The 115,343-nt window shown below is 46.5% G+C and carries 103 protein-coding genes, 4 pseudogenes and 1 riboswitch (1 of these 108 running past the window's edge); of the genes and pseudogenes, 87 read left to right on the top strand and 20 right to left on the bottom strand.

Translation table 11 applies throughout. The annotated features are described in order from the left end of the window. The 6 genes from NSB25_RS17795 to NSB25_RS17765 form a co-directional block, all read left to right on the top strand. Nucleotides 1-797: the 3' portion of an amidohydrolase gene (locus tag NSB25_RS17795; RefSeq protein WP_103240760.1), read on the top strand. It extends 376 nt beyond the left edge of the window; only the last 797 of its 1,173 coding nucleotides appear in the window; its start codon lies off the left edge, out of view; its stop codon occupies nt 795-797. Nucleotides 798-1,013: 216 nt separating this feature from the next. Beyond that, a complete protein-coding gene (locus tag NSB25_RS17790; protein WP_103240848.1) occupies nt 1,014-2,036 on the top strand; it encodes a D-alanine--D-alanine ligase family protein in 1,023 nt (340 codons plus the stop codon). A 190-nt stretch (nt 2,037-2,226) separates the two neighbouring features. Then, nucleotides 2,227-3,666, top strand: coding sequence for a UDP-N-acetylmuramoyl-tripeptide--D-alanyl-D-alanine ligase (locus NSB25_RS17785; protein ID WP_103240762.1), 1,440 nt, complete (start codon nt 2,227-2,229; stop codon nt 3,664-3,666). A gap of 64 nt (nt 3,667-3,730) precedes the next feature. Next, on the top strand, nt 3,731-3,889 hold the full coding sequence (locus tag NSB25_RS17780; RefSeq protein ID WP_172455178.1) for a hypothetical protein: 159 nt from the start codon (nt 3,731-3,733) through the stop codon (nt 3,887-3,889). Nucleotides 3,890-4,118: 229 nt separating this feature from the next. After that, nucleotides 4,119-4,811 carry a VanR-ABDEGLN family response regulator transcription factor gene (gene vanR / locus NSB25_RS17770; protein ID WP_103240764.1) on the top strand — a complete coding sequence of 231 codons (693 nt, stop codon included), beginning with the start codon at nt 4,119-4,121 and terminating at the stop codon, nt 4,809-4,811. Next, on the top strand, nt 4,753-5,988 hold the full coding sequence (locus NSB25_RS17765; RefSeq protein WP_257479287.1) for a sensor histidine kinase: 1,236 nt from the start codon (nt 4,753-4,755) through the stop codon (nt 5,986-5,988). Before vanR ends, NSB25_RS17765 begins: the two co-directional genes overlap by 59 nt. A 52-nt stretch (nt 5,989-6,040) precedes the next feature. Here NSB25_RS17765 and NSB25_RS17760 read toward each other — a convergent pair whose 3' ends face one another. Continuing rightward, nucleotides 6,041-6,781, bottom strand: a complete 741-nt coding sequence (locus NSB25_RS17760) for a lysophospholipid acyltransferase family protein (protein ID WP_103240765.1) — start codon at nt 6,779-6,781, stop codon at nt 6,041-6,043. Between the two features lie 177 nt (nt 6,782-6,958). Here NSB25_RS17760 and NSB25_RS17755 point away from each other — a divergent pair, with 177 nt between their 5' ends. The 8 genes from NSB25_RS17755 to NSB25_RS17720 all read left to right on the top strand — a co-directional run bounded on the left by NSB25_RS17755 (nt 6,959) and on the right by NSB25_RS17720 (nt 13,149). After that, entirely contained in the window at nt 6,959-7,366 is a 408-nt protein-coding gene (locus NSB25_RS17755) for a protease complex subunit PrcB family protein (protein ID WP_242982506.1), read from the top strand. 110 nt (nt 7,367-7,476) lie between these two features. Then, nucleotides 7,477-8,745, top strand: coding sequence for a dihydroorotase (locus NSB25_RS17750; protein WP_172455179.1), 1,269 nt, complete (start codon nt 7,477-7,479; stop codon nt 8,743-8,745). A 117-nt stretch (nt 8,746-8,862) separates the two neighbouring features. Next, complete coding sequence (ispE, locus tag NSB25_RS17745; RefSeq protein WP_103240852.1) at nt 8,863-9,735, top strand: 4-(cytidine 5'-diphospho)-2-C-methyl-D-erythritol kinase; 873 nt, start codon at nt 8,863-8,865, stop codon at nt 9,733-9,735. 73 nt (nt 9,736-9,808) lie between these two features. Further along, entirely contained in the window at nt 9,809-10,501 is a 693-nt protein-coding gene (locus tag NSB25_RS17740) for a GntR family transcriptional regulator (RefSeq protein ID WP_103240766.1), read from the top strand. A 209-nt stretch (nt 10,502-10,710) separates the two neighbouring features. Beyond that, nucleotides 10,711-10,998 (top strand): hypothetical protein, encoded by a 288-nt coding sequence (locus tag NSB25_RS17735; RefSeq protein ID WP_103240767.1) that lies wholly within the window; start codon nt 10,711-10,713, stop codon nt 10,996-10,998. Next, nucleotides 10,976-11,890 carry a glutamate racemase gene (gene murI, locus NSB25_RS17730; protein WP_103240768.1) on the top strand — a complete coding sequence of 305 codons (915 nt, stop codon included), beginning with the start codon at nt 10,976-10,978 and terminating at the stop codon, nt 11,888-11,890. Before NSB25_RS17735 ends, murI begins: the two co-directional genes overlap by 23 nt. A 12-nt stretch (nt 11,891-11,902) precedes the next feature. After that, on the top strand, nt 11,903-12,328 hold the full coding sequence (locus NSB25_RS17725) for a YwiB family protein (RefSeq protein ID WP_103240769.1): 426 nt from the start codon (nt 11,903-11,905) through the stop codon (nt 12,326-12,328). A gap of 161 nt (nt 12,329-12,489) precedes the next feature. Continuing rightward, the gene (locus NSB25_RS17720; RefSeq protein ID WP_242982507.1) at nt 12,490-13,149 is read left to right on the top strand and encodes a hypothetical protein; all 660 of its coding nucleotides are present in this window, start codon (nt 12,490-12,492) and stop codon (nt 13,147-13,149) included. A gap of 194 nt (nt 13,150-13,343) precedes the next feature. Here NSB25_RS17720 and NSB25_RS17715 read toward each other — a convergent pair whose 3' ends face one another. The 4 genes and pseudogenes from NSB25_RS17715 to NSB25_RS17700 form a co-directional block, all read right to left on the bottom strand. Then, a complete protein-coding gene (locus NSB25_RS17715; RefSeq protein ID WP_103240770.1) occupies nt 13,344-14,894 on the bottom strand; it encodes a DUF3794 and LysM peptidoglycan-binding domain-containing protein in 1,551 nt (516 codons plus the stop codon). A gap of 248 nt (nt 14,895-15,142) precedes the next feature. Further along, nucleotides 15,143-16,042: pseudogene (locus NSB25_RS17710) on the bottom strand (dihydroorotate dehydrogenase); the annotation flags it as partial. A gap of 78 nt (nt 16,043-16,120) precedes the next feature. Further along, nucleotides 16,121-16,891: a dihydroorotate dehydrogenase electron transfer subunit gene (locus tag NSB25_RS17705; RefSeq protein ID WP_306817643.1), complete on the bottom strand. Its 771-nt coding sequence runs from the start codon at nt 16,889-16,891 to the stop codon at nt 16,121-16,123. A 44-nt stretch (nt 16,892-16,935) separates the two neighbouring features. Beyond that, nucleotides 16,936-17,415: a hypothetical protein gene (locus tag NSB25_RS17700; protein WP_242982508.1), complete on the bottom strand. Its 480-nt coding sequence runs from the start codon at nt 17,413-17,415 to the stop codon at nt 16,936-16,938. A gap of 220 nt (nt 17,416-17,635) precedes the next feature. On the opposite strand from NSB25_RS17700, the gene asnS reads away from it, so the two are divergent. From asnS to NSB25_RS17680, 4 genes are all read left to right on the top strand, one after another. Next, entirely contained in the window at nt 17,636-19,027 is a 1,392-nt protein-coding gene (gene asnS / locus NSB25_RS17695) for an asparagine--tRNA ligase (RefSeq protein ID WP_103240853.1), read from the top strand. Nucleotides 19,028-19,150: 123 nt separating this feature from the next. Further along, complete coding sequence (locus NSB25_RS17690; protein WP_146040099.1) at nt 19,151-20,455, top strand: C40 family peptidase; 1,305 nt, start codon at nt 19,151-19,153, stop codon at nt 20,453-20,455. Nucleotides 20,456-20,564: 109 nt separating this feature from the next. After that, nucleotides 20,565-21,923, top strand: coding sequence for a Trk system potassium transporter TrkA (gene trkA, locus NSB25_RS17685; protein WP_103240854.1), 1,359 nt, complete (start codon nt 20,565-20,567; stop codon nt 21,921-21,923). 13 nt (nt 21,924-21,936) lie between these two features. Next, nucleotides 21,937-23,391, top strand: coding sequence for a TrkH family potassium uptake protein (locus NSB25_RS17680; RefSeq protein WP_103240775.1), 1,455 nt, complete (start codon nt 21,937-21,939; stop codon nt 23,389-23,391). Between the two features lie 10 nt (nt 23,392-23,401). On the opposite strand, the gene NSB25_RS17675 is transcribed toward NSB25_RS17680, so the two are convergent. Together NSB25_RS17675 and NSB25_RS29735 are read right to left on the bottom strand one after the other, a co-directional pair. Further along, nucleotides 23,402-24,028 carry an FUSC family protein gene (locus NSB25_RS17675; protein WP_103240776.1) on the bottom strand — a complete coding sequence of 209 codons (627 nt, stop codon included), beginning with the start codon at nt 24,026-24,028 and terminating at the stop codon, nt 23,402-23,404. A 135-nt stretch (nt 24,029-24,163) separates the two neighbouring features. Beyond that, a pseudogene (locus tag NSB25_RS29735) lies at nt 24,164-24,370 on the bottom strand (AAA family ATPase); the annotation flags it as partial. A gap of 675 nt (nt 24,371-25,045) precedes the next feature. On the opposite strand from NSB25_RS29735, the gene NSB25_RS17665 reads away from it, so the two are divergent. From NSB25_RS17665 to NSB25_RS17560, 22 genes are all read left to right on the top strand, one after another. After that, nucleotides 25,046-25,558, top strand: coding sequence for a transcription termination/antitermination NusG family protein (locus NSB25_RS17665; RefSeq protein WP_103240777.1), 513 nt, complete (start codon nt 25,046-25,048; stop codon nt 25,556-25,558). Nucleotides 25,559-25,564: 6 nt separating this feature from the next. Beyond that, nucleotides 25,565-26,239, top strand: coding sequence for a recombinase family protein (locus tag NSB25_RS17660; protein WP_172455180.1), 675 nt, complete (start codon nt 25,565-25,567; stop codon nt 26,237-26,239). Further along, entirely contained in the window at nt 26,220-26,789 is a 570-nt protein-coding gene (loaP, locus tag NSB25_RS17655) for an antiterminator LoaP (protein WP_242982509.1), read from the top strand. The genes NSB25_RS17660 and loaP overlap by 20 nt, the downstream gene beginning before the upstream one ends. A 364-nt stretch (nt 26,790-27,153) precedes the next feature. After that, on the top strand, nt 27,154-28,452 hold the full coding sequence (locus NSB25_RS17650; protein ID WP_103240779.1) for a DegT/DnrJ/EryC1/StrS family aminotransferase: 1,299 nt from the start codon (nt 27,154-27,156) through the stop codon (nt 28,450-28,452). Next, the gene (locus NSB25_RS17645; protein WP_103240780.1) at nt 28,453-29,145 is read left to right on the top strand and encodes a sugar transferase; all 693 of its coding nucleotides are present in this window, start codon (nt 28,453-28,455) and stop codon (nt 29,143-29,145) included. It abuts the gene before it with no gap. Nucleotides 29,146-29,149: 4 nt separating this feature from the next. Further along, complete coding sequence (locus tag NSB25_RS17640; protein ID WP_103240781.1) at nt 29,150-30,376, top strand: glycosyltransferase family 4 protein; 1,227 nt, start codon at nt 29,150-29,152, stop codon at nt 30,374-30,376. A gap of 43 nt (nt 30,377-30,419) precedes the next feature. Further along, on the top strand, nt 30,420-31,742 hold the full coding sequence (locus tag NSB25_RS17635; protein ID WP_330406162.1) for a nucleotide sugar dehydrogenase: 1,323 nt from the start codon (nt 30,420-30,422) through the stop codon (nt 31,740-31,742). Nucleotides 31,743-31,908: 166 nt separating this feature from the next. Further along, nucleotides 31,909-32,979, top strand: coding sequence for a non-hydrolyzing UDP-N-acetylglucosamine 2-epimerase (gene wecB, locus NSB25_RS17630; RefSeq protein WP_103240782.1), 1,071 nt, complete (start codon nt 31,909-31,911; stop codon nt 32,977-32,979). A gap of 84 nt (nt 32,980-33,063) precedes the next feature. After that, a complete protein-coding gene (locus NSB25_RS17625; protein ID WP_103240783.1) occupies nt 33,064-34,137 on the top strand; it encodes a Gfo/Idh/MocA family protein in 1,074 nt (357 codons plus the stop codon). After that, nucleotides 34,134-34,676: an acyltransferase gene (locus tag NSB25_RS17620; RefSeq protein ID WP_103240784.1), complete on the top strand. Its 543-nt coding sequence runs from the start codon at nt 34,134-34,136 to the stop codon at nt 34,674-34,676. Before NSB25_RS17625 ends, NSB25_RS17620 begins: the two co-directional genes overlap by 4 nt. 4 nt (nt 34,677-34,680) lie before the next feature. Continuing rightward, a complete protein-coding gene (locus NSB25_RS17615) occupies nt 34,681-35,787 on the top strand; it encodes a glycosyltransferase (RefSeq protein ID WP_103240785.1) in 1,107 nt (368 codons plus the stop codon). A gap of 31 nt (nt 35,788-35,818) precedes the next feature. Next, a complete protein-coding gene (locus NSB25_RS17610) occupies nt 35,819-36,913 on the top strand; it encodes an N-acetyl sugar amidotransferase (protein WP_103240786.1) in 1,095 nt (364 codons plus the stop codon). A 58-nt stretch (nt 36,914-36,971) separates the two neighbouring features. After that, nucleotides 36,972-38,135 carry a glycosyltransferase gene (locus NSB25_RS17605; protein ID WP_103240787.1) on the top strand — a complete coding sequence of 388 codons (1,164 nt, stop codon included), beginning with the start codon at nt 36,972-36,974 and terminating at the stop codon, nt 38,133-38,135. Further along, nucleotides 38,132-39,199, top strand: a complete 1,068-nt coding sequence (locus NSB25_RS17600) for a polysaccharide pyruvyl transferase family protein (RefSeq protein WP_103240788.1) — start codon at nt 38,132-38,134, stop codon at nt 39,197-39,199. The genes NSB25_RS17605 and NSB25_RS17600 overlap by 4 nt, the downstream gene beginning before the upstream one ends. A gap of 9 nt (nt 39,200-39,208) precedes the next feature. Further along, the gene (locus tag NSB25_RS29260; RefSeq protein ID WP_103240789.1) at nt 39,209-39,685 is read left to right on the top strand and encodes an acyltransferase; all 477 of its coding nucleotides are present in this window, start codon (nt 39,209-39,211) and stop codon (nt 39,683-39,685) included. Nucleotides 39,686-39,694: 9 nt separating this feature from the next. Then, on the top strand, nt 39,695-41,254 hold the full coding sequence (locus NSB25_RS17590) for a lipopolysaccharide biosynthesis protein (RefSeq protein WP_207656171.1): 1,560 nt from the start codon (nt 39,695-39,697) through the stop codon (nt 41,252-41,254). Continuing rightward, on the top strand, nt 41,241-42,413 hold the full coding sequence (locus tag NSB25_RS17585) for a Coenzyme F420 hydrogenase/dehydrogenase, beta subunit C-terminal domain (RefSeq protein WP_103240791.1): 1,173 nt from the start codon (nt 41,241-41,243) through the stop codon (nt 42,411-42,413). The genes NSB25_RS17590 and NSB25_RS17585 overlap by 14 nt, the downstream gene beginning before the upstream one ends. A gap of 153 nt (nt 42,414-42,566) precedes the next feature. Then, complete coding sequence (locus tag NSB25_RS17580) at nt 42,567-43,688, top strand: O-antigen ligase family protein (protein ID WP_146040101.1); 1,122 nt, start codon at nt 42,567-42,569, stop codon at nt 43,686-43,688. Nucleotides 43,689-43,713: 25 nt separating this feature from the next. Beyond that, the gene (locus tag NSB25_RS17575; protein WP_103240793.1) at nt 43,714-44,841 is read left to right on the top strand and encodes a DegT/DnrJ/EryC1/StrS family aminotransferase; all 1,128 of its coding nucleotides are present in this window, start codon (nt 43,714-43,716) and stop codon (nt 44,839-44,841) included. Nucleotides 44,842-45,181: 340 nt separating this feature from the next. Then, a complete protein-coding gene (locus tag NSB25_RS17570; protein WP_103240794.1) occupies nt 45,182-46,912 on the top strand; it encodes an AAA family ATPase in 1,731 nt (576 codons plus the stop codon). Further along, complete coding sequence (locus tag NSB25_RS17565) at nt 46,899-47,114, top strand: hypothetical protein (RefSeq protein ID WP_103240795.1); 216 nt, start codon at nt 46,899-46,901, stop codon at nt 47,112-47,114. Before NSB25_RS17570 ends, NSB25_RS17565 begins: the two co-directional genes overlap by 14 nt. Next, a complete protein-coding gene (locus NSB25_RS17560) occupies nt 47,107-47,253 on the top strand; it encodes a type II toxin-antitoxin system YoeB family toxin (RefSeq protein WP_103240796.1) in 147 nt (48 codons plus the stop codon). Before NSB25_RS17565 ends, NSB25_RS17560 begins: the two co-directional genes overlap by 8 nt. Nucleotides 47,254-47,398: 145 nt before the next feature. Here the strand turns inward: NSB25_RS17560 and NSB25_RS17555 are convergent, their stop codons facing one another. The 3 genes from NSB25_RS17555 to melA form a co-directional block, all read right to left on the bottom strand. After that, the gene (locus NSB25_RS17555) at nt 47,399-48,442 is read right to left on the bottom strand and encodes an NAD-dependent epimerase/dehydratase family protein (RefSeq protein WP_103240797.1); all 1,044 of its coding nucleotides are present in this window, start codon (nt 48,440-48,442) and stop codon (nt 47,399-47,401) included. A gap of 38 nt (nt 48,443-48,480) precedes the next feature. Beyond that, complete coding sequence (locus tag NSB25_RS17550; RefSeq protein ID WP_103240798.1) at nt 48,481-50,055, bottom strand: AAA family ATPase; 1,575 nt, start codon at nt 50,053-50,055, stop codon at nt 48,481-48,483. A gap of 210 nt (nt 50,056-50,265) precedes the next feature. Then, complete coding sequence (gene melA, locus NSB25_RS17545; protein ID WP_103240799.1) at nt 50,266-51,756, bottom strand: alpha-glucosidase/alpha-galactosidase; 1,491 nt, start codon at nt 51,754-51,756, stop codon at nt 50,266-50,268. A 275-nt stretch (nt 51,757-52,031) separates the two neighbouring features. Between melA and NSB25_RS17540 the strand changes: the two genes are divergently transcribed. The 8 genes and pseudogenes from NSB25_RS17540 to NSB25_RS17505 all read left to right on the top strand — a co-directional run bounded on the left by NSB25_RS17540 (nt 52,032) and on the right by NSB25_RS17505 (nt 61,911). Then, nucleotides 52,032-52,916, top strand: a complete 885-nt coding sequence (locus tag NSB25_RS17540; RefSeq protein WP_242982513.1) for a helix-turn-helix domain-containing protein — start codon at nt 52,032-52,034, stop codon at nt 52,914-52,916. Nucleotides 52,917-53,186: 270 nt separating this feature from the next. Beyond that, nucleotides 53,187-54,545 (top strand): GntP family permease, encoded by a 1,359-nt coding sequence (locus NSB25_RS17535; protein ID WP_103240857.1) that lies wholly within the window; start codon nt 53,187-53,189, stop codon nt 54,543-54,545. 163 nt (nt 54,546-54,708) lie between these two features. Next, nucleotides 54,709-56,454: a dihydroxy-acid dehydratase gene (gene ilvD / locus NSB25_RS17530; protein ID WP_103240801.1), complete on the top strand. Its 1,746-nt coding sequence runs from the start codon at nt 54,709-54,711 to the stop codon at nt 56,452-56,454. Between the two features lie 418 nt (nt 56,455-56,872). Continuing rightward, complete coding sequence (locus NSB25_RS17525; protein ID WP_103240858.1) at nt 56,873-58,579, top strand: AAA family ATPase; 1,707 nt, start codon at nt 56,873-56,875, stop codon at nt 58,577-58,579. Next, a complete protein-coding gene (locus NSB25_RS17520) occupies nt 58,579-60,294 on the top strand; it encodes an AAA family ATPase (protein WP_172455182.1) in 1,716 nt (571 codons plus the stop codon). Before NSB25_RS17525 ends, NSB25_RS17520 begins: the two co-directional genes overlap by 1 nt. Nucleotides 60,295-60,324: 30 nt before the next feature. After that, a pseudogene (locus tag NSB25_RS17515) lies at nt 60,325-60,522 on the top strand (aminoglycoside 6-adenylyltransferase); the annotation flags it as partial. Nucleotides 60,523-60,605: 83 nt separating this feature from the next. Further along, nucleotides 60,606-61,217: a DUF4317 family protein gene (locus NSB25_RS17510; protein ID WP_103240803.1), complete on the top strand. Its 612-nt coding sequence runs from the start codon at nt 60,606-60,608 to the stop codon at nt 61,215-61,217. A gap of 91 nt (nt 61,218-61,308) precedes the next feature. Further along, nucleotides 61,309-61,911 (top strand): hypothetical protein, encoded by a 603-nt coding sequence (locus NSB25_RS17505; protein WP_103240804.1) that lies wholly within the window; start codon nt 61,309-61,311, stop codon nt 61,909-61,911. Between the two features lie 27 nt (nt 61,912-61,938). On the opposite strand, the gene NSB25_RS17500 is transcribed toward NSB25_RS17505, so the two are convergent. Then, entirely contained in the window at nt 61,939-63,318 is a 1,380-nt protein-coding gene (locus NSB25_RS17500; RefSeq protein ID WP_103240805.1) for a sensor histidine kinase, read from the bottom strand. After that, nucleotides 63,318-64,043, bottom strand: a complete 726-nt coding sequence (locus NSB25_RS17495; RefSeq protein WP_103240806.1) for a LytR/AlgR family response regulator transcription factor — start codon at nt 64,041-64,043, stop codon at nt 63,318-63,320. Before NSB25_RS17495 ends, NSB25_RS17500 begins: the two co-directional genes overlap by 1 nt. Before the next feature lie 218 nt (nt 64,044-64,261). Between NSB25_RS17495 and NSB25_RS17490 the strand changes: the two genes are divergently transcribed. The 5 genes from NSB25_RS17490 to NSB25_RS17470 all read left to right on the top strand — a co-directional run bounded on the left by NSB25_RS17490 (nt 64,262) and on the right by NSB25_RS17470 (nt 71,096). Beyond that, entirely contained in the window at nt 64,262-64,432 is a 171-nt protein-coding gene (locus NSB25_RS17490) for a hypothetical protein (protein ID WP_257479286.1), read from the top strand. Then, nucleotides 64,359-69,167 carry an ICP22 family protein gene (locus NSB25_RS17485; RefSeq protein WP_257479285.1) on the top strand — a complete coding sequence of 1,603 codons (4,809 nt, stop codon included), beginning with the start codon at nt 64,359-64,361 and terminating at the stop codon, nt 69,165-69,167. The genes NSB25_RS17490 and NSB25_RS17485 overlap by 74 nt, the downstream gene beginning before the upstream one ends. Nucleotides 69,168-69,387: 220 nt before the next feature. Next, the gene (locus tag NSB25_RS17480) at nt 69,388-69,585 is read left to right on the top strand and encodes a purine biosynthesis protein PurH (protein ID WP_103240859.1); all 198 of its coding nucleotides are present in this window, start codon (nt 69,388-69,390) and stop codon (nt 69,583-69,585) included. A 21-nt stretch (nt 69,586-69,606) separates the two neighbouring features. Next, nucleotides 69,607-70,332 carry an AAA family ATPase gene (locus NSB25_RS17475; RefSeq protein ID WP_242982510.1) on the top strand — a complete coding sequence of 242 codons (726 nt, stop codon included), beginning with the start codon at nt 69,607-69,609 and terminating at the stop codon, nt 70,330-70,332. Continuing rightward, nucleotides 70,308-71,096, top strand: a complete 789-nt coding sequence (locus NSB25_RS17470) for a PD-(D/E)XK nuclease domain-containing protein (RefSeq protein ID WP_242982511.1) — start codon at nt 70,308-70,310, stop codon at nt 71,094-71,096. The genes NSB25_RS17475 and NSB25_RS17470 overlap by 25 nt, the downstream gene beginning before the upstream one ends. Nucleotides 71,097-71,208: 112 nt before the next feature. Here the strand turns inward: NSB25_RS17470 and NSB25_RS17465 are convergent, their stop codons facing one another. Then, on the bottom strand, nt 71,209-71,736 hold the full coding sequence (locus NSB25_RS17465) for a GNAT family N-acetyltransferase (RefSeq protein ID WP_103240808.1): 528 nt from the start codon (nt 71,734-71,736) through the stop codon (nt 71,209-71,211). 681 nt (nt 71,737-72,417) lie between these two features. On the opposite strand from NSB25_RS17465, the gene NSB25_RS17460 reads away from it, so the two are divergent. From NSB25_RS17460 to NSB25_RS17430, 7 genes and pseudogenes are all read left to right on the top strand, one after another. Next, nucleotides 72,418-74,307: an elongation factor G gene (locus tag NSB25_RS17460; protein WP_103240809.1), complete on the top strand. Its 1,890-nt coding sequence runs from the start codon at nt 72,418-72,420 to the stop codon at nt 74,305-74,307. A 257-nt stretch (nt 74,308-74,564) separates the two neighbouring features. After that, a pseudogene (locus tag NSB25_RS17455) lies at nt 74,565-75,530 on the top strand (AAA family ATPase); the annotation flags it as partial. Nucleotides 75,531-75,555: 25 nt separating this feature from the next. Beyond that, nucleotides 75,556-75,693, top strand: coding sequence for a PD-(D/E)XK nuclease domain-containing protein (locus NSB25_RS17450; RefSeq protein WP_242982512.1), 138 nt, complete (start codon nt 75,556-75,558; stop codon nt 75,691-75,693). Nucleotides 75,694-75,879: 186 nt separating this feature from the next. After that, the gene (locus NSB25_RS17445; protein ID WP_172455183.1) at nt 75,880-76,209 is read left to right on the top strand and encodes a nucleotidyltransferase domain-containing protein; all 330 of its coding nucleotides are present in this window, start codon (nt 75,880-75,882) and stop codon (nt 76,207-76,209) included. Continuing rightward, nucleotides 76,187-76,426 carry a hypothetical protein gene (locus NSB25_RS17440; RefSeq protein WP_146040103.1) on the top strand — a complete coding sequence of 80 codons (240 nt, stop codon included), beginning with the start codon at nt 76,187-76,189 and terminating at the stop codon, nt 76,424-76,426. The genes NSB25_RS17445 and NSB25_RS17440 overlap by 23 nt, the downstream gene beginning before the upstream one ends. A gap of 157 nt (nt 76,427-76,583) precedes the next feature. Next, nucleotides 76,584-76,847 carry a sporulation transcriptional regulator SpoIIID gene (spoIIID, locus tag NSB25_RS17435; RefSeq protein WP_103240812.1) on the top strand — a complete coding sequence of 88 codons (264 nt, stop codon included), beginning with the start codon at nt 76,584-76,586 and terminating at the stop codon, nt 76,845-76,847. 350 nt (nt 76,848-77,197) lie between these two features. Next, nucleotides 77,198-78,181 carry a lysozyme inhibitor LprI family protein gene (locus NSB25_RS17430; protein WP_146040104.1) on the top strand — a complete coding sequence of 328 codons (984 nt, stop codon included), beginning with the start codon at nt 77,198-77,200 and terminating at the stop codon, nt 78,179-78,181. Between the two features lie 9 nt (nt 78,182-78,190). Here the strand turns inward: NSB25_RS17430 and NSB25_RS17425 are convergent, their stop codons facing one another. Further along, nucleotides 78,191-78,418: a hypothetical protein gene (locus NSB25_RS17425; protein WP_103240814.1), complete on the bottom strand. Its 228-nt coding sequence runs from the start codon at nt 78,416-78,418 to the stop codon at nt 78,191-78,193. 224 nt (nt 78,419-78,642) lie between these two features. Between NSB25_RS17425 and yicI the strand changes: the two genes are divergently transcribed. Further along, complete coding sequence (gene yicI, locus NSB25_RS17420) at nt 78,643-81,018, top strand: alpha-xylosidase (protein WP_103240815.1); 2,376 nt, start codon at nt 78,643-78,645, stop codon at nt 81,016-81,018. 202 nt (nt 81,019-81,220) lie between these two features. Continuing rightward, on the top strand, nt 81,221-82,237 hold the full coding sequence (galE, locus tag NSB25_RS17415; RefSeq protein ID WP_103240816.1) for a UDP-glucose 4-epimerase GalE: 1,017 nt from the start codon (nt 81,221-81,223) through the stop codon (nt 82,235-82,237). Between the two features lie 118 nt (nt 82,238-82,355). Here galE and trhA read toward each other — a convergent pair whose 3' ends face one another. Beyond that, entirely contained in the window at nt 82,356-83,006 is a 651-nt protein-coding gene (gene trhA / locus NSB25_RS17410; RefSeq protein ID WP_103240860.1) for a PAQR family membrane homeostasis protein TrhA, read from the bottom strand. Nucleotides 83,007-83,227: 221 nt separating this feature from the next. Beyond that, on the bottom strand, nt 83,228-83,494 hold the full coding sequence (locus NSB25_RS17405) for a hypothetical protein (RefSeq protein WP_103240817.1): 267 nt from the start codon (nt 83,492-83,494) through the stop codon (nt 83,228-83,230). 267 nt (nt 83,495-83,761) lie between these two features. Here NSB25_RS17405 and NSB25_RS17400 point away from each other — a divergent pair, with 267 nt between their 5' ends. The 8 genes from NSB25_RS17400 (at nt 83,762) to NSB25_RS17365 (ending at nt 94,106) form a co-directional block, all read left to right on the top strand. Beyond that, entirely contained in the window at nt 83,762-84,406 is a 645-nt protein-coding gene (locus tag NSB25_RS17400) for a GTP pyrophosphokinase (RefSeq protein WP_103240818.1), read from the top strand. A gap of 83 nt (nt 84,407-84,489) precedes the next feature. Next, nucleotides 84,490-85,116, top strand: a complete 627-nt coding sequence (locus NSB25_RS17395) for a hypothetical protein (RefSeq protein WP_146040105.1) — start codon at nt 84,490-84,492, stop codon at nt 85,114-85,116. Nucleotides 85,117-85,182: 66 nt separating this feature from the next. Then, entirely contained in the window at nt 85,183-85,749 is a 567-nt protein-coding gene (locus NSB25_RS17390; protein ID WP_103240820.1) for a flavin reductase family protein, read from the top strand. A gap of 1 nt (nt 85,750) precedes the next feature. Then, a complete protein-coding gene (locus NSB25_RS17385) occupies nt 85,751-87,007 on the top strand; it encodes a hypothetical protein (protein ID WP_103240821.1) in 1,257 nt (418 codons plus the stop codon). Next, nucleotides 87,007-88,590, top strand: coding sequence for an ArnT family glycosyltransferase (locus tag NSB25_RS17380; protein ID WP_103240822.1), 1,584 nt, complete (start codon nt 87,007-87,009; stop codon nt 88,588-88,590). Before NSB25_RS17385 ends, NSB25_RS17380 begins: the two co-directional genes overlap by 1 nt. 250 nt (nt 88,591-88,840) lie before the next feature. After that, the gene (locus NSB25_RS17375) at nt 88,841-90,412 is read left to right on the top strand and encodes a M23 family metallopeptidase (RefSeq protein WP_103240823.1); all 1,572 of its coding nucleotides are present in this window, start codon (nt 88,841-88,843) and stop codon (nt 90,410-90,412) included. A gap of 130 nt (nt 90,413-90,542) precedes the next feature. Next, the gene (locus tag NSB25_RS17370; RefSeq protein ID WP_103240824.1) at nt 90,543-91,838 is read left to right on the top strand and encodes a UDP-N-acetylglucosamine 1-carboxyvinyltransferase; all 1,296 of its coding nucleotides are present in this window, start codon (nt 90,543-90,545) and stop codon (nt 91,836-91,838) included. Nucleotides 91,839-92,210: 372 nt separating this feature from the next. Further along, the gene (locus tag NSB25_RS17365) at nt 92,211-94,106 is read left to right on the top strand and encodes a helix-turn-helix transcriptional regulator (protein ID WP_103240826.1); all 1,896 of its coding nucleotides are present in this window, start codon (nt 92,211-92,213) and stop codon (nt 94,104-94,106) included. On the opposite strand, the gene NSB25_RS17360 is transcribed toward NSB25_RS17365, so the two are convergent. Further along, the gene (locus NSB25_RS17360; protein WP_103240827.1) at nt 94,098-94,304 is read right to left on the bottom strand and encodes a hypothetical protein; all 207 of its coding nucleotides are present in this window, start codon (nt 94,302-94,304) and stop codon (nt 94,098-94,100) included. The two genes, NSB25_RS17365 and NSB25_RS17360, sit on opposite strands and share 9 nt — an antisense overlap. A 237-nt stretch (nt 94,305-94,541) precedes the next feature. Between NSB25_RS17360 and NSB25_RS17355 the strand changes: the two genes are divergently transcribed. From NSB25_RS17355 to NSB25_RS17320, 8 genes are all read left to right on the top strand, one after another. Further along, on the top strand, nt 94,542-95,549 hold the full coding sequence (locus tag NSB25_RS17355) for a radical SAM protein (protein ID WP_172455184.1): 1,008 nt from the start codon (nt 94,542-94,544) through the stop codon (nt 95,547-95,549). Then, nucleotides 95,530-96,873: a radical SAM protein gene (locus tag NSB25_RS17350; protein ID WP_172455185.1), complete on the top strand. Its 1,344-nt coding sequence runs from the start codon at nt 95,530-95,532 to the stop codon at nt 96,871-96,873. The genes NSB25_RS17355 and NSB25_RS17350 overlap by 20 nt, the downstream gene beginning before the upstream one ends. Next, nucleotides 96,866-97,213: a hypothetical protein gene (locus NSB25_RS17345; RefSeq protein ID WP_103240830.1), complete on the top strand. Its 348-nt coding sequence runs from the start codon at nt 96,866-96,868 to the stop codon at nt 97,211-97,213. Before NSB25_RS17350 ends, NSB25_RS17345 begins: the two co-directional genes overlap by 8 nt. A gap of 216 nt (nt 97,214-97,429) precedes the next feature. Then, entirely contained in the window at nt 97,430-99,208 is a 1,779-nt protein-coding gene (locus NSB25_RS17340; RefSeq protein ID WP_103240831.1) for a S8/S53 family peptidase, read from the top strand. Then, entirely contained in the window at nt 99,198-100,109 is a 912-nt protein-coding gene (locus NSB25_RS17335) for a radical SAM/SPASM domain-containing protein (protein WP_103240832.1), read from the top strand. The genes NSB25_RS17340 and NSB25_RS17335 overlap by 11 nt, the downstream gene beginning before the upstream one ends. An 11-nt stretch (nt 100,110-100,120) precedes the next feature. Next, the gene (locus NSB25_RS17330) at nt 100,121-101,800 is read left to right on the top strand and encodes an ABC transporter ATP-binding protein (protein ID WP_103240833.1); all 1,680 of its coding nucleotides are present in this window, start codon (nt 100,121-100,123) and stop codon (nt 101,798-101,800) included. 77 nt (nt 101,801-101,877) lie between these two features. Beyond that, nucleotides 101,878-102,996 (top strand): hypothetical protein, encoded by a 1,119-nt coding sequence (locus NSB25_RS17325; protein ID WP_103240834.1) that lies wholly within the window; start codon nt 101,878-101,880, stop codon nt 102,994-102,996. Between the two features lie 162 nt (nt 102,997-103,158). After that, complete coding sequence (locus tag NSB25_RS17320) at nt 103,159-103,914, top strand: hypothetical protein (RefSeq protein WP_103240835.1); 756 nt, start codon at nt 103,159-103,161, stop codon at nt 103,912-103,914. 90 nt (nt 103,915-104,004) lie between these two features. Here NSB25_RS17320 and NSB25_RS17315 read toward each other — a convergent pair whose 3' ends face one another. Next, complete coding sequence (locus NSB25_RS17315) at nt 104,005-105,624, bottom strand: alpha-amylase family glycosyl hydrolase (protein ID WP_103240836.1); 1,620 nt, start codon at nt 105,622-105,624, stop codon at nt 104,005-104,007. A 216-nt stretch (nt 105,625-105,840) separates the two neighbouring features. Between NSB25_RS17315 and NSB25_RS17310 the strand changes: the two genes are divergently transcribed. From NSB25_RS17310 to NSB25_RS17295, 4 genes are all read left to right on the top strand, one after another. Further along, nucleotides 105,841-106,170: a hypothetical protein gene (locus NSB25_RS17310; RefSeq protein WP_103240837.1), complete on the top strand. Its 330-nt coding sequence runs from the start codon at nt 105,841-105,843 to the stop codon at nt 106,168-106,170. Nucleotides 106,171-106,435: 265 nt separating this feature from the next. Continuing rightward, a complete protein-coding gene (locus NSB25_RS17305) occupies nt 106,436-106,816 on the top strand; it encodes a TnpV protein (protein ID WP_103240838.1) in 381 nt (126 codons plus the stop codon). 221 nt (nt 106,817-107,037) lie between these two features. Beyond that, nucleotides 107,038-107,385, top strand: a complete 348-nt coding sequence (locus tag NSB25_RS17300; RefSeq protein ID WP_103240839.1) for a hypothetical protein — start codon at nt 107,038-107,040, stop codon at nt 107,383-107,385. A 93-nt stretch (nt 107,386-107,478) separates the two neighbouring features. Next, the gene (locus tag NSB25_RS17295) at nt 107,479-107,958 is read left to right on the top strand and encodes an MGMT family protein (RefSeq protein ID WP_103240840.1); all 480 of its coding nucleotides are present in this window, start codon (nt 107,479-107,481) and stop codon (nt 107,956-107,958) included. Between the two features lie 86 nt (nt 107,959-108,044). On the opposite strand, the gene NSB25_RS17290 is transcribed toward NSB25_RS17295, so the two are convergent. Together NSB25_RS17290 and NSB25_RS17285 are read right to left on the bottom strand one after the other, a co-directional pair. After that, nucleotides 108,045-109,481 (bottom strand): MobA/MobL family protein, encoded by a 1,437-nt coding sequence (locus NSB25_RS17290; RefSeq protein WP_103240841.1) that lies wholly within the window; start codon nt 109,479-109,481, stop codon nt 108,045-108,047. Between the two features lie 247 nt (nt 109,482-109,728). Beyond that, complete coding sequence (locus NSB25_RS17285; protein WP_004612412.1) at nt 109,729-109,944, bottom strand: helix-turn-helix domain-containing protein; 216 nt, start codon at nt 109,942-109,944, stop codon at nt 109,729-109,731. A 180-nt stretch (nt 109,945-110,124) separates the two neighbouring features. Between NSB25_RS17285 and NSB25_RS17280 the strand changes: the two genes are divergently transcribed. From NSB25_RS17280 to metK, 5 genes are all read left to right on the top strand, one after another. Continuing rightward, on the top strand, nt 110,125-110,811 hold the full coding sequence (locus NSB25_RS17280; protein ID WP_103240842.1) for a helix-turn-helix domain-containing protein: 687 nt from the start codon (nt 110,125-110,127) through the stop codon (nt 110,809-110,811). Nucleotides 110,812-110,898: 87 nt separating this feature from the next. Continuing rightward, nucleotides 110,899-112,197 carry a tyrosine-type recombinase/integrase gene (locus NSB25_RS17275; RefSeq protein WP_103240843.1) on the top strand — a complete coding sequence of 433 codons (1,299 nt, stop codon included), beginning with the start codon at nt 110,899-110,901 and terminating at the stop codon, nt 112,195-112,197. Nucleotides 112,198-112,339: 142 nt separating this feature from the next. After that, nucleotides 112,340-112,837, top strand: a complete 498-nt coding sequence (locus NSB25_RS17270) for a DMP19 family protein (RefSeq protein ID WP_103240844.1) — start codon at nt 112,340-112,342, stop codon at nt 112,835-112,837. A 91-nt stretch (nt 112,838-112,928) separates the two neighbouring features. Beyond that, entirely contained in the window at nt 112,929-113,375 is a 447-nt protein-coding gene (locus tag NSB25_RS17265; protein ID WP_103240845.1) for a hypothetical protein, read from the top strand. Between the two features lie 247 nt (nt 113,376-113,622). Further along, a riboswitch (SAM riboswitch) is annotated at nt 113,623-113,724 on the top strand. Between the two features lie 208 nt (nt 113,725-113,932). After that, a complete protein-coding gene (metK, locus tag NSB25_RS17260; protein WP_103240846.1) occupies nt 113,933-115,120 on the top strand; it encodes a methionine adenosyltransferase in 1,188 nt (395 codons plus the stop codon). Nucleotides 115,121-115,343: the final 223 nt, after the last annotated feature.

The following is a 115,343-nucleotide window of genomic DNA, read 5'->3' as shown; positions in this document are numbered from 1 at the left end:
GGGGGCAGTTTGCTTTTCTGAAGACAAGGGGACGTCGGGTGGATGATTTAATTGTCAGGGCACCGGCGGCCATGAAGGTTGCTTTTGGGGAGAATCCGAAGGTAAACTATTCCGGTCAGGGAAAAAGCCCTTCTACCAGAATGGCGATCGCGGCAATGCTGAGAGAGGAACTTTTCAGGGCACAGGCCTACGGCAGGAATAAGAAAAAAGCGCTTGCCGCCGGCGAGGACTTTGAGGAGGATTTTGCGCTGGAATGCTGGCTCCCGGTGCTGGAGCGGGAGATTCCTTTAAAAGCACATGTACATCGGGTGGACGACATTTTTACGGCTGTCAGAATTGCAAAAGAATTCCATCTGAAGATGACACTGGATCACTGTTCCGAGGGACATCTGATTGCAGAGGAGCTGGCAGCAGAAGGGTTTCCTGCTATTGTGGGACCGGATCTGGCCAGCAGGAGTAAAATTGAGGTTCAGAATATGGCCTTTAAGACAGTGGGAATACTGAATCGGGCAGGTGTTATGACTGCTGTCACCACGGATCATCCGGTTTCTCTGATTCAGGCGCTTCCGCTCTGCGCCGGACTGGCAGTAAAATCCGGGCTGGATTTGGAGGAAGGCTATCGTTCGATCACGATTCACCCGGCAGTAATCTGCGGTGTGGCAGACCGTGTGGGCAGCCTGGAGGTGGGAAAGGATGCGGATATTGCCATTTTCACCGGAAATCCCATGGAGGTGTTCACGGAAACCCTTTATACCATTATAGACGGGCAGGTCGTATATGAGGCGGGAAATGACTGAAAGATAAACGTTTGCATTGGCGGCAATCTATGATAAAATGAGATATCACAGGAAATGCGATGGGAATCCTGTAATCAAAAGGTTATTATAGAAACCGCATTGCTTTGAACTGTTACGAATTGTCATGTGTGGGCGGTGGAATGAATAATTATCAATAAAGGATATCTGCCGCGCATACCTGGCATGGAAGGCGGATACATAAGGAGCAGCGAACAGATGAAAATAGTGGTTTTGGCAGGAGGTATCAGCACGGAGCGGGATGTGTCCTTAAGCTCCGGGGGAATGATTTATCAAGCATTGTCGCAGAGAGGACATCAGGCGATTCTGCTGGATGTCTGGCTTGGATACGAAGAGGATATCAGAGGAATTTTTGAGCTGGAGACGGACTGGGCAGTTCAGGTGAAGGCGGTGGCAGAGGAAAATCCGGATATAGAAGCCATTAAGGCTTTGCGCAGGGACGATTCAAAAAGCTTTTTCGGCCCCAATGTGCTGGAAATCTGCAGGATGGCGGATTGTGTGTTTCTGGCGCTGCATGGTGCAGGCGGAGAGGACGGCAGGATTCAGGCCTGCTTTGAGCTGTTGGGGATTCCCTACACAGGCGCAGATTTTGTGGGTTCCTGTCTGGCGATGGACAAGGGAATTACGAAAGACATTTTTCAGACCTGGAACATTCCGACTCCTGTGGGGATAAGAGTAAAAAAGGGAGAAACGGAAGAGAGGAGGATTTCGTATCCCTGTATTGTAAAGGCCAGCTGCGGAGGATCCAGTATAGGCGTCTATATCGCAGAAAATGACAGAGAATATGAAAGCGCAAAAAAAGAGGCCTGGCGATACGGCGATGAAATCATTGTGGAGCAATACATAAAAGGAAGAGAATTTTCTGTTGGCGTCATAGACGGCAGGGCTCTGCCGGTGATAGAGATGGCGCCTAAAAAAGGATTTTACGACTACAGAAATAAGTATCAGGCCGGAACTACCATAGAAACCTGCCCGGCACAGATTTCCGAAGAAAAAAGCCGTGAAATGCAGGAGATCGCAGAGCGGGTATTTCGGGCGCTGCGGCTGAAAAGCTATGCGCGCATGGATTTTGTGATGAGTGCCGGGGAGGAGGTCTACTGCCTGGAGGGCAACACATTGCCGGGCATGACACCCACCTCTCTGCTTCCGCAGGAAGCCGCGGCGGCAGGGATGGATTTCGGAGAGCTGTGTGAGAAAATCCTGCAGATGGCGTTGACATAGAGCATGTCCGGGATTGCTCTGCGGGAAGTGATACCAGGTACATGTATGGGGAACTTAAATCAAAAAACAGCATACATGGAGCTGGTATCCAGAGGAATACCGGACATAAGGATGTCCGGGATTGCTCTGCGGGAAATGATACCAGGTACATGTATGCGGAACTTAAATCAAGAAAGGAAATAGGTCGGATATGATGGATTTCACATTGAAAGAAATAGCGGAGGCCTGTGGAGGAGCACTTGTATTTCCGGGAGGCGCGGACGAGGAAGACAGATGTGTGAGTTCTGTGGCAATCGACTCCAGACTGGTTGAAACGGGGGGTGTATTTATCGCAACGCCGGGTGAGCGGGTAGACGGGCATAAATTTATTCCCACTGTGTTTGCGCAGGGAGCAGCGCTGGCGGTAACGCAGAAGAGTCCGAAGCAGGTGGAGGCGGAACATGGCTGTGAGGCGTCCGGGTGGGGATGCTATCTTCTGGTGGAGGATACGCTGCAGGCGCTCAAGGATATGGCGGAAGCCTACCGGAAGAAACTGGATGTGAAAATCGTGGGGATTACCGGCAGTGTGGGCAAGACCAGCACAAAGGAATTCATTGCGGGAGTATTGGCTGAAAAGTATCAGGTCCTGAAAACGGAGGGGAATTTTAACAACGAGATCGGTGTGCCCCTGACCCTTCTGCGGATTCGGCCGGAGCATGAGGTGGCGGTGGTGGAAATGGGAATCAGTGATTTCGGAGAAATGCACCGGCTGAGCAAAATGGCGCGGCCGGATATCTGTGTGATGACCAATATCGGACAGAGCCACCTGAATAACCTGAAAGACAGAGACGGCATTCTCAGGGCAAAATCAGAGATTTTTGATTTCATGGCTGAGGACGGGGAAATCTGTCTGAACGGGGAAGACGATAAACTGGCGGGGCTGAAAGAAATAAGAGGACATATTCCGCATTTCTTTGGATTAGGCAATCACCCTGCGGAGGAAGCTGTCGTGACGGATATCGTCAGCAATGGACTGGAGGGCAGCGATGCGCTGCTTCTGACGAGACAGGCAGAGGGAGAACCCATCCGGCAGCCGATTCACATTCCGCTGCCGGGCAGACATATGGCGTTGAATGCGGCAGCTGCCGCCTGCGTGGCAGGGCTGTTGGGCTTAAACGGCAGTGAGATTGCCGCCGGAATCGGAAAAGTGGAACTGATGACAGGACGGACTCATGTAATTCGTCTTCCCCGGTATACTCTGATTGATGACTGTTATAACGCCAACCCGGCGTCCATGAAGGCAGCCATTGATTTGCTTGCGCTGGCGGACACCAAAAAGGTGGCCATTCTGGGAGATATGCTGAATCTGGGAGAGAATTCTCACAGATACCACGAGGAAGCGGGAAGCCATGCGGCGGCTTTGGGTATTGAGCACATTCTCTGTGTGGGGGAGGAGTCCCGGCATATGTTCTGGGCCGCGGCAAATAACGCGGAAGAAACTACGAAGATTTCTCATTATCCTGACACGGAGACGCTGCTGAGAAGCCTTGCGTCAGACAGCGGGGAGCTGGTGCCGGAGGGCAGCACTGTGCTGATTAAAGCCTCTCATGATATGGGATTTGCGAAAGTACTGGAATTCTTAAGGAGCTGATGCCTGTAATGAAAGGAATCGCGTTTAGATTTACCGGGCATGTCATGCATGGAGGTGTGCTTCGATGCAGAGAGGCCTGTGCAGATTTGGCGTAACAATTCGGACAGAATATCTGCACAGGAATTTTGAGAAGAGTGTGGGTATCATGCCAGAGACTAAAGAGGCAGCTTTTCTGATGAATGCGGCTGGGGGCCGCCATGTAGTAAAACTGTCCGTTTATTAATTCTGCTCGAACCGTTTCAGGCAGACGGTAGTAGTCCTCTTCGGTCTTTTCCATTCTAAAAAAGAGTTTCATGAAAAATAAAATTTATAAAATCTTAACCTGTTTCATCCATATTTATGAGAAAATAAAAGATAATTATAAAATGCCGGACCGGACAAAGGCCAGATCAGCATAAGGCAGGGGAGAGGGCCAAATTGGAGCGGCATGGGGAACAAAAACGAGGGTAGATATGAACGAAAAAATATTGGTGGCGGACGATGAGAAAGAGATTGCAGACCTGGTGGAGCTGTATCTGAAAAACGAGGGCTTTCAGGTTCTGAAGTGTTATGACGGTCCGGAGGCCATGAAGCTGGCGGAGGAGGAAAAACCGGAGCTTGCCGTGCTGGATATCATGCTTCCCGGGGCCAGCGGATTGGAGGTGTGTCGTAAAATCAGAGAGAAGCACACTTATCCGATTATCATGCTGACAGCAAAGGACGGGGAGGTGGATAAGATTAACGGGCTGACCATGGGGGCTGACGATTATATGACAAAGCCCTTTCTGCCGCTGGAACTGGTGGCCAGAGTGAAGGCGCAGCTGCGCCGATATAAAAGGTATAACACGGTTCTGCCGCCGGAGGACGTGCTGTCTGTATCCGGACTTGTGCTGAACAGTAAAACCCATGAATGTTATTTGAACGAAAAGCTGCTGAATCTGACTCCCACGGAATTTTCCATTCTCCGTATTCTGTGTGAGCGGAAAGGACAGGTAGTCAGTGCGGAGGAGCTGTTCCATCTGATCTGGGAGGAGGAGTACTATACCAAGAACAACAATACCATAACCGTGCATATAAGGCATCTGCGGGAGAAGATGGGAGATTCTTTTGAACATCCGAAATACATTAAGACAGTCTGGGGGTGCGGATATAAAATTGAAGGTTAATCCGAAGATAAAGAGATTTGTTATTACATTGCTGTTGATTGCAGGAGGTCTGCTTCTCTGTCAGTTTGCCTATGTGTTGATAGATTATGTGATGAATGGCTTTGTGCTGGACTGGTTTGATAGAAATTATGTCTATTATGAATGGGTTCCGTTAAGAGACGGTCAGGACGGATGTTACAGTCAGCATATTGTCTGGTGGAAATTGAAGGATCTGGTGTTCAAATTCTCTGTGGGACTGGCTGTTTTCCTGATTGTGACAGTCCGGCTGATAACGATTGTATATGCTTCCCGACAGGAGAAGAAATGCATTCAGACAATAGGGCGGCTGATCAGTGATTATATGAAGCATGACAGGGAAGTATCAGAAGTGTTTCCGGAAAATTATGCGCCGGTGTCCGCGCAGATGGCGGAAATCAAAGCGGCCATACAGCGCCAGGAGCAATTGCAGAAGGAAGAGGCGGGAAGGAAAAATGATTTGATTACCTACCTTGCCCATGATCTGAAGACGCCGCTTACATCGGTTGTCGGCTACTTAAGCCTGCTGGATGAAGCGCCGGATATGCCGGAGCCCCAGAAGGAAAAATATGTGCATATCACGTTGGACAAGGCCCAGCAGCTGGAAAAGCTGATCAATGAATTCTTTGAGATAACACGTTATAATCTGCAGCAGATTGTGCTGGAAAAGGAAAGCGTAGATCTGGCTTTTATGCTGGTTCAGATGACGGACGAGTTCTATCCGGTTCTCTGTGCCCGCGGAAATGCCATAAGGCTGGAGTGGCAGACAGAAGAGGAAGAGAGCGGCGAAGGCAGACAGGCGGAGGATATCTTCTTCGTCTATGCCGACCCGGAGAAGCTGGCCAGAGTATTCAACAATATCCTGAAGAATGCCATCGCCTACAGTTATCCGGACACAGAAATTCTTGTGACCTGCAGAGCGGAAGCGGAATATGTGAGTATCACTTTCGCCAACAGGGGCAAGACTATCCCGGCGCAGAAGCTGGATGCCATTTTCGAGAAATTCTTCCGCCTTGACGATGCCCGCTCCACCAACAACGGGGGGGCCGGCCTGGGACTTGCCATTGCAAGAGATATTGTCACCCTCCACAGAGGTACCATTACGGCTGACAGTGCGGATGAGGTGACAACATTCACAGTGAAAATTCCCAATCTGGTCTGAGATGAGAGTATAGTCTGTGAAAAGGAATCGGCTTAACCTGCTGACGGAGAGGTTACGGCATATATTCTTCTTTCAGCCGGAAATATTTCTCCGAAATCAGGTTGCTGACATGAGAGCCCAGATTTTTTCTCAGGGCCTTATCCATCTCAGCCGGATAAATCGGTTCCTCAAACTGCAGAATGACAGTGGCCCGTTTCACTTTTGGCAGATGGTCTTCGAATATGGCGGCGGCGTTTAAAATGGTCATGGGAACCACAGGAACGCCGCCTTTTTCCGCGATTTTGAAGCTTCCTTCACGGAAGGGCAGAAAGGTATCGTTTACTTTATTGCGCGTACCTTCCGGGAAAATGCACATTGACACGCCGTTTTTCACTTCTTCCACACCTTTGAGAATGGTTTTTAAGCCCTGCTTAATATCATCTCTGTCCAGAAAAAGACAGTGGATATTTTTCATCCAGTCCCGGAGCAGGGGATATCGAAGCATTTCCTTTTTGGCCACAAATCCGGTGACGCCGGGGAAATTGACGTATGTGATGAGAATATCAAAATAACTGCGGTGATTCCCCACAAATAAAACCGCGCTGTCGGAGGGGATATTTTCTTTTCCCCGGACAATCAGTTTCACTCCGGTGAGAACGAGAATCCAGCGGAAGGCCCATTTGATGATGGCTTTTGAACTTCTGTCCCTGAGCCCGGGATTCCGCTTTCCAATCAGCCATTCTACTATCAGCACAGGTATGCTGAGAACCAGGAACAGGAATACAAATAATGCCACTAAAACCAGACGTATCATAATGCCAGCCTCTTTTCTGCTTTGAAAATTTGGAATAAAGCGATTTATCTCATTTCTGCTATCTGAAATCTGTCACAGGATTTACTTCCCCGGATCCTATGCTCCAAATTCTATCATAGAAATCCACAGCTGTACATAAAATAGAGAAAAATAGGAAAAATTTCGTGAGGTTTACGATTGAAAAAGTTAAAATCATGTGGGATTCTGATGGCCTGTATGTTGCTTCTGGTGGGCTGCACTCTGCTCAGTGAGGAAAAAGTCAAGCTGCGGGACCTGGATTTTACGGTACTCAGCGAGGAAAAGATACCGGAACAGCTGATGGCGGTTATCGAAGAAAAGAAAGCGGCGCCTTTTCACGTCACCTACACGGACAATGACAATCTGTACATATGTGTGGGCTACGGGGAGCAGGAGACAGGAGGATACAGCATTGCGGTAGACGAACTGTATCTGACAGATTCCAATATTTATGCGGCCACCAGCCTGTTGGGGCCGGAGGCTTCGGATAAGACCACGGCAGTTCCTTCCTATCCTTACATTGTCATTAAGACGGAATATCTGGAGCAGACGGTGACCTTTGAGTGACAACGGCAGACAGTTCTTGCTTTTCCGTACAGTGTCATGTTACACTGGTAAAAAAGGCGGATGGCAATCCTGTGGGAGGAGAGTCGGCTGTCCGGAGACAGGAGGCATAGATGCTGCTGATACGGAATGGTTATGTGATTGATCCCAAATCCGGCGTGGAAGGAAAGTATGACATTCTCACGGATGGGGACAAAATCAGAAAAATAGGAAAGAACCTTGAAAGGCCGGACGACCGCTTTCAGGTGATTGACGCGGAAGGGCTTCTGGTGGCGCCGGGACTGGTGGATGTGCATGTACATTTCAGAGATCCGGGCTTTCCGGAAAAGGAGGACATTCTCACGGGGGCGGCGGCAGCGGCGGCAGGCGGCTTCACTACCGTGGTATTGATGGCGAACACCAGGCCTCCGGTGGACAACAGAGAGACGCTGACGTATGTGCTGGAAAAAGGACGCAGCACAGGCATCCATGTGCTGAGCTGCGCCAATGTGACTCTGGGGATGCAGGGCCGGGAGCTTACTCCCATGGAAGAGCTGGCGGCGGCAGGAGCGGCAGGTTTTACGGATGACGGGATTCCGCTTTTGGATGAAACACTGGTGAGAGATGCCATGAAAAGGGCGGCAGCTCTGGATATGCCCATAAGCTTTCACGAGGAAGACCCGGCCCTGATAAGCGACAACGGTGTCAACAGGGGAAAGGCCAGCACATTTTTCGGCATCGGCGGCTCTCCGAGAGAAGCGGAGATTACTTTGACCGGGCGGGACCTGGAACTTGCGCTGGAGACGGGAGCCTGCATCAACATTCAGCATATCAGCGCAAAAGAGTCCGTGGAACTGGTGCGACAGGCAAAAAAGAGAGGGGCCAATATCCATGCGGAAGCCACACCCCATCATTTTATGCTGACCGAGGAAGCTGCCATTCAGTACGGCACACTGGCGAAAATGAACCCTCCCCTGCGGGAGGAGGCTGACCGGCTGGCCATTATCCAGGGACTTGCGGACGGCACAATCGACATCATTGCCACTGATCATGCGCCTCATACCGCGAAGGAGAAGGAGCGGGACATTACAAAAGCGCCCAGCGGCATTATCGGGCTGGAGACGGCACTGTCCCTGGCCATTACGGGACTGGTGAACGAAGGCCGTCTCACCATGGGACAGCTTCTGCGTCTGATGAGTACGAACCCTGCCGGCCTTTATCATCTGAACGCGGGCTTTCTGGCGGAGAACGGACCGGCCGACATTATCCTGATTGACACTGCCGCGGACAATGTTCCCGGGAAGTATGTGTCCAAAGCGTCAAACACACCGTTTACGGGATGGAAGCTGAAGGGAAAAGTGGTGAAGACCATAGCGGCGGGAAGGGTAGTATATTCCGGCTGATCGGCTTAATTACGGGATAAAACTTGACGAAGCAAAGCTGCTTGTATATAATTTTAATAACGGTCTGGAAGTGGATAACCGTTCAGATTGCAGGCGAATCAGCCGGGAGAGATGCAGATGAAGGAATATCTGATAAAAGCATATGCGAAAGTCAATTTGGGACTGGATGTGGTCAGGCGCCTGCCCAACGGCTATCATCAGGTGAAGATGGTGATGCAGAGTGTGGGGATTTGTGATGAACTGATTCTGGAGAAGCTGGAAAGCGGGATTGTTCTCACGGCGGACTCCCGGGAAGTTCCGCTGGATGGAACGAATCTGATTCACAGAGCGGCACGGCTGATGCAGAAGGAATACGGAATCGGGGAAGGGGTTCGGATTCATCTGCGGAAGAATATTCCCGTGGCAGCGGGGATGGCGGGAGGAAGCACGGATGCGGCGGCGGCCATGAGAGGAATGAATCAGCTGTTCGGCCTGAATGTGCCCGTGGAAAGGCTGATGGAGCTGGGGGTTGCCATCGGTGCGGACGTGCCCTACTGTATTCTGGGGGGCACTGCTCTGGCGGAGGGAATCGGAGAGAAGCTGACGGCGCTTCGGCCCATGCCGGATTGTTTCATTCTGGCGGCAAAACCGGAAATCAGTGTATCCACAAAGTATGTTTATGAGCATCTGGACGCAGAGGGAATTGCACACCATCCGGATATCCACGGGATGGTGGAGGCCATTGGAGAGGGAAATCTTCCGGGTATTCTGGAACGGATGGAAAATGTGCTGGAGGCTGTGACCGTTCCGACCTGGCCTGTAGTGGGCATGCTGAAGGACAGAATGCTTGCGCTGGGAGCGGAGAGGAGTCTCATGAGCGGCAGCGGTCCCACGGTATTCGGAATCTTTACCGGGAAGGAAAAGGCGGAGGCAGCCTGCGAACAGCTCAGAAAAGAAAATCTGGCAAAACAGGTATTTCTGACCGTGCCTGTAGGAGCGCCACAGGTTTAAAGCAGGTGTGGGGAAGATAATGTTGGGCTGCGAAATCGGTGCGTTGGAGCATTGAGCAGGACTGGGGGTTGACATGGGGATTTCTTTGGTGGGAAATATGGACGATTTATTGCCGCTTCGGGACGTGGTGTTCAATACATTGCGTCAGGCGATTCTAACCGGGGAATTGAAGCCGGGTGAGCGGCTGATGGAGATTCATCTGGCGGATAAGCTGGGGGTAAGCAGGACACCTGTCAGGGAGGCCATCCGCAGGCTGGAACTGGAAGGGCTTGTTACCATGATACCCAGAAGGGGTGCGGAAGTAGCAAGGATTACAGAGAAAAGCATGAATGACGTGCTGGAGGTCAGGCGGGCGATGGATGCGCTGTGTGCGGAGCTTGCCTGTGACCGCATTACAGAGGAGGAGCTGGGGGCTCTGAGCCGGGCCTGTGAGCATTTTGAGCATTGTGTCAGAGCAGGAGATGCCAAAAAGATTGCCCAGGCGGATGTGGGGCTGCATGACATTATCGTGCGGGCCACAGGCAACCAGCGTCTGATTCAGCTGGTCAATAATCTGTCGGAGCAGATGTACCGTTATCGTTTTGAATATATCAAGGACAGCAGCCAGCATGAGACACTGGTGAAGGAACACAGAATTATCTATCAGAGCATTGCGTGCAAGGATAAGGAGACGGCGGCAGCGGCGGCCAGAACCCATATCGACAATCAGAAAAAGGCCATTATTCGTCAGATTCGGCTGGAGAGGAAGCAGGACAGCCGGGACTGAAACGGTTAAAGGGTATTGGAAAGCATTCAGGGATCCATTTCGGAAAATGCTGGTTCAATAACCGGCTGAATGATTCCGGGAAGAGTTCGTGACAGAATTATAAAAAGAATAAAGCAGGAAAATACTGGCAATAATCCTTTACAAAAGGAAGCAAAGGCGGTTTCCCAAAGGAACCCCAAAGGCGGTTTCCTTGAGGAAAGGATGATTGAATGAAAAGAAGATGGATTGGCCTGCGGATTGTTGTGAGTCTGTGTGCCGCATTGGGATGGTGGGGATTGATTTATCCTGAGCTGACGTTGACGCCGGAGACGGTGAAAGTGAGTGTGGAGAATGCGGAAGGTGAATTGCAGGAGGTGTCCGGGGAATGGGACTTTGACAGCAGCCTTTATCAGGAAATTCTCAATGCGGACAGGAGTAAAATCACGTTTCGAAGCAGACTGCTTACGGATTTTGGCTTGCTTTTGGAGGCGATACATGACAGGAGCGGAAATAAATAGGGATGTATTGAGAAGTGATGCCCCCATCGGCGTATTTGATTCCGGTGTGGGCGGTCTCACTGTAGTACGGGAAATCATACGGCAGATTCCCAATGAGAAAATCATATATTTCGGGGATACGGCCCGCGTGCCTTACGGAAGCAAATCCCGGGATACGGTGACCCGCTTTTCAGAGCAGATTGTGAGGTTTCTGAAGACTTTTCAGGTGAAGACTATTGTGGTGGCCTGCAATACTGCCAGCGCCTATGCCATGGAGGCACTGGAGCGTGATGCGGACATTCCCATGATAGGTGTTGTGAAACCGGGTGCCAGAATGGCTGCGGAAATGACGAGAAACGGAAAAGTGGGCGTCATTGCAACGGAGGCCACCATCGGAAGCGGAATTTACACGCAGTACATACAGAATCTGAATCAAAAGGTGACGGTTTATGGGAAGGCCTGCCCTTTGTTTGTGCCGCTGGTGGAGGAGGGGCTGTGGGAAGACCCGGTGACCGACGAGATAGCGCGCAGATATCTGACAGAGCTGATTGACATTGACATCGACACACTGATATTGGGCTGCACCCATTATCCTCTGATTCGCTCTACATTGAAGAAAATCATGGGGGAGGGCGTTACGCTGGTGAATCCCGCCTATGAGACGGCGCGGGAGCTGAAGGAAATGCTGGAAGGGCAGAATTTACTCTGCACCAAGGCACCGGGACTGGGCAGTAATCAATATCAGTTTTATGTGAGCGACAAGGCGGAAAAATTTGTACGTTTTGCAAATTCTATTATCAAATATGGGATTCTCTCTGCCAAGACAGTCAATATGGAGGCTTTTGACGGAGGGATTGACGGCGATATGGGAGGATTCAGTCAGCCTGCGATTCAGGCGGCTTCCGCAGGATGAGAGAGGATAACGATGGAGAAAAAGGCGCGGCTTACAGTGACCGGGAGACAGAAGGATGAAGCCGGCGAAGAGACGGTTACAGAACTTTACACGGAGGCTGGGTTTTTTGAGAGAAACGACAATATCTATATTCTCTATGAAGAGGTTCAGGAGGGAGCACTCATCAAAAACACGCTGAAACTGAAAGGCTCCGTTCTGGAGCTGACCAAAGGAGGAGCGGTCAGAACCAGGATGCTTTTTCAGGAGGGGAAGGAATGTCTGTCCGAATATGTTACCCCTTACGGCTGTCTGCAGATGGGGGTTCGCACGGAGCGTGTGGAGGTTGTTCGGGAGGGGGCTGAGCTGCAGGTCAGAGTGGTGTATGGACTGACTTCCGGCGGGGTGTCTGTTTCCGACTGTGAGCTTATCATTGTGGCAAAGCCTGTTTTCCCCCAATAATTTCCATGGGGGCTAAATATTTCGGCCGGGAGTGCCGAAATAATAGTAAGAAAGTATGAAATTGTAACTGTTCAGCTGAGGGCACCACAGTTTTGTGGAGATCAAGGAGGATGCGCCCGCACACGGGCAGGAGATGACATTATGTCAAGAAGGAGGATACGATGAGTGTAAACGGAGTTACATCAAATCAGGTGACGGCTGCCTACAATTATTCTGCTACAGAAAATGTGAAAGCCGATGCTGCTGCAAGTGAAAGCACAAAGGTGGAGAGTTCTTCCGCCGATGCAGGTGCCGTGTATGAGCCTTCCAAAGAGAGCGCTTCCGCATCCACAGGGAAGACTACTTATAAGCCCGATACGAATCTGATCAATAAAATGAAGGCTGATGCCGATGCACGTACCGCACAGCTGCGCAGTCTGGTAGAGAAAATGATGACCGGGCAGGCGAATACTTATGGTAAGGCAAATGATATCTGGTCTTTCCTGAGAAAAGGAAACTATACGGTAGATCCGGCTACCAGGGCACAGGCACAGGCTGATATCGCAGAGGACGGCTACTGGGGAGTGAATCAGACTTCCGACAGAATCATTGATTTTGCCAAGGCTCTCACCGGCGGAGACCCCGATAAGATTGAGGATATGCGCGCTGCCTTTGAAAAGGGCTTCAAGAAAGCCGGCAAGAACTGGGGCGGTGATCTTCCGGACATTTCCCAGCGCACCTATGATGCGGTGATGGAGAAGTTCGACAAGATGGCGGAAGAAGCCAAGAAGGAATCGGATGCCGCGAATAAGGCGCCGGAAGTAGTGGATCCTACCAAATAATTGATCCGCAGACGGGAGTAAAGATTAGAAGTGCCGAAGGTATCGGAGGATACAGACGGTATCATCCATGCTCCGTAAAATGAAATGTCAGAGAATAAAAATGCTGCCGCAGTCATTTCATGGCTGCGGCAGTTTTGTCACAGTTCAGTGTCCTGCCGGGATTTTATGCAGTTTTCTCTTACAAAAAGCTTCTGTCAGCTTCCCTTTACAATGAGAAGCTTCTGGCCGGTCTTAAGTTCATCGCTGTCAAGGGCGTTCAGTTCTCTCAGAGAATCCACAGGGATATAGTATTTTTTCCCGATGTTCCAGAGATTATCTCCTTCTTTTACCATATAAATAACCATTCCGGGCAGATTGCTCATTTTACTGTTGTCCAGCTCAGAGACATTTACCTGGCTGATTAAGTCCACAGGCACATTTTTGAAGACAACCGTGGAGAAGCTGAGAACCGCTTTCACGTCCATTTCTTCGCTGTCCAGCATGGTAACCTGGAGCTGTTCCACTTCGGCGTGTATTTTTCCCATGTCTTCGGGGGCGATGTCAGGTACCTCCAGGGTGTACTGATAGGGAATCTGTGCCTGTGTACAGCCGTAGGGAGATTCATCTTCCCCTGTGATATACATGACTTTTACCTGTACACTGCCCTGCAGCAGAATCCCGTTCTCCACGGTGCTCTGCTGCTCCAGAGCCACAGTGCCCTCACTGTGCAGCAGCTGAAGTACCGTTCCATCGTTTACATGAATGTGGTCTGTCACTTTTGTCTTGCCGGTTACTTTGGACAGCAGCCGGCGCAGCTGAGCTTTGTGAGTGACTGTATTGATTTCTCTGGATACACCGTAAATGTCGGAGATAATCTCCAGATTTTCCTCTTCGTAAATGCGGATGCCGATGTCCAATACCAGTTCCAGCCCCACATTGCGCTCCTCCCCGTCGAAATCGGGACGGACAGTGAGCTCCTGCTGGCCCAGATGACAGCGGATATCGGGCAGCATGCCCTCCCGACAGCCATGGCATTCCAGCACGCCGCTGAAGGGCAGAGTGGTTTCGAAGCAGCGGCAGGGGTGATCTTCCCCTTCTCCTTCATACAGAAGGAACAGATGGATGTCCCCCGAAATGGTAAGCTTTTCCTCCATCACTTTGAATTCCACGTCGCCCAGAGAGATATTGTTCCAGAGAATCTGGAAAATGTTGGGATAGTTGGAAGGCAGGGCGACTTCCTCTTTCAGCCGGAAAATGTCGTTCTTGCAGATGGCAATCTGGGCCAGATTCAGCGGCATCCGGCGATACTCCACCTTCTCATCCCCCTGAATGGCCACAGGCGCCTCCTCATCATACAATTCTTCAATCCGGGCTGTCATGGTCACAAGGGACTGAATATTCAGCTTCCTGGAGTTAATCATATTGATGGTGAGATCTTCCACTTCTCCGTCCACTGTCACAGCGTCAGCAGGAACCACACCCTGCATATTGATTCGCTCTTCAAAGGGGAGCCTCCCTTCCAGAACCACCAGATTGCTGCCTTCTTCCACAGTGTGGTAGAGAACTACGAATTTAAGGCTGCCGCGGACGGTGACAGAGTCCGTGGCCGGTCTGATTTCGTCGATGATAAGTTCTCCCTTCTCCAGATTCAGTGTGGTCACATCAGGTTTGTTTTCGGGGATATTCACATCGTCTTCCAGGGTGAACTGGGTGACGGCCTGAACCTTGATGCGGTCCATATGTATATTTCTTTTTACCAGCTCCACAAAAATACCTCCATATATACTCGTATAAGGATATATATGAAGGTATGGAAGGATTTATGCCTGTCTCCGCACCTCTGAAAGGTGTGGAGCCGATGTTTATTCCCGCGAGCAACGAGCCAAGCGGGCATGCTTGCATGCACATTTGGCGACTGCTGCGAGGGTCAAATACCAAAGTGTCCTTTGGACGCTTTCTGCTCTGCAGCGCTGCAAATTTGATGCCCCGTTGCTTGCAGTGGGGTCTTTGACTCCACCGCGCCGATCAGGTCAGTGATGTTCTCTATCTGATATTTTTTCATGTAAGCCTCTATGCCTTCTACTACTTCCACAGTGGTATAGGGATTCACGAAGTTCATGGCACCGATGCTCACCGCGCTGGCGCCGGCCAGAAGGAATTCCAGAGCATCGTCCGCATTGGAAATGCCGCCCATGCCGATAATGGGGATTTTGACCGCGTGAGCAGCCTGATACACCATGCGCACTGCGATGGGTTTGATGGCAGGGCCGCTCATGCCTCCGGTTTTATTGGCAAGGACAAATTTCCGCCGGTGAATGTCAATTTTCATGCCGGTGATAGTGTTGATCAGGGACAGGGCGTCCGCCCCTGCGGCCTCGGCGGCTCTGGCCATCTCCCCAATGTCGGTGACATTGGGACTCAGCTTCATGATGACAGGCTGCTTAGCGTGGGCTTTGACCTGCCGGGTAATGTCATAGAGGGCATCTGCCTTCTGACCGAAGGCGATGGCGCCTTCCTTTACATTGGGACAGGAAACGTTGATTTCCAGCATGGCCACAGCGGGTTCCGTTCCCAGGCGTTCCACCACTTCCAGATAATCTTCCACGGTTTTCCCGCAGACATTGACAATGATTTTCGTGTCGTACTGCTTCAGAAAGGGGATATCCCGCTCCAGAAGCACTTCCACGCCGGGATTCTGGAGGCCTATGGCATTGAGCATGCCGCCGTAGACTTCCGCCACTCTGGGGACGGGATTGCCGGGCCATGGCACATTTGCCACGCCCTTGGTCACCACGGCGCCCAGCCTGTTCAGATCGACAAATTCCGAGTATTCCATGCCGGAGCCAAAGGTTCCGGAGGCTGTCATGACAGGATTCCTGAAAGTTACGCCTGCCAGAGTTACTTGTGTGTTCATGCTTCCTCTCATTCCGCCGCCGCAGCGGCATTTTAATCGGTGAAATTCTGAGATTTTATCATTTTCAGATACAGCCTCTCAGATATCCACGTCCTGTGCCTCGAAGACCGGGCCGTCAGTGCAGATGCGGGCATTGTGCACATGAGAGTGGGAATCTACCTCTCTGGTCTTCACCACGCAGCCAAGGCAGGCCCCCACGCCGCAGGCCATGTGCTCCTCCAGAGAGATGTAGGCAGGGATTCCATGAGTGACCGCATACCTGCGTATGGCCCGGAGCATGGGCATGGGACCGCAGGCGTAAATGATATCTGCCTCCAGGGCGTTCTCTGCGACAGCATCCATCACGTTTCCCCTGGTTCCTGCGCTCCCGTCTTCCGTTGCAGTATATACTTTTCCGTAATTATCAAAATCTTCCTTCAGAAAAAGATTCTCATCCCGGTATCCCAGAATAATCTGCTTTTCGGCTGAAAGCTCTTTTGCCAGCTCCAGAAGGGGCGGGATACCGATGCCGCCGCCCATGAGGAAGACTTTCCTCCCGGTTCCCGCTTCCAGAGGGTAGCCGTTGCCCAGGGGGCCCAGGACGGAGACAGATTCCCCTTTTTGATAGCCGGAAAATTCTCTGGTGCCTGCTCCCGCGATGCGGTAGACAATGCGCAGGGCATTTCCGGGAACATTGATTTCACAGATGCTGATGGGACGGGGGAGGAGGGTGCTTTTATCCTTCGGATAGAGACAGACAAACTGCCCAGGGCAGGCATGAGCCGCCAGGGGAGTCTCCAGCCACATCTCGTAAATGTCAGGGGACAGTTCTTTTGCGGAAAGTACAGAAGCCGTCATTTTCTGCTTCATGATATCATCCTTTCGTCTGAGGTATTCTGAAATGGGGCATCTGGTTATTTCAGCGGCTTTGCGCCTGCCTTTTCCTGCGCCGCCTCCAGAGCACGTCTGAAACGACTCTTTTTCTTCGCGGGAGGAAGGGGCTGCTGCTTACCGTGCAGACCTTTTACGCCGATGACATAAATGCCGCTGACCACCGCTTTTACTTCTTTTTTCACAGGAACGGTATCGAAAATTTTCTCGTCGCAGATCAGAGACATAATCTGGGGACCGATTTTGGCCTTGATGATGGGCATTTTGGACCTGCGCATAAGCTTCGGCGTCTGGTCCAGAACCATCTGAGGGAGTCCGGCGTCCCGCAGCCGCATTCGCTTTTTGTCGATAATCAGCATGGAGACGGTCTGCTTGTTGGCCTCCAGCATTTCCTGCTGCTCCTGCTGTCTCTTCTGCGCTTTTTTCCCCAGAAAATAGAGCACGATAATCAGCGCGGTAAGTACGACGGCTATTACGATTAATACAATCATCCATGGTTTCATATGAGATGAGCCTCCTTAAGTATCTTTCTGGGTTCATTCTAGCACAGATACCTGTGGATAAGCAACAAAAAACAGCCGGATGGATGCTCTTTCTTAAGAAATTTAAAAAAAACTTTTAAAGACCTCCTGAATGTGGTATATATAGAAGGTGAACAGAAACGTACAGATTAAAAGTATGCCGTTGGCACAGGGTGTGTGGACGTGCGGAAACGAGGGAGATATGCGATTGACAGATATTAAGGAACTTTATCGGAAACGTGAGAACTTTATCGGGACAGAGGTTACTGTGGGCGGCTGGGTCAGAAGCAATCGGGATTCTAAGAGTTTCGGCTTTCTGGTTATCAATGACGGCACATTTTTTGAGACCCTGCAGGTGGTGTACGGAGACGGCCTCTCCAATTTCGAGGAGATCTGTAAAATAAATGTAGGCGCCGCTCTGATTGTGCGGGGGACCATTGTAGAGACGCCCAATGCCAAACAGCCTTTTGAGATGCAGGCGGCGGAGGTGACAGTGGAGGGAACGTCCGCAGCGGATTATCCTCTGCAGAAGAAACGTCACACCTTTGAATATCTGCGTACGATTTCGCATCTGCGTCCCAGGACCAACACGTTTCAGGCGGTGTTCCGCGTGCGGTCTCTGATTGCCTATGCCATTCACAGCTTTTTCATGGAGAGGGGCTTTGTGTATGTACACACGCCGCTGATCACGGGAAGTGACTGTGAGGGCGCGGGAGAAATGTTCCAGGTGACCACCCTGGATTTGAATAACATTCCGAAGAACGGGGACGGAGAAGTGGACTTTGCGCAGGATTTCTTCGGGAAACCCACGAATCTCACCGTGAGCGGGCAGCTGAATGTGGAGACCTATGCGTTTGCATTTAAAAATGTATATACTTTCGGCCCGACTTTCCGGGCGGAGAATTCCAATACCACCCGTCATGCGGCGGAGTTTTGGATGATTGAGCCGGAGATGGCGTTTGCTGATCTGAAGGACGATATGATGCTGGCTGAGGCCATGCTGAAATATATTATCCGCTATGTGCTGGAGAATGCGCCGGAGGAGATGGCGTTTTTCAATCAGTTTGTGGACAAGGGGCTGCTGGAGCGCCTGAAGCACGTGGTTGATTCTGATTTTGCCCATGTGACATACACAGAGGCGGTGGAGATTCTGGAGAAGCATAATGACGCTTTTGACTATAAGGTGTCCTGGGGCTGTGACCTGCAGACGGAACATGAGAGATATCTCACTGAGGAAGTGTTTAAACGGCCTGTGTTTGTGACGGATTATCCGAAGGAAATCAAGGCGTTTTATATGAAGCTGAATGAGGACGGCAGAACCGTTGCCGCCATGGACTGCCTGGTGCCCGGCATCGGCGAGATTATCGGGGGCAGCCAGCGTGAAGACAAGCTGGAACTGCTGGAGCAGAGAATGGAAGAGCTGAACCTGCCGAAGGAAGACTATGGATTTTACCTGGACCTGCGCAGATACGGTTCGGTGCGGCATGCAGGCTTCGGGCTGGGATTTGAGAGATGTGTCATGTATCTTACCGGCATGAGCAATATCAGAGATGTGGTGCCGTTCCCCAGAACGGTTAAGAATTGTGAGCTGTAAGACAAAAGCAGTTTCCGATGCTTTGACAGCAGCTGCGCATTTTACAATTTCTTAATATTTTAGAGGGATGTAAAAAGGCGGGAAGTGTGGTATTCTGAAAGCATGAGAAGAAAAATAAAAATTGTGAATTGTATATTGACCTGCGGCCTGGGAGCATTGCTCTGCATTTCGCAGGTGCAGGAGCCTCTGACGGCGGAGGCTACCACTGCCTCGGAGATTCAGGGCCAGATAAATCAGAATACCAATGCGCTGAATCAGATCAACAGCCAGATCGTGGCGCTGGAGACAGAGCAGGAGATTCTGCAGGAGCAGATGGATGACCTGAACGCCGAGATCGTGAATACCATGACCAGCATCGGTGTGAAGGAAGACGAGATCGCAGCGAAGAAAAACGAAATTACAGACAAGGAAAATCAGATAACCGAAAAAGGGAACCAGATTGTCCGGAAGCAGGGCGAGATAGATGAGACCCAGAGGGAATACGAAGCGGCGGTAGAACGGGAGGAAGCCCAGAGGGAGGGCATGATGATCTGCGCCCGCCTGATTTATGAGAGAGGCGACGATACCTATCTGGACGCACTTTTAAGCGGCAAGGGTTTTTCCGATATTCTGAATCAGATGGACCGAGTGGAGCGCGTCTATGAATACGAGAATTCCATGCTGCTTCAGTATATCGAGGTGAAGAATCAGGTCCACGACCTGTGGGAAAGGCTGGAAGAGGAAAAGGCAGGGCTGGAAGCGGATAAGCAGCAGCTGGAGGCAGATAAACAGGTGCTGGAGACCGACAGGCAGCAGCTGGAGGCGGATCAGGCGGAACTGCGGAATCAGAAGGCGAATCTGGACACTATGATGGCCAAAAAGAAGCAGGAGTCCGCCAATTTTGAGGCGGAGATTGCGAAGGCAAGACAGGCTGCGGCTGCAGCTAAGAAGCAGATCCAGCAGGATCAGCAGAGGCTGAAGCAGCTGCAGGCTCAGAATAATTCATCGTCCGGGGGAGGCGGTGGAGGAGGAACGCGGCCCAGCTACAGTGAGACCGATTATTCTGCGACGATCAACAATGCGTCCGGAAGTGAGCTGGGGAAAAGTGTGGCCAATTATGCATGTCAGTTTATCGGGAATCCCTATGTGTCGGGGGGGACGAGCCTCACGAACGGGGCGGACTGTTCCGGTTTTACCTACAGAGTATACAGTGAGTTTGGCTACAGCCTGCCCAGAACTTCCTATCAGCAGCGCAGTGCGGGTACAGGGGTGGATTACAGTAATGCCCAGCCGGGGGATATCCTCTGCTATGAAGGGCATGTGGCAATCTATATCGGGGATGGTCTGATAGTGCATGCCAGCAACAGCAATCCTTATCCCAGCGGCGGCATCAAGATCAGCCAGGCGCAGTACAGACCGATTGTGGCAGTGCGGAGAATTGTCAATTAAACAGTAAGAGTTCTGACTTTTGCAGGAGGGCGTATAACGGGCCCTCCTGTGAGCGTTTGCAGTGAAATGCCTGCGGGAATAAAAGAAAATGAAATGAGGTTTGATAGCGGTGAAGATAATCGTTGCCGGCAACGGTAAGGTGGGGGCTGCGCTGACGCGTCAGCTGTCTGCCGAGGGGTATGATCTGACATTGATTGATTCCAATCTGAAGGTACTGGAATCCAGCGAAGAACGTTACGACATTATGGTGGTACAGGGGAACTGTGCTTCCATGGGTGTCCTGATGCAGGCGGGAGTGAAGGAAGCGGACCTGTTGATTGCCATGACGGGGGCAGACGAGCTGAATCTGCTGTGCTGTATGACGGCTCATGCGCTGAATGAGAAGATTCATACCATTGCCAGGGTGTGCAATCCGGAATATATGGATCAGATATTTGCCATGAGGGAGATGTTCGGCCTTTCCATGGCGGTAAATCCGGAGCGGCAGGCGGCAGTGGAGATTGAACGCTTGCTGAAATATCCTGGATTTTTAAAAAGGGATACTTTTACCAGAGGACGAGTGGAGATTGTGGAGCTGAGAATCGACAGCCGGAGCAAGCTCTGCGACGTGGCCCTGAACGATATGTATGGCATTGTCAAGTGTAAGATTCTGGTCTGTGCCGTTCTGCGAAACGGGAAGGCAGTGGCGCCTAACGGGAACTTTGTGCTGCGGGAGGGTGACCGGATATTTGTGACGGCTTTTACCAACACACTGACGGTATTGCTGAAGAATCTGGGAGTCATTACCCATAAAACAAAGCGGGTGATTCTCTGCGGTGGAGGAAGAATCAGCTACTATCTGGCAAAGCAGCTGGAGAACAGCGGCATCGGTCTGCAGATTATTGAGAAGGACGCCGGGCGATGCAGGCAGCTGGCGGCGCAGCTGCCTGCCGCCTGTATTATTCAGGGGGATGCCAGCAGCCAATTTCTGCTGGAGAGCGAGGGAATATCGGACTGCGATGCGCTGGTGACTATGACCGGGCTGGATGAGCTGAATATGATCATTTCTCTCTACGGTACCAGCTGTAATGTTCCGCAGGTGATTACAAAGCTGGGACATATGGAAAATACAAGCATTCTGGGAAGCATGTCTCTGGACAGTGTCATCAGTCCGAAGGAGCTGTGCTGTAATACCATAGTGCAGTATGTGCGTGCCATGGAAAATCAGACAGGAGCGGCGCTGACGGTGCACACTATCGCCGACGGTCAGGCGGAAGCCATGGAATTCCTGGTGGATGAGAAGACCAGGCATTGCGGCAAGGCACTTAAGACACTTCGATTGAAAAAGGATGTGCTTGTGGTGTGCATTGCAAAAGGGGCGAGAATGGAAATCCCAAATGGTGATTCCTACTTTAATATAGGTGATATCGTTTATATTGTGACCGGCAGGGACAAAAGTATCTATCAGTTAAACGACATATTCGAATAGGGCGAGGCTGCATATGAACTATAAAATGATGGGTAGATTTATCGGCAAAATTCTGATAGTGGAGGCAGTATTTATGGTGCCTGCCATGCTGATCAGTCTGTGGGAGAGAGAGTTTGCCGTGGTGCGGGCCTTTATGTGGACGCTGGCGGCAATTCTTGTGGTAGTGGGACTATTGATGTGGGTTTGCAGGGGATCCAAAAATAAGTTTTATGCAAAGGAAGGACTGGCCTGTGTGGGATTAAGCTGGATTGTCATGAGCCTGCTGGGTTGTCTGCCTTTTTTTCTGTCCGGTGTAATGCCTAATTATGTGGATGCTTTTTTTGAGATTGTGTCCGGATTCACCACCACCGGGGCGTCCATTCTGCCGGAAGTGGAGAATATTCCAAAGGGAATTCTCTATTGGAGGAGCTTCAGTCACTGGCTGGGAGGTATGGGAGTACTGGTATTTCTGCTTGCCATCTCTTCTATGGGAGGAAACGACAACGGCTATACCATGCATTTGCTGCGGGCAGAAAGTCCCGGACCAAATGTGGGCAAGCTGGTGCCTAAAATGAGAAAAACTGCAAGTATATTATACTTGATTTATATTCTGCTGACCGTGCTGGATGTGTTCTTTCTTCTGCTGGGGGAGATGAATCTGTTCGAGGCTGTCTGCACTGCTTTTGGAACGGTGGGTACCGGTGGATTTGGGGTTCGGAATGACAGTATTGCGGGGTACAGCCCTTATATTCAGAATGTTTGCACGGTATTTATGTTTTTATGCGGGGTGAATTTCAGCTGTTTTTATCTGCTGCTGCTCAGGCAGTTTAAGAATGTGTTCCGGGATGAAGAGCTTCGGCTGTATGTGGGAGTGACAGTGGGCAGTATTCTGCTGATTACTCTGAATCTGAAGGGATTTTACGATACATTCAGTGAGACACTGCGTCATGCGTCTTTTCAGGTAGTGACAATCATGACCACAACAGGATTCGCCACCACAGATTACGAGCTCTGGCCGGGACTTTCCAAGGCGATTCTGCTGTGTCTGATGTTGATCGGCGCCAGCGCAGGCAGTACAGGCGGCGGATTTAAATGCGGAAGAGCGCTGCTGGTATTTAAGAGTCTTCACAGAAGTGTACAGAAAATTGTACACCCGCAGAAGGTGCAGGTGGTGCGTGTCAACGGTCAGCCCATAGAGGAAAAGGTGCTTCAGAATACCAACGCCTATCTGGCTGCATATGTGCTTGCAATTATTTTAAGCTTTCTGCTGATTTCGGTGGACGGATTTTCCATCACTACAAATCTGTCCGCTGTTTTTGCCTGCTTTAACAACATCGGGCCCGGCTTTGAGATGGTGGGGCCTACCTGCAATTATGCGATGTACAGTAATTTCTCCAAGCTGGTGCTGGCCTGGGATATGCTGGCGGGAAGACTGGAGATTTTCCCCATTTTGATCCTGTTCTCCAGGACGACCTGGAAGCATCGATGAGGAGAGACGCTCAGCGGTTCTCCTCTTTTTTCTTCTGTTCCAGATGAAACCAGTGTTCCAGCCTGTTTCGCGGCAGCAGATAATTCACCGCCAGTGCAATGAGTACACCCACGCCGGTGTCAAGCATGCGATGAATGGCATAGTCAATGTGGTGCGCCGGTGTGTTAAACAAAATGATACACAATACCACACCGCCCGGCTGTACGCCCCCTGGCCAGTGAAACAGCACACACAGTGCTATCAGAATGACAATACCCAGGAAAATCAGCGGGAGACGCAGCCAGTAACATCCTTCCGGAAATGCCAGGTGCTCCAGCCAGTAAAGTCCGAGGCCGATAAATCCTCCGATGATTGTTCCAAAGAAGCGATTCCCTCCGCTGCGGCGGGATTCCTCCATATCCGCACCCATACCGAACACAGCGCCGATACAGGCAAAGGTCGGGTTGCTGTCCGGCAGAAAGGCATAGAGCAGAGCCGTGAGCATTGCCGCCAGGGCGGTTTTCAGGCTTCGGAGGCCCAGGCCTGGAAGCGGTGCATGGATTGGGGTGTGCCGCTCCGGTTGCGGAGATATAATAGTGTTCTGTTTTTCTGAATATTCTGATATAGTAGTATTCTGTTGGGTTCTGTTGCTTTTCATGTTGTGAGTTCCGAGATACAATCATGCCCTTTCTGTAAGCGTTACTGATTTCTCAACCATTATACTTTTGGACCGGGAATGTGGGCAAGTATTTTTTTAGGAACAAATTTCACAGGAAAGTTTACGACACGGAATGAATAAGCCGCGGGAATCGCATCCTCTGCTGTAATAGGCCACAAGCATATCCGCTGCCATGGACTTGCCAAAGCGGCGTGGTCTGCTGACACAAAGGTAACAGTCGGTTGTATTTATCCGGCTGTTGGTGATGGAGATCAGATCTGTTTTGTCTATATAAATTTCTGAATTCAGCGCTTTGCGGAATGCTGTATTATCTGGATTCAACTATGTGCCCATAGTGTGAAGCTCCTTCGGTTTTTGGAATGTTTATTATGGCATCATTTTAACATGACGTGGAGGCTGAGGCAAGCAATGTATCAGAAGCATATCTTCTAAATTTTTCGGCAGATTCTTGTATTTCTGTGCACTCTCTTTTATTCAAATCAGTCATTTACAGTAAATCTCTTTTGGCTCCTGTTGAATATCATTTAAAAAAAGCTGTGCAAAAAGGTATACTTTTTTTCATAAAGGCTCTTGCAAATGGATATGATGTATGTTATAGTAAAGCCTAGCTTGCAAAAGCTTATTTTTGTCGCTTTTGCACAAAAAAGAAAGTGTTATTTTTCTTTTGAGATTATTTATTAACGATATTCAAAAAAGAAAAAGCTGTGCAGAAAAGTATACAATTTTTTACACCTGTGTTTAGAAACCCTTGATTTTACAGGCTTTCGAGACGGCTGGAGTCTCCGGGAAGGATCAACATAACGGTAAACTACTGGTTATCGGACTTTTTATGGGTTTGAAAGGATGGCCGGAGTCGACGGGAATGCGAAGGAGAGAGGGAATATTCGGAAAAAATGCAGAAGAGAAGCTGAAAAATGCAGAAAAAGCAGAGGAAAAGATATTCCGGTGCGGGGATCTGGCTAAAGCGGCGGGAAAGGAAAAATGGAGGTGGCTGCCATGTGGTGCGCGGTGCATGTGAAGGATGGACATGAGGCAAAGACAGAAGCCTTTGTATCCGGCCTGCTGTTAGAAGATGTAAACGCAAGGTGCTTTCATCTGACCCGAAGCCGCAGAAAGAAATACGGCGGACAGTGGCGGACAGTGCGGGAAGCGCTGCTGCCGGGATATGTGTTCATAGATACGGACCGGCCGGAAGAGGTGGGGCGGGAATTAAAGAGAACGTCCGGACCTGAGCTTCTTTTTGACGCAGATACTTTTGTTACTACCGTGAAAACAGAGGAATCAGAATTCTTGGAACTTCTTATGGACGAAGCAGGAGAAATCGGATTGTCAGAAGTCAGAGTGGAAGAGAATGGCAGGATCTGCTGTGTCTCCGGCCCCCTCAGGAAGGTGAGCCATCTGGTAAGAAAAATGGACCTTCACAGAAGGATTGCGGAAGTGGAGGCCGAGTTCATGGGAGAGCGGCAGGTACTGTATCTGGGGATTGAGATTGCAGGTCAGGAGGTGTGAATATCCGTGAAGGGGAATTTCTATGGATATGTGAGAGCGTCCGCAGACAGTCGGGACACAGAGAGACAGCTGATGGCACTCTGGGATTTCGGGGTAGAACCGAAAAATGTATTCCTGGAGGAGCAGGGGGATGGCAACTCTGTGAAGAGGCAGGGGAAGAATATACCGGAGACTGAGAGGGAGCATGGTACGCAGGACAGGGCTTCAGGGTCGGCTTACCAGACTCTGCTGAAGGTGCTGAGAGAAAACGATACCCTGGTTATAACAGGCCTTGACGTGCTGGGAAGGGACTGTTATGAGCTGATGGACCGGTGGCGGTATATTACAATTGGGAAGAAGGCAGGCATCATTGTGCTGGAGCTGCCATTATCAAATACAGGAATAGAGGAAGAGGAACTGGGGAAAGTGGTGGCCAGGATTACACTGGGCGTGATGCAGCATTTTGACCAGTCGAGGCAGTATAAAAGACGCAGGCAGGCGGAAGGGATAGCCAGGGCGAGACAGAAGGGAATCCCGCTGGGGAGAAAACCGAAGGAGATTCCCCGGGAATTCGAGAGTATCCGGCTGCGATGGGACAGAGGAGAGCTTTCTGCCAGAAGCGCAGCCGATATCCTGGGGGTGGATGCGGGAACCTTCCGGAAGTGGGTGAAGGCAGGAACGCATGGGTCCGAAAAGAGGTGACAGGCGGCAGATGTGGTATGTAATGCAGGTCTATACAGGTATGGAGACGGATATCTGTGAAAAATGCCGCGAGAGGATACTGGAGGAAGGGGAGGACATCTTCGTCCCCTTTGCAGAGCGAATGACCAAAGTCCGTGGAGAGCGGACACTGGTGATGTCCAGACTCTTTCCGGGCTACCTTTTTGTTGAGACGGATCGAATTGAAGATTTTCATATGCGCCTGAAAGAGATTCCCGCCATGACCAGGGTGTTGAAAAGCGGCGAGAAAATGTCGCCTATTCACCCGGAGGAAGAGGAGAGACTCCGGCGGCTGTGCGGGGACGGTCATATTGCCAGATATTCGGAAGGGTATATCGAAGGGGACACCCTGATTGTCACGGAGGGAGCTCTGAAGGATTTCAATGGAAAAGTGAAAAAGATACTTCGTCACAAGAGGCTGGTGGTGATGGAGATACCATTGCTGGGGCGGACTGTGGAAGTGACATTGGGACTGGGCGTGGTGTCCAGGCAGGGGACGGAGGAGATCCGGGAGATCCGGGCGGCAGATTAAAAACAGATGGATTTTGAGGGTATAAAAGACAGGAAATTGCCGAATGCATCTGACGCGTCATGCGCTGTGCAGGAGGGTAATGGACAGACTGGTTTTGACACAGGCCGGGGCATGGGACATGCGTCGGGGTGGCGAAGCCTTGCCTTTTTAATTACAGAAAGGACCGTTGTCAGTTGCAGATAAAAATAGAATGGCGTCAAAGGAAAGCTTTTACTATATATAAAAAGCCACATCAGTTGGAGATGAGATCAAAAAAGTGCCGAAGGCACTTTTTTTAATTCATGGAAATAGAATTTACATAATAGAATCTGTTTTTGATTCTATTAAAGATACCCATACACGAAAGTGGGAAAGCGAATATCAGATGGAAAGATTATTTTATACAGGGGAAAAGAGAGAAACGGTATTGGCAGACAGGGATGCGGTGAAATGGCATGTTGACTTCAGTCCGCCGGATATAAGTGAGACGGAGATAGAGGAAGTGGCGGAAACACTCCGCTCCGGCTGGATTACCACAGGACCCAGGACAAAGGAACTGGAAAGGCAGCTGGCCGGATATTTCGGAACGAACAGGGCTGTGTGCCTGAATTCTGCCACAGCCGCGGAGGAGCTGAATTTCCGAATTGCCGGGATTGGTCAGGGGGATGAAGTCATTGTCCCGGCTTATACTTATACGGCCACGGCCGCCGCCGCACTGCATGTGGGGGCAAAAGTCGTATTTGTGGACAGTCAGCCGGATTCTCCGGAGATGGACTATGACGCCATGGAAGAAGCCATAACCCCCAGAACCAAAGCCATTGTGCCGGTAGATCTGGGCGGTGTCATCTGTGATTATGACAGAATATACAGAGCTGTCGAAAGGCAGAGAGATAAATTTTCCGCAACTGCTTCCACAGACCTGGGTAAGCGGATTCAGAGTACATTGGGCCGGGTCATGGTAATTGCGGACTGCGCCCATGCCATGGGCGCCAGGAAAAAGGTGGACAATGAGTGGATTGCGGCAGGCAGCCTTGCGGATTTTTCTTCTTTCAGCTTTCATGCGGTGAAAAATTTTACTACGGCAGAAGGCGGAGCGTCCACGTGGAAAACGATAGATGGCGTGGATGACGAAGAAATCTACAGATGGTTTCAGCTGTACAGCCTGCATGGACAGAATAAAGATGCATTGGCCAAAACCCAGCTGGGAGCATGGGAGTATGACATAATAGCGCCTCTTTATAAATGCAATATGACGGATATCATGGCAGCCATAGGTTTGAAGCAGCTGGAGCGGTATCCGGGAATGCTGGCCAGAAGGCGGGAGCTGATTGAGAGGTATGATCAAGCGCTTCTGCCATTAGGCATACAGACACTGGCACATTATACGAAGGATCATCTATCCTCCGGGCATCTGTATATCACGAGAGTTCCGGGCATTACCAGGGAACATCGCAATGAGATTATCCGGAAGATGGGGGAGGCAGGGATTGTATGTAATGTCCATTATAAGCCCCTACCCCTGATGAGCGGATATAGAGCGCTGGGGTATGCGTCGGAGAGGTATCCGAATGCTGTGAGATTCTATGAGAATGAGATAACCCTTCCGCTGCATACGAGGCTTACGGATGAGGAGGCGGAATATGCGGTGGAGAGTTATTGCCGGGTTTTGAAGGAATATTTGTAGATGATACTTAGAGAGTGGGAAAATCTTCCGGTGTTCCTGCGGCTGGAGGAAGTCAGGCCATATTATGACATACTGTATGAACGTCGCGGAGAACTTGCGGTGAAGCGGATTTTTGATTTTTTTATGGCGGGTATTTTGCTGATTATATTAGCTGTCCCCATGGCGGGTATAGCCCTGATAATCAGAATGGATTCACCGGGAACAGTATTTTATCGACAGGAACGTATCACTGCATATGGGAAGAAATTTCGAATTCATAAATTTCGAACCATGATTATGGAGGCGGACAGATTCGGTACGCAGGTTACTGTCATGGGAGATACACGGGTTACCAGGGTTGGAACTGTTCTAAGAAAATATCGGCTGGACGAGCTTCCGCAATTGATTGATGTGTTAAATGGTTCCATGTCATTTGTTGGGACAAGACCGGAGGTACCGAAATATGTGGAACGTTATACAAGAAGAATGAGAGCCACCTTATTATTGCCAGCGGGAATTACTTCGGAAGCCAGTGTCCGATATAAGGATGAAGCACAGTTGCTGGATGGGGCGGAGGACGTGGATCAGGTATACGTGGAAAAGGTACTTCCGGGAAAAATGAAGTGGAATCTGTGGGCGCTGGAACGGTTCAGTCTGTGGAATGAAGTGAAGGTCCTGGGACGGACAGTGGCAGCTGTCATGCGGAGGGATTAGAGAAATGAATATATTGCTGATCAATCATTATGCCGGCTCGCCTGAGATGGGGATGGAATTCAGGCCCTATTACTTTGCAAGGGAATGGATTAAACTTGGACACCGCGTGGACATTATAGCGGCGGATTATTCCCACCTGAGGATCAGAAATCCAAAGGTTTCCCAGGATTTTCAGACGGAAGAAATCGACGGAATCAGGTATCATTGGCTGAAAGCAGGGCAGTATGAGGGTAATGGTGCAAAACGGGCGCTAACAATGTTTCGGTTCGTGGGAAAGCTGTGGAGAAATGCAGGGAGGATTGCCGGGACGTGGAAACCGGATGTGGTAATTACCTCTTCCACCTACCCGCTGGATACCTATGCGGGACAGAAGATTGCGAGGAAAGGTAAAGCCAGGATGATTCATGAGGTGCATGATATGTGGCCTGCCACTTTAACGGAGCTGGGAGGCATGGGCAGGTATCACCCTTTTGTGGCGTTGATGCAGGTGGCGGAGAATTCCGCTTACAGGCATTCGGACCGGGTGGTATCCTTACCTCCGTTGGCAAAGGACTACATGATAAAGCATGGGATGCGGCCGGAAAAGTTTGTTGCAATACCAAATGGAATTGTCAGGGAGGATTGGGAAAATCCGGAGCCTTTGCCAGGGGAACATAGAGAAATTCTGGAAAAGCTGAGGGCAGAAGGGAAATTTATTGTCGGGTATTTTGGCGGACATGCTTTATCCAATGCATTGGATGTGTTGCTGGATGCCGCGAAACAGATAAAGGAAAAAGAAATTCGATTTGTTCTGGTAGGAAAGGGCATAGAGAAGGAGCGATTAATAAAACGGGCACAGGAAGAAAAGATAGAAAATGTGGTTTTCCTTCCACCGGTGCCGAAAAAGTCTGTACCGGAATTACTACAGTATTTTGACTGTTCTTTTATAGGCTCTTTGCTTTGTGCATTGTACAGGCGCTTCGGTGTCTGCCTAAACAAAATGTATGATTCCATGATGGCGGCAAAGCCTGTCCTTTTTGCCGTAGATACATCAGGTTCTCCAATAGAGGAGTATAAATGTGGGATTGTGATAAAGCCGGAACATGCAGGGGAAATTGCTGCAAATATAGAGAGATTGTTCCACATGCCGGAATCAGAACGAAAAAAGATGGGAGAGCGGGGAAAGCAGGCGGTATTGGCCTGCTTTACTTATGATGCTTTGGGAAAGCAGTTTGCAGAACTTTTCAGGTGAATGGATGTTAACAAAAATTTTGAGAGAAACGGAAGTGCATAGGATGAGTATGAAAGAAGAATTGCTGAAAAAGATTGAACAAAAACAGGTTGTTGCCGGAGTAGTGGGGTTAGGCTATGTGGGCCTGCCGCTGGCGGTGGAGAAGGCGAAGGCCGGATTTAAGACCATTGGCTTTGACATACAGAAGGAAAAGGTCAGGCTGGTGAACGAAGGCCACAATTATATAGGGGATGTAGTGGATTCTGATCTGGCAGAGTTGGTGAAAAGTGGAAAGCTGTCGGCGACAAATGATTTTTCCTTTATAAAGGAAGTTGATTTTGTTGCCATATGCGTTCCCACACCCCTTGACAGTCATCAGGAGCCGGACATCAGCTATGTCAGAGAGTCGGCCACAGCAGTATCAAAGCATCTAAAACAGGGAACTATGGTGGTCCTGGAATCCACCACCTACCCCGGAACCACAGAAGAATTAATAAAGCCCATTTTGGAACAAGGTTCCGGTCTCACCTGCGGCCGGGATTTTTATTTGGGATTTTCTCCGGAGCGGGTAGATCCCGGCAACCTGATTTACAAGACAAAGAATACGCCTAAAGTAGTAGGAGCCTGCAGCGAGGATGGAGCGGAAGTGATCAGCGCCATGTATCGCGCTGTCCTTGAGGGAGAAGTATTCACGGTATCTTCTCCTGCGGTGGCAGAGATGGAAAAGATTCTGGAGAATACCTACCGCAATGTCAATATAGGGTTGATTAATGAGATAGGCCGTCTGTGCCACGAGATGGGTATCTCCGTCTGGGAAGTGATCGACGCGGCAAAGACGAAGCCTTACGGATTTCAGGCTTTCTATCCCGGGCCGGGCCTGGGAGGACACTGTATTCCACTGGATCCTTACTATCTAACCTGGAAGGCAAGGGAATATGATTTCCATACCACGCTCATTGAGAATTCTATGGTGATTAATGACAGTCAGCCGGAATACTGTGTGGAGCGGGCCATGCATATCTTGAACAGGCACAGGAAAGCAATCAATGGAGCGAAAATTCTGATGCTGGGAGTTTCGTATAAAAATGACATTGATGATTACAGAGAGTCGCCTGCCATCCGAGTGATGAAAGAGCTGCGGAAGGTGGGAGCGGATGTGGAGTATTATGATCCATGGGTGCCGAAGTTTAGAAACATGTATGGACAGAGCGGGAAGAGTCTGAAGGAACTGACACCGGAGATTGTGAAGGCTTTTGACCTTGTGATGGTGACGGCGGCTCATCATAATGTGGATTACGAGATGGTGCAGAAGTATGCGAAAGCTGTTTTCGATACAAAGAATGTGATGGCGGGTATTGGAGAGCGGGAGAATATAGAGGTGCTGTGATTGGCTTTGAAGGAAGCTAAAACATGACAGTTTGGCCAGGCTGCCAAATCATGAAGCAAAAGAGAGTAAGAAATCTCCGGATTTGTCTGGGGAAATCGAAGTTCAATGAAATGAGAAGGATGAAAGAAATTAGCGGGGTAAGGCAGGAAATGCGGGTAATGGAATCGTGAAAATAGTGACAGTTATAGGAGCAAGACCACAGTTTATCAAAGCAGCAGTGGTTTCTCAGGAGCTTAGAAAAAAACATACTGAGGTGCTTGTACACACCGGACAGCATTTTGACTATAACATGTCCGGACAGTTTTTTGAAGAGCTGGATATCCCGGAGCCAGATTATAATCTGGGCATATCAGGGGGAAGCCATGCGGCGATGACAGGGAAGATGATGATGGGAGTGGAAGAAGTACTCCTGAAAGAAAAGCCGGACTGGCTGTTGCTTTATGGTGACACCAATTCTACTCTGGCTGCGGCTCTTGCGGCGGCAAAACTCTATATTCCAATCTGCCATGTGGAAGCCGGGGCAAGGACTCACTGTATGACAAACCCGGAGGAAATTAACAGGGTATGTACTGACCATGTTTCCGCATTGCTTCTTGCCAGTACGCAGAGTGGCATGAAGGAAATGGAGATAGAGGGATTGGCAGACAGGGCATGCTTGGTAGGCGATCCGATGTACGATGCTTTTATCAGATACAGCAGGAAAAAAACGCTGGAGGAAATAGAGTTTAAGACACTTGAAGGAAGTACTGTAAAAGTACCGGCAGAATATTACTATTTGACTTGTCACAGGGAAGAAAATACAAAAGATGATAAGGATCTGACAGAAATATTTACCGCAATGGAACGTCTTGATGCCCCCACTGTATATCCGGTGCATCCGAGAAATAAGCTGAGAGCGATGCGACTCAGGAAAGAACAGGGCTTCCAAAATCTGATTCTGACAGAACCAGTAGGTTATCTGGAGAGTATTTGCCTTGTAAACCATGCAAAAAAGATAGTAACAGATTCAGGCGGACTTCAGCGAGAGGCCTTTTTTGCCGGGAAAAAATGTGTGACAATACTTGATTTTGTCTGTTGGCCGGAGACAATGGTTGGGAACAGGAATACTTTGGCTGCACCGAAAGCGGATGACATTCAGGAGAAGCTGGCGGAAGAACAGACCATAGAAGAAGGGTATCAGCCTTTTGGAGATGGACATGCAGGGGAGAAGATTGTTCAGAAGCTTGAAGAATTCTGAATCAGGAAAAGGGAATTTATAAACCAGCCTGACTGTCAGGCCCATGAATGAAAATACTATTGTAGCAGGAAGGAAAATACAGACATGAAGTATGCGTTAATAGGCTGCGGACGGATATCACCGAACCACATTGCAGCTGCAAAAGCAAATGAACTGGAGTTTACAGGAATCTGTGATATCAATGAAGAAATGTTATTGGAAAAGGCATCTGAATTTGAGCTAAGAGATGTTCTTCAATATACCGACTACCATGAAATGCTGGAAAAAGAAAAACCGGAACTTGTGGCGATAGCCACAGAATCAGGGAAACATGCGGAGATAGCACTGGATTGCATAAAAGCGGGTTGTAATGTGATTATTGAAAAGCCCATGGCACTGTCTTTGGCCGATGCGGATGCAGTTATTCAGGCTGCAAAAGAAAAAGGTGTAAAGGTCTGTGTAAGCCACCAGAATCGATTTAATAAATCTGTGCAGAAAATACGGAAAACGTTGGAGGAAGGTCGCTTTGGACGTATGTTTTACGGAACGGCACACATCCGGTGGTGCAGAAACGAAAATTACTATACGCAGGCAAAGTGGCGGGGCACTTGGGAGCAGGACGGCGGAGCGCTTATGAATCAGTGTATCCATAATATAGATTTACTCCGCTGGATGATGGGAGATGAAGTAGATGAGGTAGTTGGGATGACGGACCAGCTGAATCATTTCTATATTGAAGCCGAGGACCTGGGAATTGCACTTATCAAATTTAAAAACGGAGCATATGGGATTGTAGAGGGGACCACAGACATCTATCCTAAGAATCTGGAAGAGACCCTCTATTTATTTGGAGAAAAAGGAACTGTGAAAGCCGGCGGTCAGTCTGTGAACCGGATTGAAGAGTGGAGATTTGCAGATACGCAGGATAAACCGGAAGAAGTCATTGCAGAGTTTGCGGAGAATCCTCCGAATGTATATGGTTTTGGGCATACGCCGCTGTATGCGGATGTGATTGATGCAATACAGAATGACAGGGAGCCTTATGTGAATGGGGAAGCAGGAAAGAGGGCTTTGGAGCTTGTGCTTGCAATTTATAAGTCGGCAGCTGAGGGGAAAGCGGTCAGGTTGCCATTGGAGGACTGTGCTACGGTGGATTTTAGAGGGAGATTTGACAGATGAACACATATATTCACCCATCCAGTTATATAGACGAAAGTGTAGAAATTGGAGAAGGAACAAAAGTATGGCATTTCTGTCACATACAGTCTGGAGCAAAAATAGGAAAGGGCTGTTCTCTAGGGCAGAATGTAAATGTGGCCAATAATGTTATTATTGGAGAAGGCGTCAAAGTTCAGAATAATGTTTCTATATATGAAGGTGTGGAATTAGAGGATTACGTATTCTGCGGGCCATCATGTGTTTTTACGAATGATCTGACGCCTCGTTCCAGATATCCTAAAAAGCATAAATATAAAAAAACATTGATCAAACATGATGTAACATTAGGAGCAAACTGCACAATTGTATGTGGCCATACGATAGGGGAGTTTGCAACTGTAGCTGCGGGAGCAGTTGTGACGAAGGATGTGAAACCACATGCATTGATGACAGGAGTACCCGCTAAACAGAGTGGCTGGGTGTGCGAATGCGGTCAGGTGCTGGATAAAAACTTAGTATGTCCGGACTGCGGAAAAAAATTGAAAGTGGAGAACCGATGAAGTGATGAAAGTTTGTCATGTATCAAGTGCTCATTTAGCAAGTGATATCAGAATTTTTCAAAAAGAATGTGTGTCTCTTGCAAGAAATGGATATGATGTTCATCTTGTGATTTCTGGGAAAAGCGAAAAAAAAAGCGGAGTTAAGATTCATGGGATTGGAGAAATGCCGACGAATAGATTCAAACGTATATTTTTTTATTCGAAAAAGGCTTATAAAGTGGCAAGCAAAGTAGATGCAGATGTATATCACTTTCATGATCCTGAGTTACTTCCATATGCTGTCAAAATGAAAAGAAGAGGAAAGAAAGTTATTTTTGACAGTCATGAAAATATTGTGGATATATTTGCTGACAAGAAATATATTCCACAATGGATTCGCTATATATTTGAACCAATATATAAATTATTCATCGGAAAATATATAAGAAAGTCAGATTTGATTATTACCGTAGATTGCTTAATTGAAGAAAAGCTCAGAAAATATAATAGGAATACGGTTCTTGTTTCGAATTATCCACAGATTGATAAAATATTGGTAAAAGAATGTATTCAAAAAAATAATGATAAAGAATACATTTGTTTTGCAGGTGGAATTGATCCACAATGGAATCATTTGACAACAATGAAGGCAGCTTACAAAGTCGGAATAAAGTATGTATTGTGTGGAATGGACAGTGCGAATTATGTAGAAGAATTGCAATCATATAAAGAGTGGGAAGCAGTCGATTATCGTGGAGTACTGTCGCATGAAGAGGTTATGCTGCTCTTAAAAGATGCGATGGCAGGCGTTGCAGTTATTGACTATTCTAATAATACTAATTGGACTCAGGGGACCTTGGGCAATACAAAGATTTTTGAAATCATGATGTCAGGAATTCCTCTTATCTGCACAAAGTTTATGTCCTGGAAAAAAATAGTTGATGAAGCTGAATGTGGTATTTGTGTAGAACCAAAAAATATTGACGATTTGGTTAAGAGTCTAAATTATATTAAGAATCACAGAGAAGAAGCAAAAGCGATGGGGGAACGGGGACAAAAGAAAGTGTTGGAAAAATATAATTGGTCTTTGGAAGAGCAGAAACTGCTATATGCATATAAGTGCCTTACATAATTGCTTTGAGTAAAAATCGGGAGGTTATCGTATGGAAAAAATTATATATTGTAAAAGATGTGTTATGAATAATGCCTCTGATAAAACAATCAGATTTAATGAAAACGGATATTGTAATTATTGTACAGATGCTTTAGCTGAAATTAACACAACAGTATATTTTCCAAATGAAAATGGAAAAGAAAAACTTAAAGCAATGCTTGCTAAAATTAAACAGGAAAATCATGATAAAGCGTATGACTGCGTTATGGGAATATCAGGAGGGTTGGATTCATCTTATTTGGCGTATTTGGGGTATACTTGGGGATTACGTATTCTGGCAGTACATATAGATGATGGATTTGATACGGAAATCTCAAAAAAGAATATAAAACGGCTATGTGATAAAACAGGAATGGAGCTGCGAACCATTACACCTGATCCGGAACAGTTTAATGCACTGACACTGGCCTATATGAGAGCAGGAGTACCTAATCTTGCAATTCCACAGGATAATATTTTATTTGCATTTCTATACAAAACAGTTGTGGATGAGAAATTAAAATATTTTGTTTCAGGTGGCAATTTTGCATTGGAATGTATACTACAAAAAGATCATGTGTTTAATGCTATGGATACAGTGAATATAAGGGATATTCATAAACGTTTTGGATTAAAGCCTATAGATAAGCTGCAGTTTATATCTTCTTATGAAAAGTATGTAAATGATAAATTGGGACGTGCAATATCGTTGAGACCTTTGAATTATATTGATTATAATCGGGAACGGGCCTTTAGAGAACTATATGATTTTTGCGGGTTTGAATATTATGGAAGAAAACATTTGGAAAATATATTGACAGCTTTCGTTCAAACTTATTGGTATCCTGAAAAATTCGGAGTGGATAAGAGAACATCACATCTTTCCAGCATGATTGTTTCAGGACAAATGACACGGGAAGAGGCACTGAAGGAATTGCAGGAGCCTGTATATGATGAAGTGATGGAAGAATATATTGGAATTATTAAAGACAGGCTGGGAATAAATGATACTGAATTTGAAGAAATTATGAAAGCACCGACACATGAGCATGAGGAATTTCGAACTGATAAGTTTGGCAAAGCTGTGAGAAAAATATTAAATTAAGAATCATGCAAATAAAGATAAAGTGTCTTTTCCTGCTGAGCAAGGGAGTAGTCAGAGAATGAATATTTTAGTAATTGCGCATTATCAGGATGATGGAAGCCCGTATGTTAGCTTTGTTCATAGTCAGGTGGTAGAGTTTGTAAAGCAAGGGCATAATGTGAATGTGGTGGTACCAACGGTATTTGGGAAAAGATATAGGTATTTAAAAAATCGTTCTCATACAGTAATTGATGATATACCTATTTGGTATGTGGATTGTCTGTCATTTTCTAATTACGGGAAATACAGTATTAATAATTTACTCGGCTATAGGACAGTTGCCTCCGCTGTCAAAAAGATACTGAAAGAATATTCTATTGATATTATACATGCACATACTATTGGATTTGATGGTCATCTGGCTGTTAAATTAAAGGAAAAGTATCACATTCCTGTAGTGATAACAACTCATGGTTCCGACACGATAGCAGAGATAAATTTAGGAAAAGGAGAATATCTTGCTAAAATCTGCAAAAATGCAGATTATATTGTTGCGGTAAGCTCGAAACTGAAAAATTTGTTGCTTGAAGTGTGTCCGTCCCTGAAGATTAGCGTAATTATGAATGGTTTTCACATGTTGCCGTCCCTATCTGTTGCAAAAGAGCCTTATACCCTGCTACAGGTGGGAAGTTTGATTAAGCGAAAAAATACAGATTTAACAATAGCAGCATTTGAAAAGATACTGAAAAAATATCCGCAGGCGCGGCTGGAAATAATTGGAAGGGGAGACGAAGAGGCAAAACTGAAACAACTTTGCAAAGATTTACAGATTGACAAATTTGTTACCTTTTACGAATACTTAGCAAATGAAGAAGTTTTGGAGCATATGGCCAGGAGTCAGGTATTTATAATGCCCAGTATTAATGAAGGATTTGGAATTGTGTATATAGAGGCGTTGTCGCAAAAATGCGTTGTAATCGGAACAAGGGGAGAAGGCATTGAAGATATCATAAAAAATGAAGAAAACGGTTTCCTGATTAATCCGGGTAAAAGCGAAGATATAGCGGATATTGTGATAAAGTGTTTAACTTATTCCGATTATTGTAGAGAAATAGCAAATAAGGGATTTGAAACATCTAAAGAGCTTACTTGGGAAAACAATGCTAAAAGTTATTTAAAACTTTTTGATAAAATTGTTTCTGCCTATAATGCGTGTTGTGATGGAGGAATCAGGCTTATATGAAAATAAATACGATTACTTTTTGCAATACCACGAATGTTGGTGCGGCATTACAGGAATATGCGTTGCAAAAATATCTACAGTTGAAAGGACATGAAGTAAAGGTAGTAAATTACATTCCTGATATTATGAAACGCAGGAATTCTGGTTGGTCTGCGATATTAAGCAGCATAGGTACCCGCCAATTGTTGAAGGGGCTGATGCTGCTTCCAGTAAATATATATAAAAAAGTCAAGTATATACAGTTTTCAAAAAAGTTTATTGTCTTAACTGAAATTTGTAAAGTGGCTGGTGATATTGAAAAAATAGAGCAACCTGATCTGTACATTGTTGGGAGCGATCAGGTATGGAATGATGAACTTACAGGTTGGGAGGCAGGATACTTTTTGCGATTTAATACTATAGCAAGAAAGGCCGCCTATGCTGCAAGTGCCGGTAAGGATGAATTATCAACAGCATTTATGGAAAAACTGAAGACAAATATATGGGATTTTAGTGAGATATCAGTGCGGGAAGAAGGTCTACAGAAGGCATTTGCTGCGATTGGCATTTCATGTGTAAAGCAGGTATTAGATCCTGTTTTTTTATTGCCCAGAGAACATTATGAATCTATTTTGATAAAACCTAAAGTGAAAAATTATATTTTATTATATGAGGCAGAAGTCAATGAAAATTGTATTTTAGTTGCTCGTAGTTTAGCTGTTTCCCGGAATTTAAAGATAGTACAAATAAACCGCATTAATAATAGGTACAAAGTAGATCGAGTATATCCATGCGTTTCTCCTACAGAGTTTTTGGGCTTGGTAAAATATGCAGATTATATTGTTACCAATTCATTTCACGCAGTAGCGATATCTTTGATTATGGAGAAACAGTTCTGGGTTATAAAATTGGAGAAATTGTTTTCTCGTCTGGAAAGTATATTAAAAATTGCAGGTATTGAAAACCGAATTGTAAGTGATTCGAAACCAGATTTTACAGATATAATAAATTATACAACTATTAATGAGAATTTGATGAGTAAGAAAAAAGAGTCTATGGAGTTTTTGGACAGGCTTACTGAATAGGAGCTATAAATGCATAAGATTCAAAGGTTGGTAGGAAAACTCATATTAACCATACAATATAAATTTGAGGAAATGGCAGGAGTCTATAACTCGTCTATAGTTAATAACCTTGCCGGGAATGCATTCATTTCTGGTAAAGTTAAATTGCAATATCCTGAACACATAATGATTGGCAGCAATAGTTACGTAAATGGTGGACAGTTAATTGCTTCACCAAACGCTTATATAAAGATAGGCAAAAATTGCCTGATTTCTTATAATGTTCATTTGAGAACGGATATGCATTTTTATAAAGATAGAAAGGTCCTGATCAGAGAACAGGGGAATAAGGAAGCAGATATTATAATTGGGGACGATGTATGGATTGGCTATGGGGCCCAGATTTTGGGAGGAGTAACTTTGGGCGATGGGTGTGTTATCGGTGCAGGTGCAGTTGTAACAAAAGATGTAATGCCTTATGAAGTAGTTGTCGGGGGGGGGCAATGAGGGTTATTGGTGAAAGGGCACAGGCATTTGAAAACAAAGAAAAACTTAAATAGAACCGACAAATTTTTATATAATACTTTTTTTGCTGCAAGTTATCAAATTGTAGTATTGCTGATAGGTTTTATTACACCTAGAATAATGCTGCAATATTATGGTTCTGAAATTAATGGATTAATCACTTCGATTACTCAATTTATCACATATTTCAATTTGGTAGAGGCTGGTTTGTCTGGTGCAGCCGTGTACGCATTGTATAAGCCTTTGGCTGATAATAATTATAGAGAAATCAGCGCAATTGTTGTTGCAACAAAAAGATTTTACATGATCTCGGGATATGCTTTCTTGACTTTAGTTATGGGCCTGGCGATTATGTATCCTATGACTGTTAAAGTGTCAGGACTGAGCTATTGGCAGGTATTCTTACTGGTATTGATTTTGGGTTCTTCAGGTGTGATGGAATTCTTTACATTGGGAAAGTACCGGGCTCTTTTGACAGCAGATCAAAAATTATATGTTATTTCCATTTCATCAATATTGTATATCATTTCAAATACAATTATTTTAGTGGGCATGGCAATTCTGCAGATAAATATCGTTATAGTAAAAGCGGTTGCCCTTAGTTCCATATTGCTGAGATGTCTTGTCTTGTATTTGTATTCTAAACGAAATTATACTTATGTAGATTATAAAGTGTCGCCGAATAATCAGGCATTAAACAAGCGCTGGGATGCTTTGTTTTTACAGATTCTGGGGGCGGTGCATACAGGTGCGCCGGTAATTATTGCAACCATTTTTACTGATTTAAAGACAGTAAGTATTTACAGTGTCTATAATATGATAATTGGCGGGATAGCAGGTATCCTCGGAATATTTACAAACGGACTTTCCGCATCGTTCGGTGATATTATTGCGAAAAAACAAACAGAAATTCTGCAAAAAACATATCAGGAATTTGAGTTTGCCTATTACAGTTTAATTACACTTATCTATAGTGTGTCATTTGTTATGATTATGTCATTTATTGGGTTATATACAGCTGGAATCACAGATGTAAACTACTATGAGCCATATCTGGGAATGCTATTCATTCTTAATGCATTACTCTATAATTTGAAAACACCCCAGGGAATGCTGGTAATGTCTGCGGGTCATTATAAAGAGACAAAATTGCAGACAACGATTCAGGGTATGATAGCAGTTGTGGGCGGAATTATATTGGCACCAAAATTTGGATTGGCAGGAATACTCTGGGGTTCTATCTTGTCCAATTTGTATAGGGACATTGATTTGTTTTTTTACATACCCAAGAACATTACAAAACTGCCAGTTATAAAGACATTTAAAAAGGTATTATGTTCATTTGCAGAAATTTTAATTATATGTTTGCCGTTTTTTCATTTTAAGGTGGTGTGTGACAATTACTTTCAATGGGTTGGAAATGCGATAATCATAGTAATATACGCATGCCTGGTCATTTTAATTGTGGGAGGCGTATGTAATCAGAAGGAAATAACAGGTATTTGGAAGCGGATAAAAGAAATGAGGAAGAGGAGACATGGAGCTGTTTAGAGAAAAAGAAGATTGTTGCGGCTGCTCAGCGTGTATGTCTATTTGTCCGGTGGGGGCAATTACAATGAAGAGTGATGCTCATGGTTTTGAGTATCCATACATTGATGAGAAAAAATGTATAGATTGTGGACGCTGCAGGAGTGTGTGTCCATTAAATAATCAGGAGGGTAAGGGAGAAAAAAAGGATTTAAAAGCATTCGCTGTTAAAAACAGAGACGAAAATATACGTAGGAATAGTAGCTCTGGAGGAGTATTTTATGAATTGGCAAAAGATATCATTCAAAGAGGTGGAACTGTATATGGAGCATGTTTTGACGAAGATTTTCAAGTACTTCATTTAAGGGGAGAGAGCCTTGGTGATGTCTGTAAAATGCAGGGCTCTAAATATGTTCAGAGTAATCTGGCTGGTATTTTCAAGTCTGTAAAAGAAGACTTGATGGCGGATAAAACGGTTCTGTTCACGGGATGTCCATGTCAGGTGGATGGATTGAAACAGTATCTGAAAGACTGTAAAAAAGATGGACTTGTGACCTGTGATCTGATTTGTCATGGCGTAAACAGTCCGCGGGTGTGGAAGGATTATTTGGCATATATCAGTAGAAAGAGAAAAATCCAGAATATTTATTTCCGGGATAAACTTTGGGGATGGCATGAATTTAGTATGAAAATTCAGATGAATCAAAAAGAATACCTGGAAAGCCCCAGTTATGACTTTTTTTTTCAGGCTTTTTTTTCTTCTTTTATTTTGAGAAATTCATGCTTTTCGTGTAAGTATGCCAATTTATATCGGAAAAGTGACATTACAATAGGAGATTTTTGGGGAATTGAACACGTATTCCCGGAGTTTGATGATGATAAAGGCGTTTCACTGGTTTTAGTCAATACGCCTGAAGGGCAGGAGTATTTTTCCCATATATCAGAAAATGTTATTGTGGTGGAGACTGAAATTGAGGATTGTATGCAGCCTTCACTGAGAAACCCGGTAAAGCGACCGAACAATTATGATAAGTTTTGGGAAGATTATTTAGACAGAGGATTTGCTTTTATATGTAAAAAGTATTTGGGCGGTGGTTTAAAAGGAAAAATAAGAAAGTTAATTAAGAAGGCGCTTATAAAGACAGGACTTTGGAATCAGGTAAAACGATTAGTGCATAAGTAATGGTAAATGGCTGTAAAGTGAAGAGTTGATATGAAAAAAAGAAAAAATGTTATTTATAATGTCTGGTTTGCATATGTGATGTTTTACATATGTTTTAAGCATTTGTTTGCTAATGATAATTTTTTATACTTAATAATGGATGTAATTTTTTTTATGATTATTTTGGAAGGGATATATTGTGAAGTTAGGATAAACAACAGGGCTTGGTGGGGGCTTTTTGTCGTCCTGATAATTGATATGTTCTTTACGGTTTTTTATGCAATAAGCATTGCTGATGCTGTAAAATTTTCGATAGTATATTTAAATTTTATTGCAATAGGTTTTTGGTTTACACAACTTTCCGGATGGCAAACTGTTTTTTATAAATGGATTAAAGCCGGATGTCTTTTTCATTTGATATTTACTTACTTTAGTGTTATTTTTACTGAACAAGCATTAAAAATTACCCGGTATTTCTATACAGATAATGTACAGCAGACAGTAGTGCGATGGGCAAAGGAATTTAATTTTTATGCGGGGATTTCTGGTCAGACGGGTACAAATGCCTTTTTTTTTGCAATATTGATCGGCTTGTTTTTCGCAGAATTGCGTGTGGGGCACGGAAACAAGTTAACACGTATTTTATTTTATGCTTCTTGGGGCGGAATGCTGTTTACTGGGAAAAAAGGCTTATTAATTGCCGCATTTTTGTCAATATTGGCAGTATACTGTGCAACTTGCAGAAAGGCAATTAAAAGAAAATTATTAATAACAAGCAGTGTGACTTTTTTTCCCATTATACTGTTGTGCATTATATTTTATAAACAGTTATATGATTTATTTTATTTTTCTATATTTACAAGAGTACGAATTATGAATGGAATGTTATTGACCATAAGAGAGAGACCTTTTCTTGGAAGTGGTGTAAATTCAGTTGGTAAATTTACTTATGATGGACATCTGGGACATAATATATATTTACAAATGTGGGCTGAACAGGGAATTGTAGGACTTATTATATTGCTGTTGGCATTATGGCTTACTTTGCGTATGACATATGTGAGGATAAAAGGCAGATCAATTAACGAAGGAAGTCAAATGAGTAGTTTCTTTTCTTTCTATATGCAGGTATTTGTGATTATTTATGGCTTTTTTGGAAATCCGCTTTATGACTATAATGTTGTTGTTACATATTTTATAGCCATTGCAGCAGGGTTTGCAGATATACGACCGAACAATATTGCTATGAGAAGAACATTGGCGACCGGCGTAAAAAATGTAAATATTTGTGATTAAGTTTGCAGGAAGGATATAAAACACTATGCAATTTCGAGATTTACAGAAACAATACCAAATTTTAAAACCACAAATGGCCCCCGCAATCCAGCAGGTCCTGACCACCGGGAACTTCATCTCCGGCAGCCAGGTAACCGAACTGGAAGAACAATTATCCGCTTACGTGGGAACAAAGCACTGCATCACCTGCGGTAACGGAACCGACGCCCTGACTCTTGCGCTGATGGTCTGGAACATCGGCCCGGGAGACGCTGTGTTCGTGCCGGATTTCACTTTTTTTGCATCCGGAGAGACACCGGCTTATGAAGGGGCAGTTCCCATATTTGTAGACGTGGAAGAAGACACTTTTAACATGTCCCCATCCTCGCTGGAAGAAGCCATTCTGCAGGTAAAGGGAGAAGGAAAGTTAACCCCGCGTGTAATCGTGGCGGTGGACCTGTTCGGACAGCCGGCAGATTACCCGGAGATTCGCCAGATTGCGGAGAAGTATAATCTTTTCATTCTGGAAGACGGCGCCCAGGGCTTTGGGGGGCGAATCGGAGCGCGCAGGGCCTGCAGCTTTGGAGACATATCCACCACTTCCTTTTTCCCGGCGAAGCCCCTGGGCTGTTACGGAGACGGCGGCGCAATTTTTACCGACAACGATGAATGGGCGGCATTGCTTCGTTCTTACCGCATTCACGGGAAAGGTGCGGACAAATACGACAATGTGCGAATTGGAATGAATTCCAGGCTGGATACACTGCAGGCGGCGGTTTTGCAGGTAAAGTTAAAGGCTTTTGACGAATATGAGCTGACGGATGTGAATAAAGTTGCCCACCGTTATACGGAAGGACTGCGTGAAGTGGTGAAGGCTCCGATTGTCAGAGAAGGATTTTACTCCAGCTGGGCACAGTATTCCATTCTGCTGAAGGATAAAGAGGAGCGGGACAGATTACAGGCATATCTGAAGGAGAAGGGAATTCCCACAATGGTATATTATCCCAGACCCATGAGCATGCAGGGAGCATTTGCAGGGCTTGACTGCGTCAAGGTGGAATTGCCCGTGACAGCGGATTTGTGCCGGAGAGTGCTGGCGCTGCCAATGCACCCTTATCTGACGGCGGAGGAGCAGGAAGAAGTGATCAGAGAGATAAAAGCGTATGTTCACTGAATATCAGTAAAAATATCTGCATTTATCAAGATAAAACGCCTGCTCCTTCTCAAACAGCCGGGTTAACTTATCTGTACAATGTTCCTTTCTGTATTCCCTGCTTTTACTTCCATTATCTTAATTCTGTCTCATATAGCCATTTTATCTTAAGCCGGCACTGTGGTCAACGGATAATCTCGAAAATAAGATGGATTCTTCCAACCAACTATGCTAAAATCAAGTTATCAACTGCATTGGAGTATTGTAAAGGTGAGTTTGGCCGTGCAGGAAAGGATATACTATAAAAATGATATGATTCAGGGACAGATAAGCCGGTAACTACAGGAAAGGAGCTCCCATTATGAGAAAAAAGGTGGGCATTGGGAATCAGGACTTTGAGACAGTTCGGGAGACAGGGTGTTTCTATATTGACAAGACAAAGCTGATACGGGACTGGTGGGAGAGCGGAGACAGTGTGACTTTGATCACGCGGCCCAGGCGCTTTGGCAAGACATTGAACATGAGTATGCTGGAGAAGTTTTTTTCGGTCAGGTATGCGGAGAGAGGCGACCTTTTTGAGGGGCTCTGCATTTGGGAAGATGAAAAATATCGACAGCTGCAGGGGACCTATCCGGTGATCAGCCTGTCCTTTGCCAATGTAAAGGATACTAATTTTCGGGCAGCGAAGCAATCTGTCAATCACATTTTGGAAGAAATTTACAATCAGAATCTCTTTTTGCTTGACAGTGAACTTTTGACAGAAAGTGAGAAGGCCTATTACCGAAGTGTGAGATGGGACATGGAGGAAGAGACAGCGATATGGGCGATTCACAGGATATCGGACTTTCTTTGTCGATATTATAGGAAAAAGGTGATTGTTCTGCTGGATGAATACGACACACCCATGCAGGAAGCATATGTAAGCGGATATTGGAAGGAAATGGTATTCTTTATCAGAAGTCTGTTCAATTCCACTTTTAAAACGAATTCCTGTCTGGGACGCGCGGTTATGACGGGTATTACCAGGATCAGTAAAGAGTCTATTTTTTCCGATATGAATAATCTGGAAGTGGTCACGGCAACATCAGAAAAGTATGCGGATTGCTTTGGATTTACGGAAGAAGAAGTATTTGGCTCGTTGGATGAATTTGGTTTATCAAATCAAAAACAACAGGTAAAAGACTGGTATGATGGCTTTACCTTTGGAAAAATGACGGATATTTATAATCCATGGTCAATTACGCATTTTCTGGATAAAAGGGAGATTGGCACTTACTGGGCGAATACCAGCAGCAACAGCCTGGTTGGACTTCTAATCCGGGAAGGGAGTCCGGAAATCAAAATGACAATGGAGGGTCTGCTGCGGGGTGAAACATTTTGTACCGAAATGGATGAGCAGATTGTCTTCAGTCTGTTGGATACGGAAGGAGGACATTCCGGGGGAGATGATGCGGTGTGGAGCCTCCTGTTTGCCAGCGGGTATCTGAAGATGGTTCGCCATGAATTTAATGTTGCACAGGGAAAGGCGGAATTTGAGCTGAAGCTTACCAATCTGGAGGTCCGGGTTATGTTTGCGCGGATGATAGAAGGCTGGTTTAACGGATGTCGCAGGGTGAACAACGCTTTCCTTCAGGCGCTGATGGCTGATGATGTGAAGGGGATGAATACTTATATGAATAAGGTGGCCTTACAGTCATTCAGCTACTTCGATACGGGAAAGAGCCCGTCAGAGGAAGAACCGGAACGCTTTTACCATGGCTTCGTCCTGGGACTGATGGTTGAACTTTCCGACCGGTATACGGTGACTTCCAACCGGGAGAGCGGCTTTGGCAGGTACGATGTGGTGCTGGAACCGAAGGACTATAAAGGGCACGCAATTATTATCGAGTTCAAGGTCCAGAGTGAGGAGGAAAAGGAGCTTTCTGACACGGTGCAGGCGGCGCTGCGGCAGATTGAGGAGAAGGAATATCAGGCGGACCTGATTGCAGGGGGAATTTCGGAAGAGCGGATCCGGAAGTATGGTTTTGCATTCTGTGGGAAGAAAGTGCTGATCGGCGGAGCCGACAGGGTATGGGGAGATGTTCGGAAGTAACTTTCCCAGTGTTATTCTGTTTGAAAGAAATCTGACTGCATTAAGGCTGAGGCGCATTCCGTTTACAATAGAAGCTCCAATAGATCCATTTTATTCCGAATCAAAAATGGAACGTCTTCATCATTCTTTCAGACAGGCAGAAGAAGGCAAGCTTGTAGTGAAAACGATGGAGGAATTGGAGGAACTGGCGGAAGATGAGTGACTATAACTTCACGGAAGACGGATGGAGCGATTATATTTACTGGCAGGGACAGGATAAAAAGACACTCAGGAAGATCAATGATTTACTGAAAGCAATAAGTCGCTCTCCTTTTGCTGGTGCCGGAAAGCCGGAACCGTAGAGGCCATTATAATGACAAGTAGTTTATATGTGTTGCCTGATTTAGACAGAAAATCTGAAACCGCCGAAAGCAGAAAACGGCAAACGTAACAGAAAAATTTGATCTACATTTGCCGCCTCCATAACATTCTCAGATATCCGCAGACTTACTTCCCGCTGTCTTCCATCTCCTTTTTCGCTCTCTCCAGCACATTAATCACCCGATCACACCAGGCGTCAAAAGCCGGATCCGGCGTCTGACATTCTTCCGGATGGGCCAGAATATAGTCAAGAGCAATCTGTACACCCTGGTCGAAACGGACAGTAGTTCTCATGTCTGGCACTACCCTTTTTAATTTGGTGTTGTCGAAGACAACGGAGACAGCTTTGTCACCAATGAGGCTGCCTTCGAAATCATAGCCGTACGGAATGCCGGCTGCGGCCAGGAACTCGGATGACACATGACAGGCGTTCAGCTTTACGTTCAGGGCATCTGCCACAGTTGCATAAATCTGGTTCCAGGTCAGGGCCTCGTCACCGGTGATATGGAAAGCTTCTCCGATGGCCCGGCGGTTTCCCATCAGGCCGGTGTAGCCGATGGCGAAATCCCGGTTGAAGGTGAGGGTCCACAGGGAGGTGCCGTCGCCCGGAATGATGACAGGCTTTCCCTCCATCATACGTCTGATTACCTGCCAGGAACCGCCGTCTCCGTGTACGCCCAGAGGAATTCTCCGCTCGTCATAGGTATGGCTGGGTCTTACGATTGTGACAGGGAACCCTTCTTCCCGATACTTCTGCATCAGAAATTCTTCGCAGACAATTTTATCTCTGGAATACTGCCAGTGGGGATTGGCAAGGGTGGTTCCCTCCGTGATGATATAATTTGCCGCAGGCTTGTGATAGGCGGAGGCAGAGCTTATATAAATATACTGCTTTGTCTTACCCTGGAAAAGTCTGTAATCCCGTTCCACATCTTTTACAGTAAAACCGATAAATTCGCAGACGGCATCAAAGGTGAGATCCTTTAGCTTTTCAGCCACATCCTGTTCGTTGTGGATATCTGCGGTAATCAGGCGGACGTTGTCCGGTAAATCTCTCTTGTGGATTCCCCGATTGAGGAGCCAGACTTCCCAGAGGGGATCCTGAGTCAGTCGATTTACAATGGCAGTGCTGATGGTTCCTGTTCCGCCGATAAACAATGCTTTCTTCATGATAACTGCTCCTTTCACGCTACAGTATTCTATTGTTTTCAACATATATATTTTTCAATGACGCATTCATGAGCTTTGGATTCCCGGTCATAATTTATCCCGACCAGAAGAATATCGCCGGTATACCCTTTTAACCAGTGGGCATACTGTTTATCTTTCACCTGCTGCAAGGCGCCTTCCGCCGATTTATCCCATTTCAGTTCCACCACCAGAGCAGGTCTGTGTGTATTTCGCCTGGGCAAGTATACCACATCGGCAAAGCCCTTTCCAGAAGGCATCTCCAGAACGGGATTCAGATAGTATGCTTTGGCGCTGTAATATGCAATCAGAACGGTACAGGTGAGGGAATTCTCATCGTTGTATTTCAGCATGGAGGCGGTTTCGTTATGGATTGTTTCCATGCCTTCGGCTACTGCTTTTCCATCCAGAGCCCAGGTGTGTTTCAGGAGCTCCTCGGATTGGCGAAAAGCCTGCATAAGTCCATCCCATCCGCCGATTTTGATTGCCCGCAGGAACTCCTGGGCGATTTCCTGATTGGGAATGAAGACTTCTTCTGCGTTTTCGTCATATGCAAGATATCCCAGATGGATAAGCAGGGTCAGGACATCATCTTTTGTCCGAAAAGTGGTCATGTCGTTCTGGGAAGTAGAAGTGTCTATCTGAAAGTGAATGCCGCTCAGCATTCCGATAATTGCTTCCCGAAGTCCGTCAAAATTCAAATCAATATAAATTTTCAGTGCCTCATATGTTTCAGTGCCAGTCCAGTAGCTTTTGAATTTTTTCCAGATCAATGCATCCGCAACGGATTTAGGATTATAAATATGGCTGCCTTCCAGCAGGTAGCCGTTATACCATTTTTCCATTTCTGTATAATCCAGACTATGCCTCTGACAGGCCCGCCGTACCTCTTCTTCAGTAAAGCCAAAATACGCTCCGAGTCCCTTTGGCTCGATGATGGAATACTCATCAAAAATATTCAGAGCTGAATGCTCCCCGTATTTTTTGACAGGCAGGATTCCCGTCATATACACCAGTTCCGTATAATCCTGGCCTTTGAAAAGCCCCCTGAGGAAATCAAGATATTCCTTCTGCGTTTCCTGCTGTTCCTTTGCAACGCGGAATACACAGTCCCACTCGTCGATAATGAAAATGAAGCTCTGTCCGGTCCGGCTGAAAACTTTGTTCAGCACAGTTTTAAGCCTGGAATCGGCAGGAAACTCACCACATTCGGGAAAAACCTCTGCCAGTTCTTCCCTGACGGCCCGTTCAATTTCGGCAATAAATGTGGGGAGGTCCCGTCTGGATTCCAGAAACTGCTGGATGTCCAGACGAATGACATTATGACGGTTTAAGTGGTGCGGGAAAGAGGCTGCTGTTTCTATTTTCAAGCCGGCAAAAAGCTTTGCCGAATCACAGCCCCGGCTGTAATAGGCGGCTAACATATTCGCGGCCATAGATTTTCCGAAGCGACGGGGTCTGCTGACACAGATAAAACGCTTTTCTGTATTATACAATTCGTTTATTCGCTCAATCAGCATACTTTTGTCTATATAAATCTCAGAAAATCTTGACATGATAAAAGCCCTGTTTACCGGGTTCACATAGATTCCCATCTGGTACTTCTCCTTCCAGCAGATAAAACGATTTCTTTTTAATGTAATTATAATGGGAAATATAACAACGACAAACCGCTTTTCCGGACAAATGAAAACGTAACAGTTCAGAAGCTGTCCGAACTGTTACGTTTATTTTAACATGAAGCCGGGGGCGAGGCAAGGTAAATTAGAATGATATCCTCAATGAAAATATCTGGCGGCTCCCGCTCATTGGCTGTCTTTCACATTTTCTTTGGCGGCCGCAGAAGCCAGCGCGCGGTATTTCGCTTTTTCCTCTGCCATTTCCTCCACTGTTTTTACAGTTTGTTTAAAGCCTTTTACAGGACGACAGGGGACCGGTCTGTTTTCCAGCCTTTTTTCCGCCTGTGGAATTTCACGGCTGTACTGAGGCAGCCATTCTTTTCCTGCCACAAGCATTTCGTCCACCATCTGGCGGATTTCATCGGGGGTGCACACTGCGCCGGTGAGAGGATCCATCATGGCTGCCTGGTAAAGCAGACGGATATCTCCCTGTACGGCCGCCTCCACGGCCAGCTTCTGCACCCATACACTTGCAGAACAGATGGCGGCACAGCCCAGAGGCAGATCCCCTACTTTCGGAATGGAGATGCCGTTGTAATCCACATAGCAGGGGACTTCCACCACACATTCCTCAGGCAGATTGGTGATGGTGCCGTTGTTCATGACATTAAAGCAGCCTCTGTAGATGCGGCCAGTCTCCAGACCTTCTATGATATAGCTTCCGTGCTCGCTGGAACGTTTCTCCGGGATAAATTTTCTGGCCGGCTCCCGGAGCCAGTTGGGGAAGTCTGTCTCGAACCAGTTTCTGCTCTCACGACATACCCGAAGGTACCCGGCAGTTTCCCCCTGAATCCAGGAACTGTAGTTAATCCACTTTTCCATCTCCTCCGGCCGCTTTCGGTACCACATCAGATATTCTGACAGATGTCCGTTGGATTCGGTGGAATAATAGCCGAAATTCTGCATTACATCAAGGCGGATATTTTCATCTTTTGCGAAATCTGCCTGTTTCATCAGTTCATAGAGTTCTCCGGTCCGTTCCACGCCGTCTGTTTTCACACTGATGTACCAGGTCTGGTGATTCAGGCCTGCGCAGATGATATCCACGTCTTCTTTTTTTCGTCCCAGGGCTTTTGCAATCTGGTCATGGCCGTGCTGAACGCCGTGGCAGAGACCGTAGGTGGGGACTTTTCCGTATTTGTTGCAGGCCCAGGTGACCATGGCGTTGGGATTGGAATAGTTTAACAGGATACAGCCAGGGGCAGCCACCTCCCGAATGTCCTTACAGAAACCCAGCATGGCGTGAATTCCCCGCTGGCCGTACATAATGCCGCCGATGCAGAGGGTATCGCCCACGCACTGGTCCACACCGTACTTCAGAGGAATTTCCACATCGGTTTCAAAGCCTTCCAGCATACCAATCCGGACGCAGTTGATGACATATTTTGCATCTTGGAAAGCCTCCCGGCGGTCCAACGTGGCATGGATTCGGATATTCAGACCGTTCTCGTCGATATCCCGCTGGCAGAGCTGCGTCACCATCCGCAGGTTGTCGGGATTGATGTCAGTAAATGATACTTCAATGTCGCGAAATTCCGGCACTGTCAGGATATCTGCCAGAAGACCTCTGGTAAAGCCGATGCTTCCGGCGCCTATAAACGCTACTTTAAAGGACATGATATTGCCTCCTTATGTAATTTTTTGATGATACTCTGTGACTTATGATGCCGATACCTGTAAGCGACGGTTCCGTGATCTGCCTGAACTGCTGTCATGAAAAATACGGGTTACTTTTTACGGCATGGCCAGACAATAGGATTTACTTTATAGCAGTAAAATGCTATACTCATCTCAGGAAAAAACGGCAGAGAAAGTCATCATCTGCCTTTATGATAGAGAAAAGAACAATACTTTTCAACGGTAACTATTTGATGAGAAGAGGTAATTTTTTGATGTACAAAAAAGACACAGATATTCTGGACAACTATGCCTTTCATTTCCTGGAGGATGTGGAGAATCCTTTTGTGCAGCTGACTGCCATAGGAAGGGAAAAGAGGTGCTCTTCCGGCTATTATTGGGAGAATCGGGAGCGGAGACCGGCCTGGCTGTTTCAATATACGCTGAGCGGAAGTGGAACGGTAAAAATAAACGGTCAGGAGCAGCCGGTGGATGAGGAGAAGGCTTTTTTTCTGAAGCTTCCGGGAGAGGAGAGCTATTATTTCGACGAGAAGCGCAGTCAGGCCCCCTGGGAATTCCTTTTTATCATGTTCGAATGTCATGGGGCGGAACGGTACTGCCGGCAGATAGAGAGGTATCTGGGACAGATTTTTTCATTGCCCCGTTCCCACGAGGCTGTCCGGCTGCTTTTTGAGATACATGTCATGGCCAGAGAGGGGATGGTCAGGAATCCTTTCTGGCTCAGCAGCAAAACATTTGAATTTCTGTGTCTTCTCTGTACAGACACAATACCGGGGAACAAAGCAGGTGAGGGCTCTTCTCTGGGGGCCAGGGCAGGAGATTATATCCGGAAGCATTATATGAATCCCATAGGCATATCGGATGCGGCGGCATTTCTGAAGGTGAGTCAGAGCCATCTCTCCCGGGAATTCTACAGGGAGACAGGGATAAAAGCCATTGATTATCTGACCAGGGCGCGCCTTGACAATGCGGTGGATTTGCTGACTGCCACGGAAAAAACAATCGAGGAAATTGCGGTGGAATGTGGTTTTGCCAATGCGAATTATTTCGGTAAGGTATTTAAAAAGCACATGGATATGACACCGGCACAGTTTCGAGAGTATGTCAGGAGAGAGGGCTATTCAAAGATGCAGATTTGACGGGGATTCTGATTACAGGCGTTGAAAGGGGGATATGGTCTGCCGGGGAAGTACAGGGGGAAAATACAACGGAAGATGGAATGAGCTGGATATAATGTACAAAAAAGGAGAGATTCTGCAGGCCGGAAATCTTTCTTTTTTGTGCAAATAATGGAAATCCAACTAAATACAGCAGATGTATTGTCTGAAAATTTACGGAATTATATAATGGAATCATGATTGCAGGATTCGCGACGCGGGGACTGTAAAATGAAAAAGGAGGTCATAGGTATGGTTGGAGAAGCTCTGGAACTGAATCCTACAAGGTTGGTGATTGCGGCAATCGTAGGACTCGCGGTATTGCTGTTATTAATTATTGTGTTTAAGGTACAGGCAATGGTTGCCATTCTGGTGGGGGCGATTGTCATAGGACTGGGGGCAGGCATGCCTTTTGAGAACATAGTGACGGCCGTAAATGACGGTATCGGCAATACCCTCAAGGGAATTGCACTGCTGGTAGGCTTAGGCTCCATGTTCGGCGCCATATTGGAGGCCTCCGGCGGGGCCCAGACGCTGGCCGTCAGCATGGTGAAGTGGTTTGGCGATAAAAAAGCGGCCTGGGCGCTGGGCATTACGGGCCTGGTCATTGCCATGCCGGTATTCTTTGACGCCGGTCTGATTATTTTGATTCCGCTTGCCTTTTCCCTTGCCAAGAGAACCAATCGCTCCTCTCTGTTCTATGCGATTCCGCTTCTGGCGGGACTTGCGGTTGGTCATGCGTTTATTCCGCCCACACCGGGACCGGTTCTGGTGGCAACCATGCTGGATGTGGAGCTGGGCTGGGTTATTATGGTAGGAGTTGTCTGCGGCATCTTTGCCATGGTGGTGGCAGGCCCTGTGTGGGGTGCCATCTGCGGAAATAAATACATGGTTCCGGTTCCGGAGCACGTGGCAAAGCAGGAAGATTTTGATGAGTCAAAGCTGCCCAATTTCTGGACAATTGTGGGAATCATACTGATTCCGCTGGTACTGATCATTCTCGACTCTGTGGCGGGAGTGGTTCCGGCACTGAGCGGGTTGGCGCCGATTTTCGGCTTCCTGGGCGAACCTTTTGTGGCGCTTCTGATTGCCACCATTGCCGCTATGCTGATTCTCGGTCTGGGACATGGATATAAAATGGAACAACTGGAAAAGATTATGACAAAGTCTCTGGAGCCTACGGGACTGATTCTCCTGGTGACAGCGTGTGGTGGTGTGCTTCGGTATATGCTGCAGTATTCGGGGCTTGGCGACCTGATCGGCAATGCAGTGTCTTCCGCGAAGCTTCCCATTGTGGTGGTGGCTTTTATTGTGGCTGCTCTGGTGAGAATCTGTGTGGGTTCGGCGACGGTTGCCATGACCATGGCGGCAGGTATTATCGCGGCAATGCCGGGAATCGCAGATTTGTCTCCGCTGTATCTGGCCTGCACCACAGCGGCGGTGGCAGGCGGCGCAACTGTCTGCTCTCACTTTAATGACTCCGGCTTCTGGCTGGTGAAGTCTCTGGTGGGAATGGATGAAAAGACGACTCTGAAGACCTGGACCGTTATGGAGACACTGGTGGGCGGAACCGGATTTGTGGTGGCGCTGATTATTTCGTTTTTTGCATAGGAATCGCAGGATCAGGTAACAGTTCCGCAAGCTGCCGGAACTGTTACAAATATGGTTTCCTGCAGAATGGGGGATTCCAGGAGTGTGCCGTTTTTTCTCCGGGGGGGAAGGGCGGTGCATCTGGAAGAAACCGACACAACAGGGAAGGAAAGGAAGAGGAGAGATGGAACTGAGAAGTCAGGAGATGCGTAAAAATGCACCGGAGCTGGATCCGCTTCGGATAGGAACCGGATGGAAGCCGGAAGATCTGTCGAAAACCCAGGTGATGATTGAAAGCACCTACGGAGACAGCCATCCGGGAAGCGGACACCTGAACATTCTGGTGGAAGAGGTGAGAAAAGGAATCGAAGAGGCAGGAGGCCACGGCGCGCGTTATTACTGCACGGATATCTGCGATGGGGAGAGCCAGGGGACAGATGGGATTAACTACAGTCTGGTCAGCCGGGAGATGATTGCCAATATGATTGAGATTCATGCCAATGCCACCCCTTTTGACGCAGGAGTGTATCTGGCAAGCTGTGACAAGGGACTGCCGGGAAACCTGATGGGACTTGCGCGGGTGAATATTCCTGCCGTTGTGGTGCCGGGAGGGACCATGAATGCCGGACCGGAAATGCTGACGCTGGAGCAGCTGGGCAAGTACAGCGCTCAGTACCAGCGGGGAGAAATTGACGAGGAGAAGCTGAACTGGGCAAAATGCAATGCCTGTCCCAGCTGCGGTGCCTGCTCTTTCATCGGCACGGCTTCCACTATGCAGATTATGGCGGAGGCGCTGGGACTTGCTCTGCCGGGAAGTGCGCTGATGCCGGCTACCAGTCCGGACCTGCTTACATTTGCCAGGGAGGCAGGTGCACTGGCGGTGAAACTTGCCTCCATGCCGGATATGCGGCCGGGGGATATAGTCATCATGGAGAGCTTTGAGAATGCGATTCTGGTACATGCGGCGATCTCGGGAAGTACCAACTGTCTGCTGCACATTCCGGCCATTGCTCATGAATTTGGCATTGAAATCACGGGAGACACCTTTGACAGACTGCATAGAAATGCCAGATACCTTTTGGACATCCGCCCTGCGGGACGCTGGCCGGCAGAATGCTTCTACTATGCGGGAGGTGTACCGGCCATCATGGAAGAAATTCGCGGGCATCTGCACCTGGATGTAATGACTGTGACCGGGAAGACACTGGGAGAGAATCTGGATGAGCTGAAGCGGAATGGCTTCTATGAAAGATGTGAAAAATGGCTGGAAGAATTCAATAAACGGTATCAGGTTTCCCTGACCCGGGAAGACATCATTCGCCCTTATGACGAGGCAATCGGCACGGACGGCAGCATTGCCATACTGAGAGGAAACCTGGCTCCGGAAGGGGCGGTCATCAAGCATACGGCCTGCCCGAAGGAAATGTTCCGGGCGGTTCTGAGAGCGAGACCTTTTGACAGTGAAGAGGAATGTCTGGATGCGGTGCTGAAACATAAGGTGCAGAAGGGCGACGCGGTGTTCATCCGCTATGAGGGCCCGAAGGGCAGCGGAATGCCGGAGATGTTCTATACTTCTGAGGCAATCAGCAGCGATAAGGAGCTGGGGAAGAGCATTGCGCTGATTACGGACGGACGATTTTCCGGTGCATCCACAGGACCGGTGATCGGGCACTGCAGTCCGGAGGCAGTAGACTGCGGTCCCATAGCCCTTGTGGAGGAAGGTGACCTGATTGAGATCGATGTGGAAGCGCGGAAGCTGAATATCATCGGTATCGATGGAGAGCGCAGAACCATGGAAGAGGTGGCGGCGGTACTGGAAGAGCGCCGCAGGAACTGGAAGCCCCGGGAGCCGAAGTACAAAAGCGGTGCGCTGCGACTTTTCAGCCAGCATGCGGCAAGCCCCATGAAGGGAGCGTATCTGGAGTATTAAGGAAGAGTTACTGCATATGAAAGGACATGGAGAAAAGCTAAGATAGCTGTCGTCATGTCCTTTTATAATGTTTTCTATCCAGCACCCTTTATTAGAAAGACTATAACAGGAAATTGCATTTGGGAGTGGCATTTGCATTGGCCGGTAAAATCGAAAGGGATGCCAGGGCTGGAGGTGCGCTTCGGGGGCAGTGCCTGCGCAGACTGCCGCAAAGTATTGATTGTGAAATGAGTTGGATTAGGGTATAATATGCACATACTCGTGGCAGAAAACGGCCGAATGGCCATCCATACCATGATTGAACTATAATCATGGTATAATATTGACAGATAAAAGGCGCTGCCGACTGCGTTTTCGGCAGATGAGATCAGAAGTAATCTGGAGAGTGTGCGCTGTGTGACCGAATGGGGGTGGAATGATGAAAAAGGCATTGCCAATAGGTGTAGATAATTTTGAAGATATCATAAAGACCGGATATTACTACGTGGATAAAACCATGCTGATAAAGGAGCTGTTGGATTTAAAAGGAAAAGTGAACCTCTTCACCCGCCCCCGGCGGTTCGGCAAGACGCTGAACCTGAGCATGCTCAGGTACTTCTTTGAGGACACGGGGGACGAGGAGCGGAATGGGCAGAATCGGGCGTTATTTCAGGGACTGAAAATCATGGAGTCCGGCGGCGGGTATACGGAGCAAATGGGAAGGTATCCGGTGATAAATCTGACGCTGAAATCGGCAAAACAGAGAAGTCTGGAGAATGCCCTCTATATGATACGCGCAGAAATAGCCGCTGAATTCGACAGGCGCCGGGAAGTTGTAGAACAGGGAAGGGAACGGCTTACCGCAAGGGAATATGAGCAATATCTGGAGATCGCGGACGAAAAGGCAGACGAAAAGCAGGTGCGTGGTTCCCTGAAGCTGTTTGCCAGGTGCATGTATAAGATCACAGGCAGGAAGACGGTTATTCTGATGGACGAGTATGATGTGCCGTTGGAGAATGCCTATTTCAGCGGTTTCTATGAGGAGATGGTGGATTTTATCCGTTCCCTGTTCGAGTCAGCGCTGAAGACCAATGACTATCTGCAGTTTGCGGTGATTACAGGCTGCCTGAGAATATCAAAGGAGAGCATATTTACAGGCTTAAATCACCTGCGGATCATCTCTGTGATGGACCGCCAGTACAGCGAACATTTTGGCTTCACGGAAACGGAAGTTCTGCGGATGATGGCCTATTATGAAGTGGAAAAACGCTTTCCGACCATGAAGGAATGGTATGACGGATACACTTTCGGCGATACGGAGGTTTACAATCCCTGGAGTGTGATTAACTATATGTACGATCTGGCTGCGGACAGCAATGCCTTTCCCCGTTCGTACTGGGTAAACACCAGTTCCAATGATATCATAAAGGATATGGTTGCCGGGGCGGACAGGGAGACAAGAGGAGAGATAGAGCGGCTGTTGAGTGGTGAGACCCTGGATGTGCAGGTACATGAGGAGGTTACGTACGGGGATATGCATGACAGGGGAGAGAACCTGTGGAATTTCCTTTATTTTACCGGGTATCTGACAAAAGCGTCGGAATATTTTTTGGGAAAATATGTTTTCGCCAGGGTACGCATTCCCAATACAGAAGTGATAACGATATATGAAAATACGATTATGAACTGGATGAGGGAAAAGATAGAAAAACAGGACTTCCGAGATCTGTACCGGGCCATGGAAGACGGAAACGCCGAAAAAATAGGAGAGATTCTGAACAGTCAGCTGTTCTCCACTATCAGTTTTTACGACAGCGCGGAAAACTTCTACCACGGATTTCTGGCCGGGATTCTGAGTCAGAGCGAGGATTACCTGGTGACATCCAACCGGGAGTCGGGGAGAGGGCGAAGTGACATCATGGTGAAAAGCCCGTCCCTGCGCGGGAGAGCCTTTGTTTTGGAATTAAAGGTTTCGAGGACCATCGACGATCTGGAGGCGGACGCGGACAGGGCAGTGCAGCAGATTTACGATAAAAAGTATATGGATGAACTGCGGACAGAGGGCTATCGGAAGATTGACTGTTACGGAATTGCCTTTTACCGGAAGGACTGTGAGGTGCGGTTTGGGAAAGGCGAGGTGCGGTGATGAAAAAGGCATTGCCGATAGGCATAGATAATTTTGAAAAAATAATCAGGGACGGCTATTACTATATCGATAAAACCATGCTGATCAAAGAATTGATGGATTTAAAGGGGGAGGTGAACCTCTTCACCCGCCCCCGGCGGTTCGGCAAGACGCTGAACCTGAGCATGCTCAGGTACTTCTTTGAGGACACGGGGGACGAGGAGCGGAATGGGCAGAATCGGGCGTTATTTCAGGGACTGAAAATCATGGAGTCCGGCGGCGGGTATACGGAGCAAATGGGAAGGTATCCGGTGATAAATCTGACGCTGAAATCGGCAAAGCAGCCCACCTTTGCATCCGCGCACAGGAAACTGAAAAGGGAAATTTCGGAGGAGTTTAAGCGGCATTGGTATGTGCTGGAGAGCGATAAACTTAAGGAGGCTGATAAGCGGAAATTCCGGGAGATCGCAGAAGAGGAAGCGGAAAAGGACGAGTATTCCGGTTCCCTTAAATTTCTGAGCAGATGCCTGCAGCAGGTTACGGGAAAAAACACGGTTATCTTGATTGATGAATATGATGTACCCCTGGAAAATGCGTATTTCAGGGGGTTCTACGAGGAGATGGTGGATTTTATCCGCTCCCTGTTCGAATCAGCGCTGAAGACCAATGACTATCTGCAGTTTGCAGTGATTACTGGCTGCCTGAGAATATCGAAGGAGAGCATATTTACAGGCTTAAATCACCTGCGGATCATCTCTGTGATGGACCGCCAGTACAGCGAACATTTTGGCTTCACGGAAACGGAAGTTCTGCGAATGATGGCTTATTATGAAGTGGAAAAACGCTTTCCGACCATGAAAGAATGGTATGACGGATACACTTTCGGCGATACGGAGGTTTACAATCCCTGGAGTGTGATTAACTATATGTATGATCTGGCTGCGGACAGCAATGCCTTTCCCCGTTCGTACTGGGTAAACACCAGTTCCAACGACATTATAAAGGATATGATAGCCCAGGCGGACAGGGAGACCAAAGGGCAGATAGAGACCCTCTTAAGCGGAGGAAGCCTGGATGTGCAGGTACATGAAGAGATCACATATGAGGACATGCGCGGCAGGGGAGAGAACCTGTGGAACTTCCTTTATTTTACCGGATATCTGACGAAGAAAGGGGAGTATTTCAGGGAATCCTCTATCTATGTGCAGGTCAGGATACCGAATACGGAAGTGATAACGATATATGAAAATACGATTATGAACTGGATGAGGGAAAAGATAGAAAAACAGGACTTCCGAGATCTGTACCGGGCCATGGAAGACGGAAACGCTGAAAAAATGGGAGAAATTCTGAACAGCCAATTGTTCTCCACTATCAGTTTTTACGACAGCGCGGAAAACTTCTATCACGGATTTCTGGCCGGGATTCTGAGTCAGAGCGAGGATTACCTGGTGACATCCAACCGGGAGTCGGGGAGAGGGCGAAGCGACATCATGGTGAAAAGCCCGTCCCTGCGCGGGAGAGCCTTTGTTCTGGAATTAAAGGTTTCGAGGACCATCGACGATCTGGAGGCGGACGCGGACAGGGCAGTGCAGCAGATTTACGATAAAAAGTATATGGATGAACTGCGGGCGGAGGGCTACCGGAAGATGGACTGTTACGGAATTTCCTTTTACCGGAAGGACTGTGAGGTGCGGTTTGGGAAGCACCAGGGCTGGGAAGCGCCGGAGAAGTAAGGAACGGAAGACACGCAGGTTGAAGCGAGCCGGGATATGGAACTGTTTCCTGCAGAGGAGAGTGGTTATTCTTACCTGATGCTGTTTGCGGACGGCGTGAAGATAGACCTGACTTTGCTGCCCCTGGAGCTGTTGGAGGAATATTTTACCTGGGATAAACTGGTGGAGTTGCTGTTGGATAAGGACGGCCGGGTACAGAAGCCCCCGGTGCCCACGGATGTGGACTACAGTAGCCTGCTTTTTGGGGTATTCGTATCCGGACTATGATGAGAAGAACAGCGGCTATGTAAAATGGCAGAAGGAGAGGAATTATGCAGATTAATCGGGAGGATATGCTGGAGCTTACCAGAAGGATGACCGTGGCCAGAAACTGTTTCGGCAGGATAGCAGGGGCCTATATGGATGAGGAAGGCTTTGTGGACGGCACCTTCAATACCCATTTTCAAAAGCTCTCCGGTGCGGACAAGACAAAGCATCTGAAACTGGCAAAGGCCGTGCTTTTTGCGGATACAAACAGGGCGCTGAAGAATTACCGCTTCGGGCCGGAAAGCAGGCGTCCGGGAAGCGTCTGGCAGCTGCTTATGGCGCTGCGGGACTGCGAACTGAAGAACGATGCCCTGCTGCTGTCCCTGTACGAATACATAGGGGAGCGGTATCAGCCCGGTTTTGCCTATGGCATTTATATTTTTCACGGGAATTACGACGTGCCCCTGAAGGGAAGCGATAAAGTGCAGCAACGGGAGTCGGAAGAGGTGTACAGTTTCCTGATCTGCGCCATCTGTCCTGTGACGGGGGATTACGAAGCAGGGGAGCCGGAGGCAGGCTTCCTGTTTCCGGAATTCCGGGACAGGGCCGGGGACACGGAAGGTATCAATTTGTTCTCCGAAGAGGGGCATGAAGGTATAGCGAAGATGCTTTTGTAAGGGGGCAGATTCTTTTACAGGAACAGCGATTATGAAAGAATACGGAATGGGATGCGGTGGTTAAAAACGGCCGGAAGAGAAGGTGTAGAAAATGGCAATAATTGAAGAAAGTTTCGGGTATAAGGAAATGTGGTTTGCGATAAAGGGGGCAGACATTGACAGGATTCTTTCCTGTTGTCCTGAACTTAAACCTGTACGGGAGGCAGGATGGAAAGAGGCATCGGCGGAGAGGATGGAGATGCAAAAGAGCAGAGTCATGTTGTCAGGCCCGTATGACGGATGGGTTTTCCTGATCGGGAATGCTCTGTGGGATTTCACGGAGGTGGATGCGCTTGTGGATGTAATGGGCAGGATTGGAGAACAGGCACAGGAAGTCTGTTACTTCGCATCCCATAGGGTGTCGGACGGGTATGCCTTTGCGAAGGCAGTGCAGAACAAAATGGTCAGACTGTATTCCTATGCGGACGGGGAGCTTTTCGGATGTATGGGGGAGCGTTCCGATGCGGAAAAGAATTTGTCTCTGCATTATGCGGAAAAAGAGGAAGATCTCTTTGAAGAAGGATTTGACTTGATAGACGAGGAGGATGTGCTGAAGATTGCCGGAGAGTGGTCCATAAACCCGCAGATGCTGCCTGGCAGGGAGGAAGCCAGAACCGTTCTGGCGGACAGGATTTATGAAAAGCTGCCGATGTAGCCGGCTGCATAATGTCAGGGGGTACAGCTATTTCCCGACAGCTCCTTTTTCAGAGCGTTTTTGGGATGAAGATAAATTTAACAGGACTGAGGCGCAAAAGATTCCGTCCTTTTGTTCCGTCTGCAGGACCCCTTTATAGCGAGCTGTGATGTGCTTTGCGGAGGACAGGCCGATACCAGGTTCCCTGTGTTTCGTGGAATGATAGCTGCCGTCCCCGGAGGGATCAAGATCTCCCTCGAAGGTGTTATCTATGGTGAAGACCAGAGAACTGTTTTCGTATTTTCCAGGGGTGAATTTCCCGCGGAAAATGATTTTGCGGTTCATGCTTTTCTGCATGGAGCAGGCATCCACCGCATTTTCCAGCAGATTGCCCAGGATCACGGCCAGGTCATGTTCCGCTATGGGAAGATTCTCGGGAATGTTCGCATAGGCGGTGAAGCGGATGCCGGCAAGCTTAGCCTGCTGGGAGAAATGCTGCAGCAGGAGATTCACTGTACCGTTGCGGCAGAAAGATACAGGGGCATCATCGGGAAGCGATTCCCGGTAGCCATCCAGATAAGCTCTCAGCTTTTCGGCATTTCCTTCGTTCAGCAGGCCTGTCATGACAGTGATGTGGTGCCTCAGGTCATGGCGCGCCTGTCTGGTTTCCCTGATTTTTTCCTGCAGATTTTCGTATTGCAGCGTCTCAAGGGTCAGGGCGTGGTTCATTTTTTCCAGTCTGCTGTTCCGGTCATATTCAATGATCAGCAGTGCGATCATGTGATAAATCAGGAAAGCGCCCGCATTGATGGAAAGCAGAAACAGCGCATGGGCCGGCTGCAGGGCGATTTCCAGGCTGGACTGTGTATTGGCATACAAATGATAGAACCAGACCAGATAGAACGTAGCGGGAACCAGCCAGAGATATTTCCATGCGGAAATCTCCGCATCCATCTCAACGATTTCGGTGAATGTTTTCCGGTAGTAGAAAAACAGGGGAATCAATGCGATCAGCTGGACGACAGCCATGACTGCGGAAAAGGATAAACGGTAGGGCTGCACTGCCAGCCCGGGAAAGAGCTGCCCTTCGATACATTTGGAGCAGACGACTATGCAGTTTGCAATGTTGGAAAACATGAGCAGCATAAATAGGACTTTGCCCGGATGGGTCCTGACGGCCCAAAAATAAAAAGCGCAGTAGACAATGGTGCTGAGCGCGCTGAGGATTCCTGAATGAACGAGGGAAAATGCCGCCAGCAATCCCAGCGCAACCTGTAAAAGGGTGACCAAAGCGGCCAGCAGGACAGTCTTTCGCATGGAATAACGCAGGCTGTTTCGGAACGGATAGAGGGCAGACCCCAGATAGGGCAGAAAATTCAGTGCGGAGTACAGGGCGATTTCCGCGATTCTGCCAAATGTGACATACATTATTCCCGCATCTCCTTTCTCATCCGTTCAAACACAAAAAGCGCATAGGCGTTTTGGATTTCCTTTTCCTTTCTGCGGCTGATATACAGATTTTCTCCGTTGCTCAATGTGATGATGTTTTCGTTCAGGGCGGCAATTTCATAAAAATTTACGATGACTCCCTTATGGCAGCAATGGAAAGCGGAATTCCGGCACAGCAGGTTCTCCAGCTCCAGCTGTGAGATGCGCGTCTGGATGGGCCCGTCCTTTTTATTATGAATCGTCACCACATGATTGTGATAATCCGTATAGAGGATATTCCGCAGGATAATATTCTTGCCGTCAGGCAGTGTGACAAAGCGGCTGAATTCATGGTCTTCCGGATTCAGCCGTTTTAACATTTTCAGGATAGATTCCTCCGAGACCGGTTTGCGTAGATAATCGTGGGCTTCCACCTCATAGCTCTCGCTGGCAAAGTCGTTGCCGGAAGTGCAGAAGACCAGGTGGACGTCTCTGTCCTGCTGCCGGATCATACGGGCGGCATCGATTCCGTGCATGCCGCCCATGTAGATATCCAGTAAAATAAGCTCGTATTTTCCGGCCGTCCATGCCGGCAGCAGCTCTTCGGCACCGGGAAAAGCATCGATCAGGTTGTCGTAATGACCCAGGATGCCCAGGGCGCTTTGCATCATCTCTGTCAGCTTGCGGAGGTCTTGCGGGTCATCGTCTACAATGGCTATTTTCATAGGTTTTCCAGTTTTCCAAAATCGGATAATGTAATGGCTCTTATGAATAGGAGCTGCTTTTACTATATCATCCGGCTATGAGGAAAGCAATTGTTTTCTCGGCTTTTGGGATGCCGTTTGAGTCAGAATTTTGCCGTTTGAGTCATCTGCCTTGATTTGGGGTTTTTTCCTAATATACAATATACGAAAAAGTGAGTATGGAAAGGAAGGGAAATAATATGAGGCGAAAGACTTACAGACGTCTGGTGAGCCTGGTTACGGCAGGCGCGGCAGCGCTGTCGCTGCTGTTTTCAGGAGAGACGGCTTTGGCCTTTTATGGGGGGGGTAGAGGATGCATCGGCATTTTCGGAACAGCTGTCCCCATCCGGTGCAGAACCGACAGGTGCTGATTCGGATAAAGAGGCGCAGGAGACGATAGCCACGGATGAGGGTAAATCGGCAGGGACAAATCCGGAGGGAGAGGAAACGGAAAAAGATACGCCGGAAGGAGGAGTCCCGGATGCGCCGGATCCGGAGGGAGAGGAAACGGAAAAAGATACGCCGGAAGGAGGAGTCCCGGATGCGCCGGATTCGGAGGGAGAGGAAACGGAAAAGGATGGGCCGGAAGGAGGAGCCCCGGATGCGCCGGATTCGGAGGGAGAGGAAACGGAAAAGGATGGGCCGGAAGGAGGGGCCCCGGATGCGCCGGATTCGGAGGGAGAGGAAACGGAAAAGGATGGGCCGGAAGGAGGAGCCCCGGATGCGCCGGATTTGCAGGGTGAGGCTTCGGACACGACAGATGGAGATGATGGGACCCAGGAAGGGTTAAATCCGGACGGAGAGGTTCTGACAGGGCCGGCTTTAAGAGCGGCGGCCTCGGCGGAGCGGACTTCCTCCGGGGTGACATTCGAAAAGACAGGCGACTATGCTTATAATATTTATGCCAATGGTCAGCCCCTGCTGATTGAAGTATCATCGTCTCCCCAATACGCGGAGCTATACATTGATGAGAATAGAAATGGAATTGGTGACCAGGGGGAGGAGATAACCGAGCTCAGAGGTGATAAGACAGACGGAATTTTCTATTTGGATGGCAAGGGATATTTTCTTCCCAATACGACTATTTACGGAGGCGGAAGAGACGGTGAATGCCAATATGACACCAGTGTCATGCTGAAGGGGTCACAAGATATGTTTAATCTGAGTGTCAAAGCCATCTATGGAGGCAACGCAAATGGGACGCTTACCGGATCGGCCTGTGTAGATATCAAGGGCGGAAGTGTCTGGCAGGTATTTGGCGGGAATGCGGAAGGGACATTGGTCGGAGATACCTGTGTGAGCATATCCGACGGTACTGCGATAGATGTATATGGCGGAGGAAACCGCGCAGAAACAAACGGAAATACATTCATATACATAACAGGAGGAAATGCAGAAAATATCTATGGCGGAAGCGATACAGGACAAGTCAATGGAAACACTCTTGTTGATGTGAAAAATGCCCAGGTCGGACCTGTTTTCGGCGGTAATAAAGCTTCGGGAAAAGTTACCGGTGATACGAAACTGGTGTTCGGAGAGAATGCCCAGGCTACAGGCTGGGTTTATGGAGGCGGAGAGGGAACTGATGACAATGCTATAGTGGAGGTGGCGGGCAGCACTAACATTATTGTCAATGACGGTACGTTTACACAAATATTTGGAGGTGGCCGGAAAGGAACAGTGGGCAACAGCAACATCACTGTGAATGCCGGAAATATCAGTCAATATATTTATGGTGGCGGCGGAGAAGCGTCTTCGGTGACGGGGAAAGCATCGATTACGGTAAATGGCGGCAGTTTATACGGCGTATGTGCTTCCGGAGCAAGTGGTGTCGGTACAACTGTGAAAGATGCGGAAATTCTTCTGAAGAACGTAGAGATGCAATATTTTAATTGTAACTCACCGGTGGAGGGAAAGCTGTCGGTCTCCTTTGAAAATGCTTCGGCTTCAAATTTTTCGCTGACCGAGAATGCGATTGATACGGCGGGAGCAACCCTCTCCTTCATCAATTGCGGTTCAGCGGAGAAAGGTTGGACAGAACAGCCGGAAGTGAAATTTATGCCGGATCAGAACAAATTTCACACTATTCTGATGCAGAACAGTTATATCAGGTTTAAGGATAACAGCACTGTGGGAGATGACTGTACCTTGGGAGGCTGTGCGGAGAAACTCATTTTTGACGGCGGCGCGCTGTGGGTGGATGGCAACAACATGCTCTTTGGTATGCCGCCAACGGAATTTCGGAATAATCCGTTGCTTATGCGCACAATTGATTATGACCCGATCCATTTTGATGTGGTGCCGGAAGGAACCGCGCGGATTCAGTGGATAGATGGAAGCGGAACAGCCATTGAGGGGAAAAACGAATCTACGCTGGTGGAAACGCCGGCGGAAGCACCGGACAGTCTTTTTACAGCCGGGATTCCGGAATACGCGCTGAAACGCGGTTCTGCTTCGAGGTATTCATATCCGGACAATATTCTCTTATGGGAGGGAGCGACATGGTATGTCATGGGACCTGTGGAGGAATTCTGTCAGTGCTGGCTGTACGAGCCCACTCTGAAGCAACAAGATTTCCAATGGTCAGGGGAAGGCAATCAAACTGTGACGCTGGAGGAAATCCATGCGGGTGATGCAAATTACTCTGTGAGCTGTGAAGTGGTAGGGCATAAGGGCACTACGGTCACAGTTGAATACTCGGTGATCTCGGAAGGAACTACTGCACCGGGAGCATCTGTCGCCGGTGACCAGCTGACCGTAGGGGGGACCGGCAGCGTTCATGTTGGAATGATCAAGCGTCTGAACGGCAAAATCCTCGAAGGTGATCGCTATGTGCAGATTCTTAAAGTCCCGGACAGCGACAGCTATATTTTTGCGAAGGATAAGCCGGAGGATATCCGCTTTTCTTTCAATGGAATAACAGCCTCCGGTATCCTTAATCAAGTTTTATTGTGGAATTTTTCGGTTGATTCGCCTTTAGTGCAAAAAAACTATTATTTTATAGAGTCAGATGAAAACACGGTGAGCTTCCATCTGGCAGGGAGCTATCTTGAGGGCCTGGAGCTGGGAGAATATGAGTTTAGGGCCCAGATACCCTATGTGAATGGCGGCGGAAAAAGCAGCAGCTATTTGTACAATTTTACCGTGCAAGTCGTGCAGGTGATTGCGGTAGACAATCCGGTCATAGAGATTTCGGATGGGCCTTTCTATTATGACGGAACGCCCAAGAAACCTTCTGTGGTGGTGAAAGATGGAAATACTGTCATTCCTGAAGAGGAATATGAAGTCGCTTATGAGGATAATATCGGTGACGGCACCGCAAGCGCAACCGCATGTGTGATCATCACGGATAAGCCCGGCGGAAGATATGCGGTAAACGGAAGCAGAGAATTTGAAATCGTAAACGAGTATACGGCGGAAAACGGGACGGATTATCTGGCAAAGCTGAATGAGAAAGGATGGACCAACGAGGACTTTGTCATAAGCGCGGCAGAAGGGCATTTGCTCTCCACAGGAAATACCCTGACGGATGAGTGGACACAGACGCTGCCGCCGCGGACAGAGGAGACAGATGGCGGTTCGGTGACATTCTATGTAAAAGATGACGAGACAGGTTTGATTTCCCTGGCAGCCAAGGAAAGTTATAAGCTGGACCGGACAGCCCCGGAGGGAGCAGATATCTTATTTGACGGAAACTCCGTGAAGACAGAACCTGGGAACATAACCTTTTCAGGCCTGTTCGGGAAGAACGTAAAGGTCGAAGTTACGGCGGAGGATACCCTCAGCGGGATTGGCGATATCTCATATCTTTGGTCTGAAAAAATCCTGACGCAGGAAGAGCTGGAGAATGCGAACGGGTGGACAGGAGGGCGTGAGTTTGAGATATCTGCCGAGGACGGAAGGAAGTTCGTTGTTTACGGGAAAGCGACTGATCAGGCCGGCAATACGGTATTTATCGCCTCAGAGGGCGGAGAATTTGATTTGAAGGCTCCCGAAATCAGCGGCATAGAACCCGATGGCACTTATTATGTCACACAGATAGCCAGTGTGACAGATGCGCACCTGGACAGGGTTACTGTAAACGGTCAGGCAGTCTCCGGAAGCGAAAAAGTGACTCTTTCCGGAAACAGGGAAGCCACATATGTGATAAAGGCCCTGGACCGGTTGGGACATGAAACAGTCGTCACGGTCACGATGAAACCGATCAGCAGCCTGGCGGAACCGATAAAAGGGCTTACGGAGGACAATGTCGCTTCGGATGACGCAGAGACGATTCGACAGGTACTGGAAGCGGCAAAGAGCGTCATGACTGAGAATGCCGCTGCGGTGGAAAAGGATGAGCTGCAGGCACTTATTGAGACCTGTGAGTCGCTATATCGGAAGGCGCTGGCAGATTACAGGATACTGGAGGGCGATGGCAGTGAATGGACATTAGGGGCAGATGGAGAGATTACCTTTAGGGCCAATGGCGCTTTCAGCAAATTTGCCGGTATCCTGATTGACGGACAATCTGTGGATCCGGAAGGATATACAGCGTCAGAAGGAAGCACTGTCATTACGCTTAAGAAAGATTTGTTAAAGATGCTTGCGGTGGGAACCCATAGTCTCACTGTCCTTTATTCGGATGGAGGCCAGGCTTCTGCGGGATTTGAGATTATGGAGGACAGCGGTACTGGTGAAGAGGAGCCCTCTGAGCCCGGAGGCGATGATTCCGGGAGCGGAACGGAGACACCAGGCTCCGGAGACGATGGCCCCGGGAGCGGAACCCAGACACCCGGCTCCGGAGGCGATGATTCCGGGAGCGGAACCCAGACACCAGGCCCCGGAGGCGATGATTCCGGGAGCGGAACCCAGACACCCGGCTCCGGAGATGATGGCCCCGGGAGCGGAACCCAGACACCAGGCCCCGGAGACGGTAGCCCCGGGAGCGGAACAGAGACACCAGACTCCGGAAGCGGGGCATCTGGTAGCAAGGCCGAAAATATGATTTCTCCCAAGACAGGAGATGACAGGCTGTCTGTGCCACAGTTTATTTTATGGATGCTGCCGGCAGCCGGTGCCGTTGCGGCATGTTATGGCATCGCAAGAAACAGGCGCAGGAAATAGTCCTGTCGAAAGCACCGCTGATAATATTACAGGAACCAGATTTAGCCGTAATGATTAAGGGCATTTGGAAGAACTGCAGGAGGACTTCCGAATGCCCTTTTTGAATTATCTGATTGTGGAATAGGTCTGGCGGGGATATAATGTACACAGGAGCTGCTTATGCGGATTCTATCTGATATCTGATTTTGGAAAAATGTCAGCGGGCTATCATGAAAGCAAAATGGGTTATTTGATACAGGATACCACAAGGGAGGAACGGGAGAAAATCGTGGCTGAATCCCTGGGAAATATATCGGCGGCCTGCGATGGATGCAGCGCAGGGATTGTGGAGATGTATCAGCCATATATTGACGGCCTGAAGGAGCTTGCAGAAATCAACCGGGAGTTCCGGGCGGGATATGTGTCCGGCGACAAATAGCCGGGAGAGGGGGAGGGGACTATGGGAAATTATCTGAATCCCGGCAACAGCGGATTTAGCGGAATCAGAAATGACATCTATGTGGACAAATCGGGTCTGATCGGATTGATCAACCAGACCATCGACACGCCCAGGCGCCTGACCTGTATCAGCAGGCCGCGCCGCTTCGGGAAATCTTTCGCGGCGAAAATGCTGTGTGCCTATTATGACAAAACCTGTGATTCGGCGGGGCTGTTCGACGATTTAAAGATTGCGGAGGATAAAAGATATCGGGAGCATCTGAACCGGTATGATGTGATTTATCTGGACATGACGGAAGCGATAGGGGGAGCCTCTGTGGAGGAGGTCGTGCCCTATATCCAGCGGAATGTGGTCAGGGAACTGACAGAACAGTACCCGGGCGTGAAAAGCGCGGAAGGCTTTGCGGCGATGCTGGCCAATGGGGTGGAGGCGGAATTCCTGCGCTCTCTTTTCAAAAACAGTGGGATGACAGACAAAATATTCGCAGCAGTATACATGACAGGCATCCTTCCTGTCAAAAAAGACGGCTCCCAGTCCGCCATATCGGATTTCCTGGAGTATACCATGGTCAAGCCCAGACAGTTCGGGCCCTATGTGGGATTTACGGAAGGAGAGGTCCGTGGGCTCTGCGAGATGTATGGGAACGATTTTGCGATGATAAAAAATGGTATGACGGATATTCTTTCCGGAATCTTGATTCCGTGTATAATCCCAATTCCGTCATGAAGGCAATTATCAATGACGACTTTGACTCCTACTGGACCCAGACCTCTGCGGCAGAGAGCCTGATGGGATATATCAGCCTGGATTTCGACGGGCTTGGCAGGACGGTGACGGAGCTGATCGGCGGCGTGGAGACAGAGGTGGATACAAAAGGATTCGCCAATGATCTGACCACCTTCCGGGACAGGGATAATGTGCTGACGCTGCTGATCCACCTGGGATATCTGACTTACAAGGAGGAGACTCGCAGCGCCCATATCCCCAACCAGGAAATCAGAGAGGAGTTCGCCAGAGCCATACGGCAGGTAAAGCGGGACGATACCATCAGGCGGGTGAGAGAGAGCGAACAGCTTATCGCAGATACGGTCCAGGGAAACGAGGAAGCTGTGGCCAGACAGATCGAAAAGATTCACGAGGAGGAATCCCCCCTGTATTACAACAATGAACAGGCCCTGAGGAACGTGATCAAACGGGCCTATTTCAGCTATGGGGACGAATATGTGATGCTCGAGGAGCTGCCGGCAGGGAGCGGCTATGCGGATGTGGTGTATCTGCCGAAGAAGAATTCCCCGCTGCCCGTGCTGGTCATTGAGCTGAAATGGAAAAAGTCGGCGGACAGCGCATTGGATCAGATTCGGGACAGGCGCTATCCGGAGGCTGTCAAAGACTATGGCAGCGATATCCTTTTGGTGGGCATCAGCTATGACAGGGATGCGCCGGCAGGGGAAAGGAAGCATCGGTGCAGGATAGAGAAGTATGACATGTGATGCTGACCCAAATCAAAGGGTGTGTTAATTTTATGCCTATAATAATACGGAGTGGGCAAATATACCGCAAATGTGGGGCGTGCAGATGGCGGGAATGAATTATAGAATACTTTTACCTGGCAAAATTTACAAAATCTTCCTGACACATTTCATAGTCAATAGATGACTGCAACTCACCCAGCTGATTTTTCCATGCATTCTCTCTCACTCGTAATTTTGTAAAACCAAGTTCTTCATATACATGTTGAGCCCTTTTGTTATTTACATTTGTATCAAGAATTATTTTTTTATATCCCATGTCTTTGAACAATGAAAAGATAAGCATACTTAAAAGTATTTTTCCGTACCCCTTATCCTGTTCTGAAAAATCACAAATCTTTATCCCAATTCCGACTGTATCTGCACTTTCCCTGCCATAACTCATTTCGCCGATAGGTCTGTTATCAAGTTCGATAATCAGACGTCTGTCTTCATCGGTGTCTTTTTTGAGATTTTCAGCAATTTCACAGGCTGTCTCACCAGTCCCATTGGGAAAACCTGCATGAGCCATAATCTTTCCATCATTCCACCATGATGACAATAAATCTGCATCTTCAACAGTTGCATTCCTAATTGTTAAATTCTTAAACTGTAATAACATATGAAAAATCCTCCGTTTTATCCAGGGGAGCTAAAATAACTTTTTCCAACTTTAATGTATTGAACTTCCAACAGTATTATCCTACTACAAACGCACACGTATTGCTACTAAATTATGCCTGATCTTTCCTTTTCTTTATTCAGTTCCATCATCATCTGCCGAAGCGATGAAACATCGCTTTGCCTGTATCTCTGCTCCTAAAACGGATTTTCCTATTGAACGTTTGCGTTGAATGTGTTATACTCTACCCAAACAAAATGAATCTGCTTTGACAGATCGCGAAAGGAGAAGGATATAAAATGGCAGCTTACGAGGTAATTGTGTCTTAAACTGCATATTTGGTGCAGACAATTATCGGGGTGTAAGACCTCTTTATTGTTATGCCGTTTTCAGGTAACCTTTCGTGAATACTATAGCTTTGGTTGTAGCACACTCAAGAGGTGTGTTATTTTTATGCGCAGGCCCGTACAGAGGAATTATGCCGCTGAAGCGGCGTACGGGCCGCCCGGCGAGTAGTGGAGAAGAGCATTCCCCCACTCGACTGCCCATAATCAGCCGCAGGAAGTACCCACAGAGAAGGATGCTTTCTGCGGCATTTTTGCACCCATTTTCAGAGAATCGAAAATACAGGATGGCTGAAAAAATCAGACAAAAAGCAAGAGGGTAAGGCAGGTAAAGAGCATGAATGTAATTAATTTGGGAATTCTTGCCCATGTGGACGCAGGCAAAACGACGCTGACTGAGGGCATGCTGTTTCAGGCCGGATGTATCCGGAAAATGGGGAATGTAGATGATGGAACCACTGTTACGGATTCCATGGACTTAGAGAAAAAGCGGGGAATGACAATTAAGTCATCGGTTATATCCTTTGAATGGAATCATATGAAGATTAATTTGATTGATACTCCCGGGCATTTTGATTTTTTGTCCCAAGTGGAAAGTGTATTACATGTACTTGATGTTGTTGTGCTGGTGATTGCTGCCAGGGAAGGGGTTCAGCCCCAGACAAGATTATTTTTCAGGAAGCTTTCCGAACTGAATATCCCGACAGTTATTTTTATCAACAAACTGGACAGGATGGGGGTAAATTATGAAGATCTGATCAAAACCATAAGAACGAAGCTGACGGACGAAATTCTGGAATGTCAAAGGTATCAGGGAGTAGGCGGGAAGCAGGTAGAAATAGAGGATATCCCATTGGAGGATGAAGAGCTTCAGATGAAATTATTGCTTTCATCGGAGACATTGCTAAAAAAATATGATGAGTCTCAGGAAATAACCACAAAAGAGTATGAAACAGAATTGATCCGTCTGGTTCGAGGCGGGAAATTATATCCCGTGTTGGGCGGAGTGGCATTAAAAAATCAGGGAATTACCAGCCTGATGGACATGCTGACAAAAATCATGGCAGATGTTAAGCCCCAAACGGATAAATTGTCAGCCTATGTCTTTAAGGTGGATTTTGACCAGAAAGGACAAAAACGTATTTTTTTCAGGGTTTTCAGCGGAACCGTTACGGTCCGGCAAAATGTATATATCAGGAATGAGGAGTCTCAGAAAATGCTGGTACGTAATTTGGCATATTTTGAAAACGGGAAAATCATTTCTGCCAGGAGCGTTGCATGTGGGGATGTGGGAATTATTTATGATGAAGAGCTGCTGAAAGTTGGCACGGTCATAGGCGGGAATCATGGGGATGACAGTAAGGTGAAGCTAAAGGAACCCTTATTCCATGCCAATATTGTGGCCAAAGACAATAATGAGAGGTATCGGTTATTGAATGCATTGAATACCTTATGGCAGGAAGACCCACAGCTGAAATTTGAAGTAAGTTCGATGACAGAGGATATTATCATTTCTTTGTACGGACCTTTGCAGATGGAGATCCTGGGAGAAATATTAAAGAACCGATTTGGGTTAAACATATCGTTTGGACCTTTAACCAATATTTACAAGGAACATCCAACCAAAGAGGGGTATTGTTCCATGAGAATCGGGGATTGGAAGAATCCTTATTATGCGGGAGTGGTGTTTCAGGTTGAGCCGCTGCCATTGGGAAGCGGCTTTCAATACGAAAATCTGGTTTCTTATGGTTATCTTGAGAAGCCTTTTCAGAACGCGGTTATGGATGGGATAAGGATTGCATTGAATGAGGGGACGCAGGGACATGAAGTGATTGATGTTAAAATAACATTTTTGGAAGCAGATTATGACAGTGTAATGGGCACACCTGCGGATTTCCGCAGATTGGTTCCTGTGGCACTGAAAAAGGCGTTTGATGACTCGAATGTAGAAATGTTGGAGCCGTGGCAAAGCTTTATAATAAGTGTTCCTGTTGATTATGATAAAACTGTGCTGAACGATATCTGTAAAATGAAAGCCAGAATCACAGAGTACCAATATGGAGAAACGGAAACATGTTTTATAGGAAAGGCCCTTCTTCAGGATATGATGAATTATGAATCAAGGCTGAATATTCTTACCCATGGAAGCGCAACTGTTTTACAGGATTTTTTCAAGTATTTACCGATGAATGAGAGTGTGGAGGCATTGATGGAGAAATATAAATGAAAAATATGATATATGCGAAATGTTTTGAAAATTTTCCAATATATGGCAGTAACAAAACAGAACGGTATATGTGGAGAATAAAATAGATAATCTGGCGAAGGAGTATTTAGAAGAGCTGTTGGAGAACTTCTAAATGCTCCTTTTAAAATGGAAACGAAACTCCCCATTGCGTTTACAGCATGAATCCGATATACTGAAGACATGTGGCAGGTTTGCTGTGGGCGTATGGGAGAAAGCCTGTGGGGAAAGGGATATGCATGGCAAGGACAGTAAGTATAGGAAATCAGGATTTTGAATCGATTCGGAGAGAAAACTATTTTTATGTGGACAAGACCCACTTCATCAAAGAATGGTGGGAGTGTGGGGACAGTGTAACATTGATTAACCGTCCCAGAAGATTCGGCAAGACATTGAATATGAATATGTTGGAGAAATTCTTTTCCGTAGAATATGCGGGCAGGGAAGATTTGTTCCAAGGACTGTGCATATGGGAAGAGGAGAAATACAGGGCTCTTCAGGGCACTTACCCGGTCATCATGCTCAGTTTTGCCAAAGTGAAAGAGACAACATACCGGAATGCCCAAAAGAAAATGTGCCAGATTATCGCGTCGGTTTACAATCATTTCTCCTATCTGCTGGACAGGGAAAAACTGAATGAGCAGGAAAAGGAATATTTCCGAAAGATTTCCGTGGACATGGAAGAATATGTTGCCACAGATGCCATAGGCGTTTTATCAGAAATCCTCTTTCGGTATTATGGGAAAAAGGTAATAGTGCTTCTGGATGAATATGACACACCTATGCAGGAGGCCTACGTAAATGGGTATTGGGAGGAAATGGTTTCCTTTACCAGAAGTCTGTTTAATGCTACATTCAAGACAAACCCTTATCTGGAGCGTGCGCTCATGACAGGGATCACAAGAGTGAGCATAGCTTCTTGCGAAGCATTGGAGTCCATGTTTTCGGATTTGAATAATCTGGAGGTAGTGACGGTAACCTCGGAAAAATACATGGACAGTTTTGGGTTCACGGAAGAAGAAGTGTTCACTGCCCTGAATGAGTTTGGTTTGTCCGGCAGAAAAGAAGAGGTGAAGGAGTGGTATGACGGCTTCATTTTCGGAAGCATTTCGGATATTTATAATCCCTGGTCCATTATCAATTATCTGGATAAAGGGAAATTAGGTCTATACTGGATTAACACCAGTTCCAACAGCCTGGCCGGCTACAGAAGCGGAGCTGGCTGATACGGTGAAGGAAGCGCTGAAACAGATTGAGGAAAAACAGTATGAAGCTATATTGCGGGCAAGAGGAATTCCGACAAAACGAATTAAAAAGTATGGTTTTGCGTTCTGCGGAAAAAAGGTTCTGATTGGGAAAGCCGGATGATGATTGATAAAGAGAGTTCTAGAACAATAGTATTTTGATTGGGTGGTAATATTATGGTAAATACAGATAGGATGACAGCGGAAATGATAAAAGAGCTTTCTGAAATATCTGATTATGGATTAGTGTCAGCAAGGTATAATGAATGAAGGACTGACCGTGGGCTGAGAAATCATGGGAGGTGAAGGAATGCTGTCAAAGGAAATGAGAGAGGAATTGATATGGGGTTTTACGGATATCTTTAGAAATAATATTACCATGATTATTTTATACGGCTCAGCGGCGAGGGGCGACGCAACGGAAGAAAGTGATATTGATATTGCGATTGTCGTGAGGAGCCAGATGGATGAAGCGACAAAGAGGCGCTTCTTAAGCTGGGCTGCCGACATGGACATCCGATATGAAAGAGTTTTTTCAATCGTGGATATAGAGGAAAGCAATATGAAGAAATGGGAGGATGTACTTCCTTTTTACCGGAATGTGAAAAAGGAGGGGATTGTTTTATGGAAAGCAGCTTGAAGGAACTGGCTATTCCATTTCCTATGGTTCTCAGGAACATGATTTGCCAATCCGTATTACAAGCGTATCGCCATTTTCTTTGCAGTCTGCGCTGTCAATTGCTATAGCCAATGTGGACAAGCCATTTATCGCAATGTGGGTCAATACAAGAGTAGATATCTGGCTCTGGCTGCGAACCGGAAAATGGTGCAGCTCACCGACTCTTGTTGGTTGGTGAGCTGTGCTATGCGTATTCTCCATCTATTAACTTAATTTTACCGTTCCTGGTCATGTTCCCGATTAGTAAAAAATTCCACATCAGCTCCCCCAAGCCAGTCATATCCCTCAGAAATCCTTCATACAATGGAAAAAAGGTATCTTAAAGGGGTATTCCTTTGAAGGATTATATCGAAGAGCGTGCCGTCAGCATCGCCAATTATATCATTGATTCCAATGCCACAGTACGGCAGACAGCCAAGGCTTTCGGAGTGAGCAAGAGCACGGTACATAAGGATGTAACAGAACGCCTGACCCAGGTCAATCCCGCGCTGGCGGCGGAGGCCAGAAAGGTATTGGATGTGAACAAATCCGAACGGCATATTCGAGGAGGGCTTGCCACGAAGGAGAAGTATCTGCACCAGCAAGGGAGTCTGGTGTAGGAAATTAATCCATGAGGAAACAGAAAATCCACCGGCAGACAGCAGAAGCTGCAGGTGGATTTTGTGATGTTCAGGACGCGTGAATATATAAAGCTTTCCGTCCTGAAACTTTTGTGGATTTTATTTGCATAATAACTCTGTTTAAAGTAAAATAACTGTAAAAAGGAATGATAAGAAATCGGGCATCCGACGCAGGAGGAAGTTGACAGAGCTGTGAGATTTTTCAGCGGACTGGAAGCAGAGGAAAAGTAAGGAAAAGTTCATGTGCTGACAGAAATCGAGAGACAGGAATTGCCTCTGAGTCACAGCAAATGTGGATAATTCAGCGAGGAACAGAAATGAGAAATGGTTTGAATACAAAAATTATACTGGCGGCTGCAGTGCTCACAGTGACGGTGGTATCAGCCGGCTGCGGAGATGAGAGTGAAGGCCCCGTACAGGTGCATCCGGTGGAACTTACCTCCGGGGAGAGCGGAGAGTCGGACGGGGAGGGAGCCCTGCCGGAGGGCAGTGTATCCTCCGAAGGAAATCAGGAGGAAAGTTCCCGGGGAGAGAATGGGGAAGGTACAGGGCAGCAGGAGACACAGAAAGATCAGCCCCCGGGAAACCGGAGTGAGGAAGCCGGGCACACGGGAGACGGGGCGTTTGGCTTTGATAACCTCACCGGCTGGACTTTTTCGTTCAGCAGCGGCGTGGGGGCCTGGTTTACGGAGCTTTTTATTGAGGGTGACGGCAGCTTCGAAGGGCATTATCAGGATGCTGACATGGGAGACATGGGGGAAAACTATCCCAATGGAACCTTGTATCTGTGTGATTTTACAGGCAGCTTTGGGGAGCTGGAGAAGGTGGACGAGTATACTTACAAAATGAAGCTGCTTTCGCTGGTCTATGAGCAGGAGCCTGAAAAAGAAGAGATTGTAGACGGTGTCCGCCAGATCTATTCCACTGCCAGCGGGCTGGTGGGCGGGGAGGAATTTTACCTGTATCTCCCGGGTGCAAAGCTGGACGATCTGCCGGAAGAGTATCTGTACTGGGTAAACGCATACAATCTGGAGGATAACGGGAAAAAGGAGATTTCTTTTTACGGTTTATACAATATTGAGATGCAGGCAGGCTTTTTCAGCAATCAGTATGAGGAACAGAGCCTTGAGGAAAGGATTGCCATGGAGATCTCTTTTGCGGAGGAGCGCGAGTGGATTGCAGCAAAGGACGCGGAAGTGGAAGCCGCCGGACAGGCGGCTGCAGGCGGGAGCGTGCAGTCCATGGATCAGTCTCTGAGAGCGGCGGAACTGACCCAAAAAAGAGTGTATGAGCTGGCGGAATATGCGAAGTGAAAAGGGCCGTCACATCATCATGGCTATGAGCTGGTCCCTGTGCACGGCGTCATCTGCACCTTTGACTTTTGACGCCTGTCCTTCCAGTTCCATTTTATTTACGGCGGCACGCATGAGCTTTTCCTGGAAGTCTTTCTTTTCCTGTTCTGCTTTCTGGGCTCTTCGTTCCGCTCTGGCGCGGTTCTGCAGTTTCAGAGTATTTTCCATTGAATGTAAGAGTTGAGTCATATCGTTCATAGTCTTCGCTCCTGTTCCGGATTTACAGGTACCTGTAAATCCTCATGGGTGTGATTTATTACATATTATATCGGCCGCTTTTGCGATTTCTGAAGTTCCGCATGTCTGCTTATCGTGCTGAAAAGGAAAAAGATAAAAGTGAAAGGGCAGCACAAAATAGTCTGTGCAACAGGATAATCTATGAAAAATGGAGCCGGGAAAAGGCTTAAAGCAAGGAGGGACTTATGAAATTTCAGAATGGATGCTGGCTTTTAAAGGAAGGCTTTGGCAGATTTTCGCCGCAGCAGGTGTATGACTGCAGAATTACCGGGGAGGAGGTGCTGCTCTGCGCACCCACCAGAACAGTCGGCGGCCGGGGCAACACCATAGACGGCATCAATCTTACCGTTCGGATTACCGCGCCCATGCCGGAAATCATTCGTGTGCAGACATGGCATCACAGGGGAACGGTAAAGAGAGGACCGGAATTTGCGCTGAATCTGGAAAAGGAAAGCAGTTCGGCGGGGAAAAATCTCCTGGCCGTGGAGGAGACCGAGAGCAGTATCATCATAAAAAGCGGTGGCTTAAGTCTGGTGATTGGCCGGCAGGCCTGGAGTATGCGCTATGAGCGTGACGGAAAGCTGCTGACGAAGAGCGGTCCCGGAGATCTGGCCTATCTGAAGGAGAATTGGAAGGGAATGGCTTACGACACAGGAGGAGGCGCCTATATGCGGCAGCAGCTGGGCCTGTCCGTGAACGAGAAGATATACGGACTGGGCGAGCGGTTCGGCGCTTTCGTGAAAAACGGTCAGTCCATATCCATCTGGAATGAGGACGGAGGCACCAGCACGGAGCAGTCCTATAAAAATATTCCTTTCTATCTGTCTGACAGAGGGTATGGTGTGTTCGTCAGCCATCCGGAGCGGGTGGAATTTGAAGTGGGGACAGAACAGGTGAACAAGGTGGGATTTTCCGTGGAAGGGGAGTGCCTGGATTATTATCTCATCAGCGGTTCCAGTATGAAGCAGGTTCTGGAGCGGTATACGGATCTGACCGGGAAGCCGTCGCTGCCGGCGCCCTGGACCTTTGGCCTGTGGCTTTCCACCTCGTTTACCACGGATTATGATGAGGCTACGGTGATGCATTTTGTAGACGGCATGCTGGAGAGGGGAATCCCCCTGTCTGTGTTCCATTTTGACTGCTGCTGGATGAAGGAATTCCACTGGACGGACTTTATCTGGGACGAGAGAGTGTTCCCTGACCCGGAGGGGATGCTTGCCAGAATCAAAGCAAAAGGCATCAAAGTCTGCGTGTGGATAAATCCCTATATGGGTCAGGAGTCCGCGCTTTTTGAAGAGGGGATGGAGAAGGGGTACTTTCTGAAGAGGCCCAATGGAGACGTGTGGCAGTGGGACATGTGGCAGTCGGGCATGGCCATTGTGGATTTCACGAATCCGGAGGCGGTGAAATGGTATCAGCAGGGGCTGGAGAAGCTGCTGGATATGGGAGTGGACTGTTTTAAGACAGACTTCGGGGAGAGGATTCCCACGGAGGTGGTCTATTATAACGGGGCTGACCCCATGAAAATGCACAACTTTTATACGTACCTGTACAATAAGGCAGTCTACGAGCTGCTGGAGAGGAAGAGAGGGAAAGGGGAGGCTGTACTTTTTGCCCGGTCCGCCACTGCAGGAGGACAGAAGTTCCCGGTGCACTGGGGCGGAGACTGCTGGTCCGATTATGAGTCCATGGAACAGAGCCTTCGGGGCGGCTTGTCTCTGACCAGCTCCGGATTCGGCTTCTGGAGTCATGATATCGGCGGCTTTGAGAGCAGGTCCACACCGGATGTGTACAAGCGCTGGTGTGCCTTCGGGCTGCTGTCCACCCATTCCAGACTTCACGGCTCCTCCTCCTACAGAGTACCCTGGCTTTACGATGAGGAAAGTGTGGAGGTGGTGCGCTTTTTCACCCGTCTGAAGGCGTCTCTGATGCCTTACCTGTATCGGAATGCCATAGAGACAGCCCGGACGGGGGTACCCATGATGCGGAGTATGGCTCTGGAATTCGAAAAGGACAGAAACTGTGCTTATCCGGCAAATCAGTACATGCTGGGGGATTCCCTGCTGGTGGCGCCGATTTTCAATGAGGAGGGCATGGCGGAGTATTACCTGCCGGAGGGAAGATGGACGGCATTCCTCACCGGAGAAGAGCGGGAAGGAGGCAGGTGGTACCGGGAGAAGCACGGTTATCTGAGCATTCCCCTTTATGTGCGGGAAAGCAGTGTGGTGGCCGTGGGAGCCTGTGATGACGGGCCGGTCTATGAGTATGCGCGGGACGTAACCTTTCGGGTATATGCACCTGGGGACGGGGAAGAGACCGGTACGGTAGTCTATGACGGACAGGCACAGCAGGATACATTGGTGCGGATAGAGAGGCAGGGGAAGCAGTACAGGGTGGATGTGACCGGGGACAAGCCCTGCAGGGTGATTCTGGTGAATGCGGGAAGCAGGGCAAAGGTCAGTGGCGCAGCCTGGGAAGTCAGGGGGAAGGATATCATTCTTGCTTTTGAAAAAAGCGGGATGGCCCAGGTGGAGGCAGAAGCTTTTTCCGGAATGAGTTGAAGCCGGATTCACCTGTTGAGCTGTCGGCGGAAGCAGCAGTTCGTCAGACCGATATCTGTAGTTAACATTTCGACAGTTTTCTGTAACATATAAGTATTGAGGAATCCGGAAGAATCCGGTATTCTGAGATTGTAAAGAAAACATATCATAATAAGCGCGGCAGGTCGGGAAGTCCCGGACAGCGTGCGGAAAAGAGGTAGGGATGAAGATTCTGGTCACAGGCGGTGCCGGATTTATCGGCAGTCATACGGTGGTAGAGCTGCAGCAGGCAGGCTATGATGTGGTAGTAGTTGATAATTTATGTAATTCCAGCGAGAAATCTTTACAGCGCGTGGAAGCAATTACGGGGAAGAAGGTTCCTTTTTACAAGGCGGATATTCTGGACAGAAATGCGCTGGAAGAGATTTTTACCAGGGAGAAAGTGGATGCGGTTATTCACTTTGCAGGACTGAAGGCAGTGGGGGAGTCTGTTCAGAAGCCCTGGGAATATTATGAGAACAATATTGCAGGTACCCTGACTCTGGTGGATGTAATGCGTGGGCAGGGGGTAAAAAATATTATCTTCTCTTCCAGTGCTACGGTCTATGGGAATCCGGCAGTGATACCGATTACGGAGGACTGTCCCAAAGGACAGTGTACGAATCCTTACGGCTGGACCAAATCCATGCTGGAACAGATTCTCTCCGATATCCAGAGAGCCGACACAGAATGGAATGTGATTCTGCTGCGTTATTTTAATCCCATCGGTGCTCACAAAAGCGGTACCATGGGAGAGAATCCCAACGGGATTCCCAACAATCTGATGCCCTATATCACACAGGTGGCTGTAGGAAAGCTGCCGCAGCTGGGAGTGTTCGGTGACGACTATGATACGCCTGACGGAACGGGCGTGAGAGATTATATTCATGTGGTGGACCTGGCTGTGGGACATGTGAAAGCATTGAAAAAGATTGAAGAGAGAGCAGGGCTGAAGATTTATAACCTGGGTACAGGCGTCGGCTATAGTGTACTGGATATCGTGAGGAATTTCGAGGAAGCCACGGGAGTAAAGGTTCCCTATGTCATCAAGCCCAGACGGGACGGTGACATTGCCGCCTGCTATGCCGATGCGGGCCTTGCCAGAGAGGAGCTGGGATGGACGGCACAGTACGGTATCCGGGAGATGTGCGAGGATTCCTGGAGATGGCAGAAGAATAATCCGAACGGGTATGAGAATTAGAATAGAAACGGCATAATTACCACTGGGAATGACACAAGAGATTTTCTTAGCGGGCGTACGGAAGAGGTGTGCTGTGCACGCTGCCGGCCGCTAAGAAAATCTTATTTCGTTTATATTTTTATGCCACATAGGAATACATAAAGATGAAATGGCATACGCTTCCGGCCATGACGAAGAGATGAAATACTTCATGAGAGCCGAATTCTCTGTGTTTGGAGTTGAACAGAGGAAGCTTCAGAGCATAGACGATCCCTCCTATGGTGTAGACAATGCCCCCTGCCAGGAGCCACAGAAACGCCGCCGTGGAGAGTGTGTCGAACAGCCTGCCGAACACCAGCACACAGACCCAGCCCATGGCGATATAGATAATCGAGGAAAACCATTTGGGACAGGTAATCCAGAAGGCCTTGATCAGCATTCCTGCCAGAGCAATACCCCACACAAGGGCCAGTAAAGTATAGCCCACATGGCCTCCCAGCACAATCAGGCATACCGGCGTATAGGAGCCTGCAATCAGGACAAAAATCATCATATGGTCCAGCTTGCGGAAGATTCGTAAATATTTTCCGGTGAGATTCACGGAATGATATGTGGCGCTGGCGCCGTAAAGCAGAATCATACTTGCCATGAATATGGCCATGGCGGTGAAATTCTCTGCCCCGGAGGACATACCGGCCTTGACAAGCAGCGGCACCGATGCAAAAAGGGCCATCATCATGCCGATAAAATGGGTAATAGCGCTTCCTGGTTCTCTGATTGTAATCTGCATATTGATACCTCCATTCCGGTTATTATTATATTTGATAAGCTGCTTTGTGTGATAAATCTGAGACAGCAGTATCAATCCTGATATTTTATCATACGCATCCGCAGAAACTGCGTGAGAAAGCTTTCGAAACCTTCAATTAAATATTGTGCATATGATATGTAGTTTTTAAAACTATATCATGGATATAATGATATTATACCCGGATTGGAGAAATGTCAATACTAATCTTCTTCAATTATCTGAATTTCCAGATAGTCAAATTCAATTCCCTCTATAAAATTGTCCTGTGTAAAACGGGCTTTGCTGTGCCGTTTGAACTCGGCGACTGTCTTATCCAGCCAGATGGGTTTTCCCAGATCAAACTGATAACAGACTTCCTCCAGAGCGCGGAAAACTTTGTGGGTTCTGGTATCGGAACTTCCATCTTCGATGCAGGTATCCTGCAATATATGATTGTCTTTGAAGGTTCGTGCCCATAAGCGAAACATATTTCTTGCCTCCTTTGCAAATGTAGTATGACAGGGATATAATGACATACTAATGGATTCCGGGCATAAAATCCATATTTTTTTGCGAACAATGTACATTTTTGAGGAGATTCATGATATAATGAATGTCAGTGGGAAGAATAAGCCTGCTTATTCGGCAGACGGCGAATGTGATTACAGATGCGGATCTCTGTGATACGTGTCTGTGATATGTGCGCGTCAGTGGAGAGAATAAGCCGGTACAAAGGAAACGATAAAGGAGCTGGCATGGAACTGAGGGAAGGCAATGGAGAAGGAATTGATACCTGGGAAGAGGTTATCCTTATATACAATGCGGCCTTGAAAATGATTGAGACCAGGATGGCGATTCTGAATGACGAATTTCAGCATGTGCATCAGTACAATCCCATCGAACATATTAAGGCCCGTATCAAAACCCCTGAAAGCATTGTAAAAAAGTTGAAGAGAGACGGCCGTGAATCCACTATTGAGAATATGATCAAGTACGTGAATGACATTGCGGGTATCCGGATTATATGCTCTTTTACGTCTGATATATATCGAATAGTTGATATGCTGGGAGAGCAGAGAGACATTCATGTGATTGCGGTGAAAGACTATATCACTTTTCCGAAGACCAGCGGTTATAAAAGCTACCATATGATTGTCACTGTGCCGGTATATTTATCGGACAAGACAGTGGATGCAAAGGTGGAGATTCAGATCAGGACGGTAGCCATGGATTTCTGGGCCAGTCTGGAGCACAAGATTCACTATAAATTCGAGGGTGACGCGCCGGAAGATATTAAGACGGAACTGGTGGAATGTGCCAAAATGGTGACGGACCTGGATGCCAGGATGCTGAAGCTGAACGAAGAAATTCTGACGATTATCCGCGAGCGTGAGGAGTAGAATTTCTGTTACGGTTTAGCTGAAAGCTGAACTGCTTTGAAGTTTGGGAAGGAAGAAACAAGGCAATGCCGGGAGGAGAACAAATGGATATATTTACGGACAAGCTGGCTCAGAAACTGACAGCGCAGGAGATTATCAGGGCAAATACCGCGGCGGACACAGAGGAACTGAACAGACTGAAAAACCGGTCGGCAGAGTATACGGAATGTCTGGGTAAGATGCAGAAGCTGATTGAGGAAGGCACCGAGAAGCTTTCAGGTATGCGCACAGACAGCGATGAGACCGGTCAGGCACTGCGCGGGGAAATGGAAGAGCTCAGGACGATGCTGGGACAGCTCAGGGAGCAGATGGATGGAATGGACAAGGCCCTGGGCTTTCAGCTGGAAGCCGCGCTGAGAGGGCCCGGTGAGAAGCTTGATCAGCTCTGCGGCCAGCTGGAAGCACAGTCATCGGCGCAGCTGACTGAGAAATTTGATGCCCTGGAGGAGAATGTACACAAAGAATGCGTGAAAGTATATCGCAATGTGCAGGCTGTGCTGGTAGAGGAAAGCAGCAGGCAGGGCGATGGTCTGACAGACGTGAAGACAGGTGTGACCTCCCTGAAGGGAAAGATGAATGCCATTCTGACACTTTCTGTACTGGCCATGATTTTTTCACTGCTGGGCATAGTGATGCAGATCCTGGGACGGCTGAATATGCTGCCTTTCTAGAGCGTGCAGATGGCGGGAATGAATTGTCAGACACGCTCCAGGAGGCGTGGAGGAAAGTATAAGATTATGGCGAAGGAATTGTGGAAACCGGGAAATATGCTCTATCCCCTGCCGGTGGTTATGGTGAGTATGGCGGACAGAGACGGGAAAAAGAATATCATTACCATTGCATGGGCGGGTACCGTATGCACGAATCCGCCCATGCTCAGTATCTCCGTGAGACCGGAAAGGTATTCTTATCCGATTCTGAAGGAGACAGGGGAATTTGTGGTGAACCTGACCACCAGGGAACTGGCTTATGCCACCGATTACTGCGGGGTGAAGAGCGGCAGGGAAGTGGACAAGTTCAGGGAGACAGGGCTGACACCTCTTCCGGCGGAGAATGTGAAGGCGCCCCTGATCGGAGAGAGTCCTGTGAATCTGGAGTGCAGAGTATGTCAGATGATGCCTCTGGGATCTCATCACATGTTCCTTGCAGAAGTTACAGCTGTCCATGCAGATGGAAGATTTATGGATGAGAAGAACAAATTTCATCTGGAAAAAGCGGACCCGATAGTCTATTCTCACGGCGCCTATTATGTGTGCGGAGAGCAGCTGGGAACCTTTGGATACAGTGTAAAAAGGACGGGATAGCATGACGTTGACCAATAGACTGGAACGCTATGAAAAGAGAACAGACAGATGCCTTTTCGGAATCCTGCTGGTGCTGTATTCGATGCTGATGTTCGTGCTGTTCTACAGGCAGGCCATCGAATACCAGGGGATTTATTTTTCTGACATGAAGGCATACATACTGGAGACGCAGGGACTGGAAAGCGGGTATGAATTCCCGTACCGTTTTCTGTTCTGGCTCTCGAGAATCTGGATGCCGGTGATGGGGGCGGAAGCTGCGGTGGCTTTTTCCACCACATTCCTGAATTCTCTGAGTGTGCTTCTGCTGAAATATTACATGGAGAAAACGTTAAAAGAGTATGCCCGCAGGCAGCAGGTGAAGTGGAACCTTCTGTGGGACGCGGCAGTAAATCTGGCGGTATTTTCTCTTTTTTTTGTATCCATGTACTATGGCCCCAAAGATGAAAAAATCTGGGGGTATCAGTATATTTACCGCTGCAACGGTATCCTGACGCCCAATCCATACTGGAATGCAACCTATCTGGCCGTGAGGCCTTTTTCCATTATCTGCTTCTTCCTGACGGCAGAGCTTCTGGAAAAGTATGAAAGCGAAATCCCCGTGAAAAAGGCGGTGTATCTGTCACTGTTCAGCTTTCTTGCCGCCTTTACCAAACCAAGCTTTACCTTCATTTTGCTGCCGGTGGTGGGGCTGACGCTTCTGTACCGTCTGCTGGCTGCCGGATTTGCCAGCTGGAAGAACACGTTACTGTTCGGCTGTTGCTTTCTGCCCACAGGATTTCTGCTTATTTTCCAGTTTCTGGGCGTGTTTACCGGGCAGAACATGCACGGGGAGGAGACGGGAATCGGAATCGAGCTGGGAAAAGCCTGGCATATCCATTCTTTTAACATTCCGCTGAGTATCCTGCTGGCGCTGCTGTTTCCATTCTGTGTGCTGGCTCTGAATTTCAGGGAACTGAGAAGGAACAGGGAGTTCAGACTGGCCTGGCAGCTGATGGCGGCGGGGCTGCTGAGCTTTCTCTTCCTGTATGAAAAGGGGTTTCGTCTGGTGCATCTGAACTTTTCCTGGGGCTATATGCACGGACTTTTCTTTGTATTTGTAATCTGTGTACTGCAGATGCTGAAAAATCTCATGGGGTGGAAGCCCTGGATTTTCGGGGTGTTTGTGATACCGGAACTGTATCTGTATCTGTATCATCTGCAGTGCGGAATGGAATTTTTCCTGTATTTATATCAGGGAAATAACGCGGGGGTTTTCTGATGGAAGAGAGAAAAAGAGAGCGTTTGATTTTCTGGATCATTCTGATTGCGGCGGTGCTGGTCCGCTGCATTGGATTCGTGAGGATTCCCGCAGGAGTGAATCAGGATGAAGCCATGGCCGGCGTGGATGCATGGGCTCTGTCAAAATACGGAACAGATCGTTTCGGTATAAGGCTGCCGGTACATCTCACCGCCTGGAAATATGGACAGATGAGTGCACTGCTGTCCTACTGTATGATCCCCTTTATCAAACTTTTCGGATTCGGTACCCTGGCAGTCAGGCTTCCCATGCTTCTGGCCGGCTGCGGTTCCGTGGCACTGGTATATCTGGCCGGGAAAAGGCTTTTCAACGCCAGGGTGGCGCTGGGGCTGATGGCGCTTACTGCGGTAAATCCCTGGCATTTTATGCAGAGCCGCTGGTCCCTGGACTGCAACCTTTTTCCACATGTATTCCTGCTGGCCTTCTGGCTGTTGCTGCTGGGACTGGAAAAAAGGAGATATCTGTATGCTTCCATGATTTTCTTTGGCCTGACATTTTACTGCTATGGTGTGGCGGTTTATTCTGTGACTCCGTTTCTGGCAGTGTTCGCGCTGTGGTGTCTGTGGAAAAGGCAGCTGAAATGCAGGGAAATTCTGCTGTGTATCGCCTTGTTTTTGCTGGTGGCGCTGCCGGAGATTCTGGTGATGGCAATCAATTTCTTCGGGTGGTCCACAATTGAAACGCCGTTTTTTACCATGAGTTATTTTCCGGAAAGTATCCGTTCCGCAGATATTCTGTTCCTGAATTTTTCCTTTGAACAGCTGGGGCGCAACTTCCTTGCCATGATACGGACCTGTATTCTGCAGACACCCGATCAGCTGTACAATTCCCTTCCTGCTTTTGGCCCGCTCTATCATATCTCCATTCCCTTTATGCTGTTGGGAGCGGTGTCTTTTACAGGGGATATGTGCCGGGAAAAGGATATGGACCGGAAGACGGAAATGCTGGCTTTGTGGGGATTTTTACTTACCGGGATCTGGACGGGACTTCTCACGTTTGAAGTGAATGTAAACAGAATCAATATCATTTATTTTCCGCTGATTTTCATGTGCGGATACGGCATCTGGAAAGTGGTCAGGCGCTGGAAGAGGACGCTTCCCTTTATCGGAGCTGCTTACGCAGTATGCTTTGGGCTGTTTCTGGGAACCTACTTTACTACATTTGCCGGAGAAATCGGCAGACTTTTCAATGTAAATTTCCTGGAAGCAGTGAAGGAAGCGGACGGGGAGACAGAGTATGCCAGGCTGTATATTACCGGGAATATGGACTGGCAGTATAACCTGTCCATGGCGGAGATTCTGACGCATTATGCATGCGAAATTGACGCTGCTTATTATCAGGAGAAAACGAATTATAACGGTGGCCGGGAGCTTCTTCCCTACAGTGAAAGGTATCACTTTATCAATGTGGACTATGAACAGACGGCGGATGCGGAGGGACTGTACCTGATTCACATATCCGAGCTGGACAGAATGCCTTTTGCATATCGGGTGTTGAAAGAGGAGGGAAATTATTACCTGCTGGTGCCGGCCGAACCGGAATGAGGAAGGATGTGCTGTGCGTTGAGGGCAGAGCTGTACAAAGTTGTTACAAAAATGATGCATAAAATCCCGGACAGCGGGGGAGAATCAACTTTACAAGCGGAGAAAATATTGATACAATAGGCGATACAGCGCAGTTTCTCATGCCGGGATAAGACAAATGCCGGAGAAGGGGCAATGGTCCCATGTGAAACCGGCTGTAATACAAATGTATGGCTGCCGCTGAGTATAGCTGGAAGAAATTGGAAGACGGATGAAAAAGAAGAAAAATTATAAAAAATACAAATTTACATATATTAAAGCTACAGTGACCACACTTTTTCTGGGTGTGATGCTGGTGAAAGGATATACGCCTTATGAGCAGGCGGGAGAGAACTTTTTTCACATACAGATAAACGGCCGGGATGTGGGAACCCTGGGGGATAAGGAACAGATAGAAGAACTGCTGCTGCAGGCCCGGAAGAATGTGGCGGCTTCCAGTGACGAGCTGATGTTCATGGAGACGGACATGGTTGTTCTGGGAGAGGAAGTGCTCTGGGGAGAGGTGGATAAGGAAGAGGATGTGCTGCTGAGAATGGAGCAGGCGCTGAAATCCGGAATACGTGAAACCATGCACCGCTCCTATACGCTGAAGCTGAACGAGTATATCATTAATCTTGCCAGTCTGGAAGATGTACAGGCACTGCTTCAGGCTGCCATTGACAAGTATGGCAATGACGGAAAATTTACCGTGGCTCTGAGAAATGTCTCAGACCGGGAATTCAGTGTACTGAGCGCGGAAGTGGCGGAGGCCGACGAGGAAGAGGAACAGGTGCGGCCCGCTTACACGGAAGCGGGGGTACAGTGTGTGATTTCCGGAATCACAGGGGAGCCGGAGACAAAGGAGAGAACAGACTTCTCGGATTATGAGCTGGGCATTCAGAGCATGGCCTTTGCCGAGGATGTGGAGATTGTGGAGGTATATCTGCCGGAAAGCCAGCTGACATCCCTGGAGGATGCCGTCAATCTGGTGGTCATGGAACAGGAGACACCCAGTATATATGAGGTGGTTTCCGGAGATACCCTGTCTGAAATCGCCATAAAGGTCAACATTCCCATGGACAAAATCGTGGAGATGAACGACAGTCTGGAAGACGAGGAAAGTACACTGCACATTGGGGATAAGCTTTTTATCACAGTGCCGGAACCGGAGCTGTCCGTGACCAGAGTGGAAGAGAACTATTATGAGGAAAGCTATGACGCGGACATAGTTTATATTGACAATGACAACTGGTATACCACGAAGACCGTGGTGCATCAGCAGCCTTCTGCGGGCTTCCGCAAGGTAGTGGCGGATGTGACTTATATGAATGACAAGGAAATCAGCCGTGAAATCCTGAAGGAAGAGGTTGTCATGGAGGCTGTGGCGAAGGTAGTAGAGAGAGGGACCAGAATTCCTCCCACTTATATCAAGCCCATCTCGGGCGGCCGCCAGAGCTCGGGCTTCGGCAGGAGGAATGCACCCACCAAAGGCGCCAGCTCCTATCATAAGGGGATTGACTGGGCCACGCCTACGGGAACGGCTGTCTATGCATCCTGCGGCGGTACGGTTACCAGAGCCGGATGGGGAAGTGGTTACGGCTATGTGGTCTATATCGATCACGAGGACGGAAGACAGACCAGGTACGGCCATCTCAGCAAAGTGCTGGTCAATGTGGGACAGCAGGTGAAGCAGGGGGAGAAGATTGCACTCAGCGGAAATACCGGCGTCAGTACAGGACCCCATATCCACTTTGAGATATTGATCAACGGTTCCCAGGTAGACCCGCTGAAGTATCTGGATTGATGCATGAGAATGCATGTTCGGTTTACAAATGAGGGAAAATGTGGTAATATTGCTTTTGTTAAAGAATAAGAAAGTAATTTTACTATAGATAATTGAATAAAGCAATCAATCTCAGGCAGAGGAAAATAAGATGGAACAATATGCAATCAAAGGTGGAAATCCTCTGGTTGGCGATGTGGAAATAGCGGGCGCGAAGAATGCGGCACTCCCGGTTTTTGCTGCGGCAGCCATGACGGATGAAACCGTATATATAGACAATATTCCGGATGTAAGCGACATTGAGGTGATTTTAAACGCCATGAGCAGTATCGGCGTGACAGTGAAACGAATTGACAGGCATAAAGTTTTGATAAATGCCGGAAATATCCACAATCTGACTATTGAAAATGAGGGGTGTAAGAAGATCAGAGGCTCCTATTATCTGCTGGGAGCGTTCCTGGGAAAGTATAAACATGCGGAGGTGGTACTGCCGGGGGGCTGTGACATCGGCTACCGGGCCATCGACCAGCATTTGAAAGGATTTCGGGCGTTGGGCGCGGAGGTGATCATCGAGCATGGTCTGATTAAGGCCAGGGCGGAGCATCTCCGGGGCGGACATGTATATATGGATAAAGTCAGTGTGGGTGCCACCATCAATGTGATGATGGCGGCGGCGCTTGCGGAGGGTGCCACCACCATTGAGAACTCTGCCAAAGAACCCCATGTGGTGGATGTGGCTAATTTCCTGAACAGTATGGGCGCCAATGTGAAGGGCGCGGGGACGGATGTCATCAGAATCAAGGGGGTACCCAGACTTCACGGCACAGACTATACCATTATTCCGGATCAGATAGAGGCCGGTACCTATATGTTTGCCGCGGCAGTGACAAAGGGCGATGTGACGGTTAAAAATGTCATTCCCAAACATCTGGAATCCATCACGGCCAAGCTGCTGGAGATTGGCTGTGAAGTGAAAGAGGCGGACGACAGTATCCGGGTGGTTGCGTCGAAGCCACTGGTGCACTCTCAGGTGCGGACCCTTCCTTACCCCGGCTTCCCCACGGACATGCAGCCCCAGATAACCGTGGCACTGGCGCTGGCGAAGGGAACCAGCATTGTGACGGAGAGCATCTATGAGAATCGCTTTAAATATGTGGACGAGTTAATCAGAATGGGCGCTGATATCAAGGTGGAAGGCGGCGACACGGCCATCATTGACGGCGTGGGCAAATATACGGGAGCCAGCATCACGGTGCCGGACCTTCGGGCGGGAGCGGCTCTTGTGACGGCGGCTCTGGCAGCGGAAGGATTTACTTTGGTGGACGACATCCGGTACATTGAGCGGGGATATGAAGACTTTCCCTTAAAACTGCGGAATCTGGGAGCCCAGATTGAGGTGGTGGAATCGGAAAAGGAATACCAGAAATTTAAGTTAAAGGTAGGATGAAGTTAAGACTGAAAATGTCAGGATAAACAGAAGATAGAACATTGGAAAAGCTGTTGCAGGATATGCAGCAGTTTTTTGTTGGGTTTTATTCCCGCGAGCAACGAGCCAAGCGGGCATGCTTGCATGTACATTTGGCGACTGCCGCGAGGGTCAAATACCCCGCTGCTCTGCAGCGCTACAAATTTGATGCCCCGTTGCTTGCAGCGGGGTCTTTGACTTGAGAAAAAAATCCATATTGTATCGTAATTCTGCCTATTGATAGTGAATTTTGAAATTATTATAATAGTATTCACGTTCCTTTGATAAATTTTTTACCGGAGTAAGGGATTGATTCTGTACAGTTCCTGACAAACATGAAAAGGGAAAATGCGGATGGGAAAAAGCTATAGTGAGGCAGAATTTGCGAGAAATTACAACAGAGTATGTGGAACTATTTTCCGGAAAGAAAGGAAGAAAAGGGGACTTTCTCTGGATACAATGGCTTCCGGCCTTTTAAGCAGGACTGCTCTGGGGAGGATGGAGACAGGCAGAATCGGGTGGCAGAAGCTGGTGGGGGACACGTTGTTCCAGAGAATGGGAATCCGGCCGGATTATTTTGAGACGCTTGCTTCCAGTGAAGAGATGGAAAGATGGCGGCTGCGGGAAGACATCTGCCTGCTGATTTTAGATCATCCTGTGGAGGCAGAAGAAAAGATACGGGAATACAGGGAAACGTATGGAATAAGGGAGCCGCTGGAGGAACAGTTTCTGCGCAAGGGGGAACTTCTGCTGTTGCTGAAGGACAGGGCAGAAAATGCCTGGGGAGAGCATTCCTGTGATGCGGACAAACTTCTGAGCATGGCAGAAGAAACTGTCTCCTGTACTCTCACCGGCGACTGGAAGAACGACCTGAGAGATATGCCGGCGGCACCTTCGGAGCTGGAGGCCGTTCTGCTGGACGGTTGGGTCAGAATGACGTGTGGCAGAACTGAGGAAGCCTGGAAGCGCCAGGGCGATGTGTGGGAATACCCGGAGAGGTACCGGTGGGAGGAGCGTATGAAGGTGTGGATTCGTCCTCAGGCGGCACTGCTGGGGATGGAGCTTGCACTGGGGGAGAAGGATAGCCGGAAGGCCTTTGAACTGGGCCGGGAGGCTCTGGAGCTGCTGCGTCGTAACAGCTGTCACTATTATCTGCTGCCGCTTCTGGAGGGGCTGGAGAGGATTCACGGAGAAGAATTGTGGCCGGCGGAGAGGGAATACCAGAGAGAAGCGATCAGGTTCCGGGAGGACTTTCAACGGATATACGATCAGTTCGGCTACCCGGGACACAGAATCTGGCAGGGAGTCACAGTAGCTAATACCCGGGACGTGGGAATCACGCTGAAAATGCTGAGAAAATATGCCGGAAAGCCCCGGTCTCAGGCGGTCAGCGACAAGGAGGGACTCATCGTCACCGGACGACAGCTGGAGAAGATAGAGAAGGGAGAACATAAGCCTTCCTATGAGAACTATCAGCGGCTGGCCAGGCAGTATGGCAAGAGCGGCAGCTGGATAGTGCCAATGCTGGAGACGGATTCTCTGGAGGTGCTGAAGTTGCGCCAGGAGATAGCGACACTGATCGGATTCTGTGAGTGGAAAAAGGCTGAGAGGGAGATTGAGAGACTGCGCGGACAGGTGAATATGGACTATCCCAGAGTCAGGCAGGAGTTTCTGCTTTTTGAGGCATTGTGGGTGGGGCGAGAGGGTGAGCTGGAAAAGGGGCTGGAGCTGCTATTGGAAGCCTTGCATGTGACAATGCCGGACGAGGAGGGGACGGATAAAAAATGGTGGGTTTTTCAGCGAGAGGAGATTATGATTGCCAGTAATATAGCGAGTGTTTTTCGAAAGCTGGGAAAAATGGAGGAGGCAAGGGAATGGTATGAGATGATTGCATTTTCGCTGGAACAGCAGAGCAGCAGGACTGATGTTAAACATACAGGTTATGAAATGTTAATGGAAGGGATTGATAATTATCTGGGAAATTTGGAACGGTTTGAAGAGGCTGTGAAGGTAAACAGAGAGGCTGTCTGTAATTATTTAAAACAGCCTCAGATAGATACACTGGCAAGAGCGCTTTACCGCATTGCCTGGGATACATATGAGATGGCTTCGGAACAAAATTCTGATTATGAAATATTCCGAGAACAATGGAGGAATGCGTTTCGAACCAGCCAGGCTCTTGCATATTTTATGTATGATAATTATCTGATAGAGTTTATGGAAAAAAGGAAGGAAAAATATTTATTTTAATTCCTGTTTTAATTCCTGTTCCTCCAGATCAGATAAAGGCCTGATATCATTTTCGTCAACCAGCGGTTCTGTCTCCCCAGGGAGCTCATCGGCGGGGGCCGGTATGGGTTCCGGTGTAGACATGGGCAGGACAGTGCTGAATATTGCAATTCCTAATACAGATGCGAGTAACATGGTTTTTAAGGTGTTTTTCTTCATGATGGAATATCTCCTTTACAAAAATTTTCGCTTTTTATTTTATCATATGGAATGAGACTGGGCAATACGTCGAATTAGTTGCGGTAGATGGCAACTAATTCGACGTATTGACGGTTGTAGGGGCAGGACTTATAATGCAACTATATTCTAAATCTTCATGATGCAAATGATTACGCAATCATAAATGTGAACATTTGTGATAAAGACTTTAAAATAAGACAACCAAGGATGTTGAGAATGAATAGAATTAACTTGAATATGGGCTGCACTTCTTTTCCAACAGTTATAAATATAGAGCTGACAGATCGATGTCCGTTGACATGTCCATACTGCTACAAGGACTTGGAAATGGTGCATAATATAGAATTTAGCGTTTTAGTCCGAATATTGCATGAATTTGCTCAAAATGGTGGTAAATATGTACTGCTGAGTGGAGGTGAGCCTCTCCTATATCCTCATTTGATGGAGACTCTTACATTTTGCAAGAATAATGGGCTGAGAACAGCTGTATCTACAAGCGGCTATGCTCTGGATGAGTATAATTTAAATAATCTGTTTAAGAGTGGATTAAATTCTCTTTTTATATCATTAAACAGTCATATTCAGGAGATAAACAGTCTTTCGAGGGATGGATATGAATTTGCGATTAATGCTATGGAGCTATGTAATAAGCTTCATATTAAATATAGAATAAATACGGTGGTTAGACATGATAGTGTAAAGCATCTATTGGGATTGGTTGAGTTTGCCAGAAAGTATGGTGCTATTGGTATAGACTTACTTTCTAATAAACCCAATAATGAAGGCATTATTACTTCTCCCTTAGATAATAATGACTTGAGAGAATTGATAAGGATTATGAATGATAATAGTGATTTTTTGAATTATCAAACCTGTTTTACACAAGTGAAAGCGTACTTTAATAAAATTTCAGGACATAAAAGGTTAAATCTGATCCTGAAAGGCTGTTCTGCCGGAAGGTACTCTATGGCGATATTCAGTGATGGACTTTATGCCCCATGCCCACATAGCCGGGAAAGAGAGGAGTTTGATTCTATTTACTCTTATTGGAACAAAAGCACAGTTTTAGCAAAATATAGAAAACAATCTATTTTAGAGGATAAAATATGTTTCAGTTGTTCTTATAAAGATTTTTGTTCGCCATGTTTGGTTTTTCCGGTATATAATAATTGTTTATCTGATTTTGACGAAAGTGGTGATGAAAATGAAGGAATCCAGATTTAATTTAGCGTATTGTAATGAGGAATATTATGTTGTCCTAAATACAAAAACTAGCCATCTCATTCGGTTTCCGGTAAATCAGAAAGAAATAATTAGCGAAATCCTTCAGCAAAAGAGTACATTATGTGACCTGGAGATACATAGGGTGCTGGCGGAGAAAGGATTTATAGTAGAAGACAGCACTAATGAGCTGGACGAAATTTACAGAGAATGTTATGAGTTAGTTAATTCAAAAGTATTGTATTTAACCGTTATGCCAACCTACACCTGTAATCTGGCCTGTATCTATTGTTTTCAGCATCATATTCCAGGCGCTATAATCAACGACAACACAATGAAGAACATTATATATGCCGTTGAGAAAAATATAGGAAAGTATTCCGCATTATATGTAGAATGGTTTGGCGGAGAACCTTTAATAGCAAGGCGGCAGGTAATATATATGAATCAAAAATTCAAAGAAATATGTAATCGGGTTAGGATTCCCTATGCTGCAAGAATAACAACAAATGGATATTATCTGGATAGAAAAACATTTGAGCAGCTCTTTAAAAATAATTGTTTTATCTATTATATTTCGGTAGACGGAGGAAAAGATTTACATAACAGGCAAAGACCCTGCAGAAATGGAGAAGGTAGCTATGATGTCATTATGGCAAATTTGAAACAGATAAAACAGGAAGTTTCTTCAAGGAATTTCAGAATCGAAATAAGAGTAAATTGTTCAAAAAGATCTTATGATTACTTAGAACAGTTTTTAAAGGAGTTTGAAGTAAATTTTGGAAATGACAGTCGTTTTTCAGTAATCATTGAAACTGTCAATGACTGGAGTGAGAGAACAGTGCAGATGAATAACGAAGGACAACTAATGGATCATTCTGATTTGAGCGAACTTGGTAAGATAGCAAAAAGATATAATATAAATCTGGCGTCTATCGATAAGCACTTGTTGAAGACACAAATTTGTCAAGCTGCAAAACGGAATGGGTATTCTATATTTTATGATGGAACAATACATAAATGTCAGATGGCACTGGAATCAGAAAAGTATTGTCAAATGGATAAAATTGGAAAAGTAACAGATGATGGAGAATTTCAGATAGAAAAAGAGAACGAAAAAATCTGGGTGAGCGATATTTTTCCAAAATCTTGTGAGAACTGCAAAGTATTACCAATGTGTTTGGGAAAAAAATGTGTTTTTCAGAAGGAAATTCAGGGACAGCCCTGCATAGATATTGAGAATAAATTTTTAAATGCATTTATGTTATATGACTCAAGTAAAATTGATATGATACCATTATATACTATAGGAGAAAAATATGAATGATATGGACAATAAAGATGATAAAAATGTAAGGGAAATTATTATATCTTGTTTGGAAAATGTAGGTATGGATTCTAATTTAATGGAAGATTCAGACGGCAAAAATGTTCTTGATATTATGGATTCATTGCAGTATATCTCATTTATAGCAGAAGTTGAAAATCATTTGGTAGTAAATTTAACAGATGAATTTCTGATATTGGATAGCTTTACTTCCTTTGAAGACTTTATGGTTAAATTAGAGTATTATGTTAGAGGCTGGAAGGAGTCTTGTCATAATAACTATCAGACGAAAGAAGGTGAAAGGAATGAAACTCAGGAAGTTGAGAAAGATGTTACATAATGCTCGCTTATACCAGGGAGAAAGTTGCTGTAATATCTGGTAAATCAAGGGAAAGAATACTTAGCGTTTTGGACGTTAAGTATTCTTTGCTATATGTGTCCTCCGTTGGTGTTGATGAAAAGTGGAGATGAAGTTAAAATAGAGTGTTTTGGAAACGTAGTGTTTTCAAGGACTGTGAATTTCTGAGAGCATACTGTTATATAGGGGGTGAAACAGATGAAGATTCCCAGGATTGCAATAATTGATAGCGGCATATCTTCAGATCAAAAAGATAGTGTTTATAAAATAAATGTATTAGGAAAATGTAGGAGTCATATTGATAAAATAGGGCATGGGAGTGTAATTGCACAAATCATAAAAAATTATTCACCTAACGTCCTTATACGGTGCATAAAAATAACAGATGATGACGAAATACAGGAAGAGTTTTTGTGTCAAGCATTAAAATTGCTATTAGACGATTTGGATGTCGATATTGTGAATATCAGTATGGGAATTGTTGTCAGTGAAATGTTAGACGAGATATCTGATTTGTGTCTGCAATTGAGAAGTAAGGGGGTTGTTATTGTCTCAGCTTTTGACAATGATGGTGCTATGTCTTATCCTGCTGCCTTACCTTTTGTGATAGGAGTAGATACATCACATAGATGCAAATTAATAAATCAATATGAATTTGTACAGAGTGATATCATTAATTTAAGAGCATTTTCTGAGGTATTGCATATAAAGATAGGAAATAAAGTTTTCAGTGTATCAGGTACAAGTTATGCCTGTGCAATTATGACTGCAAAAGTTGCTGAATTGCTGTATTCTGGAAATGTTGATGCTGCTAATATACTGCATAAATTAGAGGAAGATGCTGCTTATGTTTTTGAGAAAAAGGAATATGAAGATGTTCCAGAGATGCCTAATATAAATAAAGCAATTATTTTTCCTTTTAACAAGGAAATGAATGCTTTATTAGCAAATCAGGACTTACTAAACTTTGAAGTAGTGGATATTTTTGATCCTGTTCAGTTGGGGAACATTGGGCGAAGACTTTCTGATATTCTGATTGGAGATATGGAAAAGGATTTTTCTATTAAAAATATTTTTAAGGCGGATTGGAGTCTTGATTTTGATGGAGTTATTTTAGGGCATACAAGAGAAATTTCAGAGACGCTGAATTTTGATTTTAAGGATTATATAGTTAAACAATGTATAAAGTACAATAAAATATTATATTCTTTTGACAATGTAATTGCTCCGAAAGAACTGACATATTATGTTCCACAGGTTTTAGACATTAATGTTCCTAATAACAGATTTGGAAAGCTGTATCAGGTTCATTGTCCGGTTTTGGGGGTGTTTGGAACAAGTTCCAAACAGGGGAAATTTAGTCTGCAGCTAAAACTGAGGAGGCAATTTTTAAATTCAAATTATAAATTATCTCAAATCGGAACGGAACCATCGTCCTTATTATTCGGAATGGATGCCGTATATCCGTCAGGGTATGATGGAATTATACCAAAAAAATCACAAGATTCCATTCTTGTATTGAATGATATTTTGAATAAAATTGTTGTGGCAGATACCGATATAGCATTAGTGGGCGCACAATCGGGGGCAAATGTGTATTCATGTCAAAATATCTCATTGTTTCCGCTGGAAACCTTTAATCTGCTGTTAGCAACTCAGCCAGATGCTATTTTGTTGTGTGTGAATACTTATGATGATGACGAATATATTTATAGAACAATTATGATATTGGAAAATATGATAAATACATATGTAATTGCATTGGTCGTATCGCCGGTTGCACACAAATATATTGATTCCGGGCTGTCGCGACAAACTTTTCAGGAAGAAAAAAGCAAAGTAAAGAATTTTATGAAGCATTTAGAGGAGCAGTTTAAAAAGAAGGTATTTATGTTGGATTTTGAGGATGATACAAGTGACATATTTGAATACTGTATCAAGACATTAGGAGAAGGGAGCATTGGAGATGATTTATAATATAGTCACCTTTTTGTTGACAAACAAATGTAATTTACAATGTCCACATTGTTGTATAGAATGTTCTCCCCAAAATAATGTTGTATTAGATGATAAATTGGTTAATCAGGTGATATCAGATTTAGCCCTAAATGCGAAGGTAGATACAATTGGTATTTCTGGAGGAGAAGCTTTTCTTTATCCGGATAAGGTCCTTCAAATGGTTCAGGCTATAAATAGAGCAGGTAAAATGCCATCAGTTTATACCAATGGATTTTGGTGCGGAGATTATTCAGAAGCTTATGGTATGCTATACGATCTAAAAGACAATGGCCTGAGATTATTACTGACAAGTGTTGATGAATACCATCAAAAAAATATACCAATAGATAATATAAAATATTTATTGAATGCGGCCAATGAGCTTGGTATACCAGTTAAAATACATGTGAGCACAACTTATTCTGGTATGGCTGAAAATGACAGGCTTATATCTTCTTTAGGCTTATCCAAAATTTCAGCCAGTATAACTACCAGTGCTGTTTATTCGGTGGGAAGAGCAGCAGATTGTATAGTAAAAAAGGATTTTATCTCCATAAAAAATTTATCTCAACTAAAATGTTCATATGATGGAATGTGTAGTATCGACTGGAACGGTGATGTGCATTGGTGCTGTACTTTTTGTAATAAAAATATGGTACTTGGGAATATTCAAAATGAAAATATCAATGTTATTCTGAATAAGTTTAGAAAGAATAAAGTATTTATGTGTATATTGACAAAAGGCTTTGCATATTTGGTTGAAATAATAGAAAGAAACAAAATAATGTCATTAAATAAATACTATGTAAATGGGTGTGAACTTTGCAACAACATTTTTGAAAACGAAGATGCTCTGGAGCAATTAAACCGAATTCTTTAGGGGGAATATTTATGAAAAAAGCAAGACACAGCAATCTTATAAGTCAGTATACTTTTCAGACAAAGGGAATCTGGAAAAATTTTGCAGGCCTGATCCTGCTGTCTCTGTTCATAGCTGTTTTTGGTGTCTTAAATGCATCCTGTCTGAAGCTGTTTGTAGATATTGCTTCAGGCGGGAGCAGTGTTTCTGTTTTGGAAGCGGTCCTTTTTTCCTTTTTAGTCATTACCGCACAGACATTATTTAATTCACTGAAATCTATTCTGAATGTAAAAACACAGAATAAAATAGCCAGGACAGTGAAGCTCAGGCTTTTGAAACAGATTGAAAGGTCATCTTTTTTAGAGCTGTCAAAGTATCATAGCGGAGATTTACTTACCCGGATTTCTGATGATACGGATATCTGCGCAAAAATACTTCCGGATATTGGTTCCTCCATTTTTGTGGGGGCAGCGAGCTGTATTGCTTCATTGATTTATGCTTTTATGCTGAGCTGGAAATTAGCTATTTTTTGTATGTTGCTTTCTCCGCTGGCAGTACTTTGGAGCAGGCTTGTATTACCTTTTGTTCAAAAATATACTGCATTAACTCGTCAGAAAGAAAGTGAGATCAGGTCCTTCAGCCAGGAAGAAATTTCATATATTCCCGTTATAAAAAGTTTTCTATCCTATGGTCAGTCCCGGGAACGATTTGGAAATAAATTCGGAGAACTTTCCCGTGCAAAGGTTTTATCTACTGTAGCCAATGCTGTATTAAGCGGCGGTGCCAATGTGGTGGGCTTCTTTTCCTTTATTGGAACAGCAGCATTTGGTGCCTGCCTGGCTTTAAAGGGGGAGGTCACTGCCGGCACGATTGTGGGGCTTCTCCAGGTATTAAACTATATTGTCTGGCCATTTACGGAGTTGATGCCGCTACTGGGAGAGTTTCAGGAAGGAAAAGCAGCACGAGCCAGGATCAGGGAAATCGAAGAAATTCCATGCGAGGAAGATGCACAGGATACAGATTTGAATTGTGATAAAGTAGTTCTTGAATTACAGAATATTTCATTTTCTTATGGGGCGGATGCAGATGCGATTTTGCGGAATGTAGACATAAAATTAGAAGGCAGGCAGTTTGTGGGGGTAATCGGTCCCAGCGGATGTGGAAAGAGTACCTTTATGCAGCTGCTGACAGCCATTTACAGGCCGTCTGAGGGAACCATCTGCCTTACGGATGGAGACTGCCGTGTGGAAGGAACCTCTATAAGAAAATATATCTCATATGTGCCCCAGGATCACCTGCTGATCAGCGGTACGATAGCTGATAATATTGCTTTTGGAGCAGAAGATTATGAAATGAAGGATGTGATTTCGGCGGCCAGGCGAGCAGGAATCCATGATGTAATTAATGCTTTGCCGGAACAGTATCTGACGCAGGTACAGGAAAAAGGCACAAACTTTTCCTTTGGCCAGGCACAGCGTATTGCTATCGCACGGGCAATTTACAAGGATGCGCCGATCTTAATTCTGGACGAACCCACGGCTTCTCTGGATGCAGAGTCCAAAAGGATCGTTATGGATACTCTGCAGGAAGAATCGAAGCGTAGATTATGTATTATGGTATGCCATGACCAGACTGAAAATTTCCATATATTTGATAGAATATTAAAATTCAACCAGAACGAAATCGCAGATGAAAAGATCAATAAGAGTTAGTTTTTTATTGCAATATTTGTAAAAGGTGATGTGTATGAAGGGTGCTGTCAAACTTTATTTATTGTGGAGAAAACATCATGCAGAAAATAATTTTACCTGTTACGCAGTCTCCTGTAAAAGGATTTTCTCATCAGGCTGCGCTGTTATCAATCCTTTTAGCGCACAGAGAGTGCCAGGACTGGGTCTGTAACAATTATATTCAACTTTTTTCGTTGAAGAATCTTGTAGGGATACGAAGTGGTACTTTGGATTTTTATTATATGGACTATAATGATTTCAGATCATATGAATATGCTGCTAATCCATGGTTAAGATATTTTTTAACCCCTTTAAGTATACTGAATATGAATAATTTGAAGGATTTATTTACAGAACAGCTGGAAAAGCAATTCTATATCAATATTGAAATAGATGAATACTATATTCATAGCTATGATTCCTATGAAAAACAGCATATGAGTCATTGGATATACATATACGGATATGACCAAACAATTGATGCATTCCTGTGTATGGACAATTACCGTGATTTAAAATTCTATTCTGATGCAATATCGGCAGAGGAACTGATAACATCAATCAGAGAAAATTATAATGCATTTTTAAAAAGAACAGAATTTGATACTAGGATGACAGCTGAAGAAGAAATAGGTCCAAGCATTTCCATGTTTCAGGTGCTGCCATATCTGGCGGACCCTGAGAATAAAGAGCCGCTTTCTGTCAATATTGGGCGTATTATATCCCTGCTGAAAAATTATCTGCAAATGGATTCAGGGAACCTTCCATATAACAATTCGGAATATTATGTATACGGAACAGAGGTTTATCATAGCCTGCATAACTATCTGGAATTTATATTGCGGGAAGGTCGTCCTATTGACATTAGGGCATTCTATTCCTTAATGGATCATAAATCACTTATGGTGTGGAGAATGGAGTATCTGTGCAATGACAGATATATAAAAGCCGATCAGATTTCTGCTTTTAATGACATAATAGCAGACTATCGCAATTCGGTGATGGATAAAATGAGGATACAGATTGCCTTGCTGATAAAATACAATATTACCGGCGAAAGGAAGAATCTACATAAGGTTTTAGGTGGACTTGAGGGAGTAAAGGAAAAGGAAATCCAAATATTGATGAGGTTTGTTGCGTTGTTAGAGCAGTCGCTGTTTCAGGGTGCTAACTTTTAAAGATGGGTTTCGGAAGATAATTTATATATATTCTTTGCACAGTTAATCAAATGTATTGCCTCATCTCGAATTATCTGATAAAATAGAAAGAGAGCAGGAAATGTTCTATATATTTATTGCACTGTGGTATCCGTTGATTTGATAATCTGGAAGGAGGTTCATATGAGAAAAAAAGTATTCCCATTGATTCTATCCGCTGTATTTCTTCTGAGTGCCTGCGGCAGTCCTGAGAAGGAGGATAATCCTGTTGATTTGAAAGAGGTCTTCGGATGTGATTTTTCTCAGGTGAAAGATGCCTTTCAATGGCCTATGGAAGAAGCAGGGAAGCAGGAACTGTCCATTGACTCTCAGCCGGAAAAATTGTATGGCTACTCTATCGAACTGAATGACGTTACGTTTTTAGGAGAAGAGGCTTCCAGCGTCTATATGCAATTCCTGGGAGAGACCGAAGAGGAGGCAGGACTGACACTGATTTATGCACAGTATCCGGAAGAACAGCAGATGGATCAGGTCAGGGAGCAAATGACAGACATATGGGGGGATCCGAGGCAGCAGATGTATTGTTCCTGGCCGGGATGTGTTTACTGGCTGGATAAGTGGGCAATAGGCGTCAGGTATAATACGCCTTCTTCCTTTCTGCAGGAAGAGAGCGAAGAGAAAATCATGTGGGGCAGTGAAGAGGATGTGGCCTATGCGTTAAAAGATTGTGAGAATCCGGAAGAGGTCTATGAATCCTGGTCTCTTTACTCCCGCATTTATGCACAGTCCATGAAAAATGACTGGGAGCAGGTGAAGAAGGAGCCGCTGGTCACAGGAGTCATGTTTAAAGACGCAGATCCCCTTGAATATAAGGATAAAAATGTTGTCATTCTGAATGGATTTAACCTGTGCATGAGTCGGATCCTGAATGGCGAGTAACTGTGAAGGGCAGTCAGGAGAGGACAGTTCATCAAAACAGAGGCGGGGCGGTGACTTACACAAGTCACTTCCCTGCCTCTGTGTTTACAATCATCGCAAGACCACAACGCTGTAGGATGGCATGGTAACCACCCCGTTTTTCATGGTTACCTTGCCGCCGTCAACGGATAGATATCCGGCAATTTCCAGCTCCCCATACTGTTCCGCAGACATAGATACCTGCTTTTTCTCCGTCTCCGAGATATTGTAAAGCAGGTAAATGGTTTCCCCGTTATAAGTCTTCGACACAGCGGCGATATCCGGATCTGTAATGTCTTCCAGTCTGGCCACGGTTCCTCTTGCGATTTCCGGATTCTGGTTCCTTAGCAGAATGGTTTCCTTGTAGAAGCTGTAAATGGAATCTTTCGATTTCATCTGCTTTTCAGTGCTGGCGAACTGATTTTCCTGTGGTTCCATATCCAGAGGCCCTCTGGTCATCCCTTCGGCGCCCTCGTCGGAAGACCAGTACATGGGAGCCCGTTTATTCTCATCCTTTCCGCTGCCGGTCATGCCGATTTCCTCTCCGTAATATACAAAGACACTGCCGCTCATGAGAAGATTCAGCGTGGCGGCCATCTTGACTTTCCGTTCGTCATACTGCATATATCCTGCCGCCCGGGCCATGTCATGATTGACAAAAAAGGGAGCGTCGATGGCGTCTTCCCGGTATTCTCTGATGGCATTCTGGACTCTGACCAGAGCTTTGGCGTAAGCCTGTGCGCTGTTGGTCTCACCGCTGAAGGTCAGAGTCTTCGTAACCACCCCTGTGGGACCTGCAAACTCGAAATTAAAGAAGCTGTCAATGCCGCTGGCATAGTACTGGGAGTAGGTGCCCAGGCCTTCCCAGGCCTCCCCCACCATGTAGGCATCCGGGCTGGCGGCTTTCACATAGTCATTGAGCCAGGTCAGCACTTCCACGTTTTGACTGGTGGCGCCGCTGTAAAATTCCTTTACCGCATCCAGACGGAATCCGCCAACCCCTTTTGCCAGCCAGAAATCCACGATTTCTTCAAATTCCTTCCGGAGAGCCTGGCTCTCAAAGTTTACATCCGGCATACCGCTCCAGAATACACCCTCATAGTAATAGTCTGTGGAACCCACCTGATACCAGGTGTCGGAGTTAGGATTGCCTTTTACAAAATGATAATATTCATAATAGGGACATTCTGCGGCGGAGGGTTCCTTCCCCTCTTCCAGAGACTCCAGATAATCGCAGGCGGCCACAAACCAGGGATGTTCCGAGGAAGTGTGGTTCAGCACCAGGTCGATAATCAGCTTGATGCCCCTTCTGTCGCATTCTGCTGCCAGTTCCTCGAAATCCTCCATGGTGCCATATTCCGGCTCTATTTCCAGATAATTCTTCACGTCATATTTGTGATAGGAAGGCGAGGGCATAATGGGCATCAGCCAGATTCCGTTGAACCCCATATCCGCAATATAATCCAGCTTCGAAATCACACCCTGAAGATCACCTGCCTGATCGCCGTCGCTGTCACAGAAGGAGTACACGAAAACCTCATACCAGGTGCGGTAATTATCGTCTGTTACCGTCACTTCTTTGCTGTGCCAGGCCGGCTCTCCGCCGCCACAGGCGCTTATGCTGCAGATGACAGTCATGATTGCCAGAAGCAGCATTCCAATTTTCCGTAAGTTCTTTCCTTTCCGTTTCATTTTCCTGTAACCTCCATGCAAAGATTATGTTTATATACTTTCGATATATCGTTTTCAGAATAGCATCTGTGTCAGGTGCTGTCAAGGGGGACGATGGGTGTGGAGACAGAAAGGTTCCGAAATTTGATTGATAGGACGGCCTTTTTCTGTTATGATGGGTAGTGAGAAAAGGCTGTCTGTTGACGGCGGCAAATTGGTATTTGGGAGGAACGATACATGAAAACGTATCGAGTAAGTCTGAATGGTAAGCAGTATGGTATGTTGGAAAAAATGCTGTGTTCAAGTAGGGCAGGTCAGTTGGCAGGGAACCAACACATAAACGGATATGAACTTTTTTCTGATATGCTGAATGATATATGTTCGCCTGCAACAGATGGATGGAGTAAATTTGAAATTATATTAAAGGAATCTATCAAAGAATTAGATTTATTAAGAGTGATGACAAAAGTAGTGTATCCAGAAAATGAAGATTATTTTGTAGAACAAATAGGAAAACGTTTTCGATGTGAAAAAGACTTTGAGTTTCAAATTGATTTGAAATATTAATCTAAATTAGAAACTCATAATTTTACAGGTGTTTATCACACCTCATAGGGTTTTAATAAAATCCTCCGAAAGCCTTGAAAACAAAGGATTTATCGCAATCATCACACCTTATTTCTTTATATGATTTCACACCATGTTACCCTTGTTCTGCACAATCATAAGGGCAAAATCAAGGGCAAGAAAATCTCATAACAAGTTATAACAGAGTGTGGTAATCGGAGAACTGTGATATATGTGCGAATATATTATAACGGAGGACTTTTTAATGGATAAGTATATTTATGATGAAAGCAACGGTCTTTGGTATGAACTGCAAGGAGATTATTATATTCCTTGCCTTACTTTACCAGCCGAAAAAGGACACAAGCCTATCGGCTTATGGGGGCAGCGACACAAACACTATTTGCAGGAACATAAACGGGCAGTTTACACCACGCTTCTCACAAGCAGAAAATTGAACTGTTATCTTGCTGATATTGACGAACAAGCAACGAAGATGATGTTTCGATTGGTCGAACAAATGGCTGACAAGGAGGGCGTGACTGAACAACTAAAAGCAGAAAGCATGATATTGTGGATTGGAAGAATGAATGAAATACAAGCGAGGGCGAGAGAAATTGTATATAGCGAACTGATTTATAACTAATGAGCGTAACGCTTATTGCCTTAAAATACAGTGGGTGGAGGATAATACTTCCCCTACTGTATTTTGGGCCTGCAGATAGTAACAAAACAAGGCTTCTCATTAGGCAATAGCGTTACATTGACACGCTACTGCTTATGCAAATGAACAACAGTATAGAAATCTTCACGCCTTCGTGATATACTTTTTATACAGGAACAAATTAGAATTTGAGGAGGTGTTTTATGTTTAATGAAATATGCATATATGAAGCGAAATTAACCAAATTAGATGAAATAGAAGAACTAATGAAAGAAGTTGCCGAATTTTATTTACAACAAGATGGGGTCATTGATGTACATTATATAAAACGTACTCATCGACAAAAAGATTTTAATGCGGTTAAAGAGGGGGAATTGCCTGTTCGACTCACGAGAAATGTAGGCAAGGTAACATATGTGTTGTATTGGGTGTTAGAAAATGAAGAAGCTCATGCAAGAGTATCTAAACTTGGTATAGAGAAGTTTTACAAACGTTGGAACAGATGTTTAACTACAATGCCTAAAATAATTTTGGGTGAGAATATCGTCTAACCACAAATTCCAGTTTGTATGACGAATTTTTTCAAACAGCCTCATTGCATAGGAATGCCAAACAGATTATCCTTAAAGTAGGAGGTGGCAGAAATGGCAAACGAAGATAAAAAAGATTTTAATGCTATGTTGCACGATAATAAGGATATGCCAAAATTTCAAATTATCACAGACCAGAAAAGTATTGAAAAATATGGTGGCAGTAAAATGTATTTTGCACCGCCAATCGACTATGACAAAGTAATGAAAAAAGTTCCGTATGGTAAAATAATTACCGTTGGGGAAATACGAAAATACTTTGCAAAATTGAGTGGTGCTGATTTTACAGAACCAATTACAGCGGGAATTTTTGTTTCCATTGTTGCATGGGCGAGTTATCAGCGTTCCGAAGATGAAACGCCTTATTGGAGAACATTGAAAGCAAACGGAGAACTCAATCCTAAATATCCCAATGGTATTGAAGCACAGAAAGAAAAATTGGAAGCAGAGGGACACATCATTATTCAAAAAGGTCGTAAAAATATACGATACTATGTAAAGGACTATGAAAGTTCTCTCTTTGATTTGAAATAGGTAAATCTCTGTTTGTAAGGAAATAGACGATAGGTTATGTAAGACGACACCGCCAGCGGTCACACGCTGGCGGTGTTTTTCAATGCCTATCGGCTATCTCTGTCAATGGATTTTTTACGCTGTCTTTGCGGTGGTTGCTGCTTGTTGCGTTCCTGTATCTCACGCAGATGTTTTAACACGCTCTGCTTTTCGGGCGGTCTGTGCTGTTCTTTGGCGGTAGCTGTCGGTTTCCTGCTGACTTGGTATTCCCACTCTGCAAGGTCACGGTTATACTGTTCCACAACGCTTTCCATTTCACGGAAAGTCCGCATAAATACCTGCACATCGGGATAACCGTCCTCTTTGAGTGTATCGGGGATTTTATCCAACCTGTCAGCAATCTCCGCTTCGGTTTCTTTGGTTTTTACTTCCAACGCTTTTCGCTCTTTGCCTTTGAAAAGCCCCTTTGTATCGGCAAGCTGCTGTTTCAACTGCGGCAGAACTTTGTCCTGCAAGTTTTTGATTTTTACCGCCTTATTCTGTACTTTTATCATCAGGTTTCGCATATGGCGGAATTCTGCCATATCAATATCAAGCGTAGGCTTGGGCGGCATATCTTTTTCTCGGATAAGGTTTTGCAGAAAATCTTTTGCTTTTGTTACAATCCCACGGAACAGATTAGGCAGCCAACCCTTGCTCTTGATAGACTGGCTTGCTTTTTCGTGTATCTCGGTCTGTTTGATTTCTAAAATCTTTGCTTCGGAAATACCCGATATGAGCGCCATATCCGCTGTTCTGTTCCATTCCTGCCTTGCGGTATTGTCCGCTTCAATCTCGGCGGCTTTGGGATTGTTCTTGCCGATTTTCTTGGTAGGAAGATAAACGCTGTTCTTATCAAATACCTTTAACTGCTGTTCGGGATCGGAGATATGCCGATTGATAAGGTCGGTGTAAATCTCCTTTACCTCCCGAAGAAAAGGTTCGCTTTTGAATTTATCATCTTTCACGGTAAAGAGGTGGCTTTCATAAATTTCTCCCTTTTTTATGACGGTGCAGCCTTTTCGTATCTGCCCGTCCTCCCCTGTGATTTCTTTCTTGGTGCGTACCCTTTTGCCTGTTTCATCATAGAACACGCTGCGTGTGGCTATCTTGATGTCAGGCTCAGGAAGCAGTTTTCTTTCGCTGAAGATAAGATGGATATGATAGTTTGTTTTGCGTTTGTTGTGGTGGAGGGCTGACACGCACTCCACGCCATACCGCCTGCGGAACTCCTCCGTAAAATCTTCAAGGACTTCCTGCGGCTCATATCTTGTATAAATTTCGGGCAGGGCGATAATCAATTCCCTTGCTTCAATACATTTGCCCTCTGTACCGCTTCGCTTAAATTCCTGCTGGCTTTCCCTTGCAAGGTTACTCCAAAATTCATTGTCGGCGGTGCGGTAGGTGGCATAGAGATTTTCCTGCCTTGCGTGGCTTGTGATATAGGATATTCTTCCCTTGACATTGGGTAGCTTCGACATCTGTATAAATGAATGTCTTGCCATATACTCCTTCCTCCCGTGACGGGCATACTCTTTTTGCAACCGAGAAATCGGTTGCCGCTGTTTCGGCGGCGTAAGCAGACGGACAGCGAAGAAAACAGCGGGCTGTTTTCTTCTGTATCATGGTGGCGGTGCATTGCCCGAAGCTGTGATACATAGCCCCCTGCAAGGGCGAAATACATCTTGTACAAATCGAAGATTTGTGCGAGGGGTGTATTTCGCTCTCAAACGCCGAGGGCTTGGAGAATGCTTATTCTACTTTGCGGACATCGTTTTCATTGAGCAGGTTTCTTCCCTGATTGACGCTCATAAATCGCTCTAAAGTATCCCTGCGGATAATCGCTTTTCTGCCGACCTTGAGGACTGGAAGTTTGCCCCAGTCTACCAACTTACGCATTGTATTTCTTCCGATACCCGTACATTCTGCTGCTTCTTCTATGGTTAAACCCATTTTGATGTTGCTCATTTTGTCAACCTCCTTTCAAAATACGCATTTTGCAACTATGTATCTGTAATTATACTTATTTTGCTATTCCTTGTCAACTTGTTTTGCAACTGGTTAAGAAATATTTTTGCCTATTGTTAAATTTATGGTTGCAAAATAGGTTTTGTCATGCTATACTATCAGCAATAGGAGGTGAAAACCTTGAAAAAAGAAATTACATTCACCGCAAAACAGGTCGGTGAACGAGTGAAAGAACGCCGAACAGAATTAAACTTAACAATGCCCGAACTTGGTAAGCGTGTCGGGGTAAACAAATCTACCATTCAGAGATATGAAGCGGACGGAGTAGACCCGAAGCGTACAATGATTATCAACGGGCTGGCAGAAGCACTCCTGACCACTCCCGAATGGCTGACAGGACTTTCCGAAGATAAGGAATATGACAGCCGCACTTTATGTGCAAGGGATATGGAAGAACATATCAAAAAATATCTTGATACGGTTTCTTCTGTGGTAAAGGGCGAGCCGCACCAACAACTGCTTACCACATTCCTCGGAAAAATGATTGACCTCTATACGGTTATGACTTATCACTTTGCAGACGCTATGGCTGAGGTTGACCGTGTAGCGGAGGACGAGGGCTTAAAGCAGTCCTTACGCCGCTATGCGATTGAGTCAGGGGCGATTATGGAAAGAGTTTACCGTAAAGAAATGGAACTTCCTATCGAGGATATGAAACAGTTTTTAGACGGGATTTTACATATCTACGATGAGGGACGCACCGCTGTAAAGATGGGCGACCTGTTCGGGATAGTGACAGCAGCTGAAGAAAGGGTTGCTGAAAAAGAAAAATTCCGTGGCACTTTGACAAGTGAAAATGCCGATTGACATTCATCGGCATAAGTGACACTATTACTTTACGCACACCATATGTCACAGTCCCGATTGCCACGGATAGAAAGGGGAAATTTATCTATGGCAAAAGGTTCTGTAAGAAAAAAAGGTAAAAAGTGGTACGCACGCTTCTACATCGAAGATGAAAGCGGAAGAAAAGTACAGAAAGAGTTTGTGGGAACAGAAAGCAAGTCTGAAACAGAAGCCCTGCTCAGAAAAGCAATCGCTGACTATGAGGAAAAGAAATTTGTCGGGAAAGCCGAAAACATCACGGTTGGCGAAATGCTGGATATGTGGGTAGAGGAAGAACTGAAGCCCGGCAGTCTTAGCAACGGTACGGTTATGGCATATATGGCGGCAGTCAAAAAGATTAAGAAATATCCCATTGGCAGCCGAAAACTGAAAACCGTGACCGCCGACCATTTACAGGCGTTTATCGACCTTATGAGTTACGGAGGGGTAAATCCTGACGGTACAACTTCAAAGCCGATGAGCAAAGGCTATATGCTGCAATTCTCGGCGGTGCTGCAAAATTCATTCCGCTTTGCTGTATTTCCGAAAAGGCTGATAACCTTTAACCCGATGCAGTATGTGAAGCTGCGTGGCAGAAAAGAGGAAACAGATATTTTCTCGGACAGCGAAGAAGATATTGTTCCTGTTCCTACCATTACACACGGGGAATACCAAAAACTGACGGACTTCTTAACCCAAAAGAAACACCCTGCCCTGCTTGCGGTACAGATAGCCTACTATGCAGGCTTGCGTATCGGAGAGGTCTGTGGTCTGACTTGGCAGGACATCAACCTTGACGAGCAGTATCTAACCGTAAGACGAAGTATGCGGTACAATGGCACAAGGCATAAGCACGAAGTCGGCACGACAAAACGCAGTAAAGTCCGTACCGTTGATTTTTGCGACACATTGGCGGACATCTTACGGAAAGCAAAAACAGAACAGCATAAAAACCGTTTTCGCTATGGCGAACTGTATCATCTGAACTACTGTAAGACGGTCAAAGAAAAAGGGCGTACTTATTACGAGGTTTACACTCTGCAAAGAACGCAGGAAACGCCCGAAAATGACAGGGAATTATCCTTTGTCTGCTTAAAGGAGGACGGTGCTTTTGTTTCTGCAAGTGCAGTCGGTCAGATTTGCCGCAAGGCAAAGGCAGAGGTTGAGGGATTGGAGGACTTTCATTTCCACACACTCCGCCATACCTACACAAGCAATCTGCTTTCAGGCGGTGCAAAGCCCAAAGATGTGCAGGAACTTCTCGGACACTCTGATGTCAGTACCACAATGAACATTTATGCCCACTCTACCCGAGAAGCGAAACGAACTTCCGCAAGGCTCTTGGATAGGGTTGTGGGCGAAGCATAAAAAATTTCCCTTGTTTCGGCTCATAAGGGCAAAAACAAGGGAAAATACATAAGGTTTTGATATTTGATAGGCGGTAAGCCTTGAAAAATCAAGGGATTTTTGAAGATTAAATTTTTAATTGAAATTTATGGAGGACAGCTTGATGCAATGGATAGACGGAAGTAAAATAGATTTCAAACAGTACACTGGTGAAGCGCTTTGTGAAAAGCTTTCTTTAGAGATGTGGAAATGTTGTAAAATGGAACAGTGGTCGAGTTGGGTGGATTTTATTCAGGTTGCTTATTTTATCATTGCATTTGACACAGAATTGACCATGGAAGGTATTTTTACATTTCTTGAAAATTCTATCGGGCATTATGCGCCTAATATTATACAGGCATTTAGAGCTATTGGCGACAGCCATGATGCGGATATATTGAAAGAAATCTGCCGGCTTGCTCCACCTGATGTTATGCGGGGTGAGTTTTTAAGCGGAGACGCTCAAGAGTATGATATTACAACGTTCGACGACAATCACGAACTGAGTGAGGAAGCAGAAACAAGAATCACGGAACTTAGTAATCAATTATATTTGCGTAGCGGAATTGACATATGGTCATTGCTTTTCGCGTATTTAGATGAACAAATAAAAAAACTTTAAAATCCTGTTTGTTGAAATTTGAGCCTTAAGAAAGAGGAAAGAAAATGGATTTTTTTTAGATATTATAGTTCCAAAGAAAGAAATAGAAATTGTGAATCTTAATGAGAAATTGTTTGAATGGGGAGAAGGTACTTATTCGTGTAGCCCTCCACAATATGTATCAGATTTCGATATTATTTTTGAACAGATCGAAGATGTACAGTATTTTAACAAAGTAATAGGTAAAGAACTTACAAATGATACTATTGTGCTACATTTAAAGAGCGATATACTTACTGATTTGGAATATGCTGTTAACAAGCATGAAGCAAGATTAGAAGAAAACATATTACTTAAATTTTTAAACAACCTAATTGAGTTAAGTCAATTTTATATTCTGATGGTTCGAGAGGATGAAAATGTAAAAGAATATTATAATATATCAACAAAAGAAGAGCTTAGTCTTAGACTGTCTGATAGCTTAAGATGGTCTAATCCTAAGGACGTTTTATTGTTTAAGAAAAAGAAAATTGAATCATATTATGAGACTCTTGAATGATCAAGTGCCAAAGGGTTTGGGACGCTGTCCCAACAAGCAAAAACAGATTTTTGGCGTTCACGCCGGAAATCTGTTTTGAGTATTTGTGGGAACAAATGCACTGCCTGCAAAGTTTATACCGAATTTGGTATAATCGGAGACAGTATTTTTATGACAACTCAACGAAGTGAAAATAGAAAAAATTTACTGTTGACAAAGGCAGATGGATGTAGTAGAGTGAATACAGTCATAAAACTTAACAGGATTTCTCTTATTCAGAGTTGGTGGAGATACATAGGATCGATGAAGCCACGGCAACCCCATTGAAGGAAGGTGCCTCCCTGAGCGAGTAGTGTTCGAACAATAAGAGGATTGATATCGAGAGATTTGAGTCCGCTTATGTTGTGAGCGGACTTTTTATTATGCGCAGGCCTGCACAGAGAAGTCTGCTGCCAGAGCAGCATGCGGGCTGTGGGGCGGGCAGGGGAAAGCCGCTTTCACCTGATTGCACAGGGAAGAGAAGCGCACAGAATAAGGAAAACTGAAATCAAGATACACATGGAGAAAGGAAGAGACCTATGGAAAAACATTTATTTACGTCAGAATCCGTTACGGAAGGACATCCCGACAAACTCTGTGACGCTGTGTCGGATGCCATTTTGGATGCCTGCATGGAGCAGGATCCCATGAGCCGCGTGGCCTGTGAGACGGCCAGCTGCACCGGCTTTATCCTGGTGACAGGTGAGATTACCACCACTGCAAATCTGGATATTCCCGGAATTGTGCGCAAAACGGTAAATGAGATTGGCTATAATGATGCCAAAACAGGCTTTGACGGCAATATCTGTGCCGTGATGGTAGCGCTGGATAAGCAGTCTCCCGATATTGCCATGGGCGTGGATAAAGCTCTGGAGGCCAGAGAGGCCGGTATGAGTGATGAACAGCTGGAAGCCATCGGTGCAGGTGATCAGGGTATGATGTTCGGCTATGCCACCAATGAGACACCGGAACTGATGCCCTATCCTGTGTCACTGGCGCATAAGCTGGCCAGACAGCTGACAAAGGTCCGCAAGGACGGCACTCTTTCCTATCTGCGGCCCGACGGAAAGAGTCAGGTGTCTGTGGAATACGACGAGAACGGCAGACCTTTACGGCTGGAAGCGGTAGTTCTCTCCACGCAGCATGACGAAAATGTGACCCAGGAGCAGATTCATGCGGATATCAGAGAATATGTGTTTGACCCTGTGCTGCCGAAGGAGATGGTGGATGAGGATACGAAATTCTTTATCAATCCCACCGGTCGTTTCGTCATCGGTGGTCCTCAGGGAGATGCAGGACTCACCGGCCGCAAGATCATTGTGGATACATACGGCGGATATGCCCGTCACGGCGGCGGCGCTTTTTCCGGGAAGGACTGCACGAAGGTGGACAGAAGCGCGGCATATGCAGCCCGGTATGTAGCCAAAAATATCGTGGCTGCCGGTCTGGCCGATAAGTGCGAAATTCAGCTTTCCTATGCCATCGGTGTCGCACAGCCCACATCTGTCATGGTGGATACGTTCGGTACCGGCAGGCTGAGCAACGAGAAGCTGATTGAGATTGTACGGGAGAATTTTGACCTTCGTCCCGCAGGCATTATCAAAATGCTTGATCTGCGCAGGCCTATATACAGAGCGACGGCGGCTTATGGCCACTTTGGACGGGATGATGTGTCTCTTCCCTGGGAGGCTGTGGACAAAGCCGAGACGCTGAAGAAGTATTTATAATCTGCATTTATGATTTATATTTATAGCTCAAATTTACAGTTCACTTACAGGACGGCATGGTTGAAAGACCATGCCGTCTGCTGTTGTACAGGGCTGCTGTAAACGGTAGATAGTGAGTACCTATACAAAACAAGAGCAAACCTGTATGATAGAAACAGATTTGCTCCAGTCTTTATTTCACTTCACCTTTATCAGGCTTGCGGCAATTCGCTGGCAGGCCTGG

The sequence above is a fragment of the Acetatifactor muris genome (assembly GCF_024623325.1).
GTDB lineage: Bacteria > Bacillota > Clostridia > Lachnospirales > Lachnospiraceae > Acetatifactor > Acetatifactor muris.
This window is presented reverse-complemented; position numbering and strand designations above follow the sequence as displayed.

Bases quoted from the DNA above. Each gene is read 5' to 3' on its own strand.
- NSB25_RS17475 (WP_242982510.1), top strand. From the start codon at position 69,607: ATGGGAAATTATCTGAATCCCGGCAACAGCGGATTTAGCGGAATCAGA.
- NSB25_RS17330 (WP_103240833.1), top strand. From the start codon at position 100,121: ATGAAAAAAGCAAGACACAGCAATCTTATAAGTCAGTATACTTTTCAG.
- NSB25_RS17640 (WP_103240781.1), top strand. From the start codon at position 29,150: ATGAATATATTGCTGATCAATCATTATGCCGGCTCGCCTGAGATGGGG.
- NSB25_RS17500 (WP_103240805.1), bottom strand. From the start codon at position 63,318: ATGTATGTCACATTTGGCAGAATCGCGGAAATCGCCCTGTACTCCGCA.
- NSB25_RS17780 (WP_172455178.1), top strand. From the start codon at position 3,731: ATGCAGAGAGGCCTGTGCAGATTTGGCGTAACAATTCGGACAGAATAT.
- NSB25_RS17425 (WP_103240814.1), bottom strand. From the start codon at position 78,418: ATGAACGATATGACTCAACTCTTACATTCAATGGAAAATACTCTGAAA.
- NSB25_RS17275 (WP_103240843.1), top strand. From the start codon at position 110,899: ATGGCAAAAGGTTCTGTAAGAAAAAAAGGTAAAAAGTGGTACGCACGC.
- NSB25_RS17615 (WP_103240785.1), top strand. From the start codon at position 34,681: ATGAAAGTTTGTCATGTATCAAGTGCTCATTTAGCAAGTGATATCAGA.
- NSB25_RS17505 (WP_103240804.1), top strand. From the start codon at position 61,309: ATGGCAATAATTGAAGAAAGTTTCGGGTATAAGGAAATGTGGTTTGCG.
- NSB25_RS17535 (WP_103240857.1), top strand. From the start codon at position 53,187: ATGGTTGGAGAAGCTCTGGAACTGAATCCTACAAGGTTGGTGATTGCG.
- NSB25_RS17540 (WP_242982513.1), top strand. From the start codon at position 52,032: ATGTACAAAAAAGACACAGATATTCTGGACAACTATGCCTTTCATTTC.
- NSB25_RS17790 (WP_103240848.1), top strand. From the start codon at position 1,014: ATGAAAATAGTGGTTTTGGCAGGAGGTATCAGCACGGAGCGGGATGTG.
- NSB25_RS17635 (WP_330406162.1), top strand. From the start codon at position 30,420: ATGAGTATGAAAGAAGAATTGCTGAAAAAGATTGAACAAAAACAGGTT.
- NSB25_RS17485 (WP_257479285.1), top strand. From the start codon at position 64,359: ATGGGGGGGGTAGAGGATGCATCGGCATTTTCGGAACAGCTGTCCCCA.
- NSB25_RS17315 (WP_103240836.1), bottom strand. From the start codon at position 105,624: ATGAAACGGAAAGGAAAGAACTTACGGAAAATTGGAATGCTGCTTCTG.
- NSB25_RS17585 (WP_103240791.1), top strand. From the start codon at position 41,241: ATGGAGCTGTTTAGAGAAAAAGAAGATTGTTGCGGCTGCTCAGCGTGT.
- NSB25_RS17720 (WP_242982507.1), top strand. From the start codon at position 12,490: ATGAGTGTAAACGGAGTTACATCAAATCAGGTGACGGCTGCCTACAAT.
- NSB25_RS17380 (WP_103240822.1), top strand. From the start codon at position 87,007: ATGGAAGAGAGAAAAAGAGAGCGTTTGATTTTCTGGATCATTCTGATT.
- NSB25_RS17580 (WP_146040101.1), top strand. From the start codon at position 42,567: ATGATTATTTTGGAAGGGATATATTGTGAAGTTAGGATAAACAACAGG.
- NSB25_RS17335 (WP_103240832.1), top strand. From the start codon at position 99,198: ATGATTTATAATATAGTCACCTTTTTGTTGACAAACAAATGTAATTTA.
- NSB25_RS17270 (WP_103240844.1), top strand. From the start codon at position 112,340: ATGCAATGGATAGACGGAAGTAAAATAGATTTCAAACAGTACACTGGT.
- NSB25_RS17735 (WP_103240767.1), top strand. From the start codon at position 10,711: ATGAAAAGAAGATGGATTGGCCTGCGGATTGTTGTGAGTCTGTGTGCC.
- metK (WP_103240846.1), top strand. From the start codon at position 113,933: ATGGAAAAACATTTATTTACGTCAGAATCCGTTACGGAAGGACATCCC.
- NSB25_RS17445 (WP_172455183.1), top strand. From the start codon at position 75,880: ATGCTGTCAAAGGAAATGAGAGAGGAATTGATATGGGGTTTTACGGAT.
- NSB25_RS17705 (WP_306817643.1), bottom strand. From the start codon at position 16,891: ATGAAGCAGAAAATGACGGCTTCTGTACTTTCCGCAAAAGAACTGTCC.
- NSB25_RS17345 (WP_103240830.1), top strand. From the start codon at position 96,866: ATGAATGATATGGACAATAAAGATGATAAAAATGTAAGGGAAATTATT.
- asnS (WP_103240853.1), top strand. From the start codon at position 17,636: ATGCGATTGACAGATATTAAGGAACTTTATCGGAAACGTGAGAACTTT.
- NSB25_RS17355 (WP_172455184.1), top strand. From the start codon at position 94,542: ATGAATAGAATTAACTTGAATATGGGCTGCACTTCTTTTCCAACAGTT.
- NSB25_RS17785 (WP_103240762.1), top strand. From the start codon at position 2,227: ATGATGGATTTCACATTGAAAGAAATAGCGGAGGCCTGTGGAGGAGCA.
- NSB25_RS17555 (WP_103240797.1), bottom strand. From the start codon at position 48,442: ATGAAGAAAGCATTGTTTATCGGCGGAACAGGAACCATCAGCACTGCC.
- NSB25_RS17395 (WP_146040105.1), top strand. From the start codon at position 84,490: ATGGATATATTTACGGACAAGCTGGCTCAGAAACTGACAGCGCAGGAG.
- NSB25_RS17680 (WP_103240775.1), top strand. From the start codon at position 21,937: ATGAACTATAAAATGATGGGTAGATTTATCGGCAAAATTCTGATAGTG.
- NSB25_RS17520 (WP_172455182.1), top strand. From the start codon at position 58,579: ATGAAAAAGGCATTGCCGATAGGCATAGATAATTTTGAAAAAATAATC.
- NSB25_RS17600 (WP_103240788.1), top strand. From the start codon at position 38,132: ATGAAAATAAATACGATTACTTTTTGCAATACCACGAATGTTGGTGCG.
- NSB25_RS17385 (WP_103240821.1), top strand. From the start codon at position 85,751: ATGACGTTGACCAATAGACTGGAACGCTATGAAAAGAGAACAGACAGA.
- NSB25_RS17350 (WP_172455185.1), top strand. From the start codon at position 95,530: ATGAAGGAATCCAGATTTAATTTAGCGTATTGTAATGAGGAATATTAT.
- NSB25_RS17365 (WP_103240826.1), top strand. From the start codon at position 92,211: ATGGGAAAAAGCTATAGTGAGGCAGAATTTGCGAGAAATTACAACAGA.
- NSB25_RS29260 (WP_103240789.1), top strand. From the start codon at position 39,209: ATGCATAAGATTCAAAGGTTGGTAGGAAAACTCATATTAACCATACAA.
- NSB25_RS17320 (WP_103240835.1), top strand. From the start codon at position 103,159: ATGAGAAAAAAAGTATTCCCATTGATTCTATCCGCTGTATTTCTTCTG.
- NSB25_RS17390 (WP_103240820.1), top strand. From the start codon at position 85,183: ATGGCGAAGGAATTGTGGAAACCGGGAAATATGCTCTATCCCCTGCCG.
- NSB25_RS17605 (WP_103240787.1), top strand. From the start codon at position 36,972: ATGAATATTTTAGTAATTGCGCATTATCAGGATGATGGAAGCCCGTAT.
- NSB25_RS17295 (WP_103240840.1), top strand. From the start codon at position 107,479: ATGGCAAACGAAGATAAAAAAGATTTTAATGCTATGTTGCACGATAAT.
- NSB25_RS17510 (WP_103240803.1), top strand. From the start codon at position 60,606: ATGCAGATTAATCGGGAGGATATGCTGGAGCTTACCAGAAGGATGACC.
- NSB25_RS17620 (WP_103240784.1), top strand. From the start codon at position 34,134: ATGAACACATATATTCACCCATCCAGTTATATAGACGAAAGTGTAGAA.
- NSB25_RS17675 (WP_103240776.1), bottom strand. From the start codon at position 24,028: ATGAAAAGCAACAGAACCCAACAGAATACTACTATATCAGAATATTCA.
- yicI (WP_103240815.1), top strand. From the start codon at position 78,643: ATGAAATTTCAGAATGGATGCTGGCTTTTAAAGGAAGGCTTTGGCAGA.
- NSB25_RS17525 (WP_103240858.1), top strand. From the start codon at position 56,873: ATGAAAAAGGCATTGCCAATAGGTGTAGATAATTTTGAAGATATCATA.
- NSB25_RS17560 (WP_103240796.1), top strand. From the start codon at position 47,107: ATGAGTGACTATAACTTCACGGAAGACGGATGGAGCGATTATATTTAC.
- NSB25_RS17625 (WP_103240783.1), top strand. From the start codon at position 33,064: ATGAAGTATGCGTTAATAGGCTGCGGACGGATATCACCGAACCACATT.
- ilvD (WP_103240801.1), top strand. From the start codon at position 54,709: ATGGAACTGAGAAGTCAGGAGATGCGTAAAAATGCACCGGAGCTGGAT.
- NSB25_RS17570 (WP_103240794.1), top strand. From the start codon at position 45,182: ATGAGAAAAAAGGTGGGCATTGGGAATCAGGACTTTGAGACAGTTCGG.
- NSB25_RS17700 (WP_242982508.1), bottom strand. From the start codon at position 17,415: ATGAAACCATGGATGATTGTATTAATCGTAATAGCCGTCGTACTTACC.
- NSB25_RS17405 (WP_103240817.1), bottom strand. From the start codon at position 83,494: ATGTTTCGCTTATGGGCACGAACCTTCAAAGACAATCATATATTGCAG.
- ispE (WP_103240852.1), top strand. From the start codon at position 8,863: ATGAAGGAATATCTGATAAAAGCATATGCGAAAGTCAATTTGGGACTG.
- NSB25_RS17360 (WP_103240827.1), bottom strand. From the start codon at position 94,304: ATGAAGAAAAACACCTTAAAAACCATGTTACTCGCATCTGTATTAGGA.
- NSB25_RS17740 (WP_103240766.1), top strand. From the start codon at position 9,809: ATGGGGATTTCTTTGGTGGGAAATATGGACGATTTATTGCCGCTTCGG.
- NSB25_RS17575 (WP_103240793.1), top strand. From the start codon at position 43,714: ATGCAATTTCGAGATTTACAGAAACAATACCAAATTTTAAAACCACAA.
- NSB25_RS17725 (WP_103240769.1), top strand. From the start codon at position 11,903: ATGGAGAAAAAGGCGCGGCTTACAGTGACCGGGAGACAGAAGGATGAA.
- NSB25_RS17370 (WP_103240824.1), top strand. From the start codon at position 90,543: ATGGAACAATATGCAATCAAAGGTGGAAATCCTCTGGTTGGCGATGTG.
- NSB25_RS17480 (WP_103240859.1), top strand. From the start codon at position 69,388: ATGGGTTATTTGATACAGGATACCACAAGGGAGGAACGGGAGAAAATC.
- NSB25_RS17650 (WP_103240779.1), top strand. From the start codon at position 27,154: ATGGAAAGATTATTTTATACAGGGGAAAAGAGAGAAACGGTATTGGCA.
- NSB25_RS17665 (WP_103240777.1), top strand. From the start codon at position 25,046: ATGTGGTGCGCGGTGCATGTGAAGGATGGACATGAGGCAAAGACAGAA.
- NSB25_RS17610 (WP_103240786.1), top strand. From the start codon at position 35,819: ATGGAAAAAATTATATATTGTAAAAGATGTGTTATGAATAATGCCTCT.
- murI (WP_103240768.1), top strand. From the start codon at position 10,976: ATGACAGGAGCGGAAATAAATAGGGATGTATTGAGAAGTGATGCCCCC.
- galE (WP_103240816.1), top strand. From the start codon at position 81,221: ATGAAGATTCTGGTCACAGGCGGTGCCGGATTTATCGGCAGTCATACG.
- NSB25_RS17325 (WP_103240834.1), top strand. From the start codon at position 101,878: ATGCAGAAAATAATTTTACCTGTTACGCAGTCTCCTGTAAAAGGATTT.
- NSB25_RS17285 (WP_004612412.1), bottom strand. From the start codon at position 109,944: ATGAGCAACATCAAAATGGGTTTAACCATAGAAGAAGCAGCAGAATGT.
- vanR (WP_103240764.1), top strand. From the start codon at position 4,119: ATGAACGAAAAAATATTGGTGGCGGACGATGAGAAAGAGATTGCAGAC.
- NSB25_RS17375 (WP_103240823.1), top strand. From the start codon at position 88,841: ATGAAAAAGAAGAAAAATTATAAAAAATACAAATTTACATATATTAAA.
- NSB25_RS17465 (WP_103240808.1), bottom strand. From the start codon at position 71,736: ATGTTATTACAGTTTAAGAATTTAACAATTAGGAATGCAACTGTTGAA.
- NSB25_RS17340 (WP_103240831.1), top strand. From the start codon at position 97,430: ATGAAGATTCCCAGGATTGCAATAATTGATAGCGGCATATCTTCAGAT.
- melA (WP_103240799.1), bottom strand. From the start codon at position 51,756: ATGTCCTTTAAAGTAGCGTTTATAGGCGCCGGAAGCATCGGCTTTACC.
- NSB25_RS17300 (WP_103240839.1), top strand. From the start codon at position 107,038: ATGTTTAATGAAATATGCATATATGAAGCGAAATTAACCAAATTAGAT.
- NSB25_RS17760 (WP_103240765.1), bottom strand. From the start codon at position 6,781: ATGATACGTCTGGTTTTAGTGGCATTATTTGTATTCCTGTTCCTGGTT.
- loaP (WP_242982509.1), top strand. From the start codon at position 26,220: ATGGGTCCGAAAAGAGGTGACAGGCGGCAGATGTGGTATGTAATGCAG.
- NSB25_RS17305 (WP_103240838.1), top strand. From the start codon at position 106,436: ATGGATAAGTATATTTATGATGAAAGCAACGGTCTTTGGTATGAACTG.
- NSB25_RS17550 (WP_103240798.1), bottom strand. From the start codon at position 50,055: ATGGGAATCTATGTGAACCCGGTAAACAGGGCTTTTATCATGTCAAGA.
- NSB25_RS17750 (WP_172455179.1), top strand. From the start codon at position 7,477: ATGCTGCTGATACGGAATGGTTATGTGATTGATCCCAAATCCGGCGTG.
- NSB25_RS17310 (WP_103240837.1), top strand. From the start codon at position 105,841: ATGAAAACGTATCGAGTAAGTCTGAATGGTAAGCAGTATGGTATGTTG.
- NSB25_RS17290 (WP_103240841.1), bottom strand. From the start codon at position 109,481: ATGGCAAGACATTCATTTATACAGATGTCGAAGCTACCCAATGTCAAG.
- NSB25_RS17495 (WP_103240806.1), bottom strand. From the start codon at position 64,043: ATGAAAATAGCCATTGTAGACGATGACCCGCAAGACCTCCGCAAGCTG.
- NSB25_RS17490 (WP_257479286.1), top strand. From the start codon at position 64,262: ATGAGGCGAAAGACTTACAGACGTCTGGTGAGCCTGGTTACGGCAGGC.
- NSB25_RS17400 (WP_103240818.1), top strand. From the start codon at position 83,762: ATGGAACTGAGGGAAGGCAATGGAGAAGGAATTGATACCTGGGAAGAG.
- NSB25_RS17645 (WP_103240780.1), top strand. From the start codon at position 28,453: ATGATACTTAGAGAGTGGGAAAATCTTCCGGTGTTCCTGCGGCTGGAG.
- NSB25_RS17565 (WP_103240795.1), top strand. From the start codon at position 46,899: ATGTTCGGAAGTAACTTTCCCAGTGTTATTCTGTTTGAAAGAAATCTG.
- NSB25_RS17460 (WP_103240809.1), top strand. From the start codon at position 72,418: ATGAATGTAATTAATTTGGGAATTCTTGCCCATGTGGACGCAGGCAAA.
- trhA (WP_103240860.1), bottom strand. From the start codon at position 83,006: ATGCAGATTACAATCAGAGAACCAGGAAGCGCTATTACCCATTTTATC.